The organism is Actinosynnema sp. NPDC002837, assembly GCF_040295345.1.
Lineage (GTDB): Bacteria > Actinomycetota > Actinomycetes > Mycobacteriales > Pseudonocardiaceae > Actinosynnema.
In genome coordinates this window covers 56,252-170,695 of sequence record NZ_JBEOVG010000009.1, presented here as the reverse complement: position 1 = coordinate 170,695, position 114,444 = coordinate 56,252, and the positions used below count along the sequence as shown (strand labels likewise).

Sequence of the window (114,444 nt, the reverse complement as noted above, 5' to 3'; positions counted from 1 at the left end):
CCTTGAACCGCAGGCCGAACACGTCGGCCACGCCCTTGTAGAGGCCGAGGCCCGCGACCGAGCCCAGGTACTTGTGGAAGTAGTCCTTGGGCTGCTTGCCGCGCAGGGTGGCGATGATGTTCTTGGCCAGCAGCTTGGACTGCCGGATGGCGTGCTGCGCGTTGGGCACGCAGGTCGCCGTCGGGTCCTCCTCGGTGCGCGAGAGGTCCGGCACGGCCGAGCAGTCGCCCGCGGCCCAGACGCCCGGCAGGCCGACGACCTGCATCGCCGCCGTGCACCGGACCCGGCCGCGCTCGTCGAGCGGCAGGTCGGTGTTGCGCAGCATCGGGTTCGCCTTCATGCCCGCGGTCCAGATGATGGTGTCCGAGTCGAACTCGGTGCCGTCGTCCAGGACGACGTGGCCGCCCTCCATGCTCTTCACGCGCGTGTCGAGGTAGCACTTGATGCCGCGCTTCTCGAGCTGCTCGACGGTGTAGACGCCGAGCCGCGCGCTCACCTCGGGCATGATCCGGCCGGTGGCCTCGACCAGCACCCAGTGCATGTCGGACTGCTTGAGGCCCTCGTAGTAGCGCAGCGCGTAGCGGGCCATGTCCTCCAGCTCCGCCAGCGTCTCGATGCCCGCGAAGCCGCCGCCGATGACGACGAAGCTCAGCAGCCGCTTGCGCAGCTCCGGGTCGTTCGTGCTGGCGGCCTGGTCGAGCCGCGACAGCACGTGGTTGCGCAGGTAGATGGCCTCGCCGATGGTCTTCATGCCGATGCCGACCTCGGGCAGGCCCGGGATGGGCAGCGTGCGCGAGATGGCGCCCAGCGCCGAGACCAGCACGTCGTACTCGAACTCCTCGACGTGGCCGTCGGCGAGCTCGACCGTGACGGCCTTGCGCTCGTGCTCGATGCGGGTCGCGCGGCCGGTGACGACGTGGCAGCGCTTGAGGACCTTGCGCAGCGGCACGACGACGTGGCGCGGTTCGATGGAGCCGGCCGCCGCCTCGGGGAGGAACGGCTGGTAGGTCATGTGCGGCTGGGGGTCGATCACCGTGACGGACGCCTCGCCGGAACGCAGCTTCTTCTGCAATCCCAGCGCGGTGTACATGCCGACGTACCCACCGCCGACAATCACGATCCGTGTGGGTTGCGACTTCACAGCAGCCATACACACATGGTCGCACCGGGCAGGGCTTTCCGGCGCATCGAGCAGGCCCGTTGTGACCACAGTCGCCGCGTGATTGCCGACACGCAGCCGCTGACCTGCGCGGCTGGGTGAACGTGCTGAGAGGAACGATCCAGACGGTCAGCTCGCGCTGAGCCCGGAGGGGGTGTTTCTCAGCCTTTCCGACGCATCAGCAGGACCGTTCCGACGACCAGTCCGACCGCGCACACGAGGCCGACCACCTCGACCGCCGCGTCCGTTCGGCCGCCCGGCAGGAGGAGTACCACGACACCGAGGGCGAGCACGGAGAGTTGCACGGCGGCGAACCTCTTCGCGGGGGCCTTGAGCGCGTCCGGGTGAACGCGCGAGCCGGCCGGGACGACCGCCGCGTAGGCGGACAGGACGTGCAGCAGGTGCAGCAGCACGACCAGCGCGAACACGCCGGGCCACGACGGCTCGTCGGTGGTGACCACCATCGCCGCCGCCGGGTACCCGATGACCAGCGCGACCGCGGCGGACGCCGGTATGGCCGCCGCCACGACCACCAGCGCGCCGTACAGCGCCAGCGCGGGCCACTCGACCCCGTGCACCGCGAGTACCGCCGCCACACCGCCCGCGACGAGCACGATCGACGCCCGCAACACCCACGCCGGCAGCCCGGCGCCCAGCTCAGCCCGCACCGCTCCCCCGTCCCGGGCGTCCGACTCGGGGTACCCGAACGGAGGACACGGCCGTCCTGGGCGTTCGAGACGCGGGGCCTGGGTTCGACGTTCGCGTCACCGGGACACCCTCCTCGTGGTCCGGGCGGCACGCAGCACGCCCGCGATCGGCGCGCCCCACGGCAGCACCGCCACGCCGTGCTGCCGCATCGCCTCCAGCCGCACGTCGTGCTCCAGCCGGATCACCTTCAGCACCGCCTCGCCCCACGGCGTCTCACCGTCGGCGCGCAACGGCGACGGCAGCACGTCCACCGCCAGCACGAGGTTGCCCCGCCGCGCCGCGTGCACGGCCAGCTCCACGACCTCGCCGTCCAGGAACGGCGACAGCACCACCACCAGCGCGCCGTGCGGCACCTGCTCGGGCCGCAGCACGGGCCGCTGCGCCCACCCGGCCGACCGCGCGCACACCACGAGCTGGTTGCGCAGCCGCAGCAGCTGCCGCCGCCCCGCGCCCGGCCGCGCACCGAGCTGCGGCCGGCCGAGGTCGACCAGGCCGACCCGGTCGCCCTGCCGCAGGTACCCCGCCGCCAGGGACGCCGCCGCCCGCACGGCCAGGTCGAGGCTGCCGCCGGGCCGGGCCGTCGTGCCGCGCGAGGTCAACGACCACTCGCCGAGCGACCGGCCGGAGACGAGGCCCGCCCTCGCCCGCACCGGCGACGACCAGTCGCCCAGCTCCGCGCCGACGTCCTGCCGCGTGTCCAGCGCCAGCACGACGTCCGCGTCCGCCTCCGCGTGGTGCTCGCGGACGTGCAGGTTCGTGCCCTCGGCCGACCCGGCCATGCCGGCGGCGCGCAACGACACCCGCCAGTCGATGCGCCGCAGCCGGTCGCCGGGCTGGAACGCCCGGATGTCGCGCAGCTCCACCGAGTCGCCCGGCCGCCGCGCCCGGTGCGCGCCGACCAGGCCGACCGCCCGTGCGGGCAGCAGGCCGGCGGGCAGCGCCTCGACGGGCGGCAGGATCACCCGACCGCGTTCGGGGGCCGTCACCGGACCGTGCACGAACAACGCGTCCGGCCCCGCCACCAGGTGGTCCGGCCGCAGGTCGACGCCCTCGCCCCACGCGTCACGGCGCAGCACGACCTCGATCTCCCGCGCCGACGCGGCCACCAGGTGCACCGGGCCGATGCCCTCGCCGACACCGGGCAGCCGGATCGCCATCACCTCGGCGCCCTGGCCCGGGTCGACCTCCACCACCGACTTGGCCGCGCCGACCTCGCCGGTGCGCGGCAACCCGCGCACCCGGACCTGCGGCGTGCCGACGACGGGCGTGACCAGGGCCACCAGCGTCGAGATCAGCAACGGCGCGCCGAACAGGACCAGCTCGACCTCGTGCAGCAGGCCGCCGAGCACCACCATCCCGACGCCCAGCGCGAGGCCGCGCACCAACGCGTCGGTCGGGTGCCAGTGCGCGCCGCGCCCGCTGGTGAACGCCGCGCGCAGCCGTTGCGCCCGGCTCACGACCGGGCGCTCGCGGGCCCGGCCACCCGGCCCAGCAGCTCGGTCACGACCTCCACGCCGGTGACGCCGGACGTCCACGTCTCCGGGCGCAGCGTGAGCCGGTGCGCGAGGGCGGGCACGGCGCACTCCTTGACGTCCTCGGGCAGCACGAAGTCCCGCCCGTCCAGCACCGCCAACGCCCGTCCGACCAGCACCAACGCCTGCGCGCCGCGTGGTGACGCGCCGACCTCGACGGCGCCGTGCGCGCGGGTCGCGGCGGCCAGGTCCACGCAGTACCGCAGCACGTCGTCGTCCACCGACACCTGCTCGACGCCGTGCTGGAGCCGGCGCAGCCGGGCCGCGTCCAGCACGGGCTCGACCTCGGTCTCCTCGCGTTGCCGGGTGAGCCTGCGGCGCAGCACCTCGACCTCCTCGGTGGGCGGCGGGTAGCCGATGTCCAGCCGCAGCAGGAACCGGTCCAGCTGAGCCTCCGGCAGCGGGTAGGTGCCCTCGTACTCCACCGGGTTCGCGGTCGCCAGCACGTGGAACGGGCGGGGCAGGGCGAACGTGCGGCCCTCGACCGTGACCTGCCGCTCCTGCATGGCCTCCAGCAGCGCGGACTGCGTCTTCGGCGGGGTGCGGTTGATCTCGTCGGCCAGCAGCAGGCCGGTGAACAGCGGACCCTCGCGGAAGGTGAACTCGCGGTCGCCCGGGTTGTAGAGGAACGAGCCGGTGACGTCGGCGGGCAGCAGGTCGGGCGTGCACTGCAGGCGCTTGAAGTCCAGCTTCAACGCCTGCGCCAGCGACCGCGCCATCAACGTCTTGCCCAGGCCCGGCACGTCCTCCAGCAGCACGTGCCCGCCCGCGAGGATCGCCGCCAGGGCGAGCCGCAGCGACCGCTCCCGGCCCACGACCACCGTGCCGACGGCGGCCAGCACCGCCTTCGCCTCGGCCGCGATCGCCTCGACGCCCACGTCGGTTCCGGTCACAGGTTCTCCAACAGGTCGGCGAGCTTCGACGGCTCGGGCAGCGGTGCTTTCGGGTCGGTGAGCAGGCGGTGCAGGTCGGGGCCCAGCACCTCGCGGGCTCGCGGGTGGTGGAGGTCGTGGATGCCGTGCACCTGCCGCAGCCGTGCCTCGGCGAGCCTGCGCAGCCGGGGCTGGACGCGGACGGTGAACCGGTCCTGGTCGGCGGCGGCCTCGGCGAGGCGGCTCGCGAGAGTACTGGCCTGCACGGACGTGGCGGTGGAGAGGGTGGCGGGCTGCTGCGCCCACACGATGTCCGTCGCGCGCGGCAGGCGTGCGACGAGCAGCGCCAACCCGCCGACGGGCAGCGCGAGCACCACCGCCCACAGCCACGGCGCGCCCACGCGGACCAGCACGAACGCCGTGACGGCCGCGACCGCCACCGCCAGCACGACCGCGCGTCCCATCCCGCCGACGAGGGCGTTCACCGCAGGTCCCGCACGATGTGCTCCAACGCCTCGGTGGCGGTGCGGGCGTCGGCCGCGGTGACCTCGGCCGTGCCGAACCGGGCCCGCTGGTAGACGCGGCGCAGCGTGCCGGTCGCGTGCTCGTCGACCTGGTAGCGGCGCAGCAGGTCGCCGGTGAACTCGGTGGCCGTCTGGTGGCCCTCGCGGGGCGCGCCGCTGTCCTGCGCGGCCCGTTCGAGGGTGAGCCAGGCGGCGATCACGGCGTCGCCGGGCGGTCCGCTCGTGCCCTCGCGCAGCTCTTCGAGGGCCTCGGCGGCACGGCGGACGAGGATCGGCGGCGGTGTGGCGTGCGCCTCGGGCAGGTCGGGCGCGTCGACCGCGGCGCCCACGCCACGCCGCCGCCGTCGGCGCCGGAACACGCCGAGCGAGATGAGCAGCGAGACCACGCCGACCACCGCCACCGCGATGAAGACGATCACGAGGACCAGCAGCGACCCGGCCGCAGCGGAGGGTCCCACCTCGGTGTCGAGCGGCGGGCTCGAGTCGGCGGTCGGCGGCGGGGCCTCGTCGCCACCGGCCGGGCGGTCCTGGTAGCGCACCGGCGACGTGCCGCCTGCCGCGAGCGCGATGAGGACGAGCGCGGACCCGACCGCGAGGACGAGCGCGAGCCGGGGCTTCATGGACCAAGGATGCCTGTCGGCCACGTCCGGTGCGGGTGGTTTGACCCCGACACGGCCAACCGGGTCAACGGCCTGGTCCGCGCCGTCCTCCTGACCCGGCACCGCTGGAACGGGAGCGTCCCGAACCCGCCGGCGCCGTGGCGGTCCGCCCGGAACTCGAACCGCCAACCGGATGAGCGTGTTCTACCGGCTCATGCCGGTTTCGCGCCGTCGAACTCGCGGAGCAGGTCGTCGACCAGTGCCACCATCGACAACTTGATCTCATCGGGATCGCCGAAGCCCGCCTCGCGTCGGCGGCGAGCACCGGGAGCAGGTCCTCAGGTCGCGCCGCGAGCACGCGGAGCTCGTCCACCGCCAGCCGCACCACCGCGCTCGACAGCCGGGCCGAGGCCGAGGCCGTCAGATCACGGGCCAACCGCGTCGTGTCCACGGCACGGAGCAGCCGCAGCACGTCGAGCCCGTCCTTCGGCTTGAGCCGGTGCGGCTTCTCGCGCCGTTCCGCGATCTTGACGACCTTCGACACGATGAGAGCGGCGGGGCCTGCCACCTTGATGTCGAACGATCGGTGGTCGTCGCCGTCCAGCGAGCTGATGACGTGGACCTCGTTGTCCACGATCGCGGGCTCGAGCCCGAACGTCCTGCGGGCAGTCGCCTTGTCGTCGTGGGGTGGGCGAAGGTCCGCGGACCGCCTGCCGGCCGAGCCGCTGAGCGCTTCGGGCGCCATCAGGTCGACGGCGATGTCACCGCGGCCGAGCCAAATTCCAGGCTGCCCACCCGGCACGAACCCCGCGGCACGCATCGCGTCCACGATGGAAGGCTCGTCGGCGAGCCGATCGGGGATCAATGCCAGGTCCGCGTCGGTGGTGGTCGGCGCGGTGACGAAATCGGCGTCGCCCGCGTGCAAGTAGACAGCTTGCGCACCGACGAGCACGACGGCGTCACGGTGGGCTCCGAGTCCGTCGAGGGCGTCCAGCAGCACCGAACGAGCCTTGACGTATTCCTGCGGGATCACGACACCCAGCCTCGATCACTTGCGCCGAGCACGGCCATCAGCTGCTCGGCTTCCTCGGTCGACCGGCCCGGCCCGGTCAGGAGATCCGCCACCACCTGCGCGGGCGGGGCGAAGGCGACTCCGTCGACGATCCGCGACTTCGCGTGCACCACGTCGTCGTAAGGCCGCATGACCACGACGTTCGCGCCCCGATCAACCGGTCTCAGGCCCAACTGGTCCATGAGGCCGATCGGGTCCTCCGCGTACAGGCTCAACGAGACGAGCGGTGAAACCGACGTCACACCATCCGGCAGATACGCCCGCGCCGCCGCGGAGCCAGTCACGGCGATGCGGGTCCCCACCGCCACCAATGCGTTCAACGCGTGGTTCAGCCCGCGCGGGTCCAGTGTGGTCACGACCTCGTTCGAGGTGGTGACGTGGTAGTCCTGCACCCAACGCTCGATCAGCGCTCGTTTCCGGACAGCGGTGACGGAACCGTTGGATTCACGGTCGATGGCCGCTTCCCGGTGGAGCAGCTCGAGGACCCTCGCGCTCGTCGCGGCACTGACGTGTGCTCGTTGGGCGAGGTCCCGCACACCTGTGGGGGGTGACGTCTCGCACAGCTCCAGCACGACCCTCGCGGCCGCCGACCCGCGAAGCGACTTGAGCAGTCGATCCGACGGGTCGCGCAGATCGCTCCGGTCCGCGCCGACGCGATCGAGGAGCACCGCGGGCCGGTCCAGCCTGAGGCGGAGGTTGCCCTTGGCGTCGAACCAGCCCAGGCCTCGCTCGTCCAGTCGAGCGCGGGTCATCGGCGAGATGAACGGCGCGGCCAGCACCGCACCGCCGACCACCCGGCCGTCGCGTGCGGCCGCCGTGGCGTACGCGTCCAACTGCTCGGCCACCGCGGCGACGTCGCGTGGCACGACCGCCGCCTTGCACTCGATCAGCACTCGTGTCGTCGCCCCGTCGGGCGCGGTGATGGTGAGCGTGGCGTCCGGCCGGTAGCCGTGGCGCGAACTGTCCGACGACGGCTGCCGATCGGTGGTGACCGACCACGTCGTGGGCAGGGCGGAGCGCAGGGCTTGCTCCAGGGCAGGTAGCAGCTGCGTCACGCCGATTCCGCGTTGGACGCTGTTCCGTGACACATGGAACATGTTAGTTTGCGGAACAGGTCAGCGCCATCTCCCTGATGTCACCCGATCGTGGCCAGTCCTGCGGCGGTCCCGGCGGCGCGCAGGACGTCTTGCAGCATGGGTGCGGTGAGCCTGCCCGTGAACGTGTTGTGCGGGCTCACGTGGTAGCAGCCGAGCAGGTGCAGCGGTTCGCCGCCGTCCTGCGCGGGCAGGGTCAGGTGCACGCCGTGGCCGAAGACCGGGCGCGGGCGCGGCACCTGCCAGCACGCGGCCAGCGCGGGCAGCGCCGCCTGCCAGCCGAACGCGCCCAGCACGAGCACCGCGCGCAACGTCGGCCGCAGCAGCTCCAGCTCCCGGATCAGCCACGGGCGGCAGTTGTCGCGCTCCTCCGGGGTCGGCTTGTTCTCCGGCGGCGCGCACTTCACCGGCGCCGTGATCCGGGTGCCGATCAGCTCCAGCCCGTCGCCCGGGTGCGTGGCCGTCGGCTGGGTCGCCAGGCCCACCGCGTGCATCGCCGCGTACAGGAAGTCGCCCGAGCGGTCGCCGGTGAACATGCGGCCCGTGCGGTTGGCGCCGTGCGCGGCCGGGGCCAGGCCGATGATCGCCAGCGACGCGTCCGCCGGCCCGAACCCCGGCACCGGGCGCCCCCAGTACTCCTGGTCGCGGAACGCCGCCCGCTTGACCCGCGCCACCTCCTCGCGCCACGCCACCAGCCGCGGGCACGCCCGGCAACTGGTAACCCGTTCGTCAAGAGCGGAAAGCGGGAGCACCGGCGGCGACTCCGATCGTAGAGTTCGACCATGACCGACAAGGACAACGGCGACGAGCAGGCCGCCGCGGACAACGGCGACGAGAAGGACCTCCCTGCCGACGACCTCGTCACCACCCAGCACAGCATCACCGTCAAGCGGCGCAAGCTGAACTACACCACGACCACCGGTCGGGTGGTGCTGCGCCAGGAGGTGCTGACCGAGGGCAAGTTCGACGGGCACCTGCCGAAGGCCGAGGTCTTCGTCACCGCGTACACGCTGGACGGCGCCGACCCGGCGAAGCGGCCGGTGACGTTCGCGTTCAACGGCGGCCCCGGCTCGTCGAGCGTGTGGCTGCACCTGGGCCTGCTCGGACCGCGCCGGGTCGTCTCCGGCGACGTCGGCGCCCTCACGCCGCCGCCGTACGACCTGGTCGACAACACCGAGACGCTGCTCGCGCACAGCGACCTGGTGTTCATCGACCCGGTGTCCACCGGCTACTCGCGGGCGGTGAAGGGCGAGAAGCCCGGCCAGTACCACGGCTTCCAGGGCGACCTGGAGTCGGTCGGCGAGGTGATCCGGCTGTGGACCTCGCGCAACGGGCGGTGGATGTCGCCGAAGTTCCTGGCCGGCGAGTCGTACGGGACCACGCGCGCGGCCGGCCTGGCCGACTACCTCCAGTCGCGCTACGGCATGTACCTCAACGGGCTGATGCTGATCTCGTCCGTGCTGGACTTCACCACGCTGGACTTCAGCGAGGGCAACGACCTGCCGCACACGCTGTTCCTGCCGACCTACGCGGCGATCGCGCACTACCACGGGCTGCACGGCGACCGTTCGCTGGAGGACGTGCTGGCCGACGCGGAGGACTTCGCCTCCCGCGACTACCCGTGGGCGCTGGCGCGCGGCAACCGGCTGTCCACTGAGGAGCGCGCGGCGGCGGTGGCGCGGCTGGCCGCGTTGACCGGGCTCAGCGAGGACTACGTGGACCGGGTGGACCTGCGGGTCGAGCACGTGCGGTTCTTCACCGAGCTGCTGCGGTCGCAGCGCAAGGTCGTCGGCCGGCTGGACTCCCGGTTCACCGGCGCGGACGCGGACTACGGCCGCGAGCACTTCAGCGAGGACCCGTCGTACTCGGCGATCCTCGGCCCGTACACGGCGGCGCTCAACCACTACGTGCGGGCGGAGCTGGAGTACGAGAACGACCTGCCGTACGAGATCCTGACGATGAACGTGCGGCCGTGGTCGTACAAGGAGTTCGAGGGCACGCACGTGACGGTGGCGAACAAGCTGGCGTCGGCGATGCGCGCCAACCCGCACCTGAAGGTGCACGTCGCGTACGGCTACCTGGACGGCGCGACGCCGTACTACGCGGCCGAGCACGTGGTGGCGCACCTGCAGATCCCCCGGGAGCTGCACGCGAACATCGAGGCCGCGTACTACCCGGCGGGCCACATGATGTACGTCCACGAGCCGTCACGGGTGCAGCAGTCGAAGGACCTCGCGGCGTTCGTGGAATCGGCCTCGAACCGCTGACCCCGTCCCCGTCGCGGGCCTGCCGGAACGGCCCGCGACGGGCGCACGACCACCCGGGAGTGGGCATGGACGTCGTGGGGTGCCTCGGCTGCGACCTGTTGACCGGTCGCCAAGCGTTGCCGGGCGGGGTCGTCCACGAGACGCGGTCGTGGGTGGTGAACCACGTCGTCGGCCCGATGAACCTCGGCACCCTCATCGTCGGTCCGCGCGAGCACGTGGTGGCGGTCGCGGACCTCGACGACGAGGCGGTGGCCGAGATGGGCCCGTTGCTGCGCGACACGGCCCGCGTGGTCGAGGCCGTCCGCCGGCCCGAGCAGACCTACGTGTGCCTCTGGTCGCACGGGCCGGCCGCGCGGCGACACCTGCACATCGCGGTGCAGCCGGTGACCGCCGAGCTGGTGGCGCGGTACGGCGGGCTGCGGTCGGAGCAGTTGCAGGCCCGGATGATGGACGGTGGGCAGGAGCCGGACCGGGCCGAGGTCGAGGAGTTCTGCGCCGAGGCGCGGCGGGTGTTCGCCGCGATCCGCCGCGACCGGGGCCGGGGTGGGTGACCCGGGAAGCCCGGTCACGGGACCACGTGGCGTTCCTCGGCGAAGTGGCAGGCGCTGGGGTGGGCGCCGACGCGCGTGACGAGCGCCGGCTCCTCCACGGCGCACACGTCCCGCGCCTTCCAGCACCTCGTGCGGAACCGGCAGCCCGACGGCGGGTTCACCGGTGACGGCACGTCGCCGGTCAGGCGGATCACGTCACGGCGGCCCCGCAGCGCCGGGTCGGCCACCGGCACGGCCGACAGCAACGCCTGCGTGTAAGGGTGCGTGGGGTGTTGGTAGATCTGCTCCTCGGTGCCGATCTCGACGATCTTCCCGAGGTACATCACGGCCACCCGGTCGGACAGGTGCCGCACCACCGACAGGTCGTGCGCGATGAACACGTAGGCCAGCCCGAACTCGCGCTGCAACTCCGCCAGCAGGTTCATCACCTGCGCCTGGATCGACACGTCCAACGCGGACACCGGCTCGTCGCACACGATCACCTTGGGCCGCAGCGCCAGCGCCCGCGCGATCCCGATCCGCTGCCGCTGCCCGCCGGAGAACTGGTGCGGGTACCGGTTGAGGTGCTCCGGGTTCAGCCCGACCACGTCGAGCAGCTCGCGCACCCGCGCCGCCCGCGACCCCTCGGGCGCGACCTCCGGGTGGATCTCGAACGGCTCGCCGACGATGTCGCCCACGGTCATCCGCGGGTTCAGCGACGTGTACGGGTCCTGCAGCACGATCTGCATGTCCCGCCGCCACCGCCGCAACGCCGCGCCCCGCAACGAGAACATCGGCTCGCCCTCGAACAGCACCGTCCCCGACGTCGGCGGCTCCAGCCGCATCAGCACCTGCGCCAACGTCGACTTGCCGCACCCCGACTCGCCGACCACGCCCAGCGTCTCGCCCGCGCGCAACGAGAACGACACGCCGTCCACCGCGCGCACCCGTCCCACGGTCCGCCGGAACAGCACCCCGCGCGTCACCGGGAAGTGCTTCACCAGCTCGCGCACCTCCAGCAGCTCAGCCACCGACGACCTCCTCCGCGAAGTGGCACGCGCTGGTCCGCCCCGCACCGAGCCGCACGTCACCGGGCACGTGCGTCGCGCACACGTCCTCCGCCCGCGGGCACCGGGGGTGGAACGGGCAGCCGGACGGGATCCGCAGCAGGCTCGGCGGCAGCCCGCGGATCGTCTCCAGCGCGGCGCCCTTCGAGTCCAGCCTCGGCAGCGACCGCATCAACGCCGCCGTGTACGGGTGGCCGGGCGAGCGGAACAGCGACACCGCGTCCGCCTGCTCCACGATCCGCCCCGCGTACATCACCACGATCCGGTCGGCCACCTCGGCGACCACGCCCAGGTCGTGCGTGATCAGGACCAGCCCCATCCGCCGCTCCCGCTGGATCTCCGCCAGCAGGTCCATGATCTGCGCCTGCACGGTCACGTCCAGCGCCGTCGTCGGCTCGTCCGCGATCAGCACCTCGGGGTCGAGCGCCAGCGCCATCGCGATCATGGCCCGCTGCCGCATGCCGCCGGAGAACTGGTGCGGGTAGTCGCGGACCCGCTGCCGCGCCGCCGGTATCCGCACCAGGTCGAGCAGCTCGACGGCCCGCGCCCGGGCCCGCGCCCGGCTCATCCCGCGCCGCAGCCGGAGCTGCTCCTCGATCTGGAACCCCACCGTGAACACGGGGTTCAGCGCCGACAACGCGTCCTGGAAGATCATCGCCACGCCGTCGGCGCGGACCGCGCGCCGTCGTTGCGCCGACGCCGACAGCAGCTCCTCGCCGCGGAACCGCACCGAGCCGCCCGTCACGAACGCGGGCGGCGTGTCCAGGATCCCCATGACGGCCTGCGCGGTCACGCTCTTGCCCGAGCCGGACTCGCCGAGCACGGCCAGCGTCTCGCCCGCCGACACGTGGTAGCTCACGCCGTTGAGCACGCGCGCCACCCCGTCCCGGGTGCGGAACTCCACGTGCAGGTCCTCGACCTCCAGCAGCACGACCGCCTCCTACCGCAGCTTCGGGTCGAGGGCTTCGCGGACCGCGTCGCCCAGCATCACGAACGCCAGCACGGTCGCGGTCAGGAAACCGGCCGGGAACAGCAGCGCGTGCGGCGCGACGCGCAGGTAGTCCTTGGCGCTGTTGATCATCACGCCCCACGACACGACCGGCTGCCGCAGCCCGATCCCCAGGTAGGACAGGGTCGCCTCGGCCCCGATGAACGCGCCCAGCGCGATCGTCGAGTAGACCAGCACGGGCGCGACGGTGTTGGGCAGCAGGTGCTTGCCGATGATCCGCGCCGACGACGCGCCGAGCGCCCGTGCGGCCTTCACGTAGTCCTGCTGCTTGGCCGCGATCGCGGTGGACCGCATGATCCGCATCGCCACCGGCCACGACAGCACGGAGATCGACAGCACCACCTGCGCCACGATCCGCGCCGGCCCCGCGTCACCGCCCGCGTTCAACGTGGTCAGGATGACGATCGCGCCCAGCACGAACGGCACGCCGACGAACACGTCCGCGATCCGCGACACGACGGCGTCCAGCCACCCGCCGTAGAACCCGGCCAGCATGCCGGCGCCTGCCCCGACCAGGACGACGCCCGCCGTGGCCAGCACCCCGACGACGACCGACGCCCGCGCGCCGTGGACGACCCGCGTGTAGATGTCGTAGCCCTGGTTGTCGTACCCGAACCAGGCCGCCGCCGAGGGCGCGCCGCGCGACCGGGACAGGTCCGCCGCGTTCGGGTCGCCGGACGCGAACAGGCCGGGGAACGCCGCCATCAGCAGCACGAGCGCGATCAACGACACGGACACCCAGAACAGCGGCCGCCGCCGCAACGCGTGCCAGGCGTCGCCGAACAGGCCGCGCGGCCGTTCTGGTCCGGTGAGGGGTGGGGCCAGTCGGTCAGTCATAGCGGATCCTCGGGTCCAAGACCGCGTACAGCAGGTCCACCAGCAACGTCATCAGCAGGTACACCAGGACCAGCACGGTCACCACGCCGGTCACCATCGCGCCGTCCTTGGTCAGGATCGACCGGAACACCAGGCCGCCGACGCCGGGCACGTTGAAGATCCCCTCGGTGACGATCGCGCCGCCCAGGAACGCGCCGAGGTCCGTGCCCAGGAACGTGACCACCGGGATCAGCGAGTTCCGCAGCAGGTGCACGCCGACGACCCGGCGCGTCGGCAGCCCTTTGGCCAACGCCGTGCGCACGTAGTCCGCGCGCCGGTTCTCGGCGATGCTCGCGCGCGCCAGCCGGGCGACGTAGGCCATGGACAGGCTGGCCAGCACGAAGCCGGGGACGACCAGGTTCCCGAACGTGGGCGTGGTGACCGTGGGCGCGATCCAGCCGAGCTGCAGCCCGAACACCAGCTGCACGACGTACCCGGTGACGAACACCGGGACCGAGATCAGGAACAGCGTCGAGACCAGCACGAGGCTGTCCAGGAACCCGCGCTCGCGCAGCCCCGACACCACGCCCGCGGTGATGCCGATGACCGCCTCGACCAGCACCGCGACCAGGGCGAGCCGCAACGTCACCGGGAACGCCGCCGCGAGCCGGTCGATCACCTGCACGCCGGAGGACGTGACGCCGAAGTCGCCCTGGACCAGGTTGACCAGGTACTTCCAGTACTGGAGCGGCAGCGGGTCGTCCAGGTTGAACCGCTCGCGCATCATCGACACGTAGGAGGCCGGGCAGTCGCGCTCGCCGCACTTGCCCTCGAACGGGTCGCCCGGGACCGCCCACACCAGCGCGTAGATCAGGAAGGTGGTGCCGAGGAACACCGGCACCACCTGGAGCACCCTGCGCAGCACGTACCGACCCAACTCCGCACTCCCCTCGGCCGGATGGCTGGACTGGCCGGTGTCAGGCCACTTCCACCGAGTAGAGGTCGAGCGTGCGGAACGGGTCGAGGTCGGCCACCTTGAGCCGGTCGGACCGGCCCGCGATGGTGTTCTGCGTCCACAGCGGGATGGACGGCAGGTCGGCGGCCAGCATCCGCTCGGCCTCCAGGTACAGCTCGATCGCCGCCTCCTCGCTCGGGGCCCGGTCGGCCTCGGCGAGCTTCGCGTCGAACGCCGGGTTGGAGTACAGCCCGTCGTTGGACGACGCGCCCGTGCGGAACAGCGGCGTGAGCCAGTTCTCGATCGACGGGTAGTCGGCGATCCAGCCGGCCCGGTACATGCCGGTCATCTTGTGCGCGTTCACGTTCTGCCGGAACTCGCCGAGGCTGGTCGACGGCACGAGCCGCGCTTCGACGCCGAGGGTGTTCTTGATGCTGTTGACCACCGCTTCGGCCCACTCCTGGTGCCCGCCGTCGGTGTTGGTCAGCAGCACGATCTCCCCGGTGTAGCCCGACCTGGCGAGGGCCTCCTTGGCCTTGTCCGGGTCGTACGTGCAGTTCTCGCCGCACTGACCGGGCCGGTAGCCCTTCATCAACGGGTGCGCCCAGCCGTCCGCGGGCTTGCGCGTCCCCTCGAAGATCCGCTCGGTGATCTCCTCGCGGTCGATCGCCATGGAGATCGCGCGGCGCAGGTCCGCGTTGTCGTAGGGCTCCAGGTAGAACGGGAACGCGATGGTCTGGTTGTTCAGCGTCTCCCGCTGCACCACCCGGTCGCCGAGGTCGGTCTCGTACTGCTTGCCCGCCAGCGCGTTGGGCGGCAGTTCCTCCATGAAGTCCAGGTTGTTCGACACGAGGTCGGCGTAGGCCGACTCCCGGCTCTGGTAGACCTTCAGGGTGAGGTCCTTGAACTTCGGCTTGTCGGCGCCCTTGTAGTCGTCGTAGCGGGTCAGCTTGATGTCGGCGCCGACCGCGCGGGAGACGTACTTGAACGGGCCGTTGCCGATCGGGTTCGCCTCGAAGGCGGCGCGGTCGGCGAAGAAGGCTTTCGGCAGCGGGGAGAACACCTCGTAGCCGATGGTCACCGGGAACACCGCGAACGGCTCGGACAGCGTGATGGTGAACGTGTGGTCGTCCACGACTTCGAGGCCGGACATCGTCTCGGCGGTCGGCGCCGGCGGCTCCTGCGGCCCGTCGGCGCCGTCGGGGTCGGCCGGGTGGACCGCGTCGAAGCCCTCGACCTGGGAGAAGAAGCTCGCGCCCTGGGTGGCGTTGGGGCCGTAGGCGGTCCAGTTCCAGGCGTCCACGAAGCTGTCGGCGGTGACCGGGGTGCCGTCGTGGAACAGCCAACCCTGCTTGAGCTTCACGGTGAAGAGCTGGGAGTCGGCGGTGTCGATCGACTCGGCCATCGCGTTGACCGGCTGCGCGTCCTGCGCGCGGTACTCGACCAGGCCGGTGAACAGCGGGTCGAGGACGCGGCTGCCGCCGACCTCGGTGGTGTTGCCCGGGACGAGCGGGTTCTCCGGCTCGGTGTTGAAGATCGTGATGCCGGCTTCGGTGTCCGTGCCGGCCGGGGTCTCCGCCGAACCGCAGGCCGTGGCCACCAGGGCGAGCGCCACGGCTGCGGCGGCAGCGGCGGTCGTGGTTGGGGCCGGGGTCCGGGTCGGGCGTGTTAATCGTGCACGTGACATGGGTCCTCCCACCTGATCGGGGTCACCGAGCAGAGTCGACCGCTTTCACAGCGTGAGGGAGAACCTAGGGGCAGCGTGACCGGGGCCACACGGGTGCGCGAGTCACGACCTGGTCACGATCGATCCCAGTTGACGGACGGGTGGGTTGACCTGCGGCTGAGCCGGGTCAGCCGGCGCAGGGGCGGACCCGTGGCGCCTCAGGCCAGGGCGAAGGCGATGCCGTCGAGGATGTCGTGCTCGCTGGCGACGAGCTCGGTGACGCCCTGCGCTTCCAGGTGGTCGGCGAGCGTGCGGACGACCAGCGCGCCGCCGCAGATCACGTCGACCCGACCGGGGTGCATCGGGCCGAGGGCGGCGCGCTCGTCGTGACCCATGGTGAGCAGCTTCGCCGTGACCTCGCGGATCCGGTCGAGGCCGAGTCGGGCCAGGTGGATCTCCTCCGGCTCGTAGCGCGGCAGTTCCTTGGCCAGCGCGACGAGGGTCGTGACGGTGCCGGCCACGCCGATCCAGGTCTTGGCCTTGGCGGTCGGCACGGCGGCGAACGCCTCGGCGAGCACGTCCCGCGTCACCCGCACCGCTTCCTCCACCTGGGCCTCGGTCGGCGGGTCCGAGTGCAGGCAGCGCTCGGTGAGCCGGACGCAGCCGATGTCGACCGACCGGGCGGCCTCGACCTCGCCGCGCACTCCGTTCCACGTGCCCAGGACCAACTCGGTCGACCCGCCGCCGATGTCGGAGACGAGGAACGGGCCTTCGTCCGCGTCCAGGTCGGACACCGCGCCCGTGAACGAGAGGCGGGCCTCCTCGTCACCCGTGATGACCTCGGCCTCCACGCCGAGCACTTCGCGGGTCATGTCGAAGAAGGCCGCTTTGTTCGCGGCGTCCCGGGTCGCGGACGTCGCGACCATCCGCACTCGCTCGGTTCCCTTGCGGCGCAGGATGTTCGTGTAGTCCACGAGCGCGGCACGGGTGCGCGCGATGGCGTCCGGGTGCAACTCACCGGTCGCGTCGACGCCCTGGCCGAGCCGGACCACCCGCATCTCCCGGTGCACGTCCCGCAACCACCGCTCCCCACCGTCCGATGTGGTCACGTCCGCGACCAGGAGTCGGATCGAGTTGGTCCCGCAGTCGATCGCGGCCACGCGTGCCATGCCCGATGTCCTTCCCCGGTGATGAGTGCTGCCCCCAGGAGACTAGTGGTGGGCGGTCGTCCGGCCAGGGCCGGCGGGTTGGTTGGCTGGTTGGTAGGTAGGTAGGTAGGTAGGCGGAAGGTCTAAAGATCAAAGATCAAAAGCGTCCTCGCCGGACGGGCAGATCAGCAGGATGACCCCTCGTTCAGCGGTCAAGCGCCGGGTCCGTCGTGGGTCCGGACTCCGTGTCATCCCACCGACCTCCCTCCGGGCTACCACACGTATCAAGGGGGCAGCCATCAGCACACCACCGGGCAAAGGACGCACAGCCCCCTTGACACGCGCGGTAGGGCAAAGCCAGGTCGGCGGGATGACACGAACCCCTCGTTTAGAGGCAAGAGCCGGCACCGAGCCCATAACGACACGGGCCCACACCACCCGCTCCGGACCCGCCCCTCCCGGGCCACTGACACGCCCTTCCTCCCAAAGGAGGGCTTCGTGTCATCCCGCCGACCTGGCAGAGCCCTACCGCACGGGTCAAGGGGGCACATCCCACCCAACAGGAACACTAGGCCGGAACCGCCCCCTTGACGCGTGTGGTAGCCCGGAGGGAGGTCGGTGGGATGACACGAAACCCGGACCCACAACGGACCCGCAACACCACCACCCAACCAGGAGTCATCCTGCTGATCTGCCCGTCCGGCGAGGACATGCTTTTAAGGCTTTGATCTTTCCTCTTTGGCCTGGACACAGCCATCGGAACGCACGAACGAACGAACGAACGGGCGCTCGCCGAGTGATTGCGAGATTGCGAGCGCCCGCCCGTACGTCAGCCTGATCGCCTGTCAGCCCATCGCCTGTCAGTTGGGCGCGTGGATCTGGTCTGCGGAGTTGGCCGCGTAGTCCCGCGTCGCCCCACGCACGAACATGTTCTGCTCGGCGTGGTTACCGGAGAAGTACTGCTTGATCGAGCCGTTGAACGGCGTGGTGGAGGCGTTGCGGCCGTACACGTCCGTGTAGACCGTGGTCGGCCCGGAGTTGCGCAGCTTGAAGCCACCCGCCCGGAACTCCCGCAGCGTGCCCTTGAAAGGCGAGCGCGGGTCGTCCCACGCCACCCCGTTGTTCCACTGCGACGGGACGGAGTAGGTGACGCCGCAGCCCGTGGCGGCGGCCTGCGCCACGAACACCGTGCTCCCCACGCCGACCGCGGCGACCGCCACTGCCGATAAGAATCTGAACCTGTATCTGCGCATGGTCTTTCTGCCCTCCATCAAGGTGTAGCCGGTATCCGTGCGGCGGCTCAGGGCATCGCGGGGTGAGGGTGGATTCGGGTTGCCGTCAACGCCGGGAAGAAGCGCGAGCGCCGCGGCGGAACCCCTCGCGGCTGATCGGACGACCGGCGGCGTGGTCCACGGGCATGCTTCCTCCTCGTTGAGGGCAGCGGGACAGCACTCGGCGAGCCTGCTTCGACCGGTGGCGGGATGGCGGCCGCCGCGCACCGGGGTCGTTGCGCCGCGGCGGGTTCGGTCGGTCGTCGTGCGGCCCGACGACCGGATCACCGAAGCACGGCGGGTGACCGGACCGGCGGATCGGGATCTGCCGGTGCGGGTAGTGTTCGACCGACTCCACGGCGTTGTCAACGCTTGTCGAAACGTTGCGAAAGCGCCTGTCTTAATCCGTTAAGCGCTCTGTGGGATCACCCGGTGCGGGAAAAGTGGCTCTCAGGCGACTCAGGTGGCCCGCATGGACGACGACGTCGGGTAGGTCGGGCCTGAACCGGTTGAGGACGTGCTCCCGGACGTGCCGCTGGACGTGCCGCCCGTCGTGCCACCGGACGTGCCGTCGGGCGACGTGCCGGCCGAGGTCGTCCCGGCGGGCGTGGTCGCGGGCGCCTCGGTCGTCGTGGTGGTGGTCGTCGTCGTGGTCGGCGTGGGGCAGCCGGGCGGGATCGACGGCGTCGTGGTGGGCGTCGTCGTCGGCGTGGTGGTCGTCGTCTCCGTCGGCTGCGTGGGGCACGTCGGCGTCGTCGTGGTCGGACTCGTCGGCACGGTCGGGGTGAACGTGATCGTCACACCGGGCCGCGTCGTGGTCGTGGTCGACGTCGTCGTCGGGTTCGACGTGCCGGAGGACGGCGGCGTCGTGTTGCCGGGCGGCGAGGCGTTGTTGTTGTTGTCCGACGGGGTGTTGCCGTTGCCCGGGTCGGGCCCGAAGTCGTCGTCCGAGCCGATGATGTCGGGCAGCACGGGCACGCCGCTGGCGTACACCTCCGCCCAGTACAGCACCGTGGCGACGTACTCGTTGGACTGGTTGTAGCGGAACACCGCACGCGCGCGCTGCACCGGATCGCTCACGTCGGCGTTGTTGGCGCACAGGTAGTTGCCCGCGCCGATGGTGGCGTCGTAGATGTTGTTCGGGTTCCGGTCGCCGTCCTCGTTGCCGTCGGCCGCGTAACCGGCCCACGTGGACGGGATGAACTGCATCGGGCCGACGGCCCGGTCCCAGGTGCGGTCGCCGTCGAACCGGCCGCCGTCGGTGTCGCGGATCGCGGCCACGCCGGGCGAGCCGTCGAGCACGGGGCCCACGATCCGCTCGACCGTGGTGCCGCTCTCGGTGACCCGGCCGCCGCGGGCGTGCCCGGACTCGATGCGGCCGATGCTCGCCAGCAGCGGCCAGTCCAGCTTGCAGCCCGGCGTGGTCCGACCCAGCCGGTCGGCCGCGCGCATGTAGGCGTCGAGCATGACGCCGGGGATGCCGTGCTGGCCCTCGCGCAGGAACCCGCCCTCCAGCGGGGGCAGGTCGTCCTCGAACTCCGACGGGTCGTCGGCGTCGGCCAGCAGGGCCGCGCTCAGCTCGTCGGTCTCGGGCAGCCGGCCGGTGGCGCCGAGCTTGCCCTGGGCGTCCAGCGCGAGCGTGCCCAGCACGTCGCCCGGACCGGGCGGCACGGCCTCGACGTCGGCGCGGTCGGCGGAGGCGAACCAGTCCATCGGCGCGGCCGTGTGCAGCAGCGCCGGCACGAGCAGCGCGGCGGTCGCGGTCGCCGCGAAGCCCCATTGCCGAGGCGTCATCGTGCCCGGATGGACCTTGGTCCGCTTCCGCCCCCGACGCTTCGACTTCGGCACAGCCACGAACTCCCCATCGACTCGTCACCCGGCCTGCAGACCAGCCTGCCTGATCCGAACGGCGGTGTCACGGGCACGGCTGAGCTTTGTGCCCGAAGAACTGCCCCTACGGTCAGTTTTTCACCTTTGACGCGCAATCACCGCTCGGCCACCACTGCGCGAGCAGGTCGAGCGCCTCGTCGCCGAACGGGTTCACGCCACGGCCGGCGGCCAGCGAGTGCGCCACGTGCACGTGCAGGCACTTGACCCGGGTCGGCATGCCACCGGCGGTGACGGTCGTGCCGAGCGGCTCGATCGCGTCCCGCTCGGCCAGGTACAGCTCGTGCGCCCGGAGGTACCGCTCGGCCAGCTGCTCGTCCGTGGCCAACCGGTCGGTCATCTCCTTCATCAGCCCGGCGCCCTCGAGCCTGCTGACGTAGGAGTTCAACCGGGAGCAGGTCAGGTAGTACAGGGTCGGGAACGGCGTGCCGTCCTCCAGCCGGGGACTGGTCTGCACGACCGCCGGGTGCCCGCTGGGGCAGCGCGCGGCCACCTCGCGCATCCCCCGCGGCGCGCGGCCCAGCTGCGCCTCGACCGCCGCCCGGTCCTCGTCGCTCACCGTCATCGTGCCGCCGCCGAATCCCACAACTGCTCGTACCACGCCTTGTCCTCGGCCGGTTTGGTCTCCGGTCGCTGTTGGTCCAGTTCACGCTCCGCGTCACCGGGGAGCTGCACGATGTAGGGCGTCTCGCCGGGCCGCACGTAGTGCAGCCTGCGCCGCGCCTCGGCCTCCACGTGCGCCGGGTCGGCCAGTTCCCGCTTGCGCTGCTCCAGCTGCCCCACCTCGGCCCGCAGCGTCTCCTGCGAGGCGGTGACCTCGCGCAGCTCCTCGCGCTGCGCCAGGTACGTCCGCAGCGGCACGGCGATGCTCAACGCCAACGCGCACACCACCATCGCCAGCAACGCGGCCCGCCGCGTGCCGGTCATGCCGAACGCGCCGCCCGTGCCCGCGCCCGCCCTGGTCCGCGCCCTGGACTGAGGCTTGCGCGCCGCGGGCCGGGTGGTGCGCGGCGCGCCGTCGGCCCGGCCATTGCGCGGTTCCGGCTTGCGGGGCTCGCCCTTGCCCGGCTCGCCCTTGCGTGCCTGGCCGCGACGGGCCCGCGCAGGGCGGGACCCCGACGCGGCCTCGCGACCGCGCCGGGGTTCCCGTTCCCGTCGTGCCATCAGCTCTCCGGCGTGTACCGCGGGAAGGCCAGGTCGCCGGCGTAGCGCGCGGCGTCGCCCAGGGCCTCCTCGATGCGCAGGAGCTGGTTGTACTTCGCGGTGCGCTCGCCGCGGGCGGGCGCGCCGGTCTTGATCTGGCCCGCGCCGACGGCCACGGCCAGGTCGGCGATCGTGGTGTCCTCGGTCTCGCCGGACCGGTGCGACATCATCGACTTGTAGCCGTAGGACGTGGCCAGCGCGACCGCGTCCAGCGTCTCGGACAGCGTGCCGATCTGGTTGACCTTCACCAGCAGCGCGTTGGCCGCGCGGCGGGAGATGCCCTCCTCCAGCCGCTCCGGGTTGGTCACGAACAGGTCGTCGCCGACGATCTGCACGCGCTCGCCCAGCTCGGCGGTCATCTGCACCCAGCCGTCCCAGTCGTCCTCCGACAGCGGGTCCTCGATGGACACCATCGGGTAGGCGTCGACCAGCTCGGTGTAGTAGCCGGTCATCTGCTCGGCGCTGCGCTTGGTCTTCTCGAACGTGTAGGCGCCGTCGGCGTAGAACTCCGTGGCGGCCACGTCCAGGGCCAGCGCGATGTCGCGGCCCGGCGTGAAGCCCGCCTTCTCGATCGCGACCAGGATCAGGTCCAGCGCGTCGCGGTTGCTCGACAGGGACGGCGCGAAGCCGCCCTCGTCGCCCAGGCCCGTGCCCAGGCCCTTTGACTTCAGCACCGACTTCAGCGCGTGGTAGGTCTCCGCGCCCCAGCGCAGGGCCTCGCGGAAGGTCTCCGCGCCGATCGGCGCGATCATGAACTCCTGGATGTCCACGTCGGTGTCGGCGTGCGCGCCACCGTTGAGGATGTTCAGCATCGGCACCGGCAGCACGTGCGCGTTCGGGCCGCCGATGTACCGGAACAGCTCCAGGCCGCTGGACGCCGCCGCCGCCTTCGCCACCGCGAGCGAGACGCCGAGGATCGCGTTCGCGCCCAAGCGGGACTTGTCCGGCGTGCCGTCCAGGTCGACCAGCTTCTGGTCCACCACCCGCTGCTCGACGGCCTCGATGCCGACCAGCTCGGGACCGATCTCGTCGAGCACCGCCGTGACCGCGCGCTCGACGCCCTTGCCCAGGTAGCGCTTGGCGTCGCCGTCCCTCAGCTCGACCGCCTCGTGCTCGCCGGTCGACGCGCCGGACGGAACCGCGGCGCGCTCCAGCGTGCCGTCGTCCAACGCCACCTCTACCTCGACGGTCGGGTTTCCTCGCGAGTCCAGGATCTCGCGGGCGCCGACCTGCTCGATGACCGCCACGTGCGCTCCCTCGTCAGACCATCTGTGTATCGATGCCGAGCCTAGTTGGTGCAAGGTGTGGGACGGCCCCGGCTCGCCTGTTCGAGCGGCGTTCGCCCGCCGTTCGCCCGGGCGACGGGCGGCGGGGCGTACCGCCGGGCGGGACGGGGACGCGGCGGCCGAGCGCGTCCGCCACCGCTCGGGGCGCGCGGGGACCGACAATGGTGCGGGATCCGGCTCGGTGACGTTAGGACGGTGCACGCGTGGTTCACGTGGCGCGGGGTGGGGACGGGCCGCTGCTGGTGCTGCTGCACGGGCTCGGCGGGACCGGGTCGGTGTGGCGCGGCGCCGCGGCGGCCTGGCCCGGGGCGTGGTTGGCGGTCGACCTGCCCGGCCACGGCCGGTCGGCGCCGGCGGCGCGGTACTCGTTCGGGTCGTTGGCGGCGTCCGTGGCCGGGGCGGTCGGTTCGGGGCCGGTGGCCGTGCTCGGGCACTCGTTGGGCGGCGTGGTCGCGTTGACGCTGGCCAGCGGGTGGTTCGGGGTGGACGTGCGGGCGGTCGGCGGGCTCGGGATCAAGCTGCGGTGGACGGCGGAGGAGCTGGCGCGGGCCGCCTCGCTGGCCGCGAAGCCCGCGCGGGTGTTCCCGACCCGCGAGGAGGCGTCGGCGTGGGCGTCGAAGCTGGCCGGCGTGCCGTTGGAGGACGGCGTGGTCGAGGTGGACGGCGGCTGGCGGGCGGCGCTGGACCCGGCGGCGTTCGGGGTCGGCGCGCCGGACGTGGCGGGGCTGCTGGCGGTGGCGAAGGCGCCCGTCGTGCTGGCGGCGGGCGAGTCCGACGGGATGTGCCCGCCGGAGCACCTGCTCGCGGCGCGGGCGGACGGGGTGGTGCTGCCCGGGGTGGGTCACAACGCCCACGTGGAGCAGCCGCTGTCGATCAAGCCGGTGCTCGACCGGCTGCACGGCGCTCTCGTGGCGTGACACACCGATCCCGTCATCCGGTCGGCTGTCGTGTGCCGGCCGGATGGCCGGGTAGCGTTGATCGAACCATGACGGACAGCACCTTCGAGGCGTTCCGCCGAGCCGAGGCGCTGCTCGCGGACCGCCGACCGCTGGAGGCGCTGCGCGAGCTGCGAGTCGTGCTCGAAGCGGCGCCGGACCAGGTGGGCGTGCAGCTGCTCGCAGGTCGGGCCTACCTGGGATCGGCCCAGCTCAAGCGTGCCGAGGCGGCGTTCCGGAAGGTGCTCGACCTCGACCCCAGTGATCACTACGCGCGGTTCGCGCTCGGTCGGACGTTGCAGCGGCAGAGCCGGCTGCCCGAGGCGCTCACGCAGCTGCGGATGGCGGCGGCGATGAACCCGTCACCGGAGTACCAGGAGGCGTTGGGCGAGGTCAGCGCCCGGCTCGCGGTGGAACGGGACCGATGACGGCCTACGAGCTCGGTCCGGTGGTGGCCGAACGCCGGCTGGAGTGCGTGGCCGGCGACGGCGCCCGCACGGCGGTCGTGATCAGGATCGGGACGCCCCACCCGGACCCGCTGAGCGCGAACGGCGACTGGTGCTGCCCCCACCAGGTCCTCGGTCTCGGCGACGAGGCCGTCGGCGCGGCGTTCGGCGTCGACTCCCTGCAAGCCCTGCTGCTCAGCGTGTACCGCGTGCGCCTGGACCTGGCCGCACGCGCGGCGCAGGCGTCGGTCGAGCTCGACTGGCTCGGGCAGCCTGAGCTGGGCCTGACCGTCGACCCGCACGTGCCCGCCTGACGGTGCCGGCCCGACGGCTCAGCCTGACCGTGCCCGCCTGACGGGTCAGCCGCCGATGCTGGCGCGGGCGTAGGCGTCGGCTCCGCTGTAGACGTTCTGGCCGTACTCGGTCGAGTTGTTGTAGGCCAGCACGGCCGCCCACCAGCCGGCGCCCGTGCCCAGGTCACGTCCGCCCGAGCACAGGTAGCGGGCGGCGGCCAGGGCGGCGTCGTCGATGTTCTGCGGGTCCGGGTTCTGCCCGTCGCCGTTCGCGCGCACCGCGTAGCGGGCCCACGTGGTGGGGATGAACTGCATCGGGCCGACCGCGCGGTCCCAGCGGGTGTCGCCGTCGAGCGCGCCGCCGTCGCTGTCCGCGATCGCCTTCACGCCCGGTGAGCCGTCCAGCGGGATGCCGATGATCGGGCGTGACGGCCGGCCGTCCTCGCCCAGGCGCAGGCCGCCGATCGTGCCGTGGTGCGACTCGATGCGGCCGATGCCCGCCAGCGTCGCCCACGACACCCGGCACGCCGGGTTCTGCGACCGCATCACCAGGTCGGCGACGGCGTACGCGCGCAGGGCCCGGACGGGGATGTCGGTCTTCTCCGACAACGCCGTCGCCCACGCGGTCAGGGGCTCGGCGTCGCCCGCGGCGGCCGAGGAGGCCTGTGGTTCGCCGGCGGGCACGTCACCCGCGGAGCCCGGCGCGGCGGCGCCCGGTTGGACCTCGAGGAACGGCACCGGGAACGGCGGGTCGGCGGCGGGCCTGGGCCCGGACCGGTTGAGCGTGCTCAGGGCCCAGGCGCCCCCGGCCACGAACGCCAGCAGCAACAACACCAGCGCCAGGCGTCCGGCGAGGTCGCCGGCGCGGCCGCGCGACGGCGGGCGCGACTCGGTCTTGGACGGCGGCGGAACGACCACCGCCCCAGGCTACGTGCTGAACCCGGGTGCCCGGGCGTGCTCGGCGCCGTCGCCGCCCGAAACCCCCGATCAGACGCCCGGAGACCGCCGGGATTCCAGCCGAGGGGGCCGGTTCACCGTGTTCCGGGCGTTCAACGCGGGGGTCCTGGGCGTAGGACGCGCGCGGTCAGGACGTAGGACACGCGCGAGGTGGCGGTCGGGTCGGTGGGGGTTGTCGGGGCTGGTGAGGGTGAGGTGGTGGGGTCGGGTGAAGGTGAAGGTGAGGTGGACGTGGGAGAGGTGGGGGTCGGGGTGCTGGCGGTGGCCGAAGGTGATGGGGAGGTGGATGGTGTCGGAGTGGGGTGCGGGAGGGGTTCGGCGCCGGTTCGGGCGCGGGCGGTGACGGCGTGCGTCGAGGTGGGCGGTGGGAGCGGCGGGTGGTGCAGGGCCCGGCGGTCCGTGGACGGGGCGGGGCTCGGTGACGGGGCCGGCACGGACGGGGGCGGCGGGGTGGTCGTGGCGGCTCCGGTCCGGTGCGTCAGCGGGACGGGCGGGACCTGGGTGCGGGCGCTGACCAGGGTCTGGCGGCCGGACGGTGGCGCCTGGCCCGACGGTGGCGGCGCCGGCTGACCGAACGTCAGCACCAGCGCCGCCACCCCGCCCACCGCCGCCAGCGGCAGCACCACGACCGCCGCCATGCACCCGCGCCCACTGCGCGGCGACTCACGATGACTCACCCGTTACCCCGCCCCCCGAACCCGATCTTGCGTGGTACCCATTGGTCGGTTTCGGACCACCGGCCGCAACCACCACGCCGTCACACGCCCGGGTGAACTCGATCAGGCGAGGGGCGGTAGCTGCGGCGGAACGGCCGCCGGCCGCGCCTCCAACGCCTCCAGGGCCAGCCGCACCGCCGTGTCCAGCTGCGGGTCGCGCCCGGCCACCCGGTCCTGCGGCGTGACCACCACCTCGACGTCCGGGTCGACGCCGTGGTTCTCCACGCCCCACCCCGGCCCGGCGAACCACGTCGCGTACCGGGGCTGCGTCACCAACGTCCCGTCGACCAGGTGGTACTGCATGTCGATGCCGATCACCCCGCCCCACGTGCGGGTGCCGACGACCGGCCCGATGCCCATCTCCTTGATCGCCACGTTCACGATGTCGCCGTCGGACCCGGCGAACTCGTCCGCGATCGCGATCACCGGCCCGCGCGGCGCGTCGCCGGGGTAGCTGTCCGCCGTGGTGTACCCGCGCGCCACCGACCAGCCGATGATCCGCCTGCCCAGCTTCTCCACCACCAGCTCGGACGTGTGCCCGCCGCCGTTCTCCCGCACGTCCAGCACCACGGCCTCGCGCCCCAGCTCCACCCGCAGGTCGCGGTGCAGCTGCGCCCAGCCCGCGCCCATCATGTCCGGCACGTGCAGGTACCCGACCCGCCCGTCGGTCAGCGAGTGCACGCGCGCCCGCCGGTCGGCCACCCACGCGTGGTAGCGCAACGGCTCGTCGTCCTCCAGCGGCACGACCACGACCCGGCGCGGCTCGCCACCGCCGCCGGGCCGCACGGTCAGCTCCACCGGCTTGCCCGCCGTGCCGACGAGCAGCGGCGCGGGCCCGGTCAACGGGTCCACCTGCCGCCCGTCGACCGCCACGATCGCGTCACCGGCCCGCACCGCGACCCCGGGAGCCGCCAGCGGCGACCGCGCCGCCGGGTCCGACGTCTCGCCCGGGATCACCCGCGCGATCCGCCACGCGCCCGCCTCGTCCCGCTCCAGGTCGGCGCCGAGCAGCCCCACGGCACGCCCGCGCGACCCGTGCGCCGGGATGACGTAGGCGTGCGACGTGCCCAGCTCGCCCTGCACCTCCCACAGCAGGTCGACCAGGTCGTTGTAGCTGCCCAGCCGGTCCACCAGCGGCCGGTAGCGCTCCAGCACGCCCGCCCAGTCGACGCCGCCCATGTCGGTGCGCCAGAAGTGGTCCCGCATCAGCCGCCCGGCCTCGGCGTACGCCTGCCGCCACTCGGCCGCCCGGTCCACCACCACCCGCACCCGCGACAGGTCGACGTCCACCGAGTCGTGGTCGTCGGAGTCGACCTTCCGGTCGGTCGGCACGACCCGCAGGTCGCCGCCGTCCTGCACGACCATCCGCTGCCCGTCGCCGGTCACGTCGAACGCGTCGACGCCGTCCACCAGCACGTCGGTGCGCGACTTGGCCAGGTCGAACCGCTCCAGCACGGACCTCGGCGGCCGGGCCGTCGGGGAGGCGAGGTTGTCGCCGAGCACACCGCGCAACGGCGACCGCAGCCACAGCAGCCCGCCCTTGGCGGCGGTCAGGCCGGAGTAGCGGGCGGCGGCGACCGGCACCGTCACCACCCGGTCGGCCAGCCCGTCCAAGTCGACGACCGTGATCGGGTTCTCGTCGTCCTTGTCCTTGTCCTTCTCCGACGAGTCGTCGCCCACGGGCCGGCCGAGGCGCAGCGGGTCGAACGGCGACGGCGTGGTCGCGGCCAGCGGCAGCAGGTAGGGCCGGCAGCCGGTCGGGAACGACAGGTCGAACACGTGCGCGTCGTAGACCGGGTCGAAGCTGCGCACCGACAGGAACGCCAGGTAGCGGCCGTCCTCGGTGAACGTCGGCGAGAAGTCGGAGAACCGCAGCGGCGTCACGTCCACCACGGACAGGTCGGTGGTGTTGGTCATCCGGATGTGCTGCAACGGGCGCGGCCCGGGGTGCGACCACGCGAGCCAGTTCGAGTCCGGGGAGAACGCCAGGTCGCTGACGTGCGGGTTCGCGCCCTTCAGCACCTCGCGCACCTCGCCGGACTCCACGTCGACCAGCAGCAGCCGCCCGTCGTGCGTGGCCACGGCGAGCCTGCGCCCGTCCGGCGAGACGGCCAGCTCCAGCACCCGCCCGAGCTTGCCGACCGCGACCCGGCGGGGCTCGTTGCCGGGCTCCACGCCGCCGACCGGCGAGAACTCCAGGGCCTCCTCGCCGTCCGCGTCGGTCACCCACACCACGTTGTCGCCGACCACGCGCGGCAGCCTGGCCCGGACGCCGGGCTGCTCGGCCAACGCGCGCACCGGGCCGTCCCGGTGGGTCACCCAGTGCACGGTGCCGCGCACCTCGACCACGCTGCCGCGGCCGGTCTTGTCGGGGTGGAAGTCGTCGGGCCGCGACGGCACCGGCCGCGGCCTGCGCGCCGTGCGCGGTCCGCCGAGCGCGACCTCCAACCGCCGCGGCTCGGCCTCCAGACCGTCCAGGACCCACAACTCGCCCGCGTGCTGCCAGACGATCCGCTCGCCGTCGCTGGACGCGACCCGGGCGTAGAACTCCTGCTCGGTGTGCCGCCGCAGGTCGGAGCCGTCGGGCTGCACGGAGTACAGGCTGCCGACGCCGTCGTGGTCGGACAGGAACGCGATCCGGTCGCCGATCCACATCGGCGAGGTCAACGACGAGGTCAGCTCGGGCAGGATGCGCGCGAACTCGCCGTCACCGTCCACGTCGACCCACAGCTTGCCCGCCGCGCCGCCCCGGTAGCGCTTCCACCAGGCCGGGTCGCGGCCGTACACGGAGGTGACGACCACCTGGCCGGACGGGCCGAACGCGACGTCGTCCACCCAGCCGAAGGGCAGCCGCCGGGGCGGGCCGCCGTCGGTGGGGACGGCGTGCGCCCACTGCCGGTTCGTGGTCGCCTGGCCGGTGGACGTGACGGCGACGACCTCGCCGTCGGACGTCCAGCCGCGCACGCCGGTGGAGTAGTCGCCCCAGTAGGTGAGCCGGGTGGCCTCGCCGCCGTCCACCGGGGCCAGGTGGACCTCGGGCGCGCCGTCGCGGCGGCTGGTCCAGGCCAACCGGGTTCCGGTCGGGTCGAAGCGCGGGAAGGAGACGGGCACCTGGTCGGCGGTCACCCGCCAGGCCCGGCCGCCGTCGAGGGGGGCCAGCCACACGTCGTCCTCGGCCACGAAGGTCACGAGGTTGCCGTGCAGGTGCGGGAAGCGGAGGTAGGCCTCGGTCACCTCTTCGACGTTAGCGCTCCGGTGATCCCCACCCGACCCGCCCCGGCCAGGTCGCTGCGGCATCGAGATCAACGACCGGCGCGCGGGCCAACCGGATCACTCGGACAGGCGAATCCTGCAACCCGGGACAACCCGAACCGCATTTCTCCCGTTAGCCGGGAAAAACGGCGGCCACGGCGGCGGGGAGGACTGGCGGGCGAGTTGCGGGAGGAGCCGAGCGGCCAGAGCCGAGCGGCAGGAGCGGAGGGTGCAGGCGGTAGCGCTGGAGCACCCAGGGCCTGGGCCTTGCGGGCTCGGGCAGGCGGGCTCAAGCGCGGCTCGGGCGGGCTCAAGCAGGGCTCGGGCCGGGCTCGGGCAGGCCGGTGGGCTCAGGAGGGCCAGTGGGCTCGCCAGTCCGCGGCGGTCAGGGTGGTGAGCCCCGCCGCGCGAGCCGACCGCTCGGCCGCACGCACGTTCGCCTCGAACCGCCGCGCCACCGCGCGCAGCTCCGTCTCCGGGTCCTCACCGGCCAGCTTCGCCAGCGCCGCCACCGCGAACAGCGTCGTGCCCGCGTCGTCACCCTCCGGCAGCAGGTCCACCGGGAACCCGGCCCGCGCCACCCGCTGCGCCAGCTTCCCCGCCAGCGCCACCGCGGGCTGCCCGCTCGCCACGCCGTCCACACTGGACTGGCGCTGCTTCTCGACCTGCTTGAGCTCTTCCCACCGGTGCTGCTGGGACGTCGCGTCGTGCACGGCCGGGTCGTGGCCGGCGAACACGTGCGGGTGCCGTCCGACCAGCTTGGCCACCAGGTCGCCCGCCACCTCGTCGATCCCGAACGGCTCCTCGGCGTCCTCCGCCGCGATCCGCGCGTGGAACAGCACCTGGAGCAGCACGTCGCCCAGCTCCTCGCGCAACGACGCCCGGTCGCCGTCCTCGATCGCCTCCAGCAGCTCGTAGGTCTCCTCGACCAGGTACTGGCGCAGCGACTTGTGGTCCTGCTCGGCGTCCCACGGGCAGCCGCCGGGCGAGCGCAGGCGGTCCATCACGGCCGCCGCGTCCAGCAGCGGCACGGCCGGGGTGCGGATCACGGCGGACCCGGCCGAGATCAGCTCCAGCGCGGCGGGCTCGTCCGGGTTCGTGGTGATCAGCACCAGCGACGGGCCCGCGACCAGCTCCGACACCGGCTCGGCCGACCACAGCGCCGCGTCCACGCCCTCCCCCGCGTACACCGCCGCCGCGCCCCGCAGAGCGGGTAGCGCGGCGGCGGGCAGAACCGGGGCGGTGCCTACGACGACAACGGTCACGGCGACTTCTGCCGCACCGGCGCCTGGTAGCCGCTCATCTCACCCTCGCTCGCCGCCAGCGAGATGGCGGTGCCGTCCCACAGGCCGTAGCGCGGGTTGACCTCGATCTCGGGGTCGCCGGCCAGCGTCTGCACGAGCCGCAGGCCGATCTGCTCCAGCAGCTGCGGCGTCAACTGCTCGGTGGACGACTCGCCGGACGGCCGCACGTCGGTCTTGCGGTCGGTCACGTAGGCCACGATCCACTGCGCGCTGCTCGGGTCCGGCGCGAACGCCACCACGGTGCCCGCCGGCACGCCGAACAACGGCGACTGGGCGGCCTGCGGGGACTCGGCCGACCGCACCCGCTGGCCCTCCTTGGACAGGGTCTGGCCCTGGGTGCCGGAAGGCGCGTCGGCCACGAACTCGGCCATCTTGGCCGGGTCGGCCGCGACCTGCTTGGCCTTCGCGATCGCGTCCGCGTTGTCCTTGGTGAAGAAGTAGTCGAACGTGACTTCCATCCGGTCCACGTACTTGCGCGCCAGCTCGACCAGCAGCAGCTGGTCCCTGGCCCGCTCGCGGAACGTCGCCGCGTCGTACACGGTGTTCTGCGAGGCCAGTTCCGCGCCGCCGGCCTGCTCGACCGACTCGGTCACGGCCTCCTCGGACACCGAAACGCCCTCGCGCCGGGCCGCCTGCTCGATCAGCTCGTGCTGCACGCCCAGGGTCACCAGCTGCCGGGCGACCTGGTCGAGCTTGCGCTGGTCGTGCAGCTTCTGGGCCTCGGGCTCCTTCTTGAGCACGACGTCCAGCCGCTGCTGCACCTGCTGCAACGGCAGCACGGTGTCGCCGACGATCGCGGCCGAGCCGACGTGGCCGGGCCCCGTGCCGCAGCCCGCGACCAGGAGTGCCACCGCCGCGCCGATCAGGGTGAAGCGCCTCTGCACAGTCCTCACGACCAGTACCTTCTCACGTCCTCGTGACGCCGCTCACGGGAGTCCCCGCCAAAGACTCCAGGAAGTGCGCGCACCAATCCAGCAATTCCTGATCACGCAACTGCGGTGCGCCCATCCGGCCGCCGGCCGCGCCCTCCGTCGGCCGGGGCACGCTGACGGTGTGCGCGGCCTGCTTGTAGACCGCCTTCGGGAACAGCCGGCGCAGCCGCACGAGCTGGCTGTCCTTGAGCTCCAGCGGCGCGAAGCGGATCGTCTGGCCCTGGGTGGCGACCTCGGTGACGCCGTGGGCGCGGCACGTCTGCCGGAACCGGGCCACCGCGAGCAGCCGTTCGACGGGCAGCGGCGGGGTGCCGTAGCGGTCCTTCAGCTCGTCCCACACGCTCTGCAGCGCCTCGGCGTCGCTCGCGGCGGCGATCTTGCGGTAGGCCTCCAGCCGGAGCCGCTCGCCGGGCACGTAGTCGTGCGGGATGTGCGCGTCGACGGGCAGGTCGACGCGGACCTCGGCCAGCTCCTCCTCGGCCTCGCCGTCGGCGCCCGCGTGCTTGCGGAACGCCTCGACGGCCTCGCCGACCAGCCGCACGTACAGGTCGAAGCCGACGCCCGCGATGTGGCCGGACTGCTCGGCGCCGAGGATGTTGCCGGCGCCGCGGATCTCCAGGTCCTTCATGGCCACGGCCATGCCCGCGCCGAGCTCGGTGTTCTGGGCGATGGTGGCGAGCCGGTCGTGCGCGGTCTCGGTCAGCGGCGCCTCGGGCGGGTAGAGGAAGTAGGCGTAGCCGCGTTCCCGGCCGCGGCCGACGCGTCCGCGAAGCTGGTGCAGCTGGGCGAGGCCCAGCAGGTCGCCGCGCTCGACGATGAGGGTGTTGGCGTTGGAGATGTCCAGGCCGGTCTCGACGATGGTGGTGCAGACGAGCACGTCGTACTCGTTCTCCCAGAAGCCCTGGATGATCTTCTCGAGCTTGTCCTCGTTCATCTGGCCGTGCGCGGTGATCACGCGGGCCTCGGGGACCAGCTCGCGGATGTGCCGGGCGGCGCGCTCGATCGAGGACACGCGGTTGTGCACGAAGAACACCTGGCCGTCGCGCAGGAGCTCGCGGCGGATGGCGGCGGCGACCTGCTTGTCGTCGTAGGAGCCGACGTAGGTCAGGATCGGGTGCCGCTCCTCGGGCGGGGTGAGGATGGTCGACATCTCGCGGATGCCGGCCAGCGACATCTCCAGGGTGCGCGGGATCGGCGTGGCGGACATCGTGAGCACGTCGACGTGCGTGCGCAGGGCCTTGATGTGCTCCTTGTGCTCGACGCCGAACCGCTGCTCCTCGTCGACGATCACGAGGCCGAGGTCCTTGTAGCGCAGGCTCTTCTGCAGCAGCCGGTGCGTGCCGATGACGATGTCGACCTCGCCCTCGGCCAGGCCGGTGATCGTCTGCTCGGCTTCCTGGGCGTCGGTGAACCGGGACAGGCCCTTGATGGTCACCGGGAACGCGCGCATCCGCTCGGTGAAGGTGTTCAGGTGTTGCTGGGCGAGCAGCGTGGTCGGCACGAGCACCACGACCTGCTTGCCGTCCTGCACCGCCTTGAACGCCGCCCGCACCGCGATCTCGGTCTTGCCGTAGCCGACGTCGCCGCAGATCACCCGGTCCATCGGCACGGTGCGCTGCATGTCGGCCTTGACCTCGTCGATCGCGGCCATCTGGTCGAGGGTCTCGGTGAACGGGAAGGCGTCCTCCAGCTCGCGCTGCCACGGCGTGTCGGGCGCGAACGCGTGCCCGGGCGCGGCCTGGCGGGCGGCGTAGAGCTGGACCAGCTCGGCGGCGATCTGCTTGACCGCCTTCTTCGCCTTGGCCTTGGTGTTCTTCCAGTCGCTGCCGCCGAGCTTGTTCAGCGTGGGCAGCTCGCCGCCGACGTAGCGGGAGATCTCGTCGAGCTGGTCGGTGGGCACGAACAGCCGGTCGCCGGGCTGGCCGCGCTTGCTGGAGCCGTACTCCAGGACCAGGTACTCGCGGGTCGCGCCGGCCACGGTGCGCTGCACCATCTCGACGTACTTGCCGATGCCGTGCTGCTCGTGCACCACGTAGTCGCCGGGCCGCAGGGCCAGCGGGTCGACCGCGTTGCGGCGGCGGCTGGGCATGCGGCGCATGTCCTTGGTGGACGTGCCGTGCCGGCCGCCGGTGAGGTCGGTCTCGGTGAGCACGACCAGGGCCAGCTCGGGCAGCGAGAAGCCGTCTTCCAGCGCGCCGCGCACGACGGTGACGGCGCCCTTCTTGGGCGCGGTGTCGAGGGTGTCCCGGAGCACGACGGCGACGTCGGCTTCGCGCAGCTGCTCGGTGGCGCGCTGGGCCGTGCCCGCGCCGGGGACGACGAGGACCGCCGTGCCGCCGGAGGCGGTGTGGGCGCGCAGGTCGGCGAACGCCCGGTCGATGTCGCCCTGGTAGGCCTCGACCTGCTTGAGCTCGAGCCGGACGACGTCCTCGCCCTCGGTGGTGAGCTGGCTGAGCGTCCACCAGGGCCTGCCCTGGGCCCGCGCGGACCCGGCCACGTCGGCGAGGCTGTGGTAGGCGCTGGAGTCGAGGTCGATGGGGCTCTGCCCGCCGCCCGCCGCGGCCATCCAGGAGGCCTCCAGGAACTCCTGGCCGGTGCGCACGAGGTCGGCGGCGCGGGCGCGGATCTTCTCCGGGTCGTTGAGCACGACGTGCGTGCCGTCGGGGACGACGTCGGTGAGCAGCTGCAGCTCGCCTTCGCACAGGGCGGGGATGAGGGCTTCCATGCCTTCCGACGGGATGCCCTCGGCGATCTTGGTCAGCAGCTCGTGCAGGTGCGCGTCGGCCGTGTGCTCCTCGGCCAGCGCGGCGGCCTTGGCCTTGACCTGCGCGGTCAGCAGCAGCTCGCGGCACGGTGGCGCGATGAAGCCCGCGACCTCCTCCGGCAGCGACCGCTGGTCGGCGACCGCGAAGGGGCGGATCTCGCTGACCTCGTCGCCCCAGAACTCGACCCGCAGCGGGTGCTCGGCGGTCGGCGGGAAGATGTCCAGGATGCCGCCGCGGACCGCGAACTCGCCGCGCTTCTCGACCATGTCGACGCGGGTGTAGGCGATCTCGGTCAGGTTGGCCGGCAGCGCGTCGAAGTCGTGCTCCGAGCCGACGGCCAGGTGCACCGGTTCGAGGTCGCCGAGGCCGGGCGCCATCGGCTGGATGAGGCTGCGGACGGTGGTGATGACGACCTTGAGCGGGTGCTCGCCGGGGTGGGCGAGGCGGCGCAGCACCTCCAGCCGGGCGCCGACCGTGTCGGCCCGCGGCGACAGCCGTTCGTGCGGCAGCGTCTCCCAGGACGGGAACAGGGCGACCTGCTCGTGCCCGATGAGGTCGCAGAGCACGGCCTTGAGGTCGTCGGCCTCACGGCCGGTCGCGGTGACCGCGAGGACGGGCGCGTGCTGGGACAGGGCCGCCGCGACCAGCGGCCGGGCCGCCGGTGGTCCTTCGAGTTCGAGGTCGGGCACGCCGACCGAGTCGGCGAGGGCGCGCAGCGCCTTGTCGGGCAGGACAGCGGTCAGCAGGCCGGACAGCGGGCCGGGCTGGGGCATTGCGGTGGCTCCCCGGGGATCAAACGCGGACAGACCCCTGCCCGGGACTGGACGAGGACGCGCGTCCACCGGAGGGGTGCTCGGCTGCCAGCCTACGGCCCTTCCGGGCGGGGTGCCCCGTCATTTCGGTTGACGGCGAGGTGACGCTGGGTACGTGGAGCAAAGAGAGATCAGGGCCGACTACGACGATCGGCACATCACCGTGTACCAGGCGTACTCCCCCGCCATCGCCGTTCCCGCACTGGCGGCGGGGCGGTTCGTGCCGCCGTTCAAACCGGGGCGGATGACGTGGATCAAGCCGTCTTTCCTCTGGATGATGTACCGGTCCGGGTGGGGGACGAAGCCGGACCAGGAGTGCGTGCTGGCCGTGCGAATCACCCGATCGGGGTTCGACTGGGCGGTGCGGTCGGCCGTGCCGAGCGACGAGGGGATCGGGCGGAAGCCGGACGTGCGGGTGCAGTGGGACCCGGAGCGGAGCCTGCGGCTGGGCGCGCTGCCGCACCGGTCGTTGCAGCTGGGGCTGGCCGGTGAGGCGTCGCGGCGGTACGTGGACGAGTGGGTCGTGGGGCTGACGGACGTGACGCCGCTGGCGCACGAGGTGCACGCGCTGGTGCGTGCCGGCGACCTGGACGGGGCGCGGGCGTTGCTGCCGGTGGAACGGCCTTACCCGATGCCCGGCGGGTGACGGGTCAGTGACGGGCCGTCGACGGGTCGCTTCGAGGGGACGCTTCGAGGGGCGCGTGACCGGGTCGCGTGAACGGGGAGCACACACGGGGGTTGCCATGCTGGGCGTCATGCGTCGGTTTGTCGGGTTCGCCGCGGTGCTGGCCGCGTGCGCGGCGTGTTCGGCGGAGGGCTCCGGTGGCAGCGCGCCCTCGACGACCACTCCCGAAGGGCTGAAGGTCGAGGTGGTCGCCTCCGGGCTGAGCCACCCGTGGGACGTGGGGTTCCTGCCCGACGGGCGGATGCTCGTGCCGCAGCGGCCGGGGCGGATCGCGCTGGTCGCGGACGGTCGGGTGAGCGACGTGGAGGCCGAGCTCGGTGACGTGGAGGCGCGGGGCGAGGGCGGGCTGATGAGCCTGGTCGTGCACCCGGACTTCGCGACCAGCCGTCGGTTCACCACGTGCTTCAACACGTCCTCGGACGTGCGGCTGGTGACGTGGGAGCTGGACGGCACGAGGGCGACGAGGGTGAAGGACCCGTTGCTCTCGGGGCTGCCGACGGCGTCGAGCGGACGCCACTCGGGGTGCCGGATGGCGCTGGACCGCGACGGCAACCTGCTCGTCGGCACCGGGGACACCGCGCGCGGCGACGTGGCGCAGGACCGGTCCAGCCTCGGCGGCAAGGTGCTGCGGGTCGACCTCGCGACCGGCGAGGGCGTGGCGGGCAACCCGTTCGGCGACCGGATCTACACCTACGGGCACCGCAACGTGCAGGGCGTGGCCGTGCGGCAGGACGGGATGGTGTTCACCGCCGAGCACGGGCCGTCGGTGGACGACGAGGTGAACGTGCTCAAGCCGGGTGCGAACTACGGCTGGGACCCGTCGCAGGGCGGCACGGTCGGCGGGTACGACGAGGACGTGCCGATGACGGACCTGGAGCGCTTCCCGGACGCCGTGCCCGCCGTGTGGTCCTCCGGCCGTCCGACGGAGGCGATCTGCGACGCCGCGTTCCTCTCCGGCGACCAGTGGGGCTCGCTGAACGGCGTGCTGGCCGTCACCGCCCTGAAGGGCTCGAAGCTCCTGCTGTTCACCGTCACCCAGGAGGGCGGCGTCCACTCCGTCTCCATCCCGCCGGAGCTGGACGGCACCCACGGCCGACTGCGCGGCGCCGAACTGTCCCCCGACGGCTCCCTCTACGTCACCACCTCGAACGGCACCGACGACAAGCTCCTCCGCATCACCAACCCCAACCCCTGACCTCCGCGCGTTCGACACGCGGGGGTCAGCGGGTGCGCAGGCGGGGTTTGTGGTCCATGTGGGACAGGCCCTTCCAGGCCAGGTTGACCAGGTGGGCGGCCACTTCGTCCTTCTTCGGCTTGCGGACCTCGAGCCACCACTGGCCGGTCAGCGCCACCATGCCCACCAGCGCCTGCGAGTAGAGCGCGGCCAGCTTGCGGTCGTAGCCCTGGCGGGAGAAGTGCAGGCCCAGGATCGACTCCACCTGGGACGCGATGTCGTTCAGCAACGACGAGAACGTGCCGGTGGAGGACGCCACGGGCGAGTCGCGCACCAGGATCCGGAAGCCGTCCGTCGAGCCCTCGATGTAGTCCAGCAACGCGCACGCCGCCTGTTCCAGCAGCTCACGCGGGTGCCCGCCGGACAGGGCGTTGACGATGTGGTCCATGAGGTACTGCATCTCGCGGTCCACCACGACCGCGTAGATGCCTTCCTTGCCACCGAAGTGCTCGTACACCACGGGCTTGGACACGCCCGCCCGGTGCGCGATCTCCTCGATGGAGGTGACCTCGAAGCCCTTCTCGGCGAACAACGCCCGGGCCACGTCGAGCAGTTGCTCGCGCCGCTCCTTGCCCGTCATCCGCACGCGCGGCACCGGTGCCCCGTCGCCGCGCCGTCTCCCCGCCACCCAGACCACCCTAAACACCTGCCCCCCGCGTGAGTCGCGAGGGGCAGGTGGTCGCTTGCCCGACCGCTTCTACTTCTTGGCGCTGATGCGGGCCAACCGCTGCTGGTTCGGCCAGCGCACGTTGGTCGCCCAGCCGAACTTCTCGAACAGCCAGATCAGCCGCGCGGAGGTGTCGATCTGACCGCGCTTGACGCCGTGCCGCGCGCACGTCGGGTCGGCGTGGTGCAGGTTGTGCCACGACTCGCCGAAGCTCAGGATCGCCAGCGCCCACACGTTCGCGGAGCGGTCGCGCGCGGCGAACGGGCGGTCGCCCACCATGTGGCAGATCGAGTTGACCGACCACGTCACGTGGTGCAGGAACGCGACCCGGACCAGACCGGCCCAGAAGAACGCCGAGAGCGCGCCGGCCCACGACATGGTGATCAGACCGCCGAGCACGGCGGGCGCGAGCAGGCTGATCGCGGTCCACAGCGGGAACAGCTTGTCGATCCGGACCAGGTCCTTGTCGGCCAGCAGGTCCGGCGCGAAGCGCTCCGCGTTGGTCTTGTCGCGGTCGAACAGCCAGCCCATGTGGGCGTGCCAGAAGCCCTTGGCCAGCGCGACCGGCCCGCGGCCGAACAGCCACGGCGAGTGCGGGTCGCCCTCGCGGTCGGAGAACGCGTGGTGGCGGCGGTGGTCGGCGACCCAGACGATCACCGGGCCCTGCAGCGCCATCATGCCCGCGATCGCCAAGCCGATCTTGAGCGCGCGGTTCGCCTTGAACGAGCCGTGCGTGAAGTACCGGTGGAACCCGATCGTCACGCCGAGGCCGGCCAGGTAGTAGAAGGCCACGAACAGCGCGACGTCCACCCAGCCCAGGCCCCAACCCCAAGCGAGCGGAACGGCCGCGAGCAGAGCCAGGAACGGCACGATGACGAACACGTACACGCCGAACTGCTCGACGTGTCCCCGTCGCCCTTCGATCATCGGCTTGGGTCCACGATCCTCGGGACCTTGCGGCGTGGACCTGCTCTCCAGGGTGCTGGTCATACATGTACCTCGTTGTGTGCTCGGGGCTACCTACGGAACCGTAACTTACGGCAGCGTAAGTTAGGCCAACCTCGTGCCGCCATAGGCGGGGCCAAAGTCACGGCGTGTTCTCAGGAAGTCGGGCGTGTCGATCACGGTGGGGGCATCATTCGGTGATGGGGTCACCGAACGTCCGCGCCCGCCGCCGCCTCCGCCTCGCACTGGTCACGTTCGCGGTGGTGTTCCTGCTGGTCATCGGGGGTCTGCTGGGGTTCGGCTGGTACTACAGCGGCCAGCTCCTCGACCCGGAGAACGCCCGTCCCGGCTACCGCGACACGGTCACGTCGTCGGCTTCGGGGACCGTCGCGCTGGCGGAGTCCAGGGTCACCGTGCTCCCCGGCACGTGGGGTCTCGTGTGGCCGGGCGGCGGCGCGAAGGTCGGGCCGGTGACCCACCGGTCCGAGGGCACGGTGGTGCGCGAGTTGCAGGGCGAGGCCCCGGCGGACGGCACGCAGGTGCGGCTGGAGACGTCGGTCTGGAGCACGGACCCCGCCACCGCGCTCGACCTGGAGTACACGGATGTGCGAATTCCGACCGAACTGGGTGACGCGCCCGCGTGGTTGGTCCCCGCGACGTCGGACACGTGGGTCGTCGCGGTGCACGGTCGGGGTGGCACGAGGGCCGAGGCGCTGCGGGTGATGCCTGCGTTGCACCAACTGGGACTACCCGTTCTCGCCGTGACCTACCGCAATGACGAGGGCGCGCCTCGCTCGCCCGACGGCCTCTACCACCTCGGCGACACGGAGTGGCGTGACGTGGAGGCGGCCGTCCGGTACGCCCGCGAGCACGGCGCGCGCAGCGTCGTGCTGTACGGGTGGTCGATGGGCGGCGCGATCGTCGGCCAGTTCCTCGGCCGCTCGGCGGAGGCGCGCGACGTGGCCGCGGTCGTGCTCGACGCACCTGTCGTGAGCTGGACGAAGACGCTGGAGCTGCAGTCGCGCAACCGGGGCGTGCCGGTGCAGCTGGCGCCGATCGCGGAGCTGGTCTCGGACTGGCGGGTCGACCTGGAGTTCACCCGCTTCGACCTGCTCGACCACCCGCCCGCGCGCAGGCCGCCGACGCTGCTGTTCCACGGCGGCGCGGACGGCACCGTGCCCGTGCAGGCCTCGCGCGACCTGGCCGCGGCGGCGGACCGGCTCGACTGGCCGATGCGGTACGTGGAGGTGCCCGCGGCCGAGCACACGGCGGCGTGGAACGTCGACCCGGAGGCCTACGACCGCGCGCTGACGGAGTTCCTCGACTCGGTCGACGCGATTCGGTAGCGCGACGGGCATCTGCTTGTGCCCGTACGACTACACAAGGTAGTTAAGCGGGTGATTGTTTCGCCCGAAATCGTGGCGAACAGGGGCCGGAAGACCTCCCGGCGAGGCCGCCGAGCGTCGACCCGAAGCGGCGAGAAGTTCACCCAGCCGTGATGTAGGCCACGTCGTCCGCCGCTCTGACGTGCATAAACACGCAGTGTCATGATCGAGTCACGGTGGGCTTGCCGCCACTTGAGTGGTGGTGCTGACCTTCGAGGGAGACTCGTGACAACATGTGTTCGCGCGGTCGGGGCGAGCCTCGACCGTTCCGCCATGGTGTAAAGGCAGCACCTCGGATTTTGGTTCCGATGGTCCAGGTTCGAATCCTGGTGGCGGAGCGAGGGGCCGGGCCACGAGGGCCCCGGCCGCCCTGCGTCTGCATGGGGGTGTGAGTCGCTGCACGAGGAAGCGGTCGACGAGCAGGACAACGTGGCGCCGGCGCTCCACGAGATGTCCGACGCGTGGCTGGTCGGCCGCGCGAGTGAGCTCGTGGCCGTGGCCCAGAGCAGCCACCTGTCCGACCAGCTCGACGCGGCGCACGAGGTCGACGAGATCCTGGCCGAGGCGCAGGGCCGCGGCGAGCCGCGGATCGTCGGCCAGCTGCTGCGCGCGGCCGCGGTGGTCCGGATCGTCACCCCCGGCCTGGTCGACCTCTCCGACTCCGTCCTGGACGAGATGCTGGCGCACTGCCGCCGGCACGGCCTGCTGGTGCTGGAGGCGGAGGCGCACGCCCTGCGCGGGAGGCGCTACCTGCTCGGCGGGTTCGAGGACAAGGCGCTGACCGAGGTCGCCGCGGGCCTCGCGATGCTGGAGGAGGACCTCAGCCCCGACCCGATGATCGACAAGCGCACCTGGGACCGGCTGCTCGCCTCGGCGTTGCAGTCGACCGGGCTCGTGCTCACCCAGCTCGGCGTCTACGAGATGGCCGACGAGGTGCTGGCGCGGGCGCACAACGCGATCCGGGACAGCGCCAACCCGCACCAGATCTACGTCCACCTGGTCAACCGGGCCCGGCTGCTGATCGGCTGGGGCCTGCGGCTGGAGCGGGTGGACAACTTCGAGGAGGCCGCCGAGCGGTTCGCCACCGCGTCGGCCATCGCCACCGCCGTCGAGGGTCCGTTCCGCGAGTCGCTGCACCCCGGCAGGCGCGACCGCACCGCCGCCGAGCAGGTGCCGGTGATCGGCGCGGCGCACGCGCTGGCCAAGCCCGGCGCGGAGCACATCGCGCGGCTGTGGGCGTTGCGCGAGCTGGCCATGTACGCCCGCGAGCTGATCATCGTGTCGATCGCGCTGGCCCGCTGCCTGGAGATGGAGGAGCTGCCGCAGCAGGCGTTGCAGGTGCTGCACGACGCGCAGGACCGGCTGGAGCACGACACGTCCGAGCCGACCCTGATGCTGTGCCTGACCCGGGAGTACGCCCGGATGTCCGGCCCGCACGGCGAGCGCACCATCTCGGCGTTGCAGACCTACGCCAACGCGCTGGAGGTGGAGCTGTGGCTGATGCAGGAGGCGCGCACCGCCACCCTGCTCACCCGGCGCGACCACGAACGGCTGACGCGGGCGCACGGCGCGATCGCGCAGCAGGCGTTGCAGGACCCGCTGACCGGGCTGCCGAACCGCCGCGCGCTCGACGACCGGCTGGCCGCGCTGATCAACGCCCAGACCCACCCGATGGCCATCGCGCTGGTCGACCTCGACGGGTTCAAGGTCGTCAACGACAAGCACTCGCACGCCGAGGGTGACGACGTCCTCCGCGTGATTGCGAGCACACTGCGCCAGGCGTTGCGGGGTGACGACCTGGTGGCCCGCTACGGCGGCGACGAGTTCGTCGTGCTGCTGCCCGGCGCGCCCCTACACGCCGCCGAAGCGGCCCTCGCCCGAGCCGTGGATGCCGTCGCCGCACTGCCTTCCGACCTGTCCAGGGGGGTCACGCTGTCGGTGGGCGTGATCTCCGTGCGCCCGCGCGAGGCGGCCCACGCGGCCCTCGCCCGAGCAGACTCGGCGATGTACGCCGCGAAGCGCCGAGGTGGCTGCCAGGTTGCGGCCGTGGAAGTAGAGCCCTCCTCGGAGGCTTAGTATCGGCACCTGGCGGGAAGCCAGGCCCCTCCCGCTGAAGGCACGCACTCAGCTAGGGAGAGCGCTGATGCTCGAGGGTGTCCCCACCCCAGTCAGCACGATCGTCCTCGCAGCGGGTGAAGGCACCCGCATGCGCTCAGCCACCCCGAAGGTCTTGCACCGCGTCGCGGGTCGTTCCCTGGTGGAGCACGCCGTGCGCGCCGCCGCCGGGACGGACCCGGACCACCTCGCCGTCGTGGTCGGCCACGGCCGCGCCGCGGTCGCCGACCACCTCGACAGCCTGTCCACCGCGCTGGACCGCAAGGTCACCGTGGCGGTGCAGGAGCAGCAGAAGGGCACCGGGCACGCGGTCGGCTGCGGGCTCGCCGAGCTGCCCGCCGACCTCGGCGGCACGGTCGTGGTGACCTACGGCGACGTGCCGCTGCTGGACTCCGACACGTTGCGCGGCCTGCTCGCCGAGCACGGCGCGCGCGGCAACGCCGTCACCGTGCTGACCGCCGTGGTGGCCGACCCCACCGGGTACGGGCGGATCGTGCGGTCCGCGGACGGCTCGGTCGAGGGCATCGTGGAGCAGAAGGACGCCACGCCCGAGCAGCGGGAGATCACCGAGATCAACTCCGGGGTGTACGCGTTCGACGCGGCCGTGCTGCGCGACGGGCTGTCCCGGCTGTCCACCGACAACGCGCAGGGCGAGCTGTACCTGACCGACGTGCTGACCATCGCGCGCGGCGACGGCCGGCGCGTGGGCGCGCTGGTGACGTCGGACGCCTGGCTGGTCGAGGGCGTGAACGACCGCGTGCAGCTGGCCAGGCTGGGCGCCGAGCTGAACCGCAGGCTGGTGGAGGCCGCGATGCGCTCGGGCGTGACCGTCGTCGACCCGGCCACCACGTGGCTGGACGCCGACGTGCGGCTGGAGCGGGACGTGCTGATCGAGCCGAACGTGCAGCTGCGGGCCGGCACCACCGTCGGAGAGGGCGCGGTCGTCGGCCCGGACACCACGCTGTCGGCGTGCGTGATCGGCGCGGGCGCGACCGTGGTGCGCACGCACGGCTCCGGCGCGGAGATCGGCGCGGGCGCGTTCGTGGGCCCGTTCGCCTACCTGCGGCCGGGCACCCGGCTCGGCGAGCGCGGCAAGATCGGCACCTTCGTGGAGACGAAGAACTCCGAGATCGGCGCCGGCAGCAAGGTGCCGCACCTGAGCTACATCGGTGACACGACCATCGGCGAGCACTCCAACATCGGCGCGGCCAGCGTCACGGTGAACTACGACGGCGTGCACAAGCACCGGACCACGATCGGGTCCTACTGCCGCACCGGCTCGGACAACATGTTCGTCGCGCCGGTCACCGTCGGCGACGGCGCGTACACCGGCGCGGGGACCGTGGTGCGGCGCGACGTGCCGCCCGGCGCGCTGGCTGTGTCCGGCGGACCCCAGCGCAACCTGGACGGATGGGTGGTGTCCCGCCGTGCGGGCACGCCTTCGGCCGAAGCGGCGGAGCGCGCTCTGACGCCCGAGAATGCAGGCACAACCGATGAAGGGCGCTGACGTGAACCCCACGATGGCCGGGACACCCAAGAAGAACCTGATGCTCTTCGGCGGGCGGGCCTACCCCGAGCTGACCGAGCAGGTGGCCAAGCACCTGAACGTGTCGGTGACCCCGCAGTCGGCGTACGACTTCGCCAACGGCGAGATCTTCGTGAGGTTCGAGGAGAGCGTGCGCGGCTGCGACGCGTTCGTGATCCAGTCCCACTGCGCGCCCATCAACCAGTGGCTGATGGAGCAGCTGATCATGGTGGACGCGCTGAAGCGCGCGTCCGCGAAGCGCATCACCGTGATCATGCCGTTCTACCCCTACGCGCGGCAGGACAAGAAGCACCGCGGCCGCGAGCCGATCTCGGCCCGCCTGGTCGCGGACCTGTTCAAGACCGCGGGCGCGGACCGCCTGGTGGCCGTGGACCTGCACACCGCGCAGATCCAGGGCTTCTTCGACGGCCCGGTGGACCACCTGTGGGCCATGCCGTTGCTGGCCGAGCACATCAAGGCCAAGTACGCGGGCCGCGAGATCACCGTCGTCTCGCCCGACGCCGGCCGCACCAAGCTGGCCGAGAAGTGGGCGGACACCCTCGGCGGCACGCCGATCGCGTTCATCCACAAGACCCGCGACCCGCTGCGGCCGAACGAGGTCGTCGCCAACCGGGTCGTCGGCCAGGTCGAGGGCCGGCTGTGCGTCGTGATCGACGACATGATCGACACCGGCGGCACGATCACCAAGGCGGTGGACCAGCTCCTGTCCGAGGGCGCGTCGGACGTCGTCATCGCCGCCACCCACCCGGTCCTGTCCGGCCCGGCCATCGAGCGGCTGCGCGACTGCGGCGCCCGTGAAGTGGTGTTCACCGACACCCTCCCGATCCCGGCGGAGAAGCGCTTCGACGCCATGACCGTCCTCCCGATCGCGCCGCTGCTGGCGCGCGTGATCCAGGAGGTCTTCGAGGACGGCTCGGTGACCTCGCTGTTCGACGGCAACGCCTGACACCCCGCGCGCCCTGCGGGATGATCCCCGGATGGCGCTCGAACGCGAAGGGCCCGGCACGCGCGACGTACCGGGCCCTTCGACGTCCAACTCGGTGTCGGGAACCGTGCACGGCCCGGTCGCACAGATCGGCGTCGTGCACGGCGACGTGAACCTGGTGACCGGCGCCCCGGTGAAGACCAGGTACCGGGAGCAGGTGCGGCGGATCGCGCCGCCGAAGTTGATCGGTCGTGAGGCCGAGCTGGCCGACCTGGCCTCGTTCAGCACGTCCTCTCCCACTCCCTACCGCTGGTGGCGTGCGCCGGCGTGGTCGGGCAAGTCGGCGCTGATGTCGACGTTCGTGCTGAGCCCACCGCCAGGCGTCCGCGTGGTGTCGTTCTTCATCACCGCCCGCCTGGCCGCCCAGAACGACCGCAACGCGTTCATCGACAACGTGTTGGAGCAGCTGGTCACGATCCTCGGGCAGGACCTGCCGCCGCTGCTGACCGAGTCGACCCGCGAGGCCCACCTGCTCGGCCTGCTGACCGAGGCCGCCGAGGCGTGCCGTGACCGCGGCGAGCACCTCGTGCTGCTGGTGGACGGCCTCGACGAGGACCGCGGCGTGACGACCGGCCCGGACGCCCACAGCATCGCGGCGCTGCTGCCGGTCGCCCCGCCGGCGGGCCTGCGGGTGGTCGTCGCCGGCCGCCCGAACCCGCCGATCCCGAGCGACGTCCCCGACCACCACCCGCTGCGCGACCCGGACGTCGTCCGGCCGCTGACCACGTCACCGGCCGCGCAGGCCGAACGCGCCGACATGGAACGCGAGCTCAAGCGCCTGCTGCACGGCTCGCCGACCGAGCAGGACCTGCTCGGCCTGCTCACCGCGGCGGGCGGCGGCCTCACCGCGGCCGACCTGGCGGAGCTGACGGGCTGGTCGGAGTGGGACGTGGACGACCACTTGCGGGCGGTGACGGGCCGCAGCTTCAGCAGGCGCAACGCCCACTACGCGCCGGACCGGTCACCGGACGTCTACCTCCTCGGCCACGAGGACCTGCACGTGAAAGCCATCGACATGCTCGGCCCCGGCCGCATGCGCGAGTACCGCGACCGCATCCACGACTGGGTCCGGACCTACCGCGACCGGCAGTGGCCCGCCGAGACACCGGAGTACCTGCTCCGGGGCTACTTCGCGATGCTGACCGCCGCCGGTGACCTGGACTCGATGATTCGGTGCTGCACAGACCCCAACCGGCACGACCGCATGCTGGAGCTGTCCGGTGGCGACGGTGCGGCGCTGGCCGAGCTCGCCGCCACGCAGCAGGTCGTGCTGTCCGCCGAGGAGCCGGACCTGGTCACGATGAGCAAGCTGGCCGTGCACCGCGACCACCTCACCGGCCGCAACAAGTGGCTTCCCCGCGACCTGCCCTCGCTCTGGGCAGGCATCGGTCACGTCGACCGGGCCGAGGCGCTCGCGACCTCGTTCAGCGAAGGCAACCAACGTGACCGCGCGTTGCGGACGACCGTCGAAGCGGTGATCCGACTCGGTGATCTGGACCGCGCCGTCGACCTGGCCTCGGCCATCAGTGGGATCGACTACTACGGTGACGCTTTGGAGTCGATCATCAAGGCGGCCGTGGAAGGTGGCGACCTCGATCAGGCCCGAACGCTGGTCGCACGGGCCGAAGGGACCTTCCGGCTGGTGAAGGACGCCTATCGGCAAGGCAGGGCGATGGCGGCTCTGTCCCGGTCGATGATCCGTCTCGGAGATCACCTCGGCGCCGAACGGCTGGCCGCGTCGATCGCGGACCGCCGGTTCCGCGGCGAAGCGCTCCGTGCCGTGGTCGAGTCCGAGCGGGGCGACCTGGCGCGGGCGACCGACCTGGCCCGCTCGATCGAGGACACCCGCAGCCGTGGTCAAGCTCTGCAAGCCGTGGTCGAGGTCGAGGTCGACGACCTCGATCGTGCGCAGGCCCTGGCGTTGTCGATCACCGACTCTGCGGCTCAAGGGCGGGTGCTGGACACGGTGGTCCGCCGCCTGGTCGAGCGTGGCGAACTCCAGCGTGCTTCAGCCGCGGCGCACCAGATCGTGGACACCGCGCGACGCGGCTACTCCCTGGTCCGCGTGGCCGGGGCGGTGTCCGGGCACGTCTTGGCCGGTCAGGTGTTCGACTTGGTCCTGTCGACCGCGCGGTCGACCACCGACGCCACCGCCCCGGGTCAGTCGCTCACCACCGCGGTGCGCGAGGTGATCCGCACCGATGACCCGGAAGAAGAGGCCGACTTCCTCACCCGCACGGGCAGCCTGGGCACCGAGGTGGCCGCCATGCACCAGGGCCGCGTGCTGCTCGCAGCGGTCTACGCGGCCATCACAGCCGGCGACCTCGACCGCGCCGACGCGCTGGCCGACAGCATCACCGAGGTTCGGCACCGCAGCCGGGCGTTGCACGCCCTGACTGAAGCGACGCTCGGCCTCGGGGCCGCCGACCGGGCCGCCGGGTACCTCGACCGGGTCGAGGCGCTCGTCGAGTTCACCGGTCACCCGATCCGCTACAGCCAGGCGTTGGCGTGGGCGCTGCGCGCGGCGATCGCCGCCGACGACCGGGATCGGGTCGAACGGCTCTTCGCGCGGGCCGAGACCGCCGCCCGCGCCCTGCCGGACGCGAGCGCACAGAGCTGGGCGCTGCACGCGGTGGTCCAGGCCGGGATCGCGGTCGGTGAGGTCGACCGGGTACGGCGCCTGGCCGGTTCGATCATCGACGCCGACTCCCGGGACCGAGCGTTCGTCCTGGTGACGCGGGCCCTGGTCGACAGCGACCTCGACCAGGCCGAGGCGCTCGCCGAGTCGATCTCGACACCCGGGTACCGGGGCTGGGCGCTCGCCGCCGTCATCAGGGCAGCGACCGGGCGCGGCGACGTGAAGACGGCGCGGCGGGCGCTTCACCAGGCCACCGCCGTCGCGCGACGCGCCGCCGACGCCACCCGTCAGAGCCGGGTGCTGGCCGCGTTGATCGACGAAGTGGTCCGAACCGGCGACATCGGGCAGGCCGAGGCCATGGCGGACTCCATCGCTGAGCCGGGCAGCCGCAGCAAAGTGCTGGCCACCCTGTCCACCGCCACGCGTCAAAACGATCCCGAACGCGCCGACGTGCTGCTCGACAAGGCCAAGGCCGCCGCGTTGGGCATCACGAACCTCTTCGGACGCGACGACGCGATTTCCGCTCTCGTCCGGCACCTCGGCGCGGCGGGTCGGGGCGCCGAAGCGGAAGCGCTCGCCTACTCGGTGATCGAGCCCATCTTCCGCAGCGGGGCACTCGGGCGAACATCGGACACGTACCGCCTGCGAACTCGACGACACGGTTCGGCGGAGCCGGAGCAGGACAACCAGACGGCCGCGTCACGGGTCCACGCTGCGGCGGCCGACGGCGACTTCGAACGCGCCGAGGAACTGGCCCTCTCCATCCCGGACCCGGACTACCGCAGCCACCTGCTGGAGTCGCTCGTGCGGGACGTGATCCTCGACGGTGACCTGGAGCGGGCGGCGGGCCTTGTCGCCCGAATCCCCCAGCCGGCACGTCAGCGGTTCGCGGTCGCCAACGTGGTCCGCGCGGCGATCGCCACCGGGGACCTCGACCGGGCGGCGGAACTCGTCGCCGGTTGGGAGGCCGACCACCGGGAGACAGCGGCCGAGTTGACCGTCGAGATCGCGATCGCGTCCGGCGACCTCGACCGGGCCGAGACGCTGGCCGGCTCCATCACCACGCGCTACTCCCGCGACGACATGACCGGCCGGGTGGCGGATGCCGCCATCAGAGCCGGTGACCTCGACCGGGCCGAGGCGATCGTCCTCTCGCTGATCGAGTCTGGGCGCTCCAGCCGGCAGATCACAAAGGTGATCACCGCGATGGTGGCCGCAGGCAACCTCGACCGGGCGGAGCTGTTGCTGGACCGTGCCGAGGCTGCGGCCCGTTCGGCGAGCGAGGCGCATGCCGAAGCGACAGCGCTCGTGGCGGTGACCGAAGCCGTCATAGCGTTCGGCGACCACGACCGGGCGCACCAACTCGCCTGGTCGATCGCGGATCCGTGGTGGCGTGGCGACGCACTCGCCGCCGTCGCCTCGGCGTTGCTCAAGTCGGGCGACCCGGACCGCGCGGGTGCCCTCGTCGACTCGATTACCACAGCCGACGAGCCGACCAGGGCGTTGCACCTGGTCGACGCCGTCGAACCAGGGCCAGGGCGACGCCTGCTGGCCCGCGTCCTCGCGTCCGAGGGACGGGTGTTGGACTGGACGTCGAGCATCCGCGCCCTCTGCCGGATGGTCCCGGAAGCGCTCCCGGCGATCCTGGGCGAACTCGCCGTCATCGAGCGGGCGAGTGGCCCGGCCTAGTGCCGGATCGGCGCGTTGGCAACCCCGATTAGGCCCCGTCCCGAGAGTCGGCCTACACTGGCCAGGTTGCCTCGGCGAGGGCGAGCATCACGCTCGGCGTGATCGACGCGGCGGTTGTGATGCCGCGCGTGTTCACCCTCCGCGCCGCCCGCCGCCGCAGGCCAACCCCCGCTTCGCCCCGCCCGACGTACCCGCCGACGTTTACCAGGCCAGACCGTTAGGAGAGCCCCACCGTGTCCGAGGTCCGTCTCGCCGCAGAGCAGCGCACCGAGTTCGGCAAGGGCGCCGCCCGCCGCACCCGCCGCGCCGGCAAGATCCCCGCGGTGCTCTACGGCCACGGTTCCGACCCGAAGCACCTGGCCCTGCCGGCGCTCGAGTTCGCCCGTGTTGTCCGCGAGCACGGTCACAACGCAGTTCTCACGCTGGACATCGAGTCCTCCACCGAGCTGGCGCTGACCAAGACCGTCACCACGCACCCCATCAAGAACTACATCGAGCACGTCGACCTGCTGCTCGTGCAGCGGGGCGAGAAGGTCACCGTCGAGGTGCCGATCGTCCTCACGGGCGACGCCGCCGCGGCGACCCTGCTCACGCAGGACCTCACCACCATCCAGGTGGAGGCCGACGCGCTCAACATCCCCGAGCAGGTCGAGTACTCCATCGCGGGCTTGGCCGCGGGCACCCAGGTGCACGCCTCCGACCTGGTCCTGCCGGCCGGCACCACGCTGGTGACCGACGGCGAGGCGATGGTCCTCGCGGTGAACGCCGCGCCGACCGCCGCCGAGCTGGACGGCGACACCGGTGAGGGCACCGAGCCCGAGGCCACCGAAGAAGGCTGAGCCCATCACGTCGGGCAACTCGAACGGCACGCCTCCCCCGCCGCACGGCTGGGGCGGCGTGCCGTTCCCGTTTCTGAGCCCGGCGCAGGTGCGCGCCACCCGGTTCCCCCGCAAGAGGGGCAAGGGCTACGACCCGGCGCAGGTCGACGCGTTCGTGCTGCGCATCGCCGACGCGCTGGCCGGACGCGTGCCGCTGCACCCCGACCAGGTGCGCACGATCGCGTTCACCGAGATCGCCGGCGGGTACGACCAGCGGACCGTGGACGACTTCCTGGCCGCGTGCGAGCACCAGCTCCGGTCCGGTCACGTGCCGCCGACCACGTTGCAGACCGGCGAGGCGGTGCTGGCGGTGAAGCTGCCGCGCGCGCCGAACGGCTACGATCGCGGCGAAGTCGACGCGTTCCTCGGCCGGGCCGCCGCGGCGCTGGACGGGCGGGGGCGGATGACCTCCAGCGAGGTGCGCCACACCAGGTTCACCACCACGTCCGGGCTGCGGCGGGGCTACCAGGTCCGCGCGGTGGACGCCCTGTTGGACGAGCTTGAGCAGGAGTTGCGGTTCCGTGGTCGATGACGTCGCCCTGGTCGTCGGGCTGGGCAACTCCGGCCCCAAGTACGAGGGCAACCGGCACAACGTCGGCTTCCTCGTGCTGGACGAGCTGGCCGCGCGCGTGGGCGGGAAGTTCAAGGCCCACAAGGGCGGCGCCGAGGTCCTCGAGGGCCGGTTGGCCGGCCGCCGGGTCGTGCTGGCGAAGCCGCGCGGCTACATGAACACCTCCGGCGGTCCGGTGGCGGGCACGGCGAACTTCTACAAGGCGCCGCCGTCGTCGATCATCGTCGTGCACGACGAGCTGGACCTGCCGTTCGGCGTGGTGCGGCTCAAGCTCGGCGGCGGCGAGAACGGGCACAACGGGCTGCGGTCGATCACGAAGTCGTTGGGCACCAAGGACTACCACCGGGTGCGGTTCGGGGTGGACCGGCCGCCGGGCCGGATGGACCCCGCCGACTACGTGCTGCGCGACTTCTCGCTGGTGGAGCGCAAGCAGCTGGCGCTGGAGCTGGACCGGGCGGCGGACGCCGTGGAGGCGCTGCTGGAGCTGGGGCTGGAAGCCGCCCAGAATAAATTCCACTGAGCACAAGTTCCACTGAGCACAAGTTCCGCCGGGAACGAGGTCAGGCGCGGCCGAAGCGGGCGAGCAGGTGCCAGACCTTCTTCAGGTCCTGCTGGTCGTAGCGGTCGCGGGCGTCGCCGATGACCTTCGGCGTCAGCACGCCGTCCACCGCGACCGCCACGCCCAACTCGACGTACTCGGGGCCCCGGAAGTCCGGGTGGCGGCGCAGTTCGTCCACGGGCAGCCGGAACCCGGTGTGCCACTCGACCGCGCACGGCAGGCGGTAGGCCGCCTCCTCCACCTCCGTGCCCCGGTAGCTCGGGTCGAGCACGAGCGCCTCCGCGTCGGCCTCCAGCGACACGGGACCGTGCACGTGGGCCTCGACGTAGTCGTCCAGCGGGTCGCGGCGGTCGGCCCGCGCGAGCTCGATCAACGCCATCCGGTCGGCCGTGCCGAACGTCTCCGGCTCCAGCACGCTGTCCGGGTAGCAGAACGTGGTCCGGTCCACCACGTCCCGGGTCAGCCGCAAGTGCGACGACCCGAACCGCGGTGACGCGCCGTACGGGCTGAGGCGGAAGTTCAGCCCGCCGTACACCGGCCTCTCGTGCGGCGACGCGTCGTCGTAGGCGCCGCCGAACATCCGGCTCTCCCACCGCCACCGGTCACCACCGGCGAACGCGGTCAGGCCGCCGTTGCCGGTGCCGGTGACGAACTGCGAGACGTAACGCCCCGTGTCCGCGAGGGCGGCGACCACTCGTTCGGGGTGGAAGTTGAGGGTGACGCGCAGGGCGCGGTCGAGCGGTGTGCCGGTCGACCGCGCCCTCACGTGCCTCAGAGCGCGCTCCGCCGGCGACATCACACGGTGGGCACCAGGCCCGCGGCGGCGGAACGGCGCAGCTTGCCGGACGGCGTCTTGGGCAGGCTGCCGGGCTTGAGCACGACCACCGAGAACGGCCGCAGCCCGACCGCGTCCACGACCCGCGCGCTGATCTCCTTGCTCAACGCCCGCACCGCGTCGTCCTCACCGGCCAGCTTCGACTCGACCACCACGGCGAACCGCTCCCGCCGCGTGCCCGCGTCCAGCCGCACGGCCACCGCGTTGCCCGCGCGCACGCCCTCCACGGCGGTCGCGGCGCGCTCGATGTCCGTGGGGTAGATGTTGCGCCCACCCATGATGATCACGTCCTTGCGCCGCCCGCAGACGACGACCTGGCCGTCCACCACGTACCCCTCGTCGCCGGTGTCCAGCCAGCCCTCGGCGTCCTGGGTGTCCCTCGGGCCGTCCACGGTGAGGTAGCCGGGCGTCACGGCCTCGCCGCGCACCCGCAGCTGACCGACCTCGCGCTCGCCGAGCAGCTTGCCCTGCTCGTCCACGACCTGCACCTCCAGGCCCGGCAGCGGCGGCCCGAGCAGCGGGAACGCCCGCGCGTTGGGGCTGTCCGGCGGCACCGGCACGGCGCGGTGGCCCGCCTCCAGCTCCTCCGGGTCGACCACGTCGACCGAGAGCCCGGTGAACACCGGCGCGAACGCCACGCCCAGCGTCGTCTCCGCCATGCCGTACGCGCACAGCACGCACTCGGGCCGCAGCCCGAACCGCGCGCCCTCGTCGGTGAACATCTTCACCGCGGCCGGGTCGATGGGCTCGGCGCCGTTGAGCGCGATCCGCAGCCTGGACAGGTCGAACGCGCCGTCGTCCACGCCCCGCATGCGGCGGGCGGCGATGGCGTAGGCGAAGTTCGGGGCGGCCGTGATGGTGCCCTGGTAGCGGCTGATCAGATCCGGCCACAGGGTGGGCCGGCCGAGGAAGTCGACCGGCGTGACCTTGACCAGGTCGATGCCGAACAGCATGGGCACGGTCAGGAAGCCGACCATCCCCATGTCGTGGAACAGCGGCAGCCAGGAGACCATCCGGTCGGTCTCCGGGTCGAGCTCGGCGGCGACCTCCATCGCCTTGGCGTTGGACCACAGGTTGCCGTGCGTGATGCGGACGGCCTTCGGGTCGGCCGTGGAGCCGCTGGTCAGCTGGAGCAGCGCGGGCAGGTCCTCGTCGACCTCGACGGGCGCGGCCAGCGGCTCGCCGTCCAGCTCGGCCAGCCTGCGGTAGGAGACGCCGTGCTCGTCCAGCACGCCCGACAGCGCGTCGAACGGCGCGCCGAGCAGCACCAGCTTCGCGCCGATCATGGTGAGCACGCGCAACGTGTCACCGGCCCACTCGGCGAGGTCGGTGCGCGCCGTCGGCTGGTGCAGCATGGTCGTGCTGCCGCCGGCCAGCCACACCGCCTGCACGGCGGGCGCGATCTCGGCCGGGTCGCCCGCCAGGACGGCGATGGACTCGCCGCGCGCGACCCCCTCCGCCACGAGCGCGCCGGCCATGCGGGTCGCCTGCTGGTGCACCTCCGCCCACGACCTGCGGACCGGAGCGTTCGGCTCCCCCGTGGTCATGCCCCGCGCCCGTCCTCCGGCGCCCGTAGCGGTTGCCACCATCGTGTCCACGAACCGGCTCATGCCCGTCAGGGTAGAGCGATCTTCCGGCGCATTGAGCCGATAGGGCGAAACATCGGGTGCGTCGTCCGGCGATACTCCCCGGTACACCACACGAAGGAGGTAATGGGGTGGCCGGGTTCGACGCTCGCCAGCACATGCCGGCACATCCGGCGCCGCTGTTGGGCGCGCGGGATCTGCGGCAGGTCGCCTTCCACCGCCCCCCGCCCGGTCAGCCCGGGTACGACGAGGGTCAGGTGGACGCCTTCCTGGACCGCATCGAGGCAACGCTGCTCGGTCGGGACGACGTGACCGAGCAGGACGTGCGCGAGGTGCGGTTCAGACCCTCGCGGCCCGGCTACTACGCGGCCGAGGTCGACGCGTTCATGGACCTGGCGGCCGAGACGCTCGGCTCGACGCCGCAGCGGCGCCAGGCCACCGCTCCCGCGCAGGGCGCGCACGCCACGTCGACCGGGATGCGCCCGGCGGCCCGGCTGACGCCGCAGGACGTGCGCGGCGTGCGGTTCCACAAGCCCAGACCGGGGAACCGGGGCTACCACGAGGGCGAGATCGACGCGTTCCTCGACCGGATCGAGAACACCCTGGCGGGTCGCGACCACCTGACCGCCCGGGAGGTGCAGGACTTCGAGTTCAGCTACGCCCCTCCAGGTCAGGTGGGGTACGACGAGGACGACGTGGACACGTTCCTCGACCTCGTCGTGGTGACCTTGGAGCGAATGCCCGCACCACTTTTCCCCGTACCTCCTTCTCCCCTCACCTCCCCCGCCGCCCTCGCGCCACCCTCCTCACCCCTGCCCCCTCCCGCGCCCCCGGTGCGACCCCGTCCCGGCCCCGGCACGCGCCCGTTGACCGCTCGTGACGTCCGCACCGCCGCCTTCGGCAAGCCGCCGCGCGGCCGGCGTGGTTACCAGGAGTCGCAGGTCGACAAGTTCCTCGACCGGATCGAGAACACCCTGCTCGGGCAGGACGACCTGACCGCGCGCGAGGTCCGCGAGGTCCGCTTCAGCCGGCCCATGTTCGGCCGGCGCGGGTACGACGAGACCGAGGTGGACGCGTTCCTGGCCCGGGTGGAGAAGCAGCTGGGCGAGGGACCGCCGCGCCCGAGCGCCATCCCGCCGATCACGTCGTGGAAGCAGCTGCGGTCGATCAAGATCCCGTTGGCGGGGCCGGCGCAGCGCGGGTACCGGACGTCCCAGGTGGACCGGGTGCTGGAGGAGGTCGGCATCGCGCTCGACGGCATGCTCGGCGCGTCGTCGGCGGAGGTGGCGACGACGAAGTTCGCCACCGCGTTGATCGCGGGTCAGGGCTACGACTGCGCTTACGTGGACGAGCTGATGCCGCTGCTCGTCACCGAGCTCCGCCGCCGCGGCCGCTGACCCTCGCGTGTCGAACGCTCAGGACCCCCGAGTTCGCCGTTCAGGGTGGTCCTGAGCGTTGAACTCGGGGGTCCTGGAGTTTCAGGACTCGCGGGTCAGGCTTCGGCGGACTCGGCGGCGGACAGCCACTGGGCTTCGACGTCCTCCGCCTCGGCCAGGACGGCCTTCAGCTCGGCGTCCAGGGCCAGCAGGCGTTCGGGGTCGGTGGCCGCCTCGGCCAGCGCCGCGTGCAGCTGGGTCTCCTTCTTCTGCAACGCCTCCAGCCGCCGTTCCAGGCGGGACAGCTCCTTGCGCGCCGCGCGCTGGTCCGCCGCCGACGACGGCGCGGACGCGGGCTTCGCGCTCGGCACGACGGCGGCTTCCTTCTGCTTGTCCCGCCGCCGCAGGTACTCCTCGATCCCGCCCGGCAGGTCGGTCAGCCCGCCGTCGCCGAACAGCGCCACCACCTGGTCGCACACCCGTTCCACCAGGTAGCGGTCGTGCGAGATCACCACCAGCGTGCCCGGCCACGAGTCCAGCAGGTCCTCGAGCTGCTGCAGCGTGTCGATGTCCAGGTCGTTGGTCGGCTCGTCGAGCAGCAGCACGTTCGGCTCGGCCATCAGCAGCCGGCACAGCTGCAACCGCCGCCGCTCACCGCCGGACAGGTCGCCCACCGGCGTCCACTGCTTCTGCGACGAGAACCCGAACCGCTCCGCCAGCTGCGACGCCGACATCTCCTGCTTGCCCAGCACGACCCGCCGCGCGACCTCCTCCACGGCCTCCAGCACCCGCATCGACCCGTCCAGGTCGTGCAGCTCCTGGCTGAGGTGCGCGAGCTTCACCGTCTGCCCCTGGACGCGCTTGCCGCCCTCCAGCTCGCGCTCACCGGCCAACGCCCGCAGCAACGTCGTCTTGCCCGACCCGTTCACCCCGACGATCCCGACCCGGTCGCCCGGCCCGATCCGCCACGTCAGGTCGCGCACCAGCACCCGGTCGGGCACGGTCAGCGTCGCGTCCTCCAGCTCCAGCACGGTGCGCCCGAGCCGCCGCTTGGCGAACGCGAGCAGCTCCACCGAGTCGCGCGGCGGCGGCACGTCGGAGATCAACGCCTCGGCGGCGTCGATGCGGTAGCGGGGCTTGGACGTGCGGGCGGGCGCGCCGCGGCGCAGCCACGCCAGCTCCTTGCGGGCCAGGTTGCGGCGCTTCTCCTCGATCGTGTCGGCCAGTCGGGCGCGTTCGGCGCGGGCGAAGATCCAGTCCGCGTAGCCGCCCTCGTACTGCTCGACCTTCCCGTTCACGACCTCCCACGTGCGGCTGCACACCGTGTCCAGGAACCACCGGTCGTGGGTCACCACGACGAGTGCCGTGCGCCGGGCCAGCAGGTGCTCCGCCAGCCACCGCACGCCCTCGACGTCGAGGTGGTTGGTCGGCTCGTCCAGCACGACCAGGTCGAGGTCCTGCACGAGGGCCGCCGCCAGCGCCACCCGCCGCCGCTCGCCACCGGACATCGTGGCGACCGGCGAGTCCAGCCCGAACCCGGTGATGCCGATCCCGTCGAGGATCGACCGCACGCGCGCGTCGGAGGCCCACTCGTGCTCGGAGTCGAACCCGAGCGGGTCGATCACGGCGTTGCGCACCGTCGACCCCTCGGGCAGCTCGGTGCGCTGCGTGACCACCGCCATCCGCAGCCCGCGGTTCTGGCTGACCCGTCCCTCGTCCGGCGGGGCGAGCCCGGCCAGCACCTCCAGCAGCGTCGTCTTGCCGCCGCCGTTGAGGCCGACGACCCCGATGCGGTCGCCTTCGCCGACGCCGAGGGACACGCCGTCGAGCAACGGACGCACGCCGAACGACTTGGAGACGTTCTCCAAGTTGACCAAGTTGGCCATGTACCAGCACCTTCATCGAGAACGGGGTGACAACGCAGTACGCCAGCCTAGCTATCGCGCCGGTGACGACGGCCCGCCCCGGCTCGACGCACCGGCCACGACCGAACCAGGGAGTCCGATGTCACAGCTCAGCAGGGTCGTCGGCGCGTTCGCCGTCCTGTCAGCCGCAGGATGCGGCACCGCGGCCACTCCACCTGCGACGACCACCACCACGACCTCGACCTCCACCGCGGTGACCGAGCCACCTCCGACCGTGACGCAGGCCGCGAGGATGTGCACGGTGCCGGACGTGGTCGGCATGGTCCACCAGACCGCCCAGGACACCATGCAGTCCGCCGGCCTGTACCGGCTGCGCGAGCAGGACGCGACCGGTCAGGGGCGCCTGCTGGTGGTGGACCGCAACTGGACCACCACCGCGCAGAGCGTCGCCGCCGGTCAGGTGGTCGACTGCGACACCGAGGTCACGCTGTCGGCGAAGAAGGCGGGCGAGTAGGTCACGCGTGCACTTCGGGCGGGATCGGCCGGGGCGCTTCCTCGGTGCCGATGACGCGCGCGCCGTGCACCGGCCCTTGCGCCACGCGCACCGTCCGGCAGACCCCCGCGCCCGCCAGCTCGGCCGCCACCCGCACCGCCGAGTCGCCGTCCGTGCAGAGGAACGCGCAGGTCGGGCCCGAGCCGGACACCATGCCGGCCAACGCGCCCGCGTTCACGCCCGCGCGCAGCGTGCGGCGCAGGTTGGGGCGCAGCGACACGGCGGCGGCCTGCAGGTCGTTGCCGAGCAGGAGCGCGAGCTGGCGCGGGTCGCCGGAGGACAGGCCTTCGAGCACGGCTTCCGCCTCGCCTACGCGGGGCGGGTCGCCGTCCGCGCGCAGCCGGTCCAGCTCGTCGAACACCTCGGGCGTGGACAGGCCCCGCCGGTCGAACGCCAGCACCCAGTGGAACGTGTGGCGGGACAGCACGGGCACGATCCGGTCGCCGCGGTCCGTGCCGAGGGCCGTGCCGCCGTAGATGGCGAACGGGACGTCCGCGCCGATCTTGCCCGCGAGGCCGGCCAGCTCGTCCCGGCTGATCTCCAGCCGCCACAGCGAGGCCAGCCCGACGAGCGTCGCCGCCGCGTCCGCGCTGCCGCCCGCCATGCCGCCGGCGACCGGGATGGACTTGCGGATGACGACGCGGACCTTCGGGTCGTCGGGGTCGCGGCCGACGTGCTCGGCCAGCACCCGCACCGCCCGCCACGCCAGGTTGGACGCGCCGGTGGGCACCGAGTCGGCGCCTTCGCCGTGCACCTCGACACCGGGTTCCTCGGCGATGGCGACGGTCACCTCGTCGGTCAGCGACAAGGCCTGGAAGATCGTCACCAGGTCGTGGTAGCCGTCCTCGCGGGAGTCGCCTACGGCCAGGTGCAGGTTGACCTTGGCCGGGACGCGGACGGTGACCGGGGGTGGGACGACAGCGAGCACGCCATGAAGCGTACGGGCGTTTCCGGGTTGCCCGCTCCTACCAACCTCTGACCTGCGACGGAACACTCGCCTCCCGCTCACGCACCGCGTGCCCACCAACTCCCCCTCACGCAGCCGCACGCCCACCCAACCGTCACGCACTCCCGCTCACACACCCGCTTGCCTACGCAAAGGAAGGGCTTCGTGTCATCCCGCCGACCTGGCGCAGCCCTACCGCACGTGTCAAGGGGGGCACCGTCCAGCGATACCCACGGCCTGAACCGATGCCGCCCCCCTTGACACGTGTGGTAGCCCTTCGGGAGGTCGGTGGGATGACACGAAACCCGGACCAACAACGGACCCGGCACAAAACCACCCACCGCCGTCATCCTGCTGATCTGCCCGTCCGGCGAGGACGCTCTTTTCGTCCTCCAGGACTCTCCGCCCGTCCGGCGAGGACGCTCTCCCGCCCTTCAGGACCCTCGGGTCATACAGCAGGACCCTCCGACGTCACACCGCGAGGACCGAGCCCGAGAACGTCTCCTTGATGTAGTCCTTGACCTGCTGCGACTGGAGCAGGGCGAGCAGGTCCTTCACGCGCGGGTCGTCCTTGAGGTCGGTTCGGGTGACCAGGCCGTTCGCGTTGGGGTTGCCCTCGGCCTTCTCCAGCGCCAGCGCGTCGGACGCGGGGTTCAGGCCGGCGTCGATGGCGTAGTTGCCGTTCACCACGGACGCGTCGGTGTCGTCCAGCGAACGCGGCAGCTGCGCGGCCTCCAGCTCGACGAACTCCAGCCCGCGCGGGTTCTCCGCGACGTCCCGGACGGTCGCCGTCTTCTCCGCGCCCGGCGTGATCTTGATCAGCCCGTTGTCCTGCAGCAGCTTCAGGCCGCGCGCCTCGTTGGTCGCGTCGTTCGCCACGGCCACGCGGGCGCCGGACGGCAGGTCGGCCAGCGACTTGTGCTTCTTCGAGTACACGCCGAGCGGCTCCAGGTGGACCGGCCCGATCCACTCGAGCGGCGCGCCGCTCTCCGCCTTGAACGTGTCCAGGTACGGCACGGTCTGGAAGTAGTTCGCGTCCAGCGACCCGTCCACCAGCGCCGTGTTCGGCTGCACGTAGTCGGTGAACTCGACGACCTCGATCTTCAGGCCCTTCGACGCGGCGAGGTTGTCCGCCACGTACCGCAGGACCTGGGCGTGCGGGACCGGGCTCACGCCGACCTTGAGCGGCGCGTTCGGGTCGGACGCGGCGCCGGTGTCGCCACTACCGCAGCCCACCGCGGTCAGCAGCACGGCCAGCAGGGCAGCACGAATACGCATTTCATTCCTTAGGTGAGGAGAAAAACGATCAGACGGACGCGGTGCGGCGGCGGTCGACGCCGCGGGCCACGCGGTTGGTGGTGAACTGGATCGCGGTGGCGATGACCGCCAGCACGACGACCGTGCTCCACAGGTAGCGGTCGTTGAACCGCTGGTAGCCCATGCGCACGGCGAGGTCGCCGAGCCCGCCGCCGCCGACCACGCCGGCCATCGCCGAGTAGCCCAGCAGCGCGATCGCGGTCACGCCGATGGCGTTGACCAGTGCGGGCAACGACTCGCGGAGCAGCACGCTGCGCACGATCCGCACCGTGGACGACCCGGTGGTGACGGCGGCCTCGACCACCGACACGTGCACCTCGGCCAGCACGTTCTGCACCAGCCTGCCGACGAACGGGATCGCGCCCACGGCGAGCGGCACGATGGCCGCCGTCGGTCCGATGGTGCTGCCGAGCAGCAGCCTGGTCAGCGAGGTGAGCACCACCAGCAGGACCAGGAACGGCATGGAGCGGCCCAGGTCCACGACGAACCCGAGCACCTTGTGCAGCACCGGCCGGGGCCTCAGCCCACCGGGTGCGGTGAGCTGAAGCCAGATGCCGACAGGTGCTCCGAGCAGAACGGCGATCAGGGTGGAGACGACCACCATGTACAACGTCTCGCCGGTGGCGACCAGCAGGTCGTCGAACACGATGGACCAGGGTGTTGCGGACCTCACGCAGCTACTCCCTGAGGACCCGACAGGGTCCGGCGCACCGAGCCGCCCGCTTCCGAGATCCACTCCAGCGCCGAGTCGGCGCGCTCGCCCTTCAGGCCGACCCGGAACCGGGCCACCGGGGTCTCGCCGAGCCTGGTCAGGCCGCCGCCGAGCAGGTTGAGCTCCACGCCGAACCGGCCGGTGGCCTCGGGCAGCAGCGCGCCCACGGCGGCGAAGCCGATCAGCACGACGTCCGCGACCCGGTCGAACGCGGACTCCGCCGCCGGGTTCTGGTCCACGGCGGGCAGCAGCGACGCGGCCGTGCGGCTCGCGGCGTCCGACACCAGGTCGAGCACCTTGCCGTGCTCCACCACGCGGCCGTCCTCCAGCACCGCGACGTCGTCGCAGATCTTCCGGACCACGCCCATGTCGTGCGTGACCACGAGGACCGTCACGCCGAGCTCGGCGCGCGCCCGGTCCAGCACGGCGAGCACCGAGCCGGTGGTCTCGGGGTCCAGCGCGGACGTCGGCTCGTCGGCCAGCAGCACGGACGGCGACGCGGCGAGCGCCCGCGCGACCGCGATCCGCTGGCGCTGGCCGCCGGAGAGCTGGTCGGGGTAGGAGCCCGCCTTGTCGGTCAGCCCCACCAGGTCCAGCAGCTCGGCGACGCGGGTGCGGCGCTGCGGCCCGGCCACGCCCGCGGCTTCCAGCGGCAGCGCGACGTTGCCCGCGGCGGTGCGCTGGCGCAGCAGGGAATCCCCTTGCGGCACCACGCCGATCTGCCGGCGGGCGGCGCGCAGCGCGGTGCCGTCGAGCGAGACGAGGTCGGTGCCGTCGACGCGGATCGCGCCGCTGTCGGGCCGCTCCAGGAGCGCGACGCACCGGGCCAGGGTGGACTTGCCCGCCCCGCTGGGGCCGACGACGCCGAGCACGGTGCCCGCGGCGACGTCCAGGTTCACGCCGTCCAGCGCGCGAACCTGCCCGGTACTCCCGGGGAAGGTCTTGGTGAGGTTCTCGACAGTGATCACGTTTTCGCTCCACGACGGCATGCGGCAGCGCACGCCCGGGGCGTGCGTGACCGACGGCTCAGCTCGGAAAGGTGTCCTGGGTGAAGGACGCGGGGATTCGAGGCGCCTGCGGCTGCTCAGCGGCTGCGACAGGCGGACGACGTGCGGCGACCGTGGTCGACCACCCGCCGGCGGGTGAGCATTCGCATCCTGGGCACGTGATTCCTCCATCGTTCCTGGCGGAAGCACCTGCCCCCGTGGAGGGGTGGTTGCTGCGGCGTCGTGGAGCCAGGTCTCTCGGCCGCTCGGGATGGCACCACGAGTAGACCCGACCGGGCCCGGCTGACGCAAGTCCGAACCAGGATCGTCCGGCAAATCACACTTTCGGCCGAAAGATCAACGACTAGCGGGCGGACGCGGCCTCGGCTATCCGGATGAAGTCGCCGACGGCCAGTTGTTCGCCGCGCGCCGAGGGGTCCACGCCCGCCTCGACGAGCAGCCGCTGCGCCTCGGCGGCCGAGCCTGCCCAGCCCGACAGCGCGCCGCGCAGCATCTTGCGGCGTTGCGCGAAGGCCGCGTCCACCAAGGCGAACAGCCGCTTCTGGTCCACAGTGGACAGCTGCTCGTGCCGGTCGAACGCGACCAGCGCCGAGTCCACGTTCGGCACGGGCCAGAACACCGAGCGCGGCACGGGACCGGCCCGGCGGGCGTCCGCGTACCAGGCGAGCTTCACGCTGGGCACGCCGTAGACCTTGCTGCCGGGACCGGCGGCCATCCGGTCGGCCACCTCCGACTGCACCATCACCAGGCCCGTGCGCAACGACGGCAGCACGGCCAGCAGGTGCAGCACCACGGGCACGGCCACGTTGTACGGCAGGTTCGCCACCAGGGCGGTCGGCGCGACCGGGAGCTGCTCCGGGGTGACGCGCATCGCGTCGGCGTGCACGACGGACAGCCGGTCGGCCAGCTCAGCGGCCCGCTCCGCCACCGTGACCGGCAGGCGGTCGGCCAGCACGCCGTCGATCTCCACGGCCACCAGCGCGCGACAGGAGGGCAGCAACGCCAACGTGAGCGAGCCCAGGCCGGGCCCGACCTCGAGCACCACGTCGTCCGGGCGCAGGTCGGCCGCCGCCACGATGCGCCGCACCGTGTTCGGGTCGTGCACGAAGTTCTGCCCCAGCTTCTTCGTGGGGCGGATGTCCAGTTCGGCGGCCAGCCGACGCACGTCGGCCGGCCCGAGGAGGTGGCTCCCCGAACCGGCCGACGTCGAGTCCTGTGTCACCGGCACATTGTTACGGCAAGCCGAGCTTCTGCTGGCAGTGGGGCCACGCCGAGTAGCCGCCGCGCGCGTCGCGGAGCTTGGTGGCGATGGCGATCTGCTGCTCGCGGGTCGCCTGGTGCGGGTACGCGGCGTACTGGCTGCCGCCGTAGGCGTCCCAGGTGCCCTTGTTGAACTGCAGGCCGCCGTAGTAGCCGTTGCCGGTGTTGATGGCCCAGTTGCCGGTCGCCTCGCACTGCGCCAACGCGTCCCACACCGCACCGTCGGGCGGGAGCTTGGTGCCGACCTTGACCTTCTTCGGCTTCGGCTCCTTGGTGACCTTCGCGCCCAGCTTCTCCCGGCCGACCTCCTGGCCGTTCTTGACCGTGACGCGGTAGGTGACGATCTGCTCGCCCGCCTCGCCCGGGTCCAGGACCTCTTTCTGGCCCTTCATCATCGTGTCGTCCTTGACCTCCTCGACGGGCGGCTGGATGGCCTCCGTCGCGTTGATCACCGACACGCCGGTGCGCGTGATGTGGACCTCGGCGCCGTTGGTGACGCGCAGGTCGACCGCCGTCTCGAGCTTGTCCTCGGGGCCGAGCGAGAGGTTCTCGTTCTTCAGCAGCTCGTCGACGGTCACGGCCGTGGTCTGAATCTGCCGGGGCGCGTTGCCGCCGTCGTAGAGCGTGATGGTCTTGAGGCTCTTGACCTCGAGCGACAGGCCGTCGAGGGGGACGTCCATGTTGCGGTCGTGGGAGAGCCAGGCGCCCTCGTCGTTCACCTGCAACTGGTCCAGCGCCTCGTCCACGGTGACCGAGCGGACCCAGCCCTCGCGCTGCTCGCCGTCGACCGTCATCTTCACCAGGCGGCCGCGGTCCAGCGAGATCTTCCCGCCGTCGCTCACCTTGGCCTGGGGTGACGGGCTCAGCGCGTCGTGCTCGCCGATCGCGATGCCCTCGTCGGCGAGGATCTCGCCGACGGTCGACTCGTACGTGCGGACGGTGGTGGCCTCGCCGTCGACGTCGACCGTGACGGACTTGTCCATCGCGATCGCGGTGGCGCCGCCGCCGGAGATGGTGACCAGCACGGTGAGGACCGCGGCCTTCAGGAAGCGCCGCTTCCACTTCCCCGCGGCTTCGACCAGTGCGGCGGGCGGGGCGCTCGGCCGCTCGGCGGCCAGGCTGCCCGCGACCCGGTCCTGGGAGACCTCGTCGGGGATGATGATCGGTGGCAGGAGCGTGGTCTCGGCGTTGATCAGCCGGATCAGCTCGTCGACGTCGACGTTCGCGCTCTCCAGCAGCGCGTCGGCGTCCGGTCCCAGCACTTCCAGCACGTCGTCCGGGGTGATGGTGAACACCGCGGTGTCCCATTCGGACGGCGGCCCGGGTCTGTCCAGGACGTCGACACCGGTCGCGGGTGTCGACTGCACGGGCGTAAACCAGTCGGTGTCCTCGTTGAACGAGTTCACGGGTTGCCATACCTCCTGAAGGCGCGAAGTCCGGCGACGCGCACGGTCGATGTCGGTGGTCAGCTGGTGATCTCCGGCAACTCCCGTGCGTTCTCGGCTTCTCGCTTCTGGTGTCAACGTGACCCGCCCCGACTGCGGGTGCGCCCCGAATCACGACTCGGGGCACGGTCACGGGACCGTAACGGGTTCACGGGGGTTGTGCCAACACCCCGACAACCCTTGTGAGTTCAGTCACTCCGTTAGGGGAGCAAGTCTGTCCGCCATTCGTCGTAAGGAGGACTACGACCTCACCGCGTCACGAAGACCGAAGACGCGTTCGGCGTTTCGGGTGATCTTCGTGGCCAACTCACCCAGGTCGGTCTCACGCAGCGTCGCCATGTCCCGGAGCGTGTAGTTCGCGCAATACGGCTCGTTCGGGCGACCTCGGTACGGGTGGGGCGTGAGGAACGGCGCGTCCGTCTCGACGAGCACGTGGTCCTCCGGCACCCACAGTGCGGCTTCCCGCAGGGCGTGGGCGTTGCGGAACGTCGTGGTGCCCGCGAACGAGAGCACGAACCCGCGCTCCACGCACGCGCGCGCGAAGGAGAGGTCGCCGGAGAAGCAGTGGAAGACCACGGTGGCCGGCGCGCCCTCGGCGTCGAGCACCTCGAGGATGTCGTCGTGCGCGTCCCGGTCGTGGATCATCAGCGGCTTGCCGACCCGCTTGGCCAGGTCGATGTGCCAGCGGAAGGCCTCGTGCTGCGCGGCTTTCGGCGCGTAGTCCCAGTAGTAGTCCAGCCCGGTCTCGCCGATCGCGACGACCCTGGGCCGGGCGGCGAGCCGTTCCAGCTCCGCCTGCTCGACCTCGCCGAACGTCGACGTGCGCGTGGGGTGCAGGGCGACCGCGGCGAACACCCGGTCGTCCCACGTGGCGGCTTCGGCGGCCCAGCGGGCGGCGTCGAGGTCGTCGGCCACCGTGATCACGCGGTCCACGCCCGCCCGGACGGCCCGGTCGAGCACCTCGCGCACCTGCTCGGGCGTCTTCGCCCCGCACGCGTCGAGGTGGGTGTGGGCGTCGACCACCGGCGCCGGAAGGGCTTCCGGGACCGGTGGCCGTTCGCCGCGGCGTTTCGTCACTTCGCGATCGGGGCCCACTCGGGGCCGGTCTCACCCAGTTCGGGGTCGAGCTTCGCGAACAGCGGCGCGGGCTTGGCCAGCGGCCTGCCCACCTCGATGGGGGTGGACGCCCACGTCGCCCGCTCGCCCGCGTAGTCGCCGGTCAGCACCGGGTACTCGCGGTCGGGCACGTCCAGGTCGGGCACGTCGGTCAGCTCGGGCTGGGCCGCCCACACGCCCGTGCCGCCCAGCGCCTCGTGCACCTTCTGCGCCGAGTGCGGCAGGAACGGCGTCAGCAGGGTGTTGGCGTCCTGCACGACCTGCAACGCGGTGTGCAGCACGGTGTCGCGGCGCTCCGGGTCGTCCTTGAGCTTCCACGGCTCCTGGTCGGACAGGTAGCGGTTGGCCGCGCCGACCACCTTCATCGCCTCGGTGGACGCCTGCTTGAAGCGGGAGCGGCGCAGGTTCGAGCCCACCACGTCGAACGCCTTGCGGGACAGCTCCAGCAGCTCGTGGTCGGCCTGGGTCGGGCTGGTCGGCTTCGGGATCGCGCCCACGTTCTTGTGCGCCATCGAGATCGACCGGTTGACCAGGTTGCCCCACTCGTTGGCCAGCTCGAAGTTCGTCCGGCGGACGAACTCGTCCCAGGTGAAGTCGGCGTCCTGGTTCTCGGGGCCGGCCACGGAGATGAAGTAGCGCAGCGCGTCCGGCCCGAACTCCTTGAGGAAGTCCGTGACGTAGATCACCGTGCCGCGGGAGGTGGAGAACTTCGAGCCGCTCATGGTCAGGAACTCGCTGGAGACCACCTCGGTGGGCAGGTTCAGCGTGCCGAAGGAGCCGGGCTCGCCGCCCTTCGCGCCCTGGCCGTTCTGCCCGAGCAGCAGGGAGGGCCAGATCAGCGAGTGGAAGACGATGTTGTCCTTGCCCATGAAGTAGTAGCCCTGGGCGTCGCCGGTCCAGAACTCCTTCCAGGCGTCGTCGTCCCCGCTGCGGCGGGCCCACTCGACGGACGCGCTGAGGTAGCCGATGACGGCGTCGAACCACACGTAGAAGCGCTTCATCGGCTGCTCGCGCCAGCCGTCGAGCGGGATGGGGATGCCCCAGTCCAGGTCGCGGGTGATGGCGCGCGGGCGCAGGTCGCCGATGAGGTTCTGGCTGAACTTGAGCACGTTCGGCCGCCACTCGGTGCGGGTCTGCAGCCAGCCGCCGAGCGCGTCGATGAACTGCGGCAGGTCGAGGAACAGGTGCTCGGTCTCGACGAACTTCGGCGTCTCGCCGTTGATGCGCGAGCGCGGGTTCTTCAGGTCGACGGGGTCGAGCTGGTTGCCGCAGTTGTCGCACTGGTCGCCGCGGGCGCCGTCGTAGCCGCAGATCGGGCAGGTGCCCTCGATGTAGCGGTCGGGCAGGGTGCGGCCGGTGGACGGGCTGATCGCGCCCATCTCGGTCTTCGGGACGACGTAGCCGTTGCGCCAGAGGGCCAGGAACAGCTCCTGGACCACCTTGTAGTGGTTGCCGGTGGTGGTCCGGGTGAACAGGTCGTAGGACAGGCCGAGGCCGTGCAGGTCGTTCGCGATCACGCGGTGGTACTTGTCCACGAGCTCGCGGGTGGACATGCCCTCCTTCTCGGCCTGCACCGAGATGGGTGTGCCGTGCTCGTCCGAGCCGGAGACCATCAGCACCCGGTTGCCCGACATGCGCATGTAGCGGGAGAACACGTCGGAGGGGACACCGAAACCGGAGACGTGACCGATGTGGCGGGGGCCGTTGGCGTAGGGCCACGCCACCGCGGTCAGCACGGAGGCACTCATGGGCCAAGCCTACGGAGCCGCTTCCAGCGGGTTTCCGCGGGTTGGGCAGTGCCCGGGGCGCCGTGCGCGGCAGACCGCCCGCCCGTCTCAGCTCTTGCTGATCGCGGCGTCGTACAGGGCCTTCTTGCTCACCCCCGCCGCCTCGGCGACCTCCGCCGCCGCCGTCTTCATCCGCTCGCCGTCGGCCACGCGCTGCCTCACCTCCGCCACCAGCGCCTCGATCGGCGGGGTATCGCGGACCTCGGCGGGCGCCAGCACGACGGTGATCTCGCCGCGCACGCCCTCGGCCGCCCACTCGGCCAATTCGCCGAGCCCACCCCGCCTGACCTCCTCGTAGGTCTTGGTCAGCTCCCGGCACACGGCGGCGCGGCGGTCCGGGCCGAGCACGTGGGCGGCGTCGGCGAGGGTGTCCGCCAGCCGATGGGGTGATTCGAAGAAGACGCACGTCCGGGGCTCTTCGAGCAGGGCCGCGAACCACCGCCGGCGTTCGCCCTGCTTGCGCGGCGGGAAGCCGTCGAAGCAGAAGCGGTCCGACGGCAGGCCCGAGACGGCCAGCGCGGTCGTCACCGCGGACGGGCCGGGCAGGCACGTGACCCGGATGTCCTCCTCGACGCACGCGGCCACGAGCCGGTAGCCGGGGTCGGACACGCTCGGCATGCCGGCGTCGGTCACCAGGAGCACCGTCCGACCGTCCCGCAGCGCCTCCAGCAGGCCGGGCAGCCGGGCCGTCTCGACCTGGTCGTAGAAGCTGACCACCCGCCCGGACGGCGTGACGTCGAGGGCCGAAGCGAGCGACCGCAGCCGTCTGGTGTCCTCCGCCGCGATCACGTCGGCCGCGCCCAACGCCTCCACCAGGCGTGGTGACGCGTCCCGGACGTCGCCGAGCGGAGTAGCGGCCAGCACCAAACGGCCTGATCCAGATACAGGTCTCACGCCTCTCACCCTACGATCGTGCGCGTGAGCCTGATCGCACCGCAGTCCGCAGACGACGTGGTCGACGCCGGCGACGTGCCGCCGACGAGCCCGCCACCGGGCAACGACCGCGAACAGCGGGCCCGCCAGCTCGAACCCGGGAGGATGAGCGACGCCCTGAGGGGCTGGCTCATCACGCTGACCGTGGCGTTGATCGGCGGTGTGGTGCGGTTCTGGAACCTCGGGTTCCCGACCGACAAGGGCACCCCGGTCTTCGACGAGAAGCACTACGTGCCGCAGGGCGCGCAGGTGCTGCGCAACGGCGGGTACGAGGACAACCCCGGCTACGAGCTGATCGTCCACCCGCCGCTGGGCAAGCAGCTCATCGCGATCGGCGAGTGGCTGTTCGGCTACGACGGCGTCGGCTGGCGGTTCGCGTCGGCCGCCGTGGGCACGTTGACGATCCTGCTGGTGGTGCGGATCGCGCGGCGGATGACGCGGTCGGACCTGATCGCGGCGATCGCGGGCGTGCTGCTGATCGCGGACGGCATGAGCCACGTGCAGTCGCGGATGGGGATGCTGGACGCGTTCCTGACGTTCTTCGTGGTGGTGGCGTTCGCCTGCCTGGTGGTGGACCGGGACCAGGTGCGGTCGCGGCTGGCCGAGGCGGTGCGCGAGGGCTGGGTGACGAACTCGCCGTACGGCCCGTGGCTGGGTTTCCGCTGGTGGCGGTTCGCGGGCGGGGTCGCGCTCGGCCTGGCGTGCGGCGTGAAGTGGTCCGGCCTGTGGTACATCGCGTTCTTCGGCGTGCTGTCGGTGTTCTGGAGCGCGCTGGCGCGTCGTGCGGCGGGGGTGGAGCGGCCGTGGCTCGGCGCGTTCGCGAAGGACCTGCTGCCGTCGCTGTTCGCGCTGCTGGTGATCCCGATGCTGGCGTACCTGGCGACGTGGTGGGCGTGGTTCGCGTCGGAGACGGCCATCGACCGGCACATCGCGGGCACGAAGATCCCCGAGGACGGCTGGATCCCGGCGCCGCTGCGGGCGCTCTGGTACTACAGCGGCAACGTGCTGGACTTCCACACCAAGCTGGTGACGTCGGAGACGAACCGCCACCCGTGGGAGTCGAAGCCGTGGACGTGGCCGATGGGCCTGCGGCCGATGCTCTACTACTTCGAGGGCTCGGTGCAGGGCTGCGGCGGGCCGAGCTGCGTCGGCGCGATCATGCTGATCGGGACGCCCGCCCTGTGGTGGCTGGCGTTCCCGATGCTGGCGTGGGCGATGTGGCAGTCGATCGCCAAGCTGGACTGGCGGTACGCGGCGGTGCTGGTCGGCTACGGCGCGGGCTTCCTGCCGTGGTTCCTCAACGTCGACCGGCAGATGTACTACTTCTACGCGATGCCGATGGCGCCGTTCCTGGTGCTGGGCATCGCGCTGGCGCTGGGCGAGGTGCTGGGCAGGCGGACCGACGGCAAGGAACGCCGCGGCACCGGCCTGCTCGCGGTGGCGCTGTACGTGGGCCTGGTCGTGGCCAACTTCGTGTGGCTGTGGCCGATCCTCAACGGCATCCCGATCACCCCGGAAGTGTGGGACGCCCAGAAGTGGCTTCCATCCTGGAACTGAGCTCGGGGCCGTCCTGCGAGGACGGCGCGGTGGAGACGAGGGCCGGAGGAACGTCGACAGGCGGTGCGAAGACCTCCTCCGGCCGGATCCGCGGCGGTGCGGCCGCCCACGGCTTGAGGTTTTGCACGACCTCTTCGTAGAAGCTCGTGACGGCGCCGAGCACGGAATCGATGAACGAATTCCGACCGGTGCCGCGCTTGCTGCCCAGCGGCGCGGAATTGGCGACCCGGAATCCGCGGATCTCCTTTGCCGGGTCCACCACCAAGGCCATCGGATCGCTCTTCACGCTGCGCAGCAGCTCCGACGCGCCCGCACCGCGGCCGTGCAATGCGAATGCCTCGAGGCGGACGGTTTCGGGGGCGTCCTTCAACTGCCGGACCAACCAGTTGACCCGGGTGGTCGGCCGGCCTTCCCGCGGCCCGTCGAGGTCGACGTGGCACGAGACCCGCCCGGCTCGCAGGTCGGCGGTCACCTGGAGCACGCCGACCGTGCCGGGGATGTGGACACCGGCGGTCAACCTGCCCTCGGCGACGAGTTGACCGACTTGCTTCGCGACCCGGGTCTGCGGCTCGGCCAGCTCCTTGCGGGTCAGCGCCGGCGTCACCTCCGCACCGAGCCGTCGGCCGAGTTGGAGGCACGCGAACCGCACGAGGGCGTCGAAGCGCAGCGCGACCTCGGGCGCGGTCTTGTCGGTCGCCCGCAGCGTGCCGGCCTGGATGGACTCGCGCAGCGGCACCCACGCGGGCCCCATGTCCTCGAACGCCATCGCGCCTGATCGCGGGTGTTCGAGGTAGCGGATCAGCTCGCCGAGGATCCACGCCTGATCGGTGTCCGCGACGCCCCGGTGCTCCTTCTGCATCACGGCTTCGCACAGCACCTCGGTCCACGACCAGTGGTGCAGGGCGACCTTCTTGAGCTTCCGCCGGTCGACCGCCGCGGGGTGCCGGCCGGGCAGCGCGGGGATCTCGTTGGAGATGGTGATCACCGCGTCGAAACCCCGGTCCCGCGCGACGTCGAGGTAGTTCTCGATCTGCTCGACCTGCAACTGGTTGGCGCCGGTCTTCACCTCGACGAGCGCCGTCCACGACCGCTGACCGCGCACCACGCGGATCAGCCCGTCGGGGATCACCTTGCGGCCTTCGAGCTCGAACGGGACCTCGATGAACGTCTGCACGGCGGCGGCGGGCGCGCCCAACGGCTGGGTGAGCGTTCGCCCGAATTCGCGCACCGCGGACATCACCGCCAGCAATGCGGAAGTCGCCCGTCGTTCTTGTTCATCCGCCCCGTTGATCCCCGAAGTGGGAATCAACCGGGCGGCGTGCCAGCTTTCCTCGGACGACACGACCCACCTCGCTGACTTTTCTGTTCATACGGATCAACGCGTAGTTCGGCCGACGGGAGGAGTCCGTTACCCGGAAACGTCGCCTTCACCCGTTCGACGCAGCCGACCGCGACCGGGAGGTCAGTCGGGCAGCTCGGTGAGCACGGGGTTGCGGATGCTCTCGTAGATCACCGAGCTGCGGAAGCTGATGACCTCGCGGCGTTCGCTCAGGCGGTCGATGAGGAACGCGTGCAGGTGTTCCAGGTCCGGCACGGCGAGGTGGATGAGGAAGTCGTCGTCGCCCGCCACGACGTACATCGCGGTCACCTCGGGCAGGGCGCCGATCGCCGCTTTGAAGTTGGCGATCACCGCACGGCTCATCGGGCGCAGGCGGGCGGCGACGAAGGCTTGGACGGGGCGGTTGAGCGCGCTCAGGTCCACGTCCGCGTGGTAGCCCTTGATCACCCCACGTTCGCGCAGCGCGCGCACGCGTTCCAGGCACGTCGACGGCGCGACGCCGAGGCGCCGGGCCAGCTCGCGGTTGGTCAGCCGCGCATCCAGTTGCAGATTCCTGATGATCGCCGAATCAAGTTCGTCCACGTCCCGATCATGGCAAACACCGCCGAACGAAGTTCGGTGACCCTGGATCCATTCATTCAGGTGGGTAAGTCTGGGCGCAATCCACCGAACGAACGGACCGGACGTGCTGCCCACCAAACTCGCCCTGATCCTGCGTGACGACCTGCCGCCCAACCTCGCCGCGAACGCCGCCGTCGTCCTCGGCCTCACCCTCGGCGCCCGCCTGCCCGACCTGCTCGGCGACGACGCCGAGGACGCCGGCGGCGCCCTGCACCTCGGCCTCAACACCCACCCGGTGCCGGTGCTGACCACGTCCGCCGACCACCTCAAGGCCCTGCACCGCGCCGACGGCGTGCTGAAGATCGGCTTCACCGAGGTCGCCCGCCGCTCCCGCGCCTACCCCGAGTACCTGGAAGCCCTCGCCCGCACCGAGGACCCGGACTTCGTCGCGGTCGCCCTCTACGGCCCGCGCGCCGAGGTCACCCGGCTGACCCGCAAGCTCCCGTTGATGGCATGAGGCTCACCGCGATGTACGTGGGCGCGGTGCTCGGCCCCGGCGTGCTGGTGCTGCCCGCCCTGGCCACCGAGGCCGCCGGGCCCGCCTCCGTCCTGGCGTGGGCGGCGCTGCTGGCGCTGAGCGTCCCGATCGCGGTGTCGTTCGCCCGGCTGGGTGAACTCCACCGGGGCGGCGTGGTCGGGTTCGTGCGCACGGCGTTCGGCGAACGGGCCGCGCGGCCGGTCGCGTGGTGGTTCTACCTGGTCGGCGTGCCGTTCGGGGTGCTCGGCGGCGCGCTGGTCGGCGGCCGCTACGTCGCCCACGCGCTCGGCGGCGGCGACCCCGCGGTGATCGGGGTCGTGCTGCTGGCCGCGGCGTTCGCCGCCAACTACGCGGGGCTGCGGGTGTCGGCGGGCGCGCAGGTCCTGCTGGTCGGGCTGCTGGCGGTGCTGCTGGCCGTGGCCGTCGCGGGCAACGTGCCGGCCGTGTCGCGCCAGGACTTCGAGCCCTTCGCGCCGCACGGGTGGCTCGCCGTCGGGCACGCCGCCGTGGTGCTGTTCTTCGCGTTCTCCGGCTGGGAGGCGGCGGGCAACCTCGCCGACGAGTTCGGCGACCCGCGTCGGGCGACCCGGCGGACGCTCGCCGTCGTCACCGTCCTGTACCTGGGGCTGGCGGTCACGACGGCGGGCACGACGAGCGACGTCCCGCTCGCCGACCTGCTGGAACGCGTGTTCGGGCCGTCCGCCCGGCTGGTCACGGCGGTGGCCGCGACCCTGCTCACGTTCGGCGCGATCAACACCTACCTGGCGGGCGGCGCGCGCCTGGGCGGGCGGCACGGCCTGACCGGCTTGCTGGTGCTGTGCGCGGTGCTCACCGCCGTGACGCTGCGCCTGCACGTCGAGCTGGACACGTTGATGCGCGTCGCGTCGACCGCGCTCGCGGCGGTGACGGCGGCGGGACTGGCCGCCGCCGTCGCACTCCTCCGCAGCCGCGCGGCCGCGTTCGCCCTCGGCTGCACCGCGCTGGTGCTGGTCTTCTCGGGCGCGCTCCTGGCCGTGCCGCTGGTGATCGGGGTCGCGGCCCTGGTCAGCGCACGGGTCGCGGCGGCGGTTCCGGCCGGTCGATCATCCTCGTGACCGGTCCTTCCTTGCTCAACCCCGCCTGCGAGAGCCACGCGCTCAGCTCGGTGCGGATCGCGCCCAGCGCCGGCCGCCTGGCCGGGTCGGCGTCCAGCGCGCTGGTGAGCAGCCGGGCGTGGGCGCTGTGCTGCGGCAGCTTCACGCACGGCTCGCCCTGCGCGGCGGCCATCAGCGAGGAGATCGGGTTCTCCCTCGACCCGCGCGGCGGGTGGCCGGTGAGCGCGTAGCTGACCGTCGCGGCCAGCTGCCAGGCGTCCGACGCCGGGCTGGCCGCCTCGCCGCGGGCGGTCTCCGGCGCCAGGAAGTCGGGCGTGCCGACCATCATCCCGGTGGCGGTGAGCGTGCTGTCGCCCTTCGACCTGGCGATGCCGAAGTCGATCAGGTGCGCGGTGCCCTGGGTGTCCACGATGACGTTGGACGGCTTCACGTCCCGGTGCAGCACGCCCTGCTCGTGCGCGGCGGCCAGCGCGTCCGCCATGTTCACCCAGAGCCGGGCGGCGAGCGTGTCGGCGAGCAGACCGCTGTCGCGCACGACGTCCGACAGCGGCTGGCCGTCGATGTACTCCATGACGATCGCGAGGCCGTCCGGGTCCTGCACGATGTCGAACACGCGCACGCAGTTCGGGTGCCGCACGGCGGCCAGAGCGCGCGCTTCGCGCAGCATCCGCTGCTCGGTGTCGTTGTCGGGCGCGTGCGCGAGCTTCACCGCGACCGTGCGCGCCAACTGCTCGTCCACGGCCAGCCACACCGTGCCGAACCCGCCGCGGCCGAGCTGGCGGATCCGCCGGAACCGGCCGCCCGCCGGGTTCCACACCTTGCCGGAGTCGGGCGTCGGCGTCGGCACCGGCGCGCTGCTGCTGCCGCCGGGGCCGAACGGCAGCGGACCGGGCGTGTCGGCCAACGGCGCGGGCTGCTCCGGCTTGGTCGGCCTCGGCGCCTCCACGGGCACGTCGGCGACCCGCGTCGGCGGGTAGTGCCGTGCCGGCGGTGTCGGCCGGTAGGGCGGGACCGGTTGGTACGGCGGGATCTGCGCGGGCTGGTAGGGCGGCGGCTTCTCCACCTTGTAGGGCGGCGGCTGGTGCGGCTGGCGCGGCGGCTGCGACGACGACTGCCGCGGCTGCTGGGACGCGGACGACGACTGGTGCGGCTGCTGGGACGACGGCGGTGGCGTTCTCGACACCGCGGGTTGCGGGCTCGGGTTCCCGCGATCGCGACCGGGGCGGTTCAGCATGGCGGTAGTCAACCCGAAAACCCGCACGACGAGGGAGCCCAACACCGCGATCGGGAAGAACCCGAGCAGCAGGTGGCCCACCAGCGTGACCGGCAGCGCGGACGTGGACAGCAGCAGGACCAGGAACGGCGGCCAGAACACCCGGCGCGGCCAGTTCGGGCCGAGCCGGAACGCCGAGCCCGCCTGGAGCATCACGAACAGCAGGCAGAGCAGGGCGAGCAGCGCCGTCGCACCGGCGAAGACCACGTCCGGCACCCCGGACCGGCCGGTGATCGCGGTGATGATCGGGTCGGTGCCGATCAGGTAGTCGTACTGGGTGGTCACCATGCACGGCGACCCGTCCAGCGACTCCGTGCCCGGCAGCGCGCGGGTGCGCAGCAGCTTGTAGGTGGCCGAGAACGCCATCCACGGCAGCACCAGCGTGCTGACCACGCCGAGCACGGCGAAGATCGCGCCGGTGAACGGCCCGTAGGAGTTGCCGACCACGCGGCGGACGGTGATCGACAGCAGCGCGGCGACGGTCGGCAGCACGCCGATCAGCGCGCCGAACGCGGTGACGGTCCACGCCCAGTCGCCGGGGCAGAGGGGCACACCTGACCAGCCGTGCAGCCACGCCAGCAGCGACTCGGCCAGCTCCACGACCCGCACCACCCCTTCTCGTCGCCTCTCAGGGTACGGGTGCGGGCCACACCGACAGCGCCGTCCGGGCAACATCGTGCAGTTCAGCCCGCGTGGCGCCGTCCCGGGCGAGCGACGACATGCCCCGGACGGTGGCGGCGACGAACACGGCGAGGCGGTGCGCGTCGGTGCCCGAGGGGAGCACGCCGGTCGCGACGTCGTGCCGGATCTTGGCCTCGACCGCCTGTCTCGCCTGGTCACGCGGGCCGGTCAGCTCGGGTGCACTGAGGATCAGGCAGCCCTTGGGCCGGTCCGGGGTCGTGTACTCGATCGCGGCCTCGGTCAGGATCCGTTCGACGGCATGACGTGCGGTGGGCTCCTCGTCGAGGGCGCGCGCGGTGAACGCGCCGTAGGTCTGCTGGTAGCGCGCGACGGCTTCGGCGAAGAGGGCCTGCTTGTCGCCGAACGCGGCGTAGAGGCTCGGCGGGTTGACGCCGGTGGTCGCGGTGAGGTCGGCGACGGAGGTCGCCTGGTAGCCGTCGCGCCAGAAGGCGCGCGTGACCTGGTCCAGCACGTCGTCCCGGTCGAACCCGCGTTTGCGCCCCACCACGGCGCTCATTTTATAACGTCCGCTACAGTTCGGCTTTGTGTAGTGGTCGTTACAGATTGGAGTGCTGGTGAAGACGGCTTTGGTGACCGGGGCGAGTCGTGGGATCGGGCGGGCGATCGCGTTGCGGTTGGCGGCGGACGGGATGCGGGTGGTCGTGCACTACGCGCGGGACGACGACGCGGCGCGGGCGGTGGTGGAGCAGGCCGGCGGTGGGGCCTTCGCGGTGCGGGCGTCGTTGCCCGCGGAGCTCGACGCCCTGGTGGCGGCGCTGCCGCCGTTGGACGTGCTGGTGAACAACGCCGGGATCGGGTTGCCGGCGCCGATCGAGGACGTGACACCCGAGGCGTTCGACGCGGTGTTCGCGGTGAACGTGCGGGCGCCGTTCTTCCTGGTGCAGCGCGCACTGCCGCTGCTGCGGGACGGTGGGCGGATCGTGAACATCTCGTCCGGGGCGACGCGCATCGCCATGCCGGTCGGCATCGCGTACTCGATGACGAAGGGGGCGCTGGACACGTTCACGCGGACGCTGGCCCACCACCTGGGGCCGCGCGGGATCACCGTCAACACCGTCGCGCCGGGGGTGGTCGACACCGACGCGAACGCGTCCTGGCTGCGCGGGGACCCGGCGGCGGAGGCGGCGATGGCGGCGCGCTCGGCGTTGGGGCGAATCGGTTACGCGGAGGATATAGCCGACGTGGTCTCGTTCGTGGCATCGGAGAACTCGCGGTGGATGACGGGAGCGTGGCTCGATGCGACAGGAGGCGCCCACTTGTGACGTGACCTCGGCGGGAAGGGGCCCGGCCCACAGGGTGCGAGCCGGGCCCCGCGCGTGCGCTTGCCGCTAGCTCACGCGCGCTCCCACAAGGCGGGCACCGTCGGCGGATCCCAGCCTGGTTGGGACGTGTGCCCCTGCAAGCACCTGTACCCGACGCCGTCGTACGTCACGAGGGAGCCGGTCGTGTACGCGACGCCTGGCTGCCAGGTGGTCTGGCCGGGGTCCGTGGTGGTCGTCGTGGTCGGCGAGGTGGTGCTGGTTGGCGTGCCGCCACTGACGATCAACTGGAGGCCGTAGACCTGGAGGATCTCGTTGACCGGCTGGAAGTAGATCGTCCCGCCGGACGTGCAGTTCCCGGAGCCACCGGAGGTAACGCCCTGCGCCTGGTCACCGGTCAGCCACGAGCCGCCGGAGTCGCCGGGTTCGGCGCAGGCGTTCGTGCGGGTGAGGCCGGTGATCGTGCCTTCGGGGTAGGTCACGGAGGCGTTCTTCTGCTGGATGGTGCCGCAGCGCCAGCCCGTGGTGGAGCCGGAGCGGCAGACGGAGGCGCCGACCGGCGCTTCGGTGGAACCGGCGACCGGCACCGTGCCGGGGTAGCGGTTGACCAGGGGGCGGCCGGTGTTGCCGGCGGCCGTGCGGACCCAGGCGTAGTCGTTGCCGGGGAAGCTGGAGCCGGCGAACGTGCCGCTGGGCTGGGTCGTGGTCGCGCCCGTGCGGCCGCAGTGCCCGGCGGTGACGAAGCCACCGTTGACCGCGAACCCGACCGAACAGCGGGAGCCGCTGCCGATGTAGTAGGCGTTGCCGCCGATCACGTCGATCAGCGGGCGCGGCTCCTCAGTGGACCGTTCGATCCGGACGTCGGTCTCGGCCAGACCGCTGGCGTGCGCGAAGGCTTTCGCGGCGGCGGTGTCGCGGGCGAGGACGACCACGGTGTTCGTGGGTGCGTTGACGTACCAGCCGGGCACGGACCGGGGTGCGCTGCGCGCGTTCCGGTCGAGCTTGTCCTTCAGGGCGTCGAGCTGGGCGAGTGACCGCGGCACCACCGTGGCCCGCGCACCTTCCGCCTCGACGGTCTGGATCTGGGACGCGGCCGTGACGCCGACGACGAGTCGGGTGGCGTCGGCGTCGAGCCAGGCCCCCGCGAAGCCCGGGCCGAGCCGTGCCTTGAGCGTGCTCTCGGTCCGCGCCGCGACCGCTTCGCGTTCGATGCGGGCACGAGCCTGGTCGGGGGTCAGGTGGAGGTCGCGCGCCATGGCCGCGACCATGCCTCCGTCGACGGCGAGTTGTTGCGGTGGTGGACCCGCGTTCGCGGTGGTGGCCAGCGCAGCTGCCAATCCGGCAGCGCTCAAGACCGCCACGGCGACCGCGGCGACGCTACGTCGAGTCATCCGCTTGTCTCCTTGCAGGGGTGGTGACACGGGATGCGGGGCCGTTGAACCCGACGCTAGCCGGCCAAAACGCCGGGCGGATATGCCAGTCAAGTCATAACGCCACGTTATGGTCCAGTCCAATCCCGATCTCCACCCCCTCATTTCCGCACCTCACCGGCCACCAACCTCACACCCACCACTCACAACCCACACACCTCCCACCGCCCAACAACCCCACCCCACCTTCACCGCCCCACTACCGCCGCACCGCACCGCTACCGCCGCACCGCACCGCCCGCAAACGTTTGCCACCCACCGCGAGCACCCCCGCCAGCGCGCACAGTTCAACCCCGGCCAACGCCAATCAACCGCCGCAAACGCGGCAGCCGCAAGCACCGCCGACCGGCGCTGAAGCTCGGCGATCACGCGACAGCCAGCCGAGGGCGCGGCAACGTGACGGCGAGCCCACGGACGCGACGGCACGCGCCGAGCAGCACAACGGCGGCGAGCCCACGGGACGTGACGGAAGCCGGCGAGCAGCACAACGGCGGCGAGCGGTAGGAGCGGCCCCAAGCGGCCGACGGAAAGGCGCCCCACGGCAGAGGAGGCGGCGACCCGGTGCCGCGCCGAGCCCCAGTGGACCGAGCGGATCCAGCGGGAGGCGGCGGAAGGGGGCGGCGCGGCGGCGGGCAATCGCGCGACCGGATGGCAGGGCCTGTCGATGCGCGGCGCGGGCCAGGCGGGCGGGCCAGGCGGGCAGGCGACTGGCTGCGGGGCGGCCAGGGCGGGGCGGGCAAAGGGCTGCGGGGTGGCGGGATCGGCGGGAGCGGGGTTGTGGCGGGATCGGCGGGGGTGGTCGTGATGGGTGGGGTCGGGATCGGCGGGTGGCTGGGTGGGCGGGTGGGCGGGTGGGCGGGTGGCTGGGTGTGCGGAGGGCTGGGGTGGTTCGGGGGTCGGCCTCTCGTTCTAACCGAGGTGCGGGGACGGTGTTTTCGTACAGTTTTGGGCGATGATCACTCGAAGGTGTGACGGGTTAGCAGACGCAGAACTCGTTGCCCTCCGGGTCGGCCATGACGACGTGGTGGTTCGGATGCTCCTTCACCACGCTGCCGCCGGCCGCCACCAGCTGCCCCACCATGTCCGTGATCGCCGACCAACGCTCCTCCTCCGCCACCTCCGAACTCACCCGCACGTCCAAGTGCAGCCGGATCTTCTGGGTCTTCGGCTCCCGCACCTGCTGCAGGAACAGCCTCGGACCCACGCCGGCCGGGTCGTGCAGCCAGGCGCCGTCCTCCTGATCATCCTCCGGATCGGCGAACTGCGCCGCCCACTCCTCCCTCGTCCGGAACGGCGGGGGCGGGGGTTCGTCGTCGTAGCCCAGGGCCAGTTTCCAGAACGCCGCCAGCTCGCTCGGGTGGTGGCAGTCGAGGGCCAGCCCAATGGTGTGCGCCATGCCGCGACCGTAGCCCCGGGGTCCGACAGTTTCCGGCCGGAGCGCTCACAGCAGGCTGAGCTGGGTGCCCTTCCGCTTCCGCCGCGGCTGGGTGTCGCCGAGCTGGTCGTAAGCCTTCAGCGCCGCCAGGAACGGAGACCGGGGTCGCCCCGCCGCGTGGCTCAGGAACAGGTGCCGCTGCGCCCGGGTCATCCCGACGAACAGCAGCCGACGCTCCTCGTCCACCGCCTCCACGTCGTCCGACCCCGGCCAGCGCAACGGCAGCAACCCGTCCTCGCACCCGACGATGAACACCACCGGGAACTCCAAGCCCTTCGACGCGTGCAGCGTGAGCAGCGAGATCCGGTCGGCCCGCGGATCCCACGTGTCCACCTCCACCCCCAGCGCGAGCGCCGTGTGGAAGCGCTCGAAGTCGGCCCCGCACTCAAGAGCCAGAGGTTTCAGCAGCTCGTACGCAGTGTGGTCGTCACCCGCGACGGCACGCACGCGCTCCAGCACGGTGGAGCCGGCCGCGAACTTCAGGTCGTGGGCGATCCGCGCCACCCCGGGCCGGTCCGCCAACCGGTCGTGCGAGCGCTTCTGGAACGGCAGACCGGACTGCGTCAACGCCTCCACGAGCGCCCGCGCCTGGCGATCCGTCCGGTACAGCACGGCGAAGTCCGAGAATCCGAGCCCCTGCGTCCCGTCGCCCACCACCCGCCCGCTGTCGAACGCGTGGAACGACGCGCCGCCCAGCACCTGCTCGATGGTCCGCGCCACGAACCCCGCCTCGGCCGCCTCCGACGACGCGTGGTGCACGCCGATCGGCGCGTCGCCGTGGTCCACCATGGGCCGCAGCTCCCGCCCCGGCACCAGCGACGACGGCGAGATCACCTCCAACGCGCCCGTCACGACCGCCGACGACGACCGGTAGTTCCTGGTCAGCTGCACGGTCCGCGCCGCGGGGAAGTCCTCCTGGAATCGCAGGAAGAACCCGACGTCCGCGCCGCGGAACCGGTAGATCGCCTGGTCCGGGTCGCCGATCGCGGTCAGGTTGCCGTCCGGCGGCGCGAGCAGCCGCAACAGCCGGTACTGCTGCTCGTCCACGTCCTGGTACTCGTCCACCGACACCCACCGCCACCGCGCCCGGTAGCCGGCGACCAGCGCGGGCGACTCCTCCAACAACGCCAGCGGCAACGTGATCAGGTCGTCGAAGTCCACCAGGTCCTGCGCCCGCAACGCCTTCTTGTACCGCGCGTCCCCGGCGACGATCAGCGCCCGTGCCGCCCTCTCCTCCGCGACGACGGACAACGCCACCGCCAGCTGCCGATCGGGATCCGCCACCCCGAACGACGCCGACAACCCGAAGTACGCGCCGTGCTCGCGCAGGATCAGCACCCCGAGCGAGTGGAACGTCGCGATCGTCAACTCACCGACGGCATCCGGCGCCAACAGGGCCAGCCGTTCCGCCATCTCCTCCGCCGCACGCCGCGTGAACGTGATCGCCAGGCACTCCGACGCCGGCACGCCCCGCGACGTCACCAGGTCCGCGATCCGGTGCGTCAACGTCCGCGTCTTGCCCGTCCCCGGCCCGGCGATGATCAGCAACGGCCCGCCGTCCACCTCGGCCGCCGCCCGCTGCTCCGGGTCCAGACCGTCCAGCAACGACGAACCACCCGACTCCCGAACGGGCGCGGGCTCGACGACAGGCGCAGCCACGGGCGCCGGCCGAGCACGCTCCACAGTGGACGGCTCGGGAGCGGCGTAGTCGAACAGGGCGAACGCCGAACGCCGCCGCTCGAGCTCCCCCGGCTCGAACACCCGGATCACGCCGTACTCGCCGTCGTACCCCGAGTCGCGCACCACCTCACCGCGCCGCAGCCGCGTCACGGCCTCGGCCAGCAACGGCGAGTGCACGGCGATGTCGTCCACCGGCACGTCCTGGAGGATCACCAGCTCCGGCCCGAGCGCCGCGGTCAGCTTGTCGATCTCCGCGACCACCTTCTTGCTCTTCGGCCCCGTCCCGACGATCTCGCTCATGATCTCCGGCAACGGCACCAGGCTGGTGAACCCGGCCGCGCCGGCGGGCCGGTGGCCGTGCGGCCGGTCGGCCAGCTCCGCCACCCGGCTGAGCACCCCGACCGTCAACGGCTTGCCGCACTCCGGGCAGATCCCCCGGTGCGCCAGCGTCTCCTCGGGCTCCATCCGCACGCCGCACTTGCGGTGCCCGTCGACGTGGTACTTGCCCTCCTCCGGGAAGAACTCCAACGACCCGGCGAACCCGTCTCCGGTCTCCAGCGCCGACCGCACCGAGTAGTAGTCCAGCTCGGTGTCGAACACGGTCGCCTCACGCCCCAGCGCCGGCGGCGAGTGCGCGTCGGAGTTGCTGACCAGCCGGTAGCGGTCCAGGCTCGACACCCGCCAGTTCATCTCCGGGTCGGACGACAGGCCGGTCTCCACCGCGAAGACGTGCGACGCGAGGTCGACGTAGCAGTCCTGGATCGCGTCGAACCCGGACTTGGACCCGAGCACCGCGAACCACGGCGTCCACACGTGCGCGGGCACGAGGTAGCCGCCGCACTCCAGCGTGATCTCCAGCAGGTCGCGCGAGTCGAGCCCGAGGATCGGCCGCCCGTCGGACCCGAGGTTGCCGATCTTGGCCAGCCGGGCGTTGAACCGCGCCGCCGACGACAGGTCGGGCATGTAGACCAGGTGGTGCACCTTGCGGGTGCGGTCGCCGCGCTTGTAGATGGTGGAGATCTCCACGGAGAGCATGAACCGCACCGGCGCGGCGGCCAACGACGGCGGCAGCCGGCGGTCGATGTCGCGGTCGAGGTCGTCGCGCAGCCGGTACAGCCCCGGCGACGCCTCGACCAGGCTGGACGTCAGGTGGTCGTACCAGGCGGGGTGGGTGAAGTCGCCCGTGCCGACCAGCGAGATCCCCTTGCGGCGGGCCCACCAGGTCAGGTGTTCGAGGTCGCAGTCACGGCTGCAGGCCCGGGAGTACTTGGAGTGGATGTGGAGATCCGCCACAAAGCGCACCGGCCACAGCCTAGTGAGTGATCGACACCGAGCGGGCGCGAGGTCGCGTCGAGGCCTCATCGCAACGTGACGGCCTTGTGGGAGCACGACATCGAGAGAGATCCCCACGGAAAGTGATGACGAATCCTCACGATTGCCGCATTCCTTAGTCCGATCGAGCTAATTGAGCCCGCTTTCGACTGCGTTGCGTAACAACTGGCGGCGCACACCGAATGTCCCACCGCAGAGCAGGTTCGGGGTGGACGGAAGGCGGATCACTTGAACAAGATCACACGGGTGGCGGCGGCGCTGGTCGGCGCCGCTGTCGGGCTGGGACTGGCGGTCGCCGTGGCGGCGCCCGCGAGCGCGGCGGTCGCCGACGGCTACTACAAGCAGCCCTTCGACCCGACGGTGTGGCGCGTCGTCGGCGGCAACGCCCGCGCCATCACCTACGACGAGTGGGCCGCCGCCGGCTTCCCGCAGCCCGCCGCCTCGCCGACGGACTACGTGAAGTACGCGTGGTCCCCCACCGTCTACGCGGTCACCTTCTGGGGCGACCCCCAGTCGACGTGGGACTGGGACCGGCTCACCGAGTCCCAGTGGCGGGCGTCGGGCAGCCCCGCGCCGCGCAACGCGGGCTGGATCGCGGGCAGCTACTACTACCAGTGGGGCACGTCCAACGAGCTCTTCGTCGAGGGCGAGGACGGGGTGAACCACAAGCTCACCTACGGCGAGTGGTCCGCCTCCGGCTTCCGCGCCTTCGACCCGCGGTCCAACGAGGGCTTCCAGAAGCTGTCCTGGGCGCCGAACATCATGCGGATGTCCAACCTGGCCACCGGCGCCGGCTACTCGATCGGCTACGAGGAGTGGCGGGCGGAGGACTTCCCGACGCCGCAGGTCGTGCGCCGCGTCGCGAACGACCACTTCTACAAGTACGGCACCGCCCCGACGATCTACTACCAGGGCCCCGCGTTCCACCGGCCCGTGAGCTACGCCGAGTGGGTCGGCGCGGGCAGCCCGGCGCCGGAGGTCCGCGCGCCCGGGAACCCCGGCAACAGCAAGGACTGCTCGGACTTCGCCACCCAGCGCGACGCCCAGGCGTGGTTCGACCTCTACTACCCGTACTACGGCGACGTCGCGCAGCTGGACAGCGACAACGACCGCATCGCGTGCGAGTCCCTGCCGTAACGAGCACGGCGTGACGAGCGCGGAAGCGGCCCCCGCCCGAGACCGGGCGGGGGCCGTTCGCGCGTTCCGCGAGGACTCACCGCGCCGCCGTCCGCCGACCGCGCGCGGAGCCCCACCGGCGCATGGCCGGCCGCTCGACCGCGCGGTACAGCAGCCAGGACACCAGCACCGAGATCACCAGGTAGAGCGCGGTGAACCCGACGTCCGCCGCGACCCCCGCGTCGCGCTCGGGGTCCAGGAGCCCGTGCAGGTGCAGGATCACCAGCACGTGGGTCATGTAGAACGCGAAGGAGATGTCGCCCAGCCAGATCCAGCTCCGCCGGCGCAGGCCGGGCGAGCCGGTGATGTCGGAGTGCGCCGCGGCCAGGACCATCATCGCCAGCGGCACCACGAGGATCGCGTGGACGAAGTACGGGAACGCCACCTGCAAGGCGACGACGTAGCCGAGCGGGACGGAGATCAGCGCGGGGCCGAGCCGCTTCGGGTACCACCGGCCGGTGATCACGATCCGGGCCAGCAGGATGCCCAGGACGAACTCCAGGAGCCGGACGGGCGGGAAGTTGTAGGTGAGCCAGGTCTGCAGCAGCGTCGTCTGGAAGGGACCGCCCTTGGGTTCCGCCGGGGTGACCGCCATGACCAGCAGGGGCACCAGGGCGATCGCCGCGAGGCAGCCGACCGCCCAGTACCACAGCCGCTCCGGCCGGATCCGGGCGACGAGCCGGTGCAGGTAGGGGAAGCAGAGGTAGAAGAACAGCTCGCAGGCCAACGTCCACGAGACCGGGTTCACCCCGCTCTGCACCTGCGGGAGGGGGATCCACGCCTCCACCAGCAGCAGCGTGCTCAGCGCCCGTAACGCGCCCACCTGCTCGCCGGCCCACAGCAGCAGCACCAGCGCCACCACCCAGGTGACCGCGTGGTTGGGGTAGATCTTGGCCAGGCGCCTGCGCAGGAACGCCCGCGGCGTGTCGTCCTCGCGGGCCGACCACGTCAGCACGAACCCGCTGAGCAGGAAGAAGAAGGAGACCCCGGCCAGCGCGGAGCGCAGCGCCACCGCGCCGAACGGCGCCTGCTCCATGTCGCCGCCCGCGTACCAGACGTAGACGTAGACGTGCAGGACGAACACCAGCAGCGCCGCGGCGAAGCGCAGCGCGGTCAGGGAGTCGAGCCGGATGCGTTCACCCGACACCGGCCGTTCCGGTGTCGGCTTCTCGTGGACGGTCATGCGTGCGCTCCTGCTGCTCGGCCGACTCGCGTGCGTCGGGACGGAACCGGGTGGGTACGTGCGCGAGCGGGTCGGATGACCGACTCCGGCCGCGGCCCGGCCCGCGCCCGATGCCGGTCGGCCCGGCCGGCGTGCGCTCCTCGCCGCCGGGCAGGAGCAGGATCCGCGGGTTGGCGTCCGCGACGTGCGCCCGGCGGTCATCATCGGCCAGGACGCGCTCCACCACCAGCACCGATCGTGCGCGGCTACGGCCACGTGGTCCGCCCGACCGACCGGCCGTCGGCGCGGGACGGACGGGTGGGCCGGGCCGTGACCCGCCGACTTCGGGCCCCTGCAAGGGTTCCGGCGATGCGATCGCGGACCGTCCGGCCGCGACAAGGCCCGGCCGACGGGTCGAGCGGGACCGCACGGCCTCCGCGCTGGACCGAATCACCACTTCGGACCATGCGGAAACCTCGCATTGTCGAAGTAGCGCGCCGCCGGCCGGGCCGCCGACCATGGGTTGCCCACCCACCTCGCAGCCGGAGGCGATCTCGATGACCCCAGTGGATCCCGGAGGACCGGTCTGCCGGATTTGCGGTGGAACCGTCGAGCAGTGCCTCGATTTCGGCACGCAGCCGGTGTCGAACGCGTTCCTGCTGCCGGAGCACATCGGCCGGGAGACGTACTTCCACCTGGCCGTCGGGTTGTGCCACTCGTGCGGCATGGTGCAGCAGCTGGAGGAAGTGCCGCGCGAGTCCATGTTCGGGTTCGACTACCCGTACCGCTCGTGCATGTCCGCGTTGATGCGCAAGCACTTCGAGCAGACCGCGCAGCAGCTGCTGGAGACGGAGCTGGCCAAGCCCGACCCGTTCGTCGTGGAGATCGGCAGCAACGACGGCATCATGCTCGACACCGTCCGCCGTGCGGGCGTGCGCCACCTCGGCGTCGACCCGTCCGGCGGACCGGCCGAGGTCGCCCGGGACAAGGGCATCCGCGTCCGGGTCGACTACTTCGAGGAGTCCTCGGCGCGCGCGATCCGGGCCGAGGACGGCCCGGCGGACGTGATCTTCTCCGCCAACACGGTCAGCCACATCGCCTACATGGACTCGATCCTGCGCGGCGTCGACGCGCTGCTCGCCGACGACGGCGTGTTCGTCGTGGAGGACCGCTACCTCGGCGACGTGGTCGAGCACAACTACTTCGACCAGATCTACGACGAGCACTTCTACCTGTTCGCGATCAAGTCGGTCGGCGCGATGGTGGCCAGGTTCGGGTTCGAGCTCGTGGACGCCGAGCGCATCCCGGTGCACGGCGGGGCGATGCGCTACACGATCGCGCGGGCGGGCCGGCGCCAGGTCACCCGGGCGGTGCTCGACCTGGCCGCCAGGGAGACCGAGATCGGCCTGGACCGGCTCCCGGTGTACGCGCGGTTCCGCGACGAGATCAAGTCGATCCGGTCGGAGCTGACGACCCTCCTGACCGAGTTGCGCGCCCAGGGCAAGACCGTCGTCGGGTACGGCGCCACGTCGAAGAGCGCCACGGTCACCAACTACTGCGGCATCGGGCCGGACCTCGTGCCGTACATCTTGGACACGACACCGGTGAAGCAGGGCCGGGTGACGCCGGGCTCGCACATCCCGATCGTCCCGCCGGAGCGGTTCACGCAGTCCTACCCGGATTACGCGCTGCTGTTCGCCTGGAACCACGCCGACGAGATCATGGCGAAAGAACGCGCGTTCCGCGAGTCCGGCGGCAAGTGGATCCTCTACGTGCCCCGCGTGCACGTCGTCTGAGCACGTGCGCCAGGACCTGCCGTCGCTCACCGGGTTGCGCTGGTTCGCGGCGCTGCTCGTGTTCGGCATCCACTTCACCGGGATGGCGCTGACCACGCCGCCGGGGTCGACCGGGCTGAGCGGGTTCGACCAGGCGGTCCACGACCTGGGCCGCACCGGGTTCATCGGGGTGTCGTTCTTCTTCGTGCTCAGCGGGTTCGTGCTGACCTGGTCGACGCCGGGCGACCAGGCGTCGCGCGAGTTCTGGCGGCGGCGCTTCGCCAAGATCTACCCCGTGTTCGCGGTGACGGCGCTGGTCGCGGTCGTGCTGCAACTGGTCGTCACCGGCGTCCGGCCGGGCTGGGACGTGGTGCTCGGCCACGTGCTCCTGCTCCAGGCGTGGACGCCGGACCAGGCCTTCGTCTTCGGCCTCAACCCCGTGATGTGGTCGCTGAGCTGCGAGGCGTTCTTCTACCTGGTGTTCCCGGCGCTGCTGCTGGTGCTGGACCGGCTGTCGGCGCGCGGCCTGCGGGTCGCCGGCGCGCTGTTCGTGGTCGCCACGTTCGCGGTGCCGGTGCTCGTGGGCGAGGTGATCACCCTGCGCGAGCCCGCTCCGCCGGTGCTGGTGCCGCTGGACGGGTTCGAGGACCAGTTCACCTACTGGTTCACCTACGTCTTCCCGTTGATGCGCGTCACGGAGTTCGCGCTCGGCATCGTGGTCGCGCTGCTGGTGCGGCGCGGCGCGTGGGTCGGCCCGCCGCTGCCGGTGGCGATCGGCCTGTGCGTGGCCGCGTTCTTCGTCAACCGCGAGCTGCCGCCGCTGTGGCAGCGGTCGGCGGGGATGCTGATCCCGTTCGCGCTGCTCATCGCGGCGGCGGCGCGGGCGGACTCGCGGCGCGCCTGGTCCCCGTTGCGCGGCGGGCCGCTGGTGTTCCTCGGGAAGGTCTCGTTCGCCTTCTACGCGGTGCACGTGCTGATCATCATGCACACCATGGGCGGCCGCGTGCAGACCTGGCTCGCCGACCTGGGGGTGATCAGCCAGCCTGTCCTGCCGGTGTGGGGCGCGCTGGTCGTCCTCGTGGTGCAGCTCGCCGTCACCGTCTTCGTGGCCTGGTTGGTGTACCGGTTCGTCGAGGTGCCGATGACCAGGCTGTTGCGCGGGGCACGGCGTGGTGTGCCGGTCGTCTAGCCGTCCTGCACGGCTTTCCAGGTGCGGCGCAGGCCCTCGGTGAACGTGGTGACCGGCCGCCAGCCCAGCACGTCCTCGGCCAGCCCGACGTCCACCAGGATCGTCCGCCGGTCGAACCCGCGCGACGGTGACCGGTCCACCGCCGACCGCACCCCGGTCACGTCCTCGACCTCGCGTCGCAGCCGGCCGAGGGAGACGGGGTCGCCGGAGCCGATGTTGAGGGCGAACGGCAGGTCACCGGTGTGCCGGGAGATGCGGAGCAGGGCGTCCACGACGTCGTCCACGTACACGAAGTCCCGGGTGATGTCGTCGTCGCCGATCTGGCGCAGGCGTTCACCCTTGGCGACCGCGGTCAGCCAGTGCGCGATCACGCCGTGCCCGGGGTCGGTCCGGTGGCCGGGCCCGTAGAGGCTGGCCAGCCGCGCCACCACCGGGCGCACCCCCGGCGCGGCGCGCAGCACCTTTTCCATCTCCAGCTTGCACCGGCTGTACGCGGTGCCCGGCCGCAACGGCGTGCGCTCCGTGAATGGCGGCTCCGCGGCCCGGTCGTAGCAGTCCGCGCTGCCGGCCAGGACGACCGTCGGATTGGTGCCGAGATCGCCCAGGGCCGCGACGAGCCGGGTGAAGTCGGCGAGATCGCGGTCGGCCCTTTCCGGGAAGCGCTCGGCCGTTCCGGGCGTGACGCTGGTGGCGACGTAGAAGACCACCTCAGCGGTGCGGAGCGCCGGCGACAGCACGTCGTCCACGAGCGCGGGTTCACCCCTGGTGACCCGTGAGACCTGCGCGGATGCCCGTTCCAGCCCGGCGGCGAGCGCCGACCCGAGGAACCCGCGCGCGCCTACCACCACCGCATGCATAACGCCTTCCTCCGGTCGCGAACCGGCAGCGTGCCACATCGCCGCGCGCACCCGGTACACCGTCCCGGAAAATCCGCATTTTCGAAGAAGACCCTGGACGGGCGCGCGCGCCGGTTGACAGCATGTGCCGAAAAGAAAATATGGGGACGTTTACCCGGACGGCTGCCCGCGCGCCGTTCGCCGAATGGTCGGGAAAGGCGTTTTATGCGTTTTCTGTTCACCGCATGGCCCACGCCTTCGCACCTGTTCCCGCTCGTTCCGCTGGCCAACGCGCTCATCGGCGCGGGCCACGAGGTGCGCGTCGCGTCCGCGCCCTCCCTGGCCGACGCGATCCGCGCCTGCGGCCTCACCGCGGTGCCCCTCGGCGACGGCTCGGGCACGCCCACCGGACCGGGCAAGATCGCGTCACCGGAGCTCGCGGCGCGCTTCGACGACCTCGCCGTCCGGCTCGGGCTGTCCGAGGACGAGCGCGCCACCTGGGACGTCTTCCGCTACTTCATGCTGCCGCCGATGTGGGACTTCCACCCCTTCGGCGCGTCGGCGTCCGACCCGCACCCGGAGGTCGACGACCTCGTCGAGTACACCCGCGTGTGGCGGCCGGACATGATCCTGTGGGACCCGACGGCCATCGCCGGCTCCATCGCGGCCAGGGTGAACGGTGTCGCGCACGCCCGGCTCATGTGGACCCAGGACTACTACCCGTTCGCGGTGCGCGCGATGGAGCGCTCGCCCGGTGGCTGGGACCCGTTCACGGAGACCGTGCGCCCGGCCGCCGAGCGGCACGGCCTGGAGGTGGACGAGGAGCTGCTGCTCGGGCAGTTCACCGTGGACGCGATGCCCACCGCGATGCGCCTGCCGGACGCCACGACGACGATGCCGATGCGCTGGGTGCCGTTCACCGGCACCACCACCGTCCCGGACTGGCTGGACGCCGAGCGTTCCCGGCCGCGGGTCGCGCTGTCCCTCGGCCAGTCCCGCCGGCTGGTCATCGTGGAGGACGGCTGGGACCCGGTGGCGAACGTGCTGGAGGTGGTCGGCCGGCTGGACGTCGAAGTCGTGGCGACGCTCAACGCGACCCAGCTGGCGGGCGTGCGGGCGGTGCCGGACAACGTGCGCCTGATCGACTACCTGCCGCTGAACGTGCTGCTGCCCACGTGCGACGCGATCATCCACCACGGCGCCATCGGGACGTTCGGCGCGGCGGCGACCTTCAAGGTGCCGCAGCTGATCATCGACTCCCACGCGCAGCACCTGATCCCCGCGTTCGGCGACGAGTGGTCCGCCGCCGCCCGGACCATGATCTCCAAGAACGCCGCGCGCTACGTGCCCGACCGCGGCGCGGGTTTCACCGTGGACGTGCACGACGCCCCGGAAGAGGCCACGACGCGGCTCAAGATGGTGCTCGAGGAGTCGGACGTCCGCGACGGCGTCGAGCGGGTCTACTCGGAACTGATGGCGATGCCCAGCCCGCACGACCTCGTCGCGAGGCTGGAGGAAGCGGCGCGGCGCGGGCGCACGGCGTGATCCGGTCGATGGGGAAGGTGTGACGTGGGCGCGGAACCGCGCGCCGGTGGACGCGACTGGCTGGGCTTCGCCGTCCTGGCGCTGGTGCCGGTCCTGCTCTCGCTCGACGTCAGCGTCCTGTTCCTGGCGCTGCCGGAGCTGAGCGCCGACCTGCGGCCCGACAGCGCCGAACTGCTGTGGATCGGCGACATCTACCCGTTCATGATCGCCGGTTTCCTCGTCACCATGGGCACCCTCGGCGACCGGGTCGGCCGCAAGAAGCTGCTGCTCGTCGGCGGCGCGCTGTTCGGGCTGGCGTCGGTCCTGACCGCCTACTCCGGCAGCCCCGGCATGCTCATCGCGGCCCGTGCGCTGCTCGGCGTGTCCGGCGCGATCATGCTGCCGAACACGTTGGCGCTGGTGGTGGTCATGTTCGCCAACCCCAAGCAGCGCAGCCTCGCGATCGGCGTCTGGATCAGCTGCTTCATGGCGGGCATCGCGGTCGGCCCGGTGATCGGCGGGCTGGTGCTCGACGCGTTCTGGTGGGGCGCGGTGTTCCTGGTCGGCGTGCCGGTCATGGTCGCCCTGCTGGTGCTCGGCCCGCTGACGCTGCCGGAGTTCCGCAACCCCCGGGCCGGGCGGATCGACCTGCCGAGCGTGGTGCTGTCGCTGGCCGCGATCCTGCCCGTGGTGTACGGGCTCAAGGGCTTCGCCCGGGACGGCGTCACGCCGGTGCACGCCGTCGCGCTGCTGGTCGGGCTCGGCTTCGGGGCGGTGTTCGTGGTGCGGCAGCACAAGCTGCCCAACCCGTTGCTGGACCTGAGGCTGTTCGGCAACCGCACGTTCGCGGGCGGGATCGCGATCATGCTGCTGGCGTCGGCCAACATCTCCGGTTCGATGCTGCTGGCCAGCCAGTACCTGCAGCAGGTGCTCGGGTTCTCGGCCGTGCGGGCCGGGTTCTGGCTCGTGGTGCCGGCGATCGGGCTGGTGACGGCGTCGCTGTTGTCGCCGATCGCCGCGCGCCGGCTGCGGCCCGGGTACGTGATGGCGGTCGGTCTGGCGATCGCCACCGCCGGTTTCGCCGTGCTGACGCAGATGAGCACGACCACCGGTGTCGCGCTCCTGGTGGCCGGGTCGGTGATGGTGCAGTTCGGCATCGGGTCCAGCGGGTCGTTGGGCACCGACCTGGTCGTCGGCACGGCGCCCGCGGAGGGGGCGGGTTCGGCTTCCTCGTTGGTGCAGACGGGGACCGAGTTGGGCACCGCGCTGGGCATCGCCGGTTTCGGCACGGTGGCGGTCGCGGCCTACCGGAGCGACATGGCCGCCTCGCCCGTCACCGACGCCCGCGACACCCTGCCAGGCGCCCTGACCGCGGCCGGGGGATTGCCCTCCGACGCCGCCGCCGGCCTGTTGGCCCAGGCTCGCGAGGCGTTCACCGGTGGCGTGACGCTCGCCGCGATCATCAGCACCGTGATCCTGTCGGCCCTGACCGTGGCAACGCTCGTCCTGCTCCGCCACGCCAAGCCCCTGGGCCAAGCCGCACCCGCGGCGGAACCCGCCTCGACGTCCGGCGCGGAAGGCTGAGCCCCGGACGACCGGCCGGCGTCCACGGACCAAAGGGCCGGATCAAGACCGGTGAACCGGATAGCACTCGCCGATGAGCGAACCGCGAGCGCAGAATCTCCCCCGTGAACTCCGAGATGAACCCGTCGGTCGACGTCGACGAGCCCTGGCGTGCCGAGATGCTCACCGCCATCGGCTCGGGCGACCCGCAACTGGCGAACCCGGCTCTGCTGGAGTTGACCTACGACGACCCCGACGGCGACTGGGTGGAACCGATCCTGCTCGAACACCTGTCGCCGCAGTACGACATCCGGCTGCGCCTGCTGGCCGCGACCTGCCTCGGCCACCTGGCACGCATCCACGGCAAGATCACCAGGAGCACCGTGGTGCCCACCTTGCACGCCCTGCTGTCCGATCCCGTCCTGGGAGGCACAGCCGAGGACGCCCTGGGCGACATCAACTGGTTCGCCCCGGCGGATCCAGGAGCACACCCGTAACGCACCGCGCCGTTCCGCCGCCACAACGCAGAAGAGCGGGAACCGGCGAACCGGTTCCCGCTCTTCGTGTGCTGTGTCTTTTGTGGACCTGACTACACAGCATGAGAACTCTGTTGTGGCTGCTCAGGGGCCTGAACTGCTGATCAGGCCCGTTAGCTCCCTCACCACCTAGTGCACCCTCCGGGTAGCCGCCGAGCTGCGAAGCTGGCGGCTACCTGGAGTCACGGGTCCGGTGTGGGCTCCCGTGGGGCATGTCGATCAGGTGAGGGTGAACAACTGGTCCGCCAGCCGCCGTAGCTCCGGGACCTTCGCGCTGAGCATCCAGAAGAACTTTTCCGCCGCGTCGGGTGTGAGCGCGACCGTGGCCTTGGTGCCGAAGCTCACCTCGTAGTCACCGTCAGCGGTGATGGATTCCGTGAAGTCTGCCTCGCTGGTGATCCTGAGATAGGTGGTCTGGTCGATCGCGTCTGCGGGCTGTGCCATCGGTGAACGGACTCTCCTTCTGTCACGTCGTACCACTGCTGCGTCGCCGAGCTGGTCCCGGCGCGTGAGCTGGTACCTGCTTTGAGCAGGTGGGGGCCGATCGGAAGAGGCGGATCGGAGGTCGACCGCGCTGTGTCAGGCGGCCTGCGCGTAGGCGCTGGCCCACCTGGCCAGCGTCCGACGTGATTCCTCGCCGTCGAGGGCGACGGTGTCGAGGTACTGCATCTTGTGCTGGTAGACCGCCACGACGTGGGGATCGTCGTGGAAAACGACCCCGGTGTCGGTCTCCACGTAGGCCAGAGGCTGCAGCGGGCCGGCGAAGGTCATCAGCGTGGCCGGACCGCGCAGTGCGGGGTGGAAGTGGCTGGTCTGCGGGATGATGCGGACCTGGGTCTTGGGCCAGCTGCCCATCAGCGTCAGATGCAGCAGTTGGTCACGCATGACGCGCGGCGTGTCAACCGTCTGCCCCAGCGCGGCCTCGTGGATGTAGAAGACCGTCTCCAGGCTCCCCAGCATCCGCAGCTCGCGTTGGCGACGCATGCGAATCCCGGCTGGGTTCGGGCCACCGGTCATCGCCAGGGCGTAGTCCTCGGTCTGCGCCAGAGCGGGGATGGTCAAGGGCTCGTAGACCGCGATGCCGCGGGCCTGTCGTTCGTGCACCGACAGCGCCGCCAGGTCGTCGGGCACCCCGTTGTGCATACGCAGGAAGTTCCCCGTGTCCAGCTCGGCGGCCATGATCATGACGCGCTCACGAGCCGCCTTGTCGGCCCCGTACCGACCGAGCAGGCAGGCGATGTCCCATTGACTGGTGCCGCGATGTCCCGTCTCCAGCTTGGACAGCTTGCCCACCGACCACTGCATGGCCTCGGCGCTAGCCTCGGACGACATCCGCGCCCGACGGCGTGCCCTACGCAGTTCCTCACCAAGCTCACGGCTGTGCGCACTGCTCAACCGCACCGGCTTCTGCTTCTCCTCGATCTCCACGATCTCCTCTGTTCCTGGCGTGTTGCGGTCACAGCGAGAGGTGATTCAGTTCCGCGTCAGCCCAGGTGCGGCGGCCCTGTTCCCCTCGCCAAGCGGGGGGCCAGCCGTGAGCCGGGGTGCGGCAGCAACAGCAGCTCCTGGACGACGTCGGCGAGCGAGCCCGTGTACTCCCACGTGATCGCGTGGTCACGGTCAAGGCGCAGCCCCAACGCATCGCCCGCGTCCTTGAACCGGATGCCGTCACGCCAGCCACCCGGCCACTGCCGGAAGCCGTCGATCTGGTCCCGGCCTGCCTCAATCGGCAGGAACCGCCAGCCGCCGTTGCGCAGGTCGACCAAGTGGCGCAGGACCGGATAAACCTTCACGATCTCTGCCTCACCGACCGCGGGCAAGATCAGCTCCACGACGCGACCTCCCCGGCGGGTAGCCGGTAGGCCGACCTGAACGCCCGAGTCGCGGTCACCGGAAGCCCCGTCGACGTCGGGCACGGGCTCAGCCCTTCCCCGGCGCGAGGCGCGCGCAGCTCGGCCAGCGTCGCTGCACGGCGGCGCTCACGCGGTGTGACACGGGGCGCCAGACCGGAGGCCACGGTTCCGATCAGCAGGAGAACGAACGTCGCTCTCGTCATGCTCTCAACATCGGCGAGGTCGCCTGCCCTCGACATGTCGTACCCGCTGTCTTCTCCTGCCGCCTACTGCCGTCTGGCTGAAGCAGGAACCCATTCGCGTTGAGGAGGCTTAACGTGAACTCGGACGACGACGGCCCGGAGGTGATCGTGACCGAACCGCCACGCACCCGACTGGAGCAGGTGTTGCGGCAGCGCCACCTCACGGTGGAGGAGTTCCGCCGCCGCTACCAGCGTGTGGCCGGGACCGCGCTGAGCGAGCGGCAGGCATACCGGTGGGTCGCAGGGGAACTGCGGTCCCTGCCCTACCAGCACGCGCAAAGCGCGCTCGAACGGCTGTTCGGTGAGCCGGCCGCACGGCTGCTGGGCACGCCCTACGGGCACGCTGCAACCTTGTCCGCGCGTCGTCACGACCATCCCGTCCCACGCCGTGGAGATGGGCGCAGTGACTGGGAAGGGCAGGTGATCGCGTTGAGCGCCGACCGTGCACGCGACTTCCTGACCAGAGCGGAGGCGACGAACGTGGGTACCGAAGCGCTCGACCAACTGGCCGACGACGTGCGCCGGCTTGTCAACGCCTACCCTCGACAGCCCTTGCAGGATCTGCTCGGTGACCTGGTAGACGTGCAAGGACGAGCCTTCGGCCTGCTGGAGGGTCGCCAGAAGCCCGACCAGACCCGAGACCTGTACCTGCTGGCGGGGGTCGCTTCAGGGCTGATGGCCAAAGCCAGTCACGACCTCGGCGCACCGCACGACGCGATGACACAGGCCCGCGCCGCGCACGTGTGTGCGGACAACGCCGGGCACGACGGGCTGCGAGCCTGGACGCGGGGGCTCCAGGCACTGATCGCCTACTGGTCGGGGCAGTTCGCCGAGTCGGTGCGCTACGCCGAGAAGGGCGCCGACGCAGCCGCCCGCAGCCGGGGCACGGCGGGAGTGTGGCTGGCCAGCGGGCAGGCTCGCGCGCTGGCCGCGATGGGGCGGGCTGACCACGCCCGGGCAGCGGTGGAAAACGCCGCCGACATCCGCGAGCAAGCCGAAGGCGACGAACTGGACGAGATGGGCGGTCTGTGCACGTTCAGCCGCCCACGCGGGCTCTACTACGCCGCCGAAGCACTCGCGTGGGCGGCCGACGCTGAGCGCGCCGAGCGGCTGGCGCTGGAGGCACTGGACGCCTACGCGACGAGCCCGGACGATCGGGCGTTCGGCGACGAGGCCGGAACCCGCTGTGCGCTGGCCGTGGCGAGGCTGGCACGGGGCGAGGTCGACGGCGCTGCCGAAGCCCTCGCGCCGGTCCTGCTGATGCCGGTGGCGCAGCGCATCCACGGCGTGGTGATGGCCGTTGACAATGTTGTGACCGCATTGCGCGGCGTCGGCGACGGCCGCCCGGCGGCGGAGCTGGCGGACGCGCTGCAAACCTTCGGTTCCGAGCGACTGGTGTTGCCCCGGTGAGCGCGGTGGACCTGGTCGGGCAGGTGGTGCGGCTGCGTGAGTTCCGCGCCACCGACGTGGATGACTCGGTGGCCGTGGTCGGGGATGACCGCGTGACCCGCTTCTTGTCGTTCGACAGCCGCAGCCGCGACGAGGCCCGCACGATGATCACGGGCACGATCGAACGCGCGCGGCAGGAGCCGCGCGCCGAGTACTACCTGGCGGTCACTACCCGCGACGATGACCACCTGATCGGGTTCGCCCGGCTGGGGCTGACGGGCACGCGGGCGGCGAAACTCGGCTATGCCATCGCGGCGGACCACTGGGGCCGCGGCTACGCTACCGACGCCGCGCGGACCATGATCACCTTTGGGTTCACTACGTTGGACCTGCATCGGATCAGCGCCGCGATCGGCCCGGACAACCCGGCCTCGATCGCCGTGGTGAAGCGTCTTGGCTTCACCCACGAGGGTCGGCTGCGCCACCACGTCTTCACCAACGGGGCATGGCGAGACTCGGAGCTGTTCTCACTGCTCACGCACGAGTGGGCCCAGGGGCCTTCCGGCGAGTCGGGACGGACGGGCACACCTGCCGAATGACCTCACGGCCTTCATATCAAGAGCCAGTACAACAGGCCGCCTACGAGTGCGCCCAGGGCGGTGCCGCCGAGGACTTGAGGTGTGGTGTGGTCGCGAAGCTCGACACGTGACCAGGCGACGAGAGCGACGGCGGGTGTGAGAAGCAGAAGCCAGGGGCCATAGTCGATGGTCAGCACCATCACGGCGCCTGCAGCCACGGCCGCGTGGATCGAGATCTTCCAGCCACGCCCGTTGGGAACAGGCAGTGCGAACGTGATGGCGACGCTGGCGATCAGGCTGACGAACATTCCTACGGCGAGTGCGATCAGGCGGCCAGGGCCGTCGCCGATCAGCAGAGCGGCGATCCCGACTCCCAGCGAGCAGATGCAGGTGATGAACGGTACGAACCGATCTTCTCGTCTGGTGACGTGGCGGCCGTCCCACAAGCCTCGGCGAGCCCCCCGGATGATCACCAGCATCGGCACCACGGAGCCGGTGATGCCGACGACTGCCCCCCATGCCAGGGTGGCGAGCACATCTCCTGTCGCGTGCCAGCTCACCGCCAACGGGAGTCCCAGGACCCAGATCCACGGCGCGAAGACTTCCGTGGCCGCGCGTGCCAGCTTGCGGCGTCTCCCCCGCGCCGGGGTCTCAGCGTGTGCGGTCATGGTGGTCCAGGAACTCCTTGACGGTCTCGGCGACAACCGGTGATGCGAAGGCGTCGCCGATGCGGATGAGGTTCAACGTGTCGTTCGCTTCGTCGGTCTCGCCGATCACCACGGGATCGACCGTGAGGGCCGGGAAGTTCTGCCGCTTGGCTTCGATCGCGCACGCGACCGCGGCGGCCTCGGCCATGGCTTGCGCACGGTGTGGTGGCAGTCGTTGCCCGTCCAGTCGGTCCCGAACGCTGTCGATGATCTCCTGATCCAGGTACGGGTGCAGCGGGCCGATCAGGACGTCCCGGATCTCGGTGATGCGGACGCGTAGACGGTTGGTGTGACGTCCGCGTGCGAAGACCAGTTCGGGTGCGACGGAGGTCAACGCGCGCCACAGCGGTTCGAGTCGCAGGTAAGCCTGTCGTTCCTCCCAACGCGCCCCGAGTGGCGGGATCATGACGCCGAGCATGAACAGCAGGACCGACAGGAAGATGAGCCACGTGCTGACGGTCCAGCGGTCGGGTTCGGCCTGGTCGACTTCGCCTCCGAGGGCTGAGGCGGCGCTGAGTCCGAGGCGGTGCGCCACGTAGAGCATGCCGACGAGGCTTGCCACGCCCATCAGTCTCAAGCCGAGTCTCAGGTGTCGCCTGCCGACATGGCCCGCCAGGCGCGACATCCACAGGACGTCGATCATCGCCCATGCCAGGTACGTGCCGTAGACGGTGAGGTACGGCATGACCCAAGGCAGGTCTCCGTGGTCCGAGGCGATCACGGTCAGGCCATAACGCCACGGGCCGAGGGCATACAAGGTCACCAGGCTGACCAACGCGGCTACCAGCATCGCTTTCCGCAACCGCAACTGCCGCGCGACAAGCTGTGCGTCGGTCGTGAGGTGCAGGCAGAACACCTGCACGTAGTAGCCCGACACGAGCACCGAACCGTGCTGCGCAAGCTGCATCGGCAAAGCGCTCAACGCGGGTTGAGCCTTGAGGAAGTCGGCGATGATCGCGACCTCGAGCAGGACGAGGCCGGTGCACATGGCGCCGACTCCGGGGCGGCGGGTCTGGCGGTAGGAGCCGAACCAGAACATCGCCGCAGCCGTGACCAGGATGCACAAGGGCAGCGAGAAGCTGAGCACGCGCTACCCCTCCAGGTAGGAGGTGTAGCGGTCGACCACCTCGCCCAGGCCCGGTGCTTCCGCGGAGCGCTGTCCGCTGACCCGCACCGGCCCCAAGCGGCGCTCGAACTCGTAGGCGAACGCTTCGGCCGCGTGTTCCTGGTCGTCGTCATAGGTGCTGCGGAGCATCGCGCGGACCTGTGCCTCATCGGCAGGACCGTCCGAGGCCGTCGCGTCGGGCGTCACCACGAGATGGCGGCACAGCAGGTGTCCCAACTCGTGCAGCACCGAGTGCCGTTGGTGATCAGCCGTCGTGTCCACGCGGTGGAGGACGTGGAAGCGGTTGGCGGTCGCGACACAGAGTGCAGCAGGAAGGGATTCGCCCAGGCGCCGTGCCTCTGTCACCGTCCGCTCGGGGTACGGGGCCAACTCGACCGGAGTGCCGACGATCCGCGCCACCTCGTCCACCAAGGCCTCGATGTCGAACGGGTCGGTGATGGGCAGGCTCCTCGCCAACCGGACGACTTCCTTCTCCGCGACCACCGGTGCGCACTGCTCGGCCCGCTCGGCACGCCGGAGGGCGGCACGGATTCGTGCGACGGTCCGCCCGGCGAGCCCTGGACGGCTACTGCTGCGGGCTGTCCTGCACACGGTGCTTCTCCCACTCCTCCACCTGGTCGACAACGCCTGCGATCAGCGAGCGCCCCGCCGGGGTGAGGTTGTCGACGCGGCGAAGCAGCACTCGCGCCTGTGCGGCTTGGCGGGCTGTGGCCAGGTCGTCGGCCTCACCATCGGTGTTCGGATTCCCGTACCGCGCCTCGGTTTCCCAGTACACCTCGGAGTCGAGGAAGTACGCCGGCCGGTAGCCGAAGAACTCCGCGATGGCCTTGAGGTGGCTCACGCGAGGGTCGACGGACTTGGATACCTGACGGAGGTTCCAGACGTGCGTCTGCGACATCTCCACGCCCTTCGCCGTGCACCAGTCTGCGACCTCTTGGTTGCTGTACGGCCGACCCGGCCGCTTGCTACCAGCCGGTGCGGGCTTGCGGTGACGGTCGAACAGCGTTTCGAGGATCTCGGCCACGCTGGGCATGGACCGCTGATCATCCTGCATCACGACACCCCCAGATCTTCACGTGCGTGAAGATACACGCCAATATCCTCATCGTCGTTGACGAACCCCCTCGATAACAACCTATGCTGCCCGTAGATCGCAACACACGTGACGACGAATCTTCACGCACGTGAAGACTTCATCTACGGGAGGGCGCGGTGCTTCGTGATCCCCAAACCGCAAAATCGCGGTCTCAACTCAGAGTGTTACAGACCGTGCGCTCAGCGTGGCGCAGATCGCACGCCGCGCTGCTGTCGAAGTGGCTCGCGAGCTTAGGCAGCGTCCGGACACGTCCGGGCATCCGAAGACTTGGTCTCAAGTGCCACCGGCCGTCGAGGGGGCGGCCCGTCGAATGTCCAAGACCACTACCGTGCCCGCCGCCGAGTCGATCGCGGTGGATGACCTGGCCGCACAGATCGACCTGCTGCGCTGGGTGGAAGACCAACTGGACGGCCTGAAGAAGTTCCGCGCCGACGTGCAGCGCGAGATCAAGCTCCGCCTCGGTGACATCGAGGTCGGCACAATCAACGGCGTACCCGTGGTGACCTACCGCAAGGCGCTGCGGATCACGCTGAGCCCGCGCCTGGTGCGAGAGCTGAACCCGGAGCTGGCACGCAGGTGCGAGGAGATCTCCGAGGTCCGCACCTTTCTGTTGCTGGACGCCGCGTGACGTCACTGGCGGGGTCCGACCGGTCTCGGGGGACCGGTCGGACCCGCACCCGCCGCACGACGCCCCGCAGCAGTGACCCTCGCGTGATCGGCGAGCTGACCGCTGAGATCGCCCGACACCTTGTCGGGCTGCCACTGGACTACGGCGGCACGGTGGAGCGGATCGCCGCCCTGCTGGCGACCGAGCCTCGCAACGCCGACCAGTCGGCCGCGGTAGTCCGCGCCGTCGTGCAGGACGCGATGACCGACCCATTCCGCGAGACCCACGCCAACCGCTGGCGTGCACACCTGGCACCGTCGGTCCGGCCGCCGATGGTCGGCGCGACCGTGCGCCGCCTGCTGTCGGTCGGGCTGCTCGTGGCCACCGGCCGCTATGTGCGCTCCACCGACGCGCGCGGCGGCAACGGCGGCAAGCTCATGCCGGTCTACTCGCTCAACTTGGCCGTGCTCATCGAGCACCGCCAGGCCGTCGACGCCGACGAGGCCGCGACCGCCTAAGCCGCTTCACCACTTCGTTGCCGCGCAGCGACGCGCGGTCTGTTCGTGCTGCCCGAAAACCACTGTTGGGGGATGACCTTCCGTGGCGCGTGATCACGCCCGTCTGTACGTGCACATCTGGACCGACCCGGACTTCATCGAGCTGTCCGCCGTCGGCAAGTTGATCTACCTCCAGCTTCTCTCGCAGCCCAAGCTGGCCTACTCCGGGGTGCTCGACCTGGCGGCCAAGCGCTGGGCGCGGTCGCACCCGGACCTGGACGTGGCGACCGTGCGCGCCGCCTTGAGCGAACTGGACGCGGCTCGGTTCCTGGTGGTCGACCAGGAGACCGAAGAAGTCCTCGTCAGGTCGTTCATCCGCCGTGACGAGCTGTGGAAACAGCCCAACATGCTGCGCGGAGCGCTACGGGTCGCGTTCGACATCGTCTCGCCGATCCTGCGCGCCGCGCTGGCCCGCGAGCTGCGCCGCCTGCCCGCCCAGATCACCGGCCCCGCACCTGCCATCGCCGCCACCGAGCTGGAGAACGGCGCGCGGGAGCTGCCTGCCTCGGTCATGGCCGCGATGGAGGTCCCCGGCATCGGCCGCACAGCCAAGTCCCGCGCGCAGGCACGCCCGACCACACCAGCGGCTCATGCCACGACCACCCCTTCAGGCATGCCGACCGCGAACCCTTCGGCGACCCCCTCGGGGAACCCTTCGGCGAAAGACCTGGGAGAAGGGAGTAGGGAGCGGGAGACAGGAGAACCTGTCCTTGCGTCGGTAGATGAAGAAGTGGGTGTCCCCGCGCCCGCGCGTACAGGCGCCCGCCCGCGCGACGGCCGGCCCTCGACCGCCGAAGTCCGGGACGAGCGGCCGGAGTCGGGCTCGGTCCGGCAGGCCCGCCGCGCGGAGGCCGAACGGCTGGTGACCGTGCATTGCCCCACCCAGCCTCGGCAAGTGGTAGCGGCGCTGCGTGCGCAGGTGATCGGCCTGCTGAGGGAGGGCATTGAGCCCGCGGTGATCGCGGCAGGGCTGCGGGTGTGGGCGGGCAAGACCCTTCCGCCGAGGTGGCTGCCCGACCTGGTAGGCGAGCTGATGCGTGCCCGACGCGTGCCCACCGACGCGAAGTCCCGTCAGCGCGAGCTGGCGGTGGCGCAGACCTTCGAACAGATCCGCGCCGACGCCATCGCCGACGACGACCGCTCGCCGGTCGGCCTCGCCGCACGTGGGGAGCTACCCGCGCACGCCGACACCGCCACCCTCCAGCGGCTCTTGGACGACGCCCTGGCCACGACGATCGCCACGGAACCGGCGGATGAGGACGCCCGAGAGGAGCACGGGGCGGAGGTCGCCGCGTGACCGGCCGACCGACCTTGACCCGCTCGGAGGTTCGCGCGCTGCTGCTGCACTACCGCGTCGCCGACGAAGGCCCGATCTCCGAGGAGACCGTGACGGCGTGGTGGCGGGAGCTGCGCGGGCACACGGCCGCGCAATGCCAGGCCGCGCTGGCCTCGATCCCATCGCAACGGGTTCGTCACGCCAGTCCGGCCGAAATCGCCCAGCTCGCACAGGTCGCAGCACTGCACCAGACCGACGTCATGCCCAGCTCCGCGCGTACCCCGCTGCCGGTCACCTCGGCCGACAAGGCTCGTCAACGTGCCGCGTTCGCTACCGCTGGACAGCGCGGCATCCGGGCGGTGTACGAGGCGATGGGCTGGACCCGCCATCCGGACACGGAGTTGGCCGGGACGGTGCGCTGCCCGTTCTGCCTGGCCCACGCGGGCCGCGTGTGCAAGCCGCTGACCCGCACCCGCGACGGCCGCCGCGAGGAACGCGATCCCGTGACGCGGATGCACCCCTCCCGGCTGACCTCCGCCCGCGCCACGAAGGCCGCGGGCACGGCCTCGACCACGCGCGGCGGTGCCATTCCGCCCGCGCCGCAAGGAGTCTCCGCATGAGCGCCCACGATTTCGAGGGCTACGACCACGACGAGCACGAGTTCGACGGGATTGTCCCCAAGTTCATCCACAACGGGGACAACAGCGACGAGCCTCCAGCCGCGCCGACGCGCGAGCAGGCCGCCGCCGCCCGGTTGGCGTGGGAGGTCGCGGTCGACCAGCTGGTGCGGCCTGGCCTGTACGTGATCCATCGCCAGGACGACGGCCAGGAGGTCGCCGAGGTGCTACCGCTGCTCGATCAGGTCCGCGAGGCGGTCACCCCGGAGGGCAGGCGCTCGGGCGCGGCGGGCAAGCTCGGCTCCCGGCCGCCCGCGAGCTTGGGCGCGTTGGGCCTGCTGGCCGAGATCCGCACGGAGGTCCGCAAGACCTGCCGCGCCCACGCCCACGACGCCCGCACCCTCCGCGAGCAGGTCCGCGACTGGGGCGCCCACGCTGAGGACTGGCAGCACGCGGCCCCGGACTACGTGCTGTGGGCCGCCGACCGGGCGAACGAGTGGGTCCGGGCCGCTCGGCTGATGCTCGATCCCGAACCCCGGTTCCCGTTGCGCGGACGCGCGTGTCCGGACTGCGGGACCGCCACGGTGCAGGTCTGGTCCGACGACGAGTCCGACTGGATCCGCCGCCCGGCGCTGAGCATCGATCCCGATCGCGTCGAGGCCGTGTGCGCGCAGTGCCGCCACAGCTGGGGCCTAGACGTGTGGGCACAGCTCAACGAGGTGCTCGACCAGCAGCTCACCTACGAGACGCTAGCGTGAGCGGGGTCACGTCATGGGCCGTGCCGACCGGTTGACCTTCAGTCGTTTCGGCGCGCATAATGGCCACATTGGGTACACGTGTGCCCTTTTTGACCCGAAGGCCCGTCGCGCTCACCCCCAGCGCGGCGGGCCTTCGTCGTGCGGGCGGCGGCTCACCACAGCAGGCCCGGCCACCCCCATCCGCGCGCCCCGCGCGACGCCGCCGCCCGCATCCCCACGAAGTCCACGTCCCCGCACCGCACTTTCCGGAATGCTGCGCATTCCGCGCCCTCCACCGGTGACATGTATTCCATTTCCTGCACTTGCCCGGAACCACATCCGGTAACAGGATCAAAGGAGCCCCGGAATTGCCGTTGGAATTCCGATTCAGGGGCACATGTAACCCACTGGAGGGGTATTCAATGCAAGACCACCGTAGATCAGCCATGCCCGAAACAGGGGCAGGGGAAGTACCGGTGAAAACGTCCGTCGAGTATCCGTTCATCGGCAGGCGCTACCACGAGACCGAGGGCCTGAGCGTGCCGCAGCTCGCCCGTCATCTCATGGACGAGCTGCCCCGCGAGTTCGGTGGACTGTGGTTCGCCGCCACCGTCCACCGCTACCGAGTCGACCGGCCGTGGACCATCGACGTGCAGGTCTTCGGGGTCGCCCCGGACGTGCTGGTCGACCCGCACCACTCCCACCGGCTCATGCGCCAGATCGCGGAGCTGATCGACGAGTACAACGTCATGGAGTACGTCAACGACTTCAGCGAATTCGCCACCAGCCGGTTCATGGGTCCGAACGTCATCCTCCTGCACGAGTACGAACAGGGCGAACACAAGCCCGGCCGGGTGTCGGTGCGCCATTACTACATCACCGACAAGCCCCGTCGCCTGTGGGAGAAGGTTCGCAGCTTCTTCACCGGGTGGCTGCGATGAACTCCCACCGGCCTGATCCCGAACACGCCGCATACCTGCTCTACGGGGCGATCCTCGACCAGCGTGACCGGATCATGCCCGATACCGCGACGGCAGGTGTGCTGTGCAGCTCCGACCGCAGGCACCTGTTCGTGCACATCGGCGGCCTGTCAGACCGGTTCATCCTCGGACCGGCGACCAACCTGCGCTACTTCGCCTGGCTCGACCCGGACGCGGTGTTCACCACCGAAGCGCGCCAGCTCCGCCTGCGGGTGCTGGACCTGGCCCGCGCCACGTTGCCCCGTAAGACCTCCGGGGAGCTGTGGTTCGCCATCGACGTCTGGCTGATGACCGAGCCCTTTTGGCGCTCTCCCGAGTTCGGATCCCACGGCGTGACCATCCTCGGCAAGGGGGACCCGAAGTGAGCACCGCGACCGAATCCCGCCCGGCGCCGCGCTGCGCCAACGACGACTCACCGGCCGCTGTCGTCCTCCTTCACACCGGCCAGGTCGTCACGCTCGGGGCGATGCTGTGCGAGGGCTGCGCCCAGTGCACCGACACTCTGTGCACCGAGCTGGGCACGATCATGGACACCGAGTACGAGGAACCCTGGTGCGCTCGCCACGCCGCGCGGTTCAGCGGGGAGGAGACCGTCCACGGGCCGGACATCGTGCCGATCGGGTCGCCCCGTCACCTGGAAGCACTCGCCGAGCAGGGCAGCGGTCCGCGGTGACGGCCCCGACCGAACAGCAGCACGCCCACCCCACCGTCGCCGAAGCGATCTTCTACTACCGGGTGGGCCTGACCACGGTCGAGCAGTACGAGCTGGACCTGTTTCGTCCTCTGTCAGCCGACAAGTGGCACTTGCGGGTGCTCTACCTGGTCTTGCTCGACCTCGAACCCGCCGACATGGCGGACGTGGACGCAGAGCGCCGGGACGTGCGGCAGGACCGTGCCGAAGCGTCCCGGCGCGGCTGGATCGTCCCGCGCGGCAGACGCACCCGCCTGACTACCGAGGGATTGAAGGTGTGGGTCGAGTGGAAGGCCGACATCACTCCGCACCTGCGCAAGCCCGCGTTCCAGAAGCTGTGGCGGGAGGTGGCGGGCTGGTGAGCCCCACGCCGCGCCGGTCGGCGACGCCCCAGCTGGCCCTAGCCTCGACGCCGCGCGGGAGCCGGACGTGATCAGCCGCTCGACAGCCCGACGGCCGCCGGGCAGGATAGACCTGCTCCTACGGTTTGTGTTGGCACATTGATCGCAGGGCAGGAATGGGCTCGACGGCTTCCGTCGAGCCCATTCTCTTTCCACGGGAAACCGTCGCCGCAGGTCGCGAACTAATACGATAAATGCGCTGCTCTATTCGTGTGACAATGTGCCGAAAAGGGCTGGACAGAGCCCGCATGGCCGGTAATGTCAGTGGTGCCAACACAAACACCCACTGACACCCGCAAGGGTGACTCTGGTTAAGGAGTCAGCCGTAATGGCTCATGAGATTGAGATTCACCAGGATGGGACCGCAGCTTTTGTCTCAGCCAATACCCCCGGATGGCACCGTTTGGGGGTCACCACCGATGGCCTGATGACCGTCACCGATGCCCTGTCCCTGGCCAAGCTGGCCGACTGGAACGTGCGCATGGAGCCCGTGGTGGCCACCGTGCCGGGCACCAAGTGTGTGGAGTGCTCCGCACAGTTGGGCGAGAAGCACGACGACATGTGCATCACCGGTGACCACGAGGGCATGGACGACAACCGGATCGTGGATGCCGACGACACCGCCACCGTGCTGCCCGTGCCGACCCACCGGGCCGTGATCCGCACTAACCCCGTGACCGGGGAACCCGAGGTGTTGAGTGTGGGTGGACTGGACTACACCCCGATCTCGAACGAGGAAATGGGCTCCGTCCTCCAGCATGTGTTGGATGACTCCGGGGCCATCGTGGACACCGCAGGTTCCCTCCGTGGTGGCCTGTCCACCTTCATCACCGCCCGTTTCCCGAAGGGAATCATGGTGGGTGGTGTTGACCCGGTGGAACTGAACCTCGCCGCGTTCAACTACTTCCAGCCCGGTAAGTCCTCCGAATTCCTGGTGACCCCGGTCCGCGTGGTGTGCGCGAACACCCAGGCCGCAGCTCTGGCCAACCACCGGTCCCGCTACACCGTCCGGCACACGACGAACGCGCCGCAGCGGATCCAGGAGGCCCGCGAGGCCCTGAAGATCACCTTTGACTACCGGGACGCCTTCGCGGAGGAGGCGGAGAAGATGATCAAATCCGAGCTGGCCGTCAAGGAGTTCGAGAAGCTGTGCCGGGAGATCTGGCCCGCCCCGGACGCCGACGCACGGGGTGACGTCAAGGAGCGTGACGACCAGCTCACCGCCACCCTGATGGGCATCTTCAAGGGGGACACGAACGCCAACATCAAGGGCAGGCGCAAGGCCGGTACCCGCTGGCAGGGCTACCAGACCGTGGTGGAGTACCTGGACCACTTCGCCCCGGTCCGCGACACCGAGAACGCCGACCGCATCCGAGCAGAGAGGGCTCTGACCGGCAAGGGCCGCGACACCAAGGAACTGGCCTTCTCCCTGTTCAAGGTGGCCTGACCGTGGACCCCACCACCACCCTTGAAGAGATCCGGGCCATCCTCCGCACCCACCGGCTCGGACAGCCCGGAGACCTTGGGCCGTTGCCGGACCTCTGGGAGGCACTTGACCACTGGCTCACCGGAGGTGGTTTCCTCCCCAACCAGTGGACCTGCCCGACCGAGGATGACGCGTCCCTGCACTACGGGCTCGCCCTCCCGGTCCTTAACCTCACCGCCACCGTGGCCGAACTCCGCAAACAGGACCTGTCCGACCCCGACCGGTGGGTGACCCTGCTGGCAGGTCTTGACCGGTGGATCACCGTGGACAGCAGCATCCTTCCCGACCAATGGCTCACCGTTCCCCGGTGAGCACCCCGACCGCAGAGCCCCCACACCGCCCGGTGTGGGGGCTCTGCCCGTTGCCCGTGACCGGCCGGTGGTGCCCGTGCCAAACCGAGCTGCCCGCCAGTGCCCAATGCCGGGTTGCCCGAACCTCAGCCGTTCCGGTGGCCGCTGTGACCAGTGCCGTAGCCGTGCCCGTAGGGCCGGTGGGACCTCAGCCGACCGGGGCTACACCGGGGCACACAGGAGCCGTTTCCGGCCCGCTGTGCTGGTCCGTGACCGGGTGTGCCGCTGTGACCGTGACCAGTGCCCCCGACACCCGGATAGGCCGTGTGACCGGCCGTCCACCGTGGCCGACCACTGGCCGCTCACGCGGCGTGAGCTGGTGGCCGCTGGCTTTGACCCTGATGACCCGAGCAGGGGCCGGGGGTTGTGTGCAGGCTGCCACTCCCACATCACCGCCACCGACCGGCGCACGCTCGGAGGGTGGAACGCCCCGTGACCACTACTGATCGCACCACGATCGCGCGCCCGTTGACCGGCCGCCGCGCCACCCCAGGGGGGTCACCCCTGCACCGCCCGAAACGGCACAAGCCACTGAGGCCCGTTGGGGTCCGGTCAGGTTTCCGCCGACGCCTAACCCACGTCCGCCGAGCCGTCTCCGGCCGGGTCGGTTCGGGCGAGCATCCGGCTCACCGTGGACTGGTGAACCTGTGCGTGCGGCGCGATCTCGTCCTGCGACGCGCCGAGCGCACGTGCCTGGCGCACAAGGGATTCGACCTCGTCCGACCACGCCGCCTTTTGGCCGGCTGCCTGCTCCAACCGCTCGAACACCTCGGCGAGCCTGCGGTCCCTCTCCGCGATCACGTCGACCATGACCCGATCATGCACGACGCATCACCTCATGCGCCGCGCATAAACCGTGCGGAGGTGCGCCCTGCCCATCGAGATTGACGGCATCACCCCGTCCGACCAGATCCGCGCTCGACTCGCGGAGGAGGGAAACCCGGTTCTGCTCGGCTTCAGCCGGGGCAAGGACTCGTTGGCCGCGTGGCTGGCGATGCGCGAGGCCGGGATCGAGGTCATCCCGTACCACCTCTACCTCGTACCCGGCCTGAGGTTCGTGGACGACAGCCTGAAGTTCTACGAGGACTTCTTCCAGACGCCGATCATCAACCTTCCGCACCCGTCGCTGTACCGGTGGCTCAACGCCTTCCTGTTCCAGCCACCGGAGAGGCTGGCGATCATCGAGGCCGCGCAGTTCCCCGAGCCCACCTACGAGGAGATCGCCGGGATGCTGCGCGAGGACCTGGGCCTGCCCGAGGTCTGGAACGCCGACGGCGTGCGGGCCGCGGACAGCCCGAACAGGCGCATGGCGATGGTCACCCACGGGCCGCTGCGCGAACACCTGCGCAAGGTCTCGATCGTGTGGGACTGGCGCATCGCCGACGTGCGCGGCGCCCTCGCCCATAACAACGTGCCCCTGCCCCCGGAGTACGAGTGGTTCGGCCGGTCGTTCGACGGCTTGGACTACCGGTTCCTCGCGCCGATCCGGGAGCACGCGCCCGACGACTTCCGCCGCATCCTCGACTGGTTCCCACTCGCCGATCTGGAGTTCTTCCGCCGTGACCTCACCCCCTGACCCCGCAGGCGACCCCAACGCCGACCTGCTCGCCCAACTCCAGGCCACGGCGGCGGTCGGCGGCCCCACCTCGCAGGCCGACCTGCTCGCCCAGCTCAACGCCGAGCCCGAGCCGGACCCGCTGGCCGGGGTCGAGTACACCGGCGACCTCGCCACCGACGCCGCCGCCGAGCTGGACGCAGTAGCCCAGGGGTTCCGCGACCGCACCAAGCGCGAGGACGAGCGGTTCCGGCTGGCCACCGACAGCGAGTACTGGTTCGCCGTCTGCTTCAAGACCCGCGCCGACAAGGAAGCCTTCCTCTCCGCCGCCCGCCTCATGGCCATCGGGGACAAGTACCTCGACGGCTACGCCGTCGCCCGCGCCCTCGGCATCCCCATGCCCACCGACGCCGAAGGCGACACCGACTGACCGAGAGGAGGACCCACATGCGCGAACGCCTGCGCCGCGCGGCCGTCGCCGCCCGACGCCTGCTCACCCGCCGCGCCGCCGGACCGGCCCGAGGCCGCAGCTCCGGCACCTGACGGGCTACTTGACCACGACTTCCGGGAACGGGTCAGGCGGGTCAGACGGCAGCGCTTCGAGATATCCGTTCTCGTCGCGCCGCCATCGCCTGCCGTTCGCATCGGTGAAGTCGATCACTACACCCATCTTCATTTCGGGAATTCCTGTCGACTCGAACACTCTCCGCGCATGACCATTCACCCACTGGGTCAGCTCGGGCGAACCATAGTCCCCCCGATCCGGCGGAATCGAGTTGAACGAGATGGATTCCCGACAGATGCCGTTGATTTCGATATGCACAGTGACGCTACGCACCGGCAGGTGAGACAGGTTGCTGAACCTAATTCCCATCTCTTGCGGGCCTTCGCGGCGCTGGATGAACGACACTTTCGATGCCTGCTCGCGGATCTGCTCGGCAAGCGCTTCTCGGCGTCGTCGCAGCTCCAACCAGAGCAAACGCGTCGTGACGGCGAAGGCACCTACCGTTCCGATCGCTTCCAACCATCCCGGCAAGTCGCCCATGTCAATCGGCATGGGCGCACGTTACGGCACGGGTCCGACAGTCACGGCCGCTTAGACGGTGGTGGTGCCGATGGGCAAGCGCGGCCCGGCGGCGAAGCCCACCGCCCTGCGTGTCCTGCACGGCGACCGCGCCGACCGGATCAACGACCGGGAGCCTGTGCCGCCAGCGGGCGAGATCGAATGTCCGGACTGGGCTTCGGATGGCGCGCGGGAGATCTGGGCGCGGCTCGCGCCGGACCTGGAGAAGCGCAAGGTGTTGACCACCTGGGACGTGGACGCGTTCCTGATCCTGTGCGAGGCGCTGGCGCGCTACCGCAACGCCACCGCGCTGGTGAACGGCTCGGCGCTGCTGGTGCAGGGCGGGTCGGGCCTGATGAAGAACCCGGCGTTGCAGGTGCAGGCCGAGGCCGAACGCACCTTCCTGACCTACGCCGCGCGCTTCGGACTGACGCCCTCGGATCGCCAGTCGATCAAGGTCGAGGTGGGCGGTGGCGACCAGAACCAGGGCGCAGGCCGCCTCCTCAGCTAACCCTCGCGCTAACCCCAAGCGCACCAAGACCAGCTCGCGCACCGGCACCGCTACGCCCCGAACAACCACGAAGACCTCCAATCGCGGGGCGCGGTTGCCGGTGTGCGGGCGCACCTTCGACGGCCGCACCTGCCGCAAGCGAGGCGAGCACTTCTGCAAGCCGAGAGCGGATCACGCGCAGGCGTTCGCCGAGGAGATCTGCGTCCATACCAAGGACCGGTGGGCGCGGCGGCCGTTCATCCTCGCTCCCTGGCAGCGCGATGACATCGTCCGGCCGTTGTTCGGCGAGGTCCGCTGGGACGACGAGGCCGAATGTTACGTCCGCCGGTTCCGGATCGCGTGGATCGAGCTTGCCCGCAAGAACGGCAAGTCCGAGCTGCTGGCGTTCGTCGCGCTCTACCTGTTGGTCGGGGACGGTGTGGAGTCGGCCGAGGTCTACGGCTGTGCCCGCGACACCGACCAGGCGAAGCTGGTGTTCAACGTCGCCGCCCGCATGGTCCGCCTGTCCCCGGTGCTGTCCAAGCGGCTGCGGGTCATCGAGCACTCAGCGCGCATCGTGGACGAGAAGACCAACTCCGTCTACGCCGTCGTGCCCGCCGACGCGCTGGGCAACCTCGGCAGCAACCCGTCCTGCGTGATCTTCGATGAGGTCCTGACCCAGCCCAACGGCGACTTCTGGAACGCCATGCGCACCGGCATGGGCACGCGGCTTGAGCCGCTGCTGATCGCGGCCACGACCGCGGGCAACGACCCCGCTTCCTTCGCCAAGGCCGAGCACGACGAGTTCGTGAAGATCGGCGAGGACCCGGCGCGGGCGCCGCACCGGTTCGTCTACCTGCGCAACACCCCCGCCGACGCCGACCCGTGGGACGAGGTGAACTGGTACCACGCCAACCCCGCGCTCGGTGACTTCCTGTCGCTGGCCGCGCTGCGCGAAGAAGCCCTCGAAGCCCGCAACGACCCGCTCAAGGAGAACGCCTTCCGGCAGTTCCGCCTCAACCAGTGGGTCAACCAGGCGTCGCGGTGGATGCCGATGCACCTCTACGCCGCCTGCACCGGCAGCACCCGCGACCAACCCGAGCAGCTACGGCGGGAACTGGCCCGCCGGCCCGCCTGGGGCGGGTTGGATCTCGCCTCGAAGCTGGACCTGACCGCCTGGTGCCTGATCGTCCCGGACGGCATCGACGGCCACCCCTCCGCGCTGTGGCGGTTCTGGCTGCCCGAAGCTGGGGTCAAGTCCCTGGACGAGCGCACCGACGGCCGCGTGTCCCGATGGGTCGATCAGGGCTGGATCACCGTTACGGACGGTGAGGTCATCGACTACGAGAAGGTGGAGGCCGACGTCGTCGCCGACACTGGCCTGTTGCGGGTCGCGGACATCTCCTACGACGAGTGGTCCGGTGAGCCGGTGCGCCAACGGCTGGAGAAGCGCACGGGTGTGCCGATGTTCCCGGTGGCCCAGACCTACAAGGGCATGACGGCCGGTATGAACGAACTCATGGCCCTGACCAGGTCACGTCGGTGGTCCCATCACGGCAACCCTGTCGCCGAGTGGTGCTTCGACGCCGTCGAGGTCCGCCACCCACCCGGCGAACCCGACCTCATCCGCCCCGACAAGCCCGAACGCGGCAAGACCGGCCGCCGCATCGACGCCGTGCCCACGGCCGCGATGGCGGTGGGCGGCTGGAAACTGCGCGGCGCGAAGGTCAAGAAATCGTCGCGGATGGTGGTCATGGGCTAGATCCGGCATGATGTCGGCGACGGCCGCCCGAGCATCCCTCGTGAAGGCTCTGCGGCTTACCCGGATGGGACGTGGTCTCGTGAGTGCTGGGGAATCGGACACGCCCGCCGGACCCTGGGAGATGGACCTGGGCGCGGTGGTGCCGTCGCTGGTGCGCCGGTGGACGGCCCAGGTGTTAGCCGACCTGACCGGAGAAGACCTCGATGACTGCCTGCTGGTGGTGACCGAGCTGGTCAGCAACGGACACGACCACGGCCTGCCGCCCCGCAGCCTGCGGCTGTCCCGCTCGCTGGAGCCCTGCGTTATCCGTATCGAGGTGGACGACGCCTCCCCCGAGCACCCGGTTCTGGGGCGTTCCCGGATCGGCGAGCTGCGCGGCCGGGGAGTCATGATCGTGGACCGGCTGGCCAAGGACTGGGGCGTCGTCGCGCACGCCGATCACAAAACCGTCTGGGCCGAACTGACCTGCACCGACGCCGGACCGCTGCCCGGCACCGGATAGCCCCGCCCTCCGCGCCGCTGGTGGTGATCGCTCTGATCTCCACCAAGTTCGAGCTGTCGCCCACCCAGTGGATCGCGCGGTTGGCGCGGCTGCACAACGCCCAGCTCCCCGAACTGGAACTCCTGGACGCCTACTACGAGGGCGAACAGCCCTTGTCGTACATGCACCCTGAGCTGATCCGCCGCCTGGACGGCCGCGTGCGCCAGGTGGTGATCAACTGGCCTCAGCTCGTGGTCGACGCGCTGGACGAGCGCCTGGACCTGACGGGTTTTCGGCTGGGCGGCCAGCAGGCGGCGGACCGGGAGCTGTGGCAGATCTGGCAGGCCAACCGGCTGGACCTGCACGCCGAACAGGCCCACGTCGACGCCCTGGCTCTCGGGCGCGCGTTCGCCATCGTCGGCACCAACGAGGACGACGCCGCCACCCCGCTGGTGACGGTGGAGTCCCCGCTGGACGTCCACGTCGACCTGGACCCGCGGACCCGCCGCGTCCGGGCCGCGCTCAAACGGCAGTTCAGCGACGACGCCGAGGACGGCTCCACCGAGGCGTGGGCGACGCTGTACCTGCCCAACGAGACCATCTGGTACACCAGCGAGGACGGCGGCGGGACCTGGGTCGAGGACCAGCGCGACGAACACGGCCTCGGCCGCGTCCCGGTGGTGCCGATCGTCAACCGGCCCCGCACGCGCCGCCGCCGCACCGCCCCGCCCCGGCTCGGGCGCTCCGAGCTGGCCGCCGTGCTGCCGCTGTCGGACGCCGCGTCGAAGATCGCCACGGACATGATGGTGTCGGCGGAGTACCACGCGATGCCGCGCCGCTACGCGCTGGGCTTCGACAAGGAGGACTTCGTCGACGCCCAGGGCCGGCCGCTGACGCCGTGGGAAGCGGTGGCCGGTGTCCTGTGGGCCTCGCCCAAGAGCCCGAAGGAGGACGGCGTCAGCGTCGGGCAGTTCCCCGAGGCCGACCTATCGAACTTCCACTCGACCCTCAACGCCCTGGCGCGGCTGGTCGCCAGCCTCACCGGCCTGCCGCCGCACTTCCTCGGCTACGCCACCGAGAACCCCGCCAGCGCGGACGGCATCCGCTCGTCGGAGTCCCGGCACATCAAGCGCGCCGAACGCCGTCAACGCAGCTTCGGTGACGGCTGGGAAGAGGTCATGCGCACAGTCCTGCTGGTGCGCGACGGGCGGGTGCCGGACGAAGCGCTGCGCATGGAAGCGCAGTGGGTCGACGCGGCCACGCCGACCTTCGCCGCACAAGCCGACGGCGTGGTGAAGCTGTTCAGCGCGGACCGGCTGCTGCCGCGCCGCGCGTCCCGCCGCGCGCTGGGCTACTCCGATGCCCAGATCCGGGAAATGGAAGCCGAGGACGCCGAGGCGTACAACCGGGCCATCGGCGACCAGGCGGGCGAGTTCGGTCCCAAGCCGCTGCCCGCGCCCCGCGATCCGGCCGACGACAAACCGGAGTTCGAGCGCGTGCCCGCGCGCCGTGCGCCGGTCCTGCTCGACCCGGCGGTGGGCGTGCCGCCGTTGGCGGTGCAGTTCCGGGAACCGGTGCCCGCCGGGAGGTGATGCCCGTGGGTGCTCCCGCAACGTCGGCGGACCTCGACGCGGACTACTACCGGGCCCAGCAGCGCATCGTCCGCGCGGCCGTCGACCAGGCCCAGGCCGCCTGGATGCAGCTCAACCCGCGCGACGCCTCCCGGTCGTGGGATGAGCAGGTGCGGCCTCAGGTCGTGGCGGCGGTGGAGGAGGCACAGGAGCGGTCGGCGGCGCTGGCGCCGCTCTACATCGCGGGCACGCTCGCCGCGGCTGGTGCGGTGTCCGCGCCGCTGCGGCTGCTGGTCGCCTCCGCGTTCGTGGGCCTGGCCGCCAACGGGCTGCTGCTGGGCGCGTTGCTGGACTTCGCGTTCGGCTACTACCGCCGCGCCCGCCTGGCCGACGTGCCCGAGACCGAAGCCCGCGCGATCGGCCTGGCGCGGCTGTTGACCTACGTGTCCACCGAGACCGCCGACACCGCCCGCCTCGCGCTGTACGTCGGCAGCATCGTGGAGCCGGAGGTGGCCGGATACGAACGGGTGGTGCACCTGCCCGCCTGCGGGCGCTGCATCCTCCTGTCCGGCCGCCTCTACCGGTACTCGACCGGGTTCCTGCGGCACCCGCGCTGCGACTGCTCGATGCGCCCGGTCACCCACGACCAGTGGCGCGAAGACGGCGCGAACCGGTCGCCGCAAGCCCTGTTCGACGGCATGACCCCCGCCCAGCAGGACAAGGCGTTCGGCAAGGGCGACGCCGCCGCGATCCGGGCCGGTGCCGACATCGGCCGCGTGGTCAACGCACGCCGCCGAGGACAGGTGTACGTGGCCAGCGGATACGAGTTCACCCGCGACGCCACCACCAGCCGGGGCATCGGCCGCCAGCTCGGCGAGCTGGCCAAGCAAGGCGGCCGATACCGGCGCTCCCTGGTTCCCCGCCCCACCGCCGCCCAGCTCGTCAACGCCGTGGGCGAGAACCGGGAGGAGCTGGTCCGGCAGCTACGTCGCTTCGGCTATCTGCGCTGACCGGACCTTGGATCAGGCGACGGTGGGCCGGTGGGGACCGGGTGTGCGACGCGCTGTGTTGTTACCGGACGGCGGTGGGCGTGTCCGCTTCGGCCGGGGTCGGAGACGGGATGTCGATGTCGTCGACCGTGGTGAATGCCCGGTCG

106 protein-coding genes, 1 tRNA gene and 1 riboswitch (2 of these 108 only partly in view) are annotated in these 114,444 nt (G+C 71.4%); of the genes, 48 read left to right on the top strand and 59 right to left on the bottom strand.

The genetic code is table 11. From position 1 onward, the window contains the following. The 9 genes from ABTZ99_RS09800 to ABTZ99_RS09760 all read right to left on the bottom strand — a co-directional run. Positions 1-1,150: the 5' portion of an NAD(P)/FAD-dependent oxidoreductase gene (locus tag ABTZ99_RS09800; protein WP_499610037.1), read on the bottom strand. It extends 176 nt beyond the left edge of the window; only the first 1,150 of its 1,326 coding nucleotides appear in the window; its start codon is at positions 1,148-1,150; its stop codon lies off the left edge, out of view. 170 nt (positions 1,151-1,320) lie between these two features. Beyond that, on the bottom strand, positions 1,321-1,827 hold the full coding sequence (locus ABTZ99_RS09795) for a hypothetical protein (protein ID WP_498774117.1): 507 nt from the start codon (positions 1,825-1,827) through the stop codon (positions 1,321-1,323). 96 nt (positions 1,828-1,923) lie between these two features. After that, positions 1,924-3,324 (bottom strand): DUF58 domain-containing protein, encoded by a 1,401-nt coding sequence (locus tag ABTZ99_RS09790; RefSeq protein WP_499610034.1) that lies wholly within the window; start codon positions 3,322-3,324, stop codon positions 1,924-1,926. Continuing rightward, positions 3,321-4,292, bottom strand: a complete 972-nt coding sequence (locus ABTZ99_RS09785) for an AAA family ATPase (RefSeq protein ID WP_498774113.1) — start codon at positions 4,290-4,292, stop codon at positions 3,321-3,323. The genes ABTZ99_RS09790 and ABTZ99_RS09785 overlap by 4 nt, the downstream gene beginning before the upstream one ends. After that, positions 4,289-4,756, bottom strand: coding sequence for a hypothetical protein (locus ABTZ99_RS09780; protein ID WP_499610031.1), 468 nt, complete (start codon positions 4,754-4,756; stop codon positions 4,289-4,291). The genes ABTZ99_RS09785 and ABTZ99_RS09780 overlap by 4 nt, the downstream gene beginning before the upstream one ends. Continuing rightward, positions 4,753-5,415, bottom strand: coding sequence for a DUF4129 domain-containing protein (locus tag ABTZ99_RS09775; RefSeq protein ID WP_499610028.1), 663 nt, complete (start codon positions 5,413-5,415; stop codon positions 4,753-4,755). The genes ABTZ99_RS09780 and ABTZ99_RS09775 overlap by 4 nt, the downstream gene beginning before the upstream one ends. Before the next feature lie 64 nt (positions 5,416-5,479). Next, on the bottom strand, positions 5,480-6,427 hold the full coding sequence (locus ABTZ99_RS09770) for a hypothetical protein (RefSeq protein ID WP_499610025.1): 948 nt from the start codon (positions 6,425-6,427) through the stop codon (positions 5,480-5,482). Further along, positions 6,424-7,521, bottom strand: a complete 1,098-nt coding sequence (locus ABTZ99_RS09765) for a type IV toxin-antitoxin system AbiEi family antitoxin (protein ID WP_499610022.1) — start codon at positions 7,519-7,521, stop codon at positions 6,424-6,426. Before ABTZ99_RS09765 ends, ABTZ99_RS09770 begins: the two co-directional genes overlap by 4 nt. A gap of 80 nt (positions 7,522-7,601) precedes the next feature. Next, positions 7,602-8,312 (bottom strand): uracil-DNA glycosylase, encoded by a 711-nt coding sequence (locus ABTZ99_RS09760; RefSeq protein WP_499610019.1) that lies wholly within the window; start codon positions 8,310-8,312, stop codon positions 7,602-7,604. A gap of 30 nt (positions 8,313-8,342) precedes the next feature. Here ABTZ99_RS09760 and ABTZ99_RS09755 point away from each other — a divergent pair, with 30 nt between their 5' ends. Continuing rightward, entirely contained in the window at positions 8,343-9,827 is a 1,485-nt protein-coding gene (locus ABTZ99_RS09755; protein ID WP_499610016.1) for a S10 family peptidase, read from the top strand. Positions 9,828-9,892: 65 nt separating this feature from the next. Further along, on the top strand, positions 9,893-10,378 hold the full coding sequence (locus ABTZ99_RS09750; RefSeq protein WP_499610014.1) for an HIT family protein: 486 nt from the start codon (positions 9,893-9,895) through the stop codon (positions 10,376-10,378). Between the two features lie 14 nt (positions 10,379-10,392). Here the strand turns inward: ABTZ99_RS09750 and ABTZ99_RS09745 are convergent, their stop codons facing one another. The 11 genes from ABTZ99_RS09745 to eno all read right to left on the bottom strand — a co-directional run bounded on the left by ABTZ99_RS09745 (position 10,393) and on the right by eno (position 22,626). Further along, a complete protein-coding gene (locus ABTZ99_RS09745; protein WP_499610011.1) occupies positions 10,393-11,388 on the bottom strand; it encodes an ABC transporter ATP-binding protein in 996 nt (331 codons plus the stop codon). After that, the gene (locus ABTZ99_RS09740; protein ID WP_499610008.1) at positions 11,381-12,355 is read right to left on the bottom strand and encodes an ABC transporter ATP-binding protein; all 975 of its coding nucleotides are present in this window, start codon (positions 12,353-12,355) and stop codon (positions 11,381-11,383) included. Before ABTZ99_RS09740 ends, ABTZ99_RS09745 begins: the two co-directional genes overlap by 8 nt. Before the next feature lie 9 nt (positions 12,356-12,364). After that, positions 12,365-13,270, bottom strand: coding sequence for an ABC transporter permease (locus ABTZ99_RS09735; RefSeq protein WP_498786875.1), 906 nt, complete (start codon positions 13,268-13,270; stop codon positions 12,365-12,367). After that, positions 13,263-14,186, bottom strand: a complete 924-nt coding sequence (locus tag ABTZ99_RS09730) for an ABC transporter permease (RefSeq protein ID WP_498786874.1) — start codon at positions 14,184-14,186, stop codon at positions 13,263-13,265. The genes ABTZ99_RS09735 and ABTZ99_RS09730 overlap by 8 nt, the downstream gene beginning before the upstream one ends. A gap of 40 nt (positions 14,187-14,226) precedes the next feature. Next, the gene (locus tag ABTZ99_RS09725) at positions 14,227-15,891 is read right to left on the bottom strand and encodes a peptide ABC transporter substrate-binding protein (RefSeq protein WP_499610003.1); all 1,665 of its coding nucleotides are present in this window, start codon (positions 15,889-15,891) and stop codon (positions 14,227-14,229) included. Between the two features lie 197 nt (positions 15,892-16,088). Next, a complete protein-coding gene (locus tag ABTZ99_RS09720; protein ID WP_499610000.1) occupies positions 16,089-17,039 on the bottom strand; it encodes a Ppx/GppA phosphatase family protein in 951 nt (316 codons plus the stop codon). A gap of 839 nt (positions 17,040-17,878) precedes the next feature. Continuing rightward, on the bottom strand, positions 17,879-18,238 hold the full coding sequence (locus ABTZ99_RS09715) for a hypothetical protein (protein WP_499609997.1): 360 nt from the start codon (positions 18,236-18,238) through the stop codon (positions 17,879-17,881). 510 nt (positions 18,239-18,748) lie between these two features. Further along, positions 18,749-20,083, bottom strand: coding sequence for a lytic transglycosylase domain-containing protein (locus ABTZ99_RS09710; RefSeq protein WP_499609994.1), 1,335 nt, complete (start codon positions 20,081-20,083; stop codon positions 18,749-18,751). Between the two features lie 166 nt (positions 20,084-20,249). Continuing rightward, positions 20,250-20,741 (bottom strand): DUF501 domain-containing protein, encoded by a 492-nt coding sequence (locus ABTZ99_RS09705; protein WP_499609991.1) that lies wholly within the window; start codon positions 20,739-20,741, stop codon positions 20,250-20,252. After that, positions 20,738-21,340 carry an FtsB family cell division protein gene (locus tag ABTZ99_RS09700; protein WP_499609988.1) on the bottom strand — a complete coding sequence of 201 codons (603 nt, stop codon included), beginning with the start codon at positions 21,338-21,340 and terminating at the stop codon, positions 20,738-20,740. Before ABTZ99_RS09700 ends, ABTZ99_RS09705 begins: the two co-directional genes overlap by 4 nt. Beyond that, positions 21,340-22,626, bottom strand: a complete 1,287-nt coding sequence (gene eno / locus ABTZ99_RS09695) for a phosphopyruvate hydratase (protein ID WP_123744164.1) — start codon at positions 22,624-22,626, stop codon at positions 21,340-21,342. The genes ABTZ99_RS09700 and eno overlap by 1 nt, the downstream gene beginning before the upstream one ends. Before the next feature lie 242 nt (positions 22,627-22,868). Here eno and ABTZ99_RS09690 point away from each other — a divergent pair, with 242 nt between their 5' ends. The 3 genes from ABTZ99_RS09690 (at position 22,869) to ABTZ99_RS09680 (ending at position 24,360) form a co-directional block, all read left to right on the top strand. After that, positions 22,869-23,582, top strand: a complete 714-nt coding sequence (locus ABTZ99_RS09690) for an alpha/beta fold hydrolase (protein ID WP_498783256.1) — start codon at positions 22,869-22,871, stop codon at positions 23,580-23,582. A 68-nt stretch (positions 23,583-23,650) separates the two neighbouring features. Then, a complete protein-coding gene (locus ABTZ99_RS09685; protein WP_498783258.1) occupies positions 23,651-24,028 on the top strand; it encodes a tetratricopeptide repeat protein in 378 nt (125 codons plus the stop codon). Continuing rightward, the gene (locus tag ABTZ99_RS09680; RefSeq protein ID WP_498783260.1) at positions 24,025-24,360 is read left to right on the top strand and encodes a DUF6968 family protein; all 336 of its coding nucleotides are present in this window, start codon (positions 24,025-24,027) and stop codon (positions 24,358-24,360) included. The genes ABTZ99_RS09685 and ABTZ99_RS09680 overlap by 4 nt, the downstream gene beginning before the upstream one ends. A gap of 45 nt (positions 24,361-24,405) precedes the next feature. On the opposite strand, the gene ABTZ99_RS09675 is transcribed toward ABTZ99_RS09680, so the two are convergent. The 5 genes from ABTZ99_RS09675 to mfd form a co-directional block, all read right to left on the bottom strand. Continuing rightward, positions 24,406-25,257 carry a lytic transglycosylase domain-containing protein gene (locus tag ABTZ99_RS09675; RefSeq protein WP_498783262.1) on the bottom strand — a complete coding sequence of 284 codons (852 nt, stop codon included), beginning with the start codon at positions 25,255-25,257 and terminating at the stop codon, positions 24,406-24,408. A gap of 818 nt (positions 25,258-26,075) precedes the next feature. Beyond that, positions 26,076-29,246 (bottom strand): S41 family peptidase, encoded by a 3,171-nt coding sequence (locus ABTZ99_RS09670; protein WP_499609983.1) that lies wholly within the window; start codon positions 29,244-29,246, stop codon positions 26,076-26,078. A 368-nt stretch (positions 29,247-29,614) separates the two neighbouring features. Further along, positions 29,615-30,529 (bottom strand): nucleoside triphosphate pyrophosphohydrolase, encoded by a 915-nt coding sequence (locus ABTZ99_RS09665; protein ID WP_499609980.1) that lies wholly within the window; start codon positions 30,527-30,529, stop codon positions 29,615-29,617. Next, entirely contained in the window at positions 30,526-31,461 is a 936-nt protein-coding gene (locus ABTZ99_RS09660; RefSeq protein WP_498783267.1) for a SurA N-terminal domain-containing protein, read from the bottom strand. The genes ABTZ99_RS09665 and ABTZ99_RS09660 overlap by 4 nt, the downstream gene beginning before the upstream one ends. 13 nt (positions 31,462-31,474) lie before the next feature. Then, positions 31,475-35,038: a transcription-repair coupling factor gene (mfd, locus tag ABTZ99_RS09655; protein ID WP_499609977.1), complete on the bottom strand. Its 3,564-nt coding sequence runs from the start codon at positions 35,036-35,038 to the stop codon at positions 31,475-31,477. A gap of 154 nt (positions 35,039-35,192) precedes the next feature. Here mfd and ABTZ99_RS09650 point away from each other — a divergent pair, with 154 nt between their 5' ends. After that, positions 35,193-35,723 carry a DUF4291 domain-containing protein gene (locus tag ABTZ99_RS09650; protein ID WP_498783271.1) on the top strand — a complete coding sequence of 177 codons (531 nt, stop codon included), beginning with the start codon at positions 35,193-35,195 and terminating at the stop codon, positions 35,721-35,723. 109 nt (positions 35,724-35,832) lie between these two features. Continuing rightward, positions 35,833-36,957, top strand: a complete 1,125-nt coding sequence (locus tag ABTZ99_RS09645) for a PQQ-dependent sugar dehydrogenase (protein ID WP_499609973.1) — start codon at positions 35,833-35,835, stop codon at positions 36,955-36,957. 25 nt (positions 36,958-36,982) lie between these two features. Here the strand turns inward: ABTZ99_RS09645 and ABTZ99_RS09640 are convergent, their stop codons facing one another. Next, positions 36,983-37,576 carry a TetR/AcrR family transcriptional regulator gene (locus ABTZ99_RS09640; protein ID WP_053719425.1) on the bottom strand — a complete coding sequence of 198 codons (594 nt, stop codon included), beginning with the start codon at positions 37,574-37,576 and terminating at the stop codon, positions 36,983-36,985. Positions 37,577-37,693: 117 nt separating this feature from the next. Continuing rightward, positions 37,694-38,653, bottom strand: coding sequence for an acyl-CoA desaturase (locus ABTZ99_RS09635; protein ID WP_498783275.1), 960 nt, complete (start codon positions 38,651-38,653; stop codon positions 37,694-37,696). 155 nt (positions 38,654-38,808) lie between these two features. Between ABTZ99_RS09635 and ABTZ99_RS09630 the strand changes: the two genes are divergently transcribed. From ABTZ99_RS09630 to pth, 9 genes are all read left to right on the top strand, one after another. Then, positions 38,809-39,954, top strand: a complete 1,146-nt coding sequence (locus ABTZ99_RS09630) for an alpha/beta hydrolase family protein (RefSeq protein ID WP_499609970.1) — start codon at positions 38,809-38,811, stop codon at positions 39,952-39,954. Positions 39,955-40,260: 306 nt separating this feature from the next. Then, positions 40,261-40,331 (top strand) — tRNA-Gln (locus ABTZ99_RS09625). 91 nt (positions 40,332-40,422) lie between these two features. Then, complete coding sequence (locus ABTZ99_RS09620) at positions 40,423-42,069, top strand: GGDEF domain-containing protein (RefSeq protein ID WP_498783278.1); 1,647 nt, start codon at positions 40,423-40,425, stop codon at positions 42,067-42,069. Positions 42,070-42,136: 67 nt separating this feature from the next. Continuing rightward, entirely contained in the window at positions 42,137-43,615 is a 1,479-nt protein-coding gene (gene glmU, locus ABTZ99_RS09615) for a bifunctional UDP-N-acetylglucosamine diphosphorylase/glucosamine-1-phosphate N-acetyltransferase GlmU (RefSeq protein ID WP_499609967.1), read from the top strand. Positions 43,616-43,628: 13 nt separating this feature from the next. Beyond that, positions 43,629-44,600, top strand: coding sequence for a ribose-phosphate diphosphokinase (locus ABTZ99_RS09610; protein ID WP_498783340.1), 972 nt, complete (start codon positions 43,629-43,631; stop codon positions 44,598-44,600). Positions 44,601-44,631: 31 nt separating this feature from the next. Next, entirely contained in the window at positions 44,632-48,966 is a 4,335-nt protein-coding gene (locus ABTZ99_RS09605; protein ID WP_499609964.1) for a hypothetical protein, read from the top strand. A gap of 233 nt (positions 48,967-49,199) precedes the next feature. Continuing rightward, on the top strand, positions 49,200-49,805 hold the full coding sequence (locus tag ABTZ99_RS09600; RefSeq protein WP_498783284.1) for a 50S ribosomal protein L25/general stress protein Ctc: 606 nt from the start codon (positions 49,200-49,202) through the stop codon (positions 49,803-49,805). Beyond that, on the top strand, positions 49,768-50,376 hold the full coding sequence (locus tag ABTZ99_RS09595; protein ID WP_498783286.1) for a DivIVA domain-containing protein: 609 nt from the start codon (positions 49,768-49,770) through the stop codon (positions 50,374-50,376). The genes ABTZ99_RS09600 and ABTZ99_RS09595 overlap by 38 nt, the downstream gene beginning before the upstream one ends. Beyond that, positions 50,366-50,935, top strand: a complete 570-nt coding sequence (gene pth, locus ABTZ99_RS09590) for an aminoacyl-tRNA hydrolase (protein WP_498783288.1) — start codon at positions 50,366-50,368, stop codon at positions 50,933-50,935. Before ABTZ99_RS09595 ends, pth begins: the two co-directional genes overlap by 11 nt. Positions 50,936-50,975: 40 nt before the next feature. Here the strand turns inward: pth and ABTZ99_RS09585 are convergent, their stop codons facing one another. Together ABTZ99_RS09585 and ABTZ99_RS09580 are read right to left on the bottom strand one after the other, a co-directional pair. Beyond that, on the bottom strand, positions 50,976-51,770 hold the full coding sequence (locus ABTZ99_RS09585; RefSeq protein ID WP_498783290.1) for a DUF3626 domain-containing protein: 795 nt from the start codon (positions 51,768-51,770) through the stop codon (positions 50,976-50,978). Then, positions 51,770-53,419: a fatty acyl-AMP ligase gene (locus ABTZ99_RS09580; RefSeq protein ID WP_498783292.1), complete on the bottom strand. Its 1,650-nt coding sequence runs from the start codon at positions 53,417-53,419 to the stop codon at positions 51,770-51,772. The genes ABTZ99_RS09585 and ABTZ99_RS09580 overlap by 1 nt, the downstream gene beginning before the upstream one ends. Positions 53,420-53,553: 134 nt before the next feature. On the opposite strand from ABTZ99_RS09580, the gene ABTZ99_RS09575 reads away from it, so the two are divergent. After that, positions 53,554-54,792 (top strand): DivIVA domain-containing protein, encoded by a 1,239-nt coding sequence (locus ABTZ99_RS09575; RefSeq protein WP_499609958.1) that lies wholly within the window; start codon positions 53,554-53,556, stop codon positions 54,790-54,792. Between the two features lie 95 nt (positions 54,793-54,887). Here ABTZ99_RS09575 and ABTZ99_RS09570 read toward each other — a convergent pair whose 3' ends face one another. Further along, the gene (locus tag ABTZ99_RS09570) at positions 54,888-56,657 is read right to left on the bottom strand and encodes an ABC-F family ATP-binding cassette domain-containing protein (protein WP_498783295.1); all 1,770 of its coding nucleotides are present in this window, start codon (positions 56,655-56,657) and stop codon (positions 54,888-54,890) included. A gap of 118 nt (positions 56,658-56,775) precedes the next feature. Here ABTZ99_RS09570 and ABTZ99_RS09565 point away from each other — a divergent pair, with 118 nt between their 5' ends. Continuing rightward, positions 56,776-57,150: a PASTA domain-containing protein gene (locus ABTZ99_RS09565; protein ID WP_499609955.1), complete on the top strand. Its 375-nt coding sequence runs from the start codon at positions 56,776-56,778 to the stop codon at positions 57,148-57,150. A gap of 1 nt (position 57,151) precedes the next feature. Here ABTZ99_RS09565 and ABTZ99_RS09560 read toward each other — a convergent pair whose 3' ends face one another. From ABTZ99_RS09560 to rsmI, 9 genes are all read right to left on the bottom strand, one after another. Then, positions 57,152-58,117, bottom strand: coding sequence for a 4-(cytidine 5'-diphospho)-2-C-methyl-D-erythritol kinase (locus tag ABTZ99_RS09560; protein ID WP_499609952.1), 966 nt, complete (start codon positions 58,115-58,117; stop codon positions 57,152-57,154). Between the two features lie 489 nt (positions 58,118-58,606). Beyond that, positions 58,607-59,413, bottom strand: a complete 807-nt coding sequence (locus tag ABTZ99_RS09555) for a MetQ/NlpA family ABC transporter substrate-binding protein (RefSeq protein ID WP_498783301.1) — start codon at positions 59,411-59,413, stop codon at positions 58,607-58,609. A 28-nt stretch (positions 59,414-59,441) separates the two neighbouring features. Further along, positions 59,442-60,125, bottom strand: a complete 684-nt coding sequence (locus ABTZ99_RS09550) for a methionine ABC transporter permease (RefSeq protein ID WP_498783303.1) — start codon at positions 60,123-60,125, stop codon at positions 59,442-59,444. Continuing rightward, the gene (locus ABTZ99_RS09545; RefSeq protein ID WP_499609949.1) at positions 60,122-61,132 is read right to left on the bottom strand and encodes a methionine ABC transporter ATP-binding protein; all 1,011 of its coding nucleotides are present in this window, start codon (positions 61,130-61,132) and stop codon (positions 60,122-60,124) included. The genes ABTZ99_RS09550 and ABTZ99_RS09545 overlap by 4 nt, the downstream gene beginning before the upstream one ends. A 203-nt stretch (positions 61,133-61,335) precedes the next feature. Then, positions 61,336-61,428: riboswitch (SAM riboswitch) on the bottom strand. Between the two features lie 86 nt (positions 61,429-61,514). Continuing rightward, a complete protein-coding gene (rsmA, locus tag ABTZ99_RS09540; RefSeq protein WP_499609946.1) occupies positions 61,515-62,393 on the bottom strand; it encodes a 16S rRNA (adenine(1518)-N(6)/adenine(1519)-N(6))-dimethyltransferase RsmA in 879 nt (292 codons plus the stop codon). 10 nt (positions 62,394-62,403) lie between these two features. Continuing rightward, positions 62,404-63,837, bottom strand: a complete 1,434-nt coding sequence (locus tag ABTZ99_RS09535) for a resuscitation-promoting factor (protein WP_498783309.1) — start codon at positions 63,835-63,837, stop codon at positions 62,404-62,406. A gap of 279 nt (positions 63,838-64,116) precedes the next feature. Continuing rightward, positions 64,117-64,953, bottom strand: coding sequence for a TatD family hydrolase (locus ABTZ99_RS09530; protein WP_498783311.1), 837 nt, complete (start codon positions 64,951-64,953; stop codon positions 64,117-64,119). Beyond that, positions 64,950-66,740, bottom strand: coding sequence for a methionine--tRNA ligase (gene metG / locus ABTZ99_RS09525; RefSeq protein WP_498783313.1), 1,791 nt, complete (start codon positions 66,738-66,740; stop codon positions 64,950-64,952). The genes ABTZ99_RS09530 and metG overlap by 4 nt, the downstream gene beginning before the upstream one ends. A gap of 87 nt (positions 66,741-66,827) precedes the next feature. Continuing rightward, positions 66,828-67,673, bottom strand: coding sequence for a 16S rRNA (cytidine(1402)-2'-O)-methyltransferase (rsmI, locus tag ABTZ99_RS09520; RefSeq protein ID WP_499609941.1), 846 nt, complete (start codon positions 67,671-67,673; stop codon positions 66,828-66,830). Positions 67,674-67,697: 24 nt separating this feature from the next. Here rsmI and ABTZ99_RS09515 point away from each other — a divergent pair, with 24 nt between their 5' ends. Further along, entirely contained in the window at positions 67,698-69,269 is a 1,572-nt protein-coding gene (locus tag ABTZ99_RS09515) for a dolichyl-phosphate-mannose--protein mannosyltransferase (RefSeq protein ID WP_498783317.1), read from the top strand. On the opposite strand, the gene ABTZ99_RS09510 is transcribed toward ABTZ99_RS09515, so the two are convergent. Both ABTZ99_RS09510 and ABTZ99_RS09505 read right to left on the bottom strand, forming a co-directional pair. Continuing rightward, the gene (locus ABTZ99_RS09510) at positions 69,220-70,497 is read right to left on the bottom strand and encodes a hypothetical protein (protein ID WP_499609938.1); all 1,278 of its coding nucleotides are present in this window, start codon (positions 70,495-70,497) and stop codon (positions 69,220-69,222) included. The two genes, ABTZ99_RS09515 and ABTZ99_RS09510, sit on opposite strands and share 50 nt — an antisense overlap. A 234-nt stretch (positions 70,498-70,731) precedes the next feature. Beyond that, on the bottom strand, positions 70,732-71,190 hold the full coding sequence (locus ABTZ99_RS09505) for an Lrp/AsnC family transcriptional regulator (protein ID WP_498783321.1): 459 nt from the start codon (positions 71,188-71,190) through the stop codon (positions 70,732-70,734). Positions 71,191-71,293: 103 nt separating this feature from the next. Here ABTZ99_RS09505 and ABTZ99_RS09500 point away from each other — a divergent pair, with 103 nt between their 5' ends. Beyond that, the gene (locus tag ABTZ99_RS09500) at positions 71,294-71,686 is read left to right on the top strand and encodes a DUF2000 domain-containing protein (protein ID WP_499609936.1); all 393 of its coding nucleotides are present in this window, start codon (positions 71,294-71,296) and stop codon (positions 71,684-71,686) included. Then, positions 71,683-72,801, top strand: a complete 1,119-nt coding sequence (locus ABTZ99_RS09495) for an APC family permease (RefSeq protein ID WP_499609933.1) — start codon at positions 71,683-71,685, stop codon at positions 72,799-72,801. Before ABTZ99_RS09500 ends, ABTZ99_RS09495 begins: the two co-directional genes overlap by 4 nt. On the opposite strand, the gene ABTZ99_RS09490 is transcribed toward ABTZ99_RS09495, so the two are convergent. Continuing rightward, positions 72,752-74,686, bottom strand: a complete 1,935-nt coding sequence (locus tag ABTZ99_RS09490; protein ID WP_499609928.1) for a serine/threonine-protein kinase — start codon at positions 74,684-74,686, stop codon at positions 72,752-72,754. The two genes, ABTZ99_RS09495 and ABTZ99_RS09490, sit on opposite strands and share 50 nt — an antisense overlap. A gap of 16 nt (positions 74,687-74,702) precedes the next feature. Further along, positions 74,703-75,272, bottom strand: coding sequence for a TetR/AcrR family transcriptional regulator (locus tag ABTZ99_RS09485; RefSeq protein WP_499609925.1), 570 nt, complete (start codon positions 75,270-75,272; stop codon positions 74,703-74,705). A gap of 58 nt (positions 75,273-75,330) precedes the next feature. On the opposite strand from ABTZ99_RS09485, the gene ABTZ99_RS09480 reads away from it, so the two are divergent. After that, positions 75,331-76,038: an SDR family oxidoreductase gene (locus ABTZ99_RS09480; protein ID WP_499609923.1), complete on the top strand. Its 708-nt coding sequence runs from the start codon at positions 75,331-75,333 to the stop codon at positions 76,036-76,038. A gap of 71 nt (positions 76,039-76,109) precedes the next feature. Here ABTZ99_RS09480 and ABTZ99_RS09475 read toward each other — a convergent pair whose 3' ends face one another. The 3 genes from ABTZ99_RS09475 to ABTZ99_RS09465 all read right to left on the bottom strand — a co-directional run bounded on the left by ABTZ99_RS09475 (position 76,110) and on the right by ABTZ99_RS09465 (position 81,882). Continuing rightward, a complete protein-coding gene (locus tag ABTZ99_RS09475) occupies positions 76,110-77,426 on the bottom strand; it encodes an alpha-lytic protease prodomain-containing protein (protein ID WP_499609921.1) in 1,317 nt (438 codons plus the stop codon). Positions 77,427-78,441: 1,015 nt separating this feature from the next. Further along, complete coding sequence (locus ABTZ99_RS09470) at positions 78,442-78,861, bottom strand: VOC family protein (RefSeq protein WP_499609918.1); 420 nt, start codon at positions 78,859-78,861, stop codon at positions 78,442-78,444. Between the two features lie 45 nt (positions 78,862-78,906). Then, positions 78,907-81,882 (bottom strand): UvrD-helicase domain-containing protein, encoded by a 2,976-nt coding sequence (locus ABTZ99_RS09465; protein ID WP_499609917.1) that lies wholly within the window; start codon positions 81,880-81,882, stop codon positions 78,907-78,909. 258 nt (positions 81,883-82,140) lie between these two features. Here ABTZ99_RS09465 and ABTZ99_RS09460 point away from each other — a divergent pair, with 258 nt between their 5' ends. Further along, on the top strand, positions 82,141-83,049 hold the full coding sequence (locus ABTZ99_RS09460) for a hypothetical protein (RefSeq protein WP_498783337.1): 909 nt from the start codon (positions 82,141-82,143) through the stop codon (positions 83,047-83,049). 76 nt (positions 83,050-83,125) lie between these two features. On the opposite strand, the gene ABTZ99_RS09455 is transcribed toward ABTZ99_RS09460, so the two are convergent. Both ABTZ99_RS09455 and ABTZ99_RS09450 read right to left on the bottom strand, forming a co-directional pair. Further along, positions 83,126-84,271, bottom strand: a complete 1,146-nt coding sequence (locus ABTZ99_RS09455) for an acyltransferase family protein (protein ID WP_498781329.1) — start codon at positions 84,269-84,271, stop codon at positions 83,126-83,128. Further along, on the bottom strand, positions 84,225-84,503 hold the full coding sequence (locus ABTZ99_RS09450) for a hypothetical protein (protein WP_499609915.1): 279 nt from the start codon (positions 84,501-84,503) through the stop codon (positions 84,225-84,227). Before ABTZ99_RS09450 ends, ABTZ99_RS09455 begins: the two co-directional genes overlap by 47 nt. Before the next feature lie 304 nt (positions 84,504-84,807). On the opposite strand from ABTZ99_RS09450, the gene ABTZ99_RS09445 reads away from it, so the two are divergent. Together ABTZ99_RS09445 and ABTZ99_RS09440 are read left to right on the top strand one after the other, a co-directional pair. Beyond that, on the top strand, positions 84,808-86,046 hold the full coding sequence (locus ABTZ99_RS09445; RefSeq protein WP_499609913.1) for a methyltransferase domain-containing protein: 1,239 nt from the start codon (positions 84,808-84,810) through the stop codon (positions 86,044-86,046). A gap of 4 nt (positions 86,047-86,050) precedes the next feature. Further along, on the top strand, positions 86,051-87,214 hold the full coding sequence (locus tag ABTZ99_RS09440) for an acyltransferase family protein (protein WP_499609910.1): 1,164 nt from the start codon (positions 86,051-86,053) through the stop codon (positions 87,212-87,214). Here ABTZ99_RS09440 and ABTZ99_RS09435 read toward each other — a convergent pair. Continuing rightward, the gene (locus tag ABTZ99_RS09435; protein ID WP_498781323.1) at positions 87,211-88,071 is read right to left on the bottom strand and encodes an NAD-dependent epimerase/dehydratase family protein; all 861 of its coding nucleotides are present in this window, start codon (positions 88,069-88,071) and stop codon (positions 87,211-87,213) included. The two genes, ABTZ99_RS09440 and ABTZ99_RS09435, sit on opposite strands and share 4 nt — an antisense overlap. Before the next feature lie 204 nt (positions 88,072-88,275). Here ABTZ99_RS09435 and ABTZ99_RS09430 point away from each other — a divergent pair, with 204 nt between their 5' ends. The 3 genes from ABTZ99_RS09430 to ABTZ99_RS09420 all read left to right on the top strand — a co-directional run bounded on the left by ABTZ99_RS09430 (position 88,276) and on the right by ABTZ99_RS09420 (position 91,634). Then, the gene (locus tag ABTZ99_RS09430; RefSeq protein ID WP_498781322.1) at positions 88,276-89,595 is read left to right on the top strand and encodes a nucleotide disphospho-sugar-binding domain-containing protein; all 1,320 of its coding nucleotides are present in this window, start codon (positions 88,276-88,278) and stop codon (positions 89,593-89,595) included. A gap of 24 nt (positions 89,596-89,619) precedes the next feature. Beyond that, positions 89,620-91,158, top strand: coding sequence for an MFS transporter (locus tag ABTZ99_RS09425; RefSeq protein WP_499609906.1), 1,539 nt, complete (start codon positions 89,620-89,622; stop codon positions 91,156-91,158). 104 nt (positions 91,159-91,262) lie between these two features. Continuing rightward, on the top strand, positions 91,263-91,634 hold the full coding sequence (locus tag ABTZ99_RS09420; protein WP_499609903.1) for a hypothetical protein: 372 nt from the start codon (positions 91,263-91,265) through the stop codon (positions 91,632-91,634). A 258-nt stretch (positions 91,635-91,892) separates the two neighbouring features. On the opposite strand, the gene ABTZ99_RS09415 is transcribed toward ABTZ99_RS09420, so the two are convergent. From ABTZ99_RS09415 to ABTZ99_RS09405, 3 genes are all read right to left on the bottom strand, one after another. Then, positions 91,893-92,117 (bottom strand): hypothetical protein, encoded by a 225-nt coding sequence (locus ABTZ99_RS09415; RefSeq protein WP_499609901.1) that lies wholly within the window; start codon positions 92,115-92,117, stop codon positions 91,893-91,895. A 135-nt stretch (positions 92,118-92,252) separates the two neighbouring features. Further along, entirely contained in the window at positions 92,253-93,101 is an 849-nt protein-coding gene (locus tag ABTZ99_RS09410) for a DUF5753 domain-containing protein (protein ID WP_499609899.1), read from the bottom strand. Positions 93,102-93,157: 56 nt separating this feature from the next. Beyond that, positions 93,158-93,505, bottom strand: a complete 348-nt coding sequence (locus tag ABTZ99_RS09405) for a hypothetical protein (RefSeq protein WP_499609896.1) — start codon at positions 93,503-93,505, stop codon at positions 93,158-93,160. Positions 93,506-93,843: 338 nt separating this feature from the next. On the opposite strand from ABTZ99_RS09405, the gene ABTZ99_RS09400 reads away from it, so the two are divergent. Together ABTZ99_RS09400 and ABTZ99_RS09395 are read left to right on the top strand one after the other, a co-directional pair. Further along, on the top strand, positions 93,844-95,178 hold the full coding sequence (locus ABTZ99_RS09400) for an NsdA family TPR-like regulatory protein (protein WP_499609893.1): 1,335 nt from the start codon (positions 93,844-93,846) through the stop codon (positions 95,176-95,178). Continuing rightward, complete coding sequence (locus ABTZ99_RS09395) at positions 95,175-95,756, top strand: GNAT family N-acetyltransferase (protein ID WP_499609890.1); 582 nt, start codon at positions 95,175-95,177, stop codon at positions 95,754-95,756. The genes ABTZ99_RS09400 and ABTZ99_RS09395 overlap by 4 nt, the downstream gene beginning before the upstream one ends. 11 nt (positions 95,757-95,767) lie before the next feature. On the opposite strand, the gene ABTZ99_RS09390 is transcribed toward ABTZ99_RS09395, so the two are convergent. The 4 genes from ABTZ99_RS09390 to ABTZ99_RS09375 form a co-directional block, all read right to left on the bottom strand. Then, a complete protein-coding gene (locus tag ABTZ99_RS09390) occupies positions 95,768-96,403 on the bottom strand; it encodes a hypothetical protein (RefSeq protein ID WP_499609887.1) in 636 nt (211 codons plus the stop codon). Beyond that, a complete protein-coding gene (locus ABTZ99_RS09385) occupies positions 96,387-97,529 on the bottom strand; it encodes an MAB_1171c family putative transporter (RefSeq protein WP_499609884.1) in 1,143 nt (380 codons plus the stop codon). Before ABTZ99_RS09385 ends, ABTZ99_RS09390 begins: the two co-directional genes overlap by 17 nt. 3 nt (positions 97,530-97,532) lie before the next feature. Continuing rightward, on the bottom strand, positions 97,533-98,051 hold the full coding sequence (locus ABTZ99_RS09380; RefSeq protein WP_499609881.1) for an ImmA/IrrE family metallo-endopeptidase: 519 nt from the start codon (positions 98,049-98,051) through the stop codon (positions 97,533-97,535). 82 nt (positions 98,052-98,133) lie between these two features. After that, the gene (locus ABTZ99_RS09375) at positions 98,134-98,592 is read right to left on the bottom strand and encodes a hypothetical protein (protein WP_499609878.1); all 459 of its coding nucleotides are present in this window, start codon (positions 98,590-98,592) and stop codon (positions 98,134-98,136) included. A 382-nt stretch (positions 98,593-98,974) separates the two neighbouring features. Here ABTZ99_RS09375 and ABTZ99_RS09370 point away from each other — a divergent pair, with 382 nt between their 5' ends. The 11 genes from ABTZ99_RS09370 to ABTZ99_RS09320 all read left to right on the top strand — a co-directional run bounded on the left by ABTZ99_RS09370 (position 98,975) and on the right by ABTZ99_RS09320 (position 106,327). Then, positions 98,975-99,292, top strand: coding sequence for a hypothetical protein (locus tag ABTZ99_RS09370; RefSeq protein ID WP_499609875.1), 318 nt, complete (start codon positions 98,975-98,977; stop codon positions 99,290-99,292). Between the two features lie 83 nt (positions 99,293-99,375). Then, a complete protein-coding gene (locus ABTZ99_RS09365; protein WP_499609872.1) occupies positions 99,376-99,789 on the top strand; it encodes a hypothetical protein in 414 nt (137 codons plus the stop codon). 82 nt (positions 99,790-99,871) lie between these two features. Then, the gene (locus tag ABTZ99_RS09360; RefSeq protein WP_499609869.1) at positions 99,872-101,125 is read left to right on the top strand and encodes a hypothetical protein; all 1,254 of its coding nucleotides are present in this window, start codon (positions 99,872-99,874) and stop codon (positions 101,123-101,125) included. Continuing rightward, positions 101,122-101,724, top strand: coding sequence for a zinc finger domain-containing protein (locus tag ABTZ99_RS09355; RefSeq protein WP_499609867.1), 603 nt, complete (start codon positions 101,122-101,124; stop codon positions 101,722-101,724). Before ABTZ99_RS09360 ends, ABTZ99_RS09355 begins: the two co-directional genes overlap by 4 nt. Further along, positions 101,721-102,479, top strand: coding sequence for a DUF7341 domain-containing protein (locus ABTZ99_RS09350; protein ID WP_499609864.1), 759 nt, complete (start codon positions 101,721-101,723; stop codon positions 102,477-102,479). The genes ABTZ99_RS09355 and ABTZ99_RS09350 overlap by 4 nt, the downstream gene beginning before the upstream one ends. Before the next feature lie 455 nt (positions 102,480-102,934). Next, positions 102,935-103,399 (top strand): hypothetical protein, encoded by a 465-nt coding sequence (locus ABTZ99_RS09345; protein ID WP_499609861.1) that lies wholly within the window; start codon positions 102,935-102,937, stop codon positions 103,397-103,399. Next, positions 103,396-103,803: a hypothetical protein gene (locus ABTZ99_RS09340; protein ID WP_499609858.1), complete on the top strand. Its 408-nt coding sequence runs from the start codon at positions 103,396-103,398 to the stop codon at positions 103,801-103,803. The genes ABTZ99_RS09345 and ABTZ99_RS09340 overlap by 4 nt, the downstream gene beginning before the upstream one ends. Beyond that, on the top strand, positions 103,800-104,111 hold the full coding sequence (locus ABTZ99_RS09335) for a hypothetical protein (RefSeq protein WP_499609855.1): 312 nt from the start codon (positions 103,800-103,802) through the stop codon (positions 104,109-104,111). The genes ABTZ99_RS09340 and ABTZ99_RS09335 overlap by 4 nt, the downstream gene beginning before the upstream one ends. Further along, a complete protein-coding gene (locus ABTZ99_RS09330; protein ID WP_499609853.1) occupies positions 104,108-104,491 on the top strand; it encodes a hypothetical protein in 384 nt (127 codons plus the stop codon). Before ABTZ99_RS09335 ends, ABTZ99_RS09330 begins: the two co-directional genes overlap by 4 nt. 367 nt (positions 104,492-104,858) lie before the next feature. Then, positions 104,859-105,977 carry a DUF932 domain-containing protein gene (locus ABTZ99_RS09325; RefSeq protein ID WP_499609850.1) on the top strand — a complete coding sequence of 373 codons (1,119 nt, stop codon included), beginning with the start codon at positions 104,859-104,861 and terminating at the stop codon, positions 105,975-105,977. A gap of 2 nt (positions 105,978-105,979) precedes the next feature. Then, positions 105,980-106,327 carry a hypothetical protein gene (locus ABTZ99_RS09320; protein ID WP_499609847.1) on the top strand — a complete coding sequence of 116 codons (348 nt, stop codon included), beginning with the start codon at positions 105,980-105,982 and terminating at the stop codon, positions 106,325-106,327. A 609-nt stretch (positions 106,328-106,936) separates the two neighbouring features. Here ABTZ99_RS09320 and ABTZ99_RS09315 read toward each other — a convergent pair. Continuing rightward, a complete protein-coding gene (locus ABTZ99_RS09315; protein ID WP_499609844.1) occupies positions 106,937-107,191 on the bottom strand; it encodes a hypothetical protein in 255 nt (84 codons plus the stop codon). A gap of 31 nt (positions 107,192-107,222) precedes the next feature. Here ABTZ99_RS09315 and ABTZ99_RS09310 point away from each other — a divergent pair, with 31 nt between their 5' ends. Together ABTZ99_RS09310 and ABTZ99_RS09305 are read left to right on the top strand one after the other, a co-directional pair. Continuing rightward, the gene (locus ABTZ99_RS09310) at positions 107,223-107,942 is read left to right on the top strand and encodes an adenine nucleotide alpha hydrolase family protein (RefSeq protein ID WP_499609841.1); all 720 of its coding nucleotides are present in this window, start codon (positions 107,223-107,225) and stop codon (positions 107,940-107,942) included. Then, positions 107,926-108,351 (top strand): hypothetical protein, encoded by a 426-nt coding sequence (locus tag ABTZ99_RS09305; RefSeq protein ID WP_499609838.1) that lies wholly within the window; start codon positions 107,926-107,928, stop codon positions 108,349-108,351. Before ABTZ99_RS09310 ends, ABTZ99_RS09305 begins: the two co-directional genes overlap by 17 nt. 117 nt (positions 108,352-108,468) lie before the next feature. Here the strand turns inward: ABTZ99_RS09305 and ABTZ99_RS09300 are convergent, their stop codons facing one another. Continuing rightward, entirely contained in the window at positions 108,469-108,978 is a 510-nt protein-coding gene (locus tag ABTZ99_RS09300) for a hypothetical protein (RefSeq protein ID WP_499609835.1), read from the bottom strand. Between the two features lie 58 nt (positions 108,979-109,036). Here ABTZ99_RS09300 and ABTZ99_RS09295 point away from each other — a divergent pair, with 58 nt between their 5' ends. From ABTZ99_RS09295 to ABTZ99_RS09275, 5 genes are all read left to right on the top strand, one after another. Beyond that, the gene (locus tag ABTZ99_RS09295) at positions 109,037-109,495 is read left to right on the top strand and encodes a phage terminase small subunit P27 family (RefSeq protein WP_499609832.1); all 459 of its coding nucleotides are present in this window, start codon (positions 109,037-109,039) and stop codon (positions 109,493-109,495) included. Positions 109,496-109,595: 100 nt separating this feature from the next. After that, on the top strand, positions 109,596-111,236 hold the full coding sequence (locus ABTZ99_RS09290) for a terminase large subunit (protein ID WP_499609829.1): 1,641 nt from the start codon (positions 109,596-109,598) through the stop codon (positions 111,234-111,236). A 121-nt stretch (positions 111,237-111,357) separates the two neighbouring features. Beyond that, complete coding sequence (locus tag ABTZ99_RS09285) at positions 111,358-111,738, top strand: ATP-binding protein (protein WP_499609826.1); 381 nt, start codon at positions 111,358-111,360, stop codon at positions 111,736-111,738. Between the two features lie 20 nt (positions 111,739-111,758). Next, positions 111,759-113,309, top strand: a complete 1,551-nt coding sequence (locus tag ABTZ99_RS09280; RefSeq protein WP_499609823.1) for a phage portal protein — start codon at positions 111,759-111,761, stop codon at positions 113,307-113,309. 5 nt (positions 113,310-113,314) lie between these two features. After that, positions 113,315-114,298, top strand: coding sequence for a hypothetical protein (locus tag ABTZ99_RS09275; protein ID WP_499609821.1), 984 nt, complete (start codon positions 113,315-113,317; stop codon positions 114,296-114,298). Positions 114,299-114,359: 61 nt separating this feature from the next. On the opposite strand, the gene ABTZ99_RS09270 is transcribed toward ABTZ99_RS09275, so the two are convergent. Continuing rightward, on the bottom strand, positions 114,360-114,444 hold the final stretch of the coding sequence (locus ABTZ99_RS09270) for a Vps62-related protein (protein WP_499609818.1). It continues 1,247 nt past the right edge of the window; 85 of the gene's 1,332 nt are visible here — the last part of the coding sequence; its start codon lies off the right edge, out of view; it ends in the stop codon at positions 114,360-114,362.

What these genes read in the sequence shown, in the direction of transcription:
- ABTZ99_RS09585 (WP_498783290.1), bottom strand. Translation starts at nt 51,770, where the DNA reads ATGTCGCCGGCGGAGCGCGCTCTGAGGCACGTGAGGGCGCGGTCGACC.
- ABTZ99_RS09300 (WP_499609835.1), bottom strand. Translation starts at nt 108,978, where the DNA reads ATGCCGATTGACATGGGCGACTTGCCGGGATGGTTGGAAGCGATCGGA.
- ABTZ99_RS09435 (WP_498781323.1), bottom strand. Translation starts at nt 88,071, where the DNA reads ATGCATGCGGTGGTGGTAGGCGCGCGCGGGTTCCTCGGGTCGGCGCTC.
- ABTZ99_RS09705 (WP_499609991.1), bottom strand. Translation starts at nt 20,741, where the DNA reads ATGACGGTGAGCGACGAGGACCGGGCGGCGGTCGAGGCGCAGCTGGGC.
- ABTZ99_RS09605 (WP_499609964.1), top strand. Translation starts at nt 44,632, where the DNA reads ATGGCGCTCGAACGCGAAGGGCCCGGCACGCGCGACGTACCGGGCCCT.
- mfd (WP_499609977.1), bottom strand. Translation starts at nt 35,038, where the DNA reads ATGCCCCAGCCCGGCCCGCTGTCCGGCCTGCTGACCGCTGTCCTGCCC.
- ABTZ99_RS09565 (WP_499609955.1), top strand. Translation starts at nt 56,776, where the DNA reads ATGTCACAGCTCAGCAGGGTCGTCGGCGCGTTCGCCGTCCTGTCAGCC.
- ABTZ99_RS09775 (WP_499610028.1), bottom strand. Translation starts at nt 5,415, where the DNA reads ATGAAGCCCCGGCTCGCGCTCGTCCTCGCGGTCGGGTCCGCGCTCGTC.
- ABTZ99_RS09285 (WP_499609826.1), top strand. Translation starts at nt 111,358, where the DNA reads ATGGACCTGGGCGCGGTGGTGCCGTCGCTGGTGCGCCGGTGGACGGCC.
- ABTZ99_RS09680 (WP_498783260.1), top strand. Translation starts at nt 24,025, where the DNA reads ATGACGGCCTACGAGCTCGGTCCGGTGGTGGCCGAACGCCGGCTGGAG.
- ABTZ99_RS09390 (WP_499609887.1), bottom strand. Translation starts at nt 96,403, where the DNA reads ATGACCGCACACGCTGAGACCCCGGCGCGGGGGAGACGCCGCAAGCTG.
- ABTZ99_RS09635 (WP_498783275.1), bottom strand. Translation starts at nt 38,653, where the DNA reads ATGACCAGCACCCTGGAGAGCAGGTCCACGCCGCAAGGTCCCGAGGAT.
- ABTZ99_RS09710 (WP_499609994.1), bottom strand. Translation starts at nt 20,083, where the DNA reads ATGACGCCTCGGCAATGGGGCTTCGCGGCGACCGCGACCGCCGCGCTG.
- metG (WP_498783313.1), bottom strand. Translation starts at nt 66,740, where the DNA reads ATGAGTGCCTCCGTGCTGACCGCGGTGGCGTGGCCCTACGCCAACGGC.
- ABTZ99_RS09570 (WP_498783295.1), bottom strand. Translation starts at nt 56,657, where the DNA reads ATGGCCAACTTGGTCAACTTGGAGAACGTCTCCAAGTCGTTCGGCGTG.
- ABTZ99_RS09485 (WP_499609925.1), bottom strand. Translation starts at nt 75,272, where the DNA reads ATGAGCGCCGTGGTGGGGCGCAAACGCGGGTTCGACCGGGACGACGTG.
- ABTZ99_RS09720 (WP_499610000.1), bottom strand. Translation starts at nt 17,039, where the DNA reads ATGGCACGCGTGGCCGCGATCGACTGCGGGACCAACTCGATCCGACTC.
- ABTZ99_RS09645 (WP_499609973.1), top strand. Translation starts at nt 35,833, where the DNA reads ATGCGTCGGTTTGTCGGGTTCGCCGCGGTGCTGGCCGCGTGCGCGGCG.
- ABTZ99_RS09475 (WP_499609921.1), bottom strand. Translation starts at nt 77,426, where the DNA reads ATGACTCGACGTAGCGTCGCCGCGGTCGCCGTGGCGGTCTTGAGCGCT.
- ABTZ99_RS09370 (WP_499609875.1), top strand. Translation starts at nt 98,975, where the DNA reads ATGTCCAAGACCACTACCGTGCCCGCCGCCGAGTCGATCGCGGTGGAT.
- ABTZ99_RS09630 (WP_499609970.1), top strand. Translation starts at nt 38,809, where the DNA reads ATGGGGTCACCGAACGTCCGCGCCCGCCGCCGCCTCCGCCTCGCACTG.
- ABTZ99_RS09430 (WP_498781322.1), top strand. Translation starts at nt 88,276, where the DNA reads ATGCGTTTTCTGTTCACCGCATGGCCCACGCCTTCGCACCTGTTCCCG.
- ABTZ99_RS09580 (WP_498783292.1), bottom strand. Translation starts at nt 53,419, where the DNA reads ATGAGCCGGTTCGTGGACACGATGGTGGCAACCGCTACGGGCGCCGGA.
- ABTZ99_RS09470 (WP_499609918.1), bottom strand. Translation starts at nt 78,861, where the DNA reads ATGGCGCACACCATTGGGCTGGCCCTCGACTGCCACCACCCGAGCGAG.
- ABTZ99_RS09755 (WP_499610016.1), top strand. Translation starts at nt 8,343, where the DNA reads ATGACCGACAAGGACAACGGCGACGAGCAGGCCGCCGCGGACAACGGC.
- ABTZ99_RS09575 (WP_499609958.1), top strand. Translation starts at nt 53,554, where the DNA reads ATGCCGGCACATCCGGCGCCGCTGTTGGGCGCGCGGGATCTGCGGCAG.
- ABTZ99_RS09350 (WP_499609864.1), top strand. Translation starts at nt 101,721, where the DNA reads ATGAGCGCCCACGATTTCGAGGGCTACGACCACGACGAGCACGAGTTC.
- ABTZ99_RS09735 (WP_498786875.1), bottom strand. Translation starts at nt 13,270, where the DNA reads ATGACTGACCGACTGGCCCCACCCCTCACCGGACCAGAACGGCCGCGC.
- ABTZ99_RS09455 (WP_498781329.1), bottom strand. Translation starts at nt 84,271, where the DNA reads ATGACCGTCCACGAGAAGCCGACACCGGAACGGCCGGTGTCGGGTGAA.
- ABTZ99_RS09340 (WP_499609858.1), top strand. Translation starts at nt 103,396, where the DNA reads ATGAACTCCCACCGGCCTGATCCCGAACACGCCGCATACCTGCTCTAC.
- glmU (WP_499609967.1), top strand. Translation starts at nt 42,137, where the DNA reads ATGCTCGAGGGTGTCCCCACCCCAGTCAGCACGATCGTCCTCGCAGCG.
- ABTZ99_RS09610 (WP_498783340.1), top strand. Translation starts at nt 43,629, where the DNA reads ATGGCCGGGACACCCAAGAAGAACCTGATGCTCTTCGGCGGGCGGGCC.
- ABTZ99_RS09725 (WP_499610003.1), bottom strand. Translation starts at nt 15,891, where the DNA reads ATGTCACGTGCACGATTAACACGCCCGACCCGGACCCCGGCCCCAACC.
- ABTZ99_RS09685 (WP_498783258.1), top strand. Translation starts at nt 23,651, where the DNA reads ATGACGGACAGCACCTTCGAGGCGTTCCGCCGAGCCGAGGCGCTGCTC.
- ABTZ99_RS09415 (WP_499609901.1), bottom strand. Translation starts at nt 92,117, where the DNA reads ATGGCACAGCCCGCAGACGCGATCGACCAGACCACCTATCTCAGGATC.
- ABTZ99_RS09495 (WP_499609933.1), top strand. Translation starts at nt 71,683, where the DNA reads ATGAGGCTCACCGCGATGTACGTGGGCGCGGTGCTCGGCCCCGGCGTG.
- ABTZ99_RS09750 (WP_499610014.1), top strand. Translation starts at nt 9,893, where the DNA reads ATGGACGTCGTGGGGTGCCTCGGCTGCGACCTGTTGACCGGTCGCCAA.
- ABTZ99_RS09445 (WP_499609913.1), top strand. Translation starts at nt 84,808, where the DNA reads ATGACCCCAGTGGATCCCGGAGGACCGGTCTGCCGGATTTGCGGTGGA.
- ABTZ99_RS09555 (WP_498783301.1), bottom strand. Translation starts at nt 59,413, where the DNA reads ATGCGTATTCGTGCTGCCCTGCTGGCCGTGCTGCTGACCGCGGTGGGC.
- ABTZ99_RS09700 (WP_499609988.1), bottom strand. Translation starts at nt 21,340, where the DNA reads ATGGCACGACGGGAACGGGAACCCCGGCGCGGTCGCGAGGCCGCGTCG.
- ABTZ99_RS09325 (WP_499609850.1), top strand. Translation starts at nt 104,859, where the DNA reads ATGGCTCATGAGATTGAGATTCACCAGGATGGGACCGCAGCTTTTGTC.
- ABTZ99_RS09640 (WP_053719425.1), bottom strand. Translation starts at nt 37,576, where the DNA reads ATGACGGGCAAGGAGCGGCGCGAGCAACTGCTCGACGTGGCCCGGGCG.
- ABTZ99_RS09295 (WP_499609832.1), top strand. Translation starts at nt 109,037, where the DNA reads ATGGGCAAGCGCGGCCCGGCGGCGAAGCCCACCGCCCTGCGTGTCCTG.